Source organism: Acuticoccus sp. I52.16.1 (genome assembly GCF_022865125.1).
Classification (GTDB): Bacteria; Pseudomonadota; Alphaproteobacteria; order Rhizobiales; family Amorphaceae; genus Acuticoccus.
The window spans coordinates 1,822,008-1,937,350 of record NZ_CP094828.1 but is presented as its reverse complement, the minus strand read 5'-3'; the positions used below and the strand labels follow the sequence as shown (position 1 = coordinate 1,937,350).

Here is a 115,343-nt window from a genome sequence, read left to right as displayed (position 1 = left end):
CCGGGGGTGGAGCACAGCAGGAAGCGCGCATCGGCGAGCAGCGCGCGGGCGTAGAGGTCGAAGTCCTCGCCCAGCCGCATCGCCTCGTTGTAGCGGATGGCGTGGCGGTCCAGGAAGGCGCGGCGCATGAGGGGATGGATGAAGCCCATCTCCCGCCGCCGCGCCCCCGGCGTGCCGACGTTGCCGCGCGCGAAGGTCGCTAGGTCGAGCACGGTGGTGGCGGTGCGCTGCGGCCAGGCGGCGTACTGCGTGGCGGCCTCGTCCGCGCCGCGGGTGCTGGTGACGAACACCATGTTGTCGGCGATCAGGTCCCAGTGCGGGATGGCGAGCAGGCGGCGGAAGCGCCCGGCGAGGAGGCGATCGTCCGAATCGAGAATGGCGACGATCGGCGCGGTGGAACGCTCCAGCGCGACGTTGCGCGCCCGCGACGGGCCGCCGTTGGCGGCGAGGCGGTGGACGGCGAGGCGGCCGGTGCCGTCGTCCGCATCACGGGCGGCGCCGGGGGTGTCGTCGCGCGAGGCATCGTCGACGACGACGACCTCGGCGACCTCCGGCTCGGCCAGCGCGGAGGCGACGGCGGCGCCGATGGTGCCCGCCGCGTTGTAGGCCGGGATGATCACGGCCACGCCCTCGCGCGTCGTCGATCCGGGCCGGGACTCGTCTGCCACAGCGCCTCCTGCTTGCCCTGGTCGGGGGCCAGAGTGGGGTTGATGCTCGCCCCATTGGCTCCGGCGGAGGCCCTGTTCTCAATAACATATGATGGAGACGCTCGAGGGGATCGGCCGTAGCGCTGGGACGAACCGAACGAGGACACCTGCCTTGCGCATAGGCTATTTTGTTCACGATCTCGGGGATGCGGCCGTCGCTCGCCGCGTGACCATGCTGCAGCGGGGCGGTGCCGAGGTGGCCCTCGCCGGCTTCCACCGCACGGCGACCCCGCCGGCCGACGTCGCCGGCGTCGCCCCGATCCCCCTCGGCCACACCGCCGACGGCAAGCTCGCCGCACGGGCGATGAGCGTCGTCGGGCGCCGGATGTCGGCCGCGCGGATCGCCGCGCGCCTCGGCCCCGTCGATGCGCTGATGGCCCGCAACCTGGAGCAACTCGCCGTCGCCGCGGCGGTGCGCCGCCACCTCGGCCGGGTGCCGCTGACCTACGAGCTACTCGACATCCACCGCCTGCTGCTGGGGCGCAAGGGCGAGTTGCTGCGGCGCGTCGAGGGGGCGCTGGGCGCCGGGGCATCGCAGCTCCTCGTCAGTTCGCCGGACTTCGTCGCGGCCTACGTGGACCCGTTGTCGCGGCTCGACCTGCCGGTGGCGCTGGTGGAGAACAAGCTGCTCGACCCTCCCGCCGCGACGCCGCCGCGCACGGACGGGCCGCCCTGGCGCGTCGGCCTCTTCGGCGCGCTACGCGACCGGCGCTCGGTGGAGGTCCTCGGCGCCGCCGCCGCCGCGTTGGACGGTGCGCTGGACGTCGTGATCCGGGGCAGGCCGTCGCCGGCGATCTTCGCCGACCTCGACGCCACGGTGGCGCCGATGCCGCATGTGGCGTTCGCCGGCCCCTACCGGCCGGACGGGCTCGCCGCGCTCTACGGCGGCGTCCACTTCATCTGGTGCATCGACTATTACGAGGCCGGCGCCAACTCCGAGTGGCTCCTGCCCAATCGGCTGTACGAGGGCGGCGCCCACGGCGCGGTGCCGATCGCCCGCGCCGGCACGGCCACGGCGGCGCGGCTCGCCGACCTTGGCATCGGCCATGTCCTGGACGGCGACCCGCAGCGGGCACTCGCTGCGTTCGTCGCCGCGATGACCCCGGAGCGCTACGCCGCGATGGCCGCCGCGGTGGCGCGGGTCGACCGGACGGCCTTCGTCAGCGATGCGGCCGAGTGCCGCCGGCTCGTCGGCCTCGTGGCGGGCGCCACCATCCCCACAACCCACGCGGAGGCGGCATGACCGGCGCGCTCATCGTCATCCCCTGCCTCGACGAGGCGGAACACCTCCCCGGCCTTCTCGATCTCGTCGCGGCCGACGTCGGCCCGGATGAACTGATCGTCGTCGCCGACGGGGGCAGCCGCGACCGCTCGCGCGCCATCGTCATGGAGCGCGCTGCGAGCGATCCGCGCATCCGGCTGATGAAGAATCCGGAGCGCATCCAGAGCGCCGGCGTCAACGCCGCGGTGCGGCAGTTCGGCGAGGGGCGCGAGGTGTTCGTCCGGATCGATGCGCACTGCCTCTACCCGCCGACCTATTGTTCGCAGCTTCTCGCCGAGATGGCGCGGGTGGGGTCGGACTCGGTGGTCGTCGCGATGCGCACCGAGGGGGTCGCCTGCATGCAGCGCGCGGTGGCGGCGGCGCAGAACTCGCGCCTCGGCTCCGGCAACTCGGCCCACCGCGTGGGCGCCGAGCCGGGTCATGTCGACCATGGCCACCACGCGGCGATGCGTATCGACAGCTTCCTGGCGCTCGGCGGATATGACGAGACCTTCTCCCACAACGAGGACGCCGAGTTCGACTATCGCCTGACCCATGCGGGCGGGCGGATCTGGCTGGCGGGGGTGGAGCCGCCCGTCTACCTGCCGCGCAAGACGCTGGGCCGGCTCTTCAAGCAGTATCTCAGCTACGGGCGGGGCCGCGCCTCCACCGTACGCAAGCACGACATGCGGTTGAAGCTGCGCCAGGTGGCGTCGATCCTCGTCGCACCTTCCGCCGCCGGGCTTCTCGTCGCACCGCTCATCGCGCCGTTTTCCCTGCTCCTGGCGGGACTTGCCGCCGTTCCGGGGCTCCTGTGGACCGCGGCCGCCCTCGGCGGTGGCACCGTGCTTGCAGTTCAGCGGCGGGACACTTGTGTTTTGTGCGCGGGGCTCGCCGCCATGACGATGCACCTCTCCTGGTCGCTGGGCTTCATCGCCCGTTTCGCGACCGCACCGGCGCCGGTCGGTCGGCTGCGCTGGCAGGAGCCGGCCGAGCTCGACACCGCGGTCGACATCTGCGTCTGCACCTTCCGCCGCAGCTCCATCGCCGACACGCTGCGCTCGCTGGCCGCGTTGCGCCTCCCGCACGGCATGACGGTGCGCGTCATCGTCGCCGACAACGACGAGACCGACGCCGCCCGGCAGAGCATCATTGGCCTTGGCGACGAGTTCGGGCTAAACACCCTCTACGTGCACGCCCCAGCCCGAAACATATCGACCGCGCGCAACGCCGCGCTGGACGCCGCCGACGCCCCTTGGATCGCCATCCTCGACGACGACGAGGTGGCGAGTCCGCAGTGGCTGATCTCGCTCCTCGACGTGCAGCGCACCACGCGCGCCGACGTGGTGCTGGGACCGGCCATCGCCCGCTACGCGCCGGACGTGCCGCGCTGGATCCGTGACGGGGACTTCCACTCCGCGCACCCGGTCGTGGCCGGCGGCGCGATCCGGACGGGGTACACCTCCAACGTGCTCTTCGCGCGCACGGCGCCGTCGCTCGACGGGCGGCGGTTCGACGTGGCGCTCGGCCGCTCGGGCGGGGAGGATACCGCCTTCTTCCACGACGCGTTCAACGCCGGGGCGCGGATCGCCTCAGCACCCGCCGCCGCCGTCTTCGAGGACGTGACCGGGCCGCGGGCGACGATCCGCTGGCTCCTGCGTCGCCGGTTCCGCGCCGGGCAGAGCCACGGCCTGCTCCTGGAGACGCGGGGCCTCAGCCGGGCGGGGCGGGCCAAGCAAATTCTGATCGCCGCCGGCAAGGCGGGGATCTGTGTGGGCGGGGCGCTCGCCTCGTTCTGGTCGGCGCAGCGCGTCGCGTTCTGGAGCCTGCGCGCCGCGATGCATGCGGGCGTGGTCTCGCGTCTGTTCGGAATGCGCAAGCTCGCGATCTATGGGGGAGACGAAGCCGTTGCCTGATGTCTCGATAATCATTGCCGCCTACTGCGCCGAGGGTTCGATCGCCACCTCGATCGCCAGCGCGCTGGCGCAGGACGTCGACCTGGAGGTCATCGTCGTCGACGATGCCTCGCCGGACGGGACCGCCGACGCCGCCCGCGCCGTCGACGATCCGCGCGTGCGTGTGCTGCAACTTCCCGACAATGGCGGCCCCGGCGTCGCCCGCAATTCCGGCTTCGCCGCCGCCACCGGCACGTTCATCGCCGTATTGGACGCCGACGATGCCTTCCGCCCCGGCCGCCTCGCCGCCTGCCTGAAGCATGGCGCGGACGCCGACATCATCGTCGACTCGATCACCATCGAGGAGACGGGACACCCGCCTCGCACGCTCGACGTCGCCGAGGCGGCCGGCGGGCCGACGCTGGACCTGTGCGACTACGTGCGTCTCAACAGCCCGATGGCCCAGAAGGACACCCTCGGCTACACCAAGCCCCTCTTCCGCCGCACCTTCCTCGACACCAACGGCCTGCACTACGACCCGATGCTGCGCATCGGCGAGGACTACCTCCTGATGGCCGAGGCGCTGGCCTGCGGCGCGCGGTGCGCGGTGGTCGACAATACCGGCTACGTCTACCGCCGCCGCGCGGGGTCGATCTCGGCGCGGCTCGGGGTCCGGCACATCGAGGCGATGCTCGCCGCCGATGCCGGGTTCGAGGCGCACCACGACCTTCCCGGCGACGTGCAGGAGGCGATGGCGGCGCGGCGCTCGGCGCTGACCGACGCGCTCGCCTTCGCCGTCGCCGTCGAGCAGCTCAAGGCGCGCCGGTTGATGGCGGCGACCGCCGCGGTGCTGCGCCGGCCGCGCGCGGCGATCCACTTCCGCTACCCGATCGGCGCCCGCCTCAACCGCCTCCTCCGCGGCAACGCCGAACCCGCGCCGACCGCCTGAACGGCCGGCCGTTTCCGTCGCCGGTCAGGCGATGACGATATCGGTGTCGGCATTGAAGAGGTCGGAGACGCCCACCACGCGGATGGTGTGCTCGTCCGCCCCGTCGATCGTCACCGTGATGACGACGTCGTCACCGTCGGTCTCGGTGTCCACGGTGTCGAGCGCCTCGTCGATGACGAGTTGGATCCCGTCGAAGCCGATCTCGAAGTCGTAGATGGTGTCGTTGCCGAACGGGCCTTCGAAGATGAACGAGTCGATGTCGAAGTCACCGGCGCCCTCGGCGCCGTTGCCCCAGAGCTGATCGTCGCCGAGGCCACCGACGATGAAGTCCGCGCCGGTGCCGGAGCGAACCTCGTCGTTGCCGCGGTTGCCGAACACCTGGTCCGTGTCGGCGTCGCCCAGCACGGTGTCGTTGCCGTCGTCGCCGAAGACGAAGTCGATGCCGTCGTCGCCGCGCACCAGATCGTCGCCGTCGCCGCCGCGGATGGTGTCGTCGTCGGCATTGCCGCGGATGGTGTCGTCGCCGGCGTTGCCGCGCATGGCGTCGCCTTCGCGGCCACCGTACATCGTGTCGTTACCGGCGCCGCCGACGACGGTGTCGCCGTCGTTGTCGCCGCTCAGCGAATCGTCGCCGTTGCCGCCCAGGATGGTGTCCGAGCCGTTGCCGCCGAGGACGCGGTCGAAGCCGCTCTTGCCCTCCATGAAGTCGTCGCCGTCGTCGCCGAACATGGTGTCGTCGCCGGAGCCGCCGTCGAGGATGTCGGTCTCGGTGCCGCCGTTGACGCGGTCGTCGCCGTGCCCGGCATAGACGGTGTCCTTGCCCTGGCCGCCGCGGATGGCGTCGTCGTCGTTGCCGCCGTAGAAGAGGTCGTCGCCCGGTCCGCCGACCAGCGTGTCGTCGCCGGAATGGCCGTACAGCGTATCCTCGCCGTCGAGGGTCTTGAACTCGTCGTTGCCCTCGAACCCGCGGCCGAGATCGTCGAACGAGCCGAAGATGTAGAAGTCGTCGTATTGCGCGCCGACAAAGTTGTAGACCAACGGGATGACGAGGAGATTCTGGAACGTAACATTGGGGTTGGACGCCAGCTCGTTCTCACGGTCCAGCGAAGAATGGAGCGGGCTGAAGGACCAGCCGTTCTCCGGATTGCCTTCCTCGTAGGCCTCCCAATGCGTCACCGTGCCGGTATAACGGCCGTTGTCGTCGAATCCGAAGCCGTACCCGTGGACTTCCTGAATAATCGTGATGTCGGGATCGTACGCCGCCGTGAACGAAAGCGTCGCCAACTTGTCGTTGACGACCGTGTAGGAGTCCGATTGCAGTGCCAGTCCGGCCACAAAGTTCGGGCCAAAGAAATCATTGCTGATTCGAACGTTAACAGTTGTGAGATTTAGACCTGTCGACACCGGAGCGCTCCTGAATTTGTTGTGGCCCACTGCACGCGGGGCATCGGATTCGCCGCCATTTTGAACAAAAACGTTCCGCAAACGCCATACATCGCATCAAAAACCGCACAAAATTAATCAGATGGAAAGGTAAGCATTTCGGAAATTGCCCCCGAACACGGCATGATGCCAGCGATTTCGGGCCCGGAAGTCGCCGAATTCGGCCGAGCCGTCCTCGGCGCGGAAATCATCGTGCCGCGTAATATTGTTATATCAAAAGCCGGTGATAATGATCCGACACGTGATCGGCGGCCCGGGGGAATTCGAAATGCTATCCAAGTTGAGGCAGGCGGCCGTGTTGGTCGCGGTGGTCGTGTCGGCGCTGATCGCCGGCGCCGCCGGCGCGCAGGAGGCGGCCCTTCTTGCCGAGGCCGAGGCGACCGCCCCCGCGCCGGCCGCCACCGACTCCCCCACGCTGGAACAGCTGGTGAAGGCGGCGCGCGAGGCCGGCGCGACGATCCTGATCGACGGCCAGAGCATCCCCGCCGCCGGCACCACCGCCACCGCACATCCCGCCGCGGCGCTGGAAGGGGCGGTCGCCGTGCGCCTCGCCGTCGCGGAGACGCTGGCGCGAATCCCCTCGATCCCCGGCGCGATGGCCGAGGCCGCACGCAAAGCCCACCACTCGGATTCGGCGAGCTGGCTGTGGTGGTCGCTGGGCCTCACCGCGATCGCACTCGTCGTCGGGCTGGCCGCGTGGTGGTTCGTCTGGCGGTGGGCCAAGCGCGTGCTCGCCCGCATGGAGGCGCGGCAGGACACGATGCCCGCCCCACGCACGACGCACGCCCTCTCGCGCACCGGCTTCGCGATTTTGGCCGATCTGGCGCTCCTCTTCGCAGGTGTGGCCGTGGTGGTCCTGCTGGTGCCGACGGCGGGGCCCGTTCGCGCCAGCGCCATCGTCGTGCTGCTCGCCGTCTCCGCCTATCGCCTCGTCGTCGACATGCTGACGGCCTTCTTCATGCCCGACCGGGACAGCGTGCGCCTGCTGCGGCTCGACGCTGCGACGGCACGGCGGATGCTGCGCCAGCTCAAGGTGATCACCGCCTGCGCCTACGTCATTCTCGGCCTGATGCTGTGGTCGACGATCGTCGGCGTGGACCCGCGCACGGTGGATGCGCTGCAGATCCTCTCCGCCGCCGTGACGGTGGTGCTGCTGATCGTCTTCCTGATGGTGCATCGCAAGACGATCACCGCGCTGGTGCGCGGCACGTCGCAGCGCCCCAACACCTTCCGCAAGTTCATCGGCACGGTGTGGCCCGCGATCGCGGTCGCCTACCTGGTGCTGGGCGCGGCGGTCCACGTGACCGAGGTGGTCTCGGGCGCGGCGCCGCAGGTCGGCCCGATCCTGGCGCCGATCCTCGCGACGATCGCCGGCCTGGCGGTCTACGGCGTGTGCGTCATCATCCTCGCCCGCCGCTTCAACGCGACCGAGGCGACGCTGAAGGCCGCGATGCAGCCCGCGCCGCCGTCCGCCCCCGCGCAGCCACCCGCATCGCCCGCCGAGGAGGCGACGGCCGAGGTCGCCCCGGTCGAGCCCGACACCGAGCCGCTGCTGGTCTGGCAGGCGCGGTGGCACGCCCTGTTCCGGCGGCTGGCGGGGTTGGCCGCGGTGGTCATCGGCTGCGGCATCGTGGTCGTATCGCTGGGCATCCTGGACTTCGGCACCGCCGTCTCGGAATCGCTCGGCCTCGTGGTGGTGCTCTTCGCCACCTGGGGCCTCTACGATGCGATGCGCACCTGGATCGACGGCCGGATCGAGGATGAAGCGCCCGGCCACGGCCATGGCGAAAGCGAGGACGGCATGGGCCCCGGCGCCTCGCGCCTCGCCACCTTGCTGCCGCTGCTGCGCAACCTGTTGATCGTGACCATGTTCACCTTCATGGCCGCGGTCGGCCTCGCGGCGCTGGGGGTCAACGTGGCGCCGCTCTTCGCGGGTGCCGGCGTCGTCGGCCTCGCGGTCGGCTTCGGGGCGCAGACGCTCATCCGCGACATCTTCTCCGGCGCCTTCTTCCTGGCGGACGACGCCTTCCGCAAAGGCGAATATATCGACGTCGGCGGCATCATGGGCGCGGTGGAGAAGATCTCCGTGCGCTCGTTCCAGCTCCGCCACCACAACGGGCCGCTGCACACGATCCCGTTCGGCGAGATCAAGCAGCTGACGAACTTCTCGCGCGACTGGGTGGTGATGAAGCTTCCGCTGCGGATCGCCTACGGGACCAACGTCGAGCGGGTGCGCAAGCTGATCAAGAAGCTCGGCCAGGAGATGCTGGAGGATCCGGAGATCGGGCCGCTGTTCATGGATCCGCTGAAGTCGCAAGGCGTCATCGAGATGGAAGACTCGGCGATGATCCTGCGGGTGAAGTTCATGACCAAGCCGGGCGACCAGTTCGTCGTGCGGCGGCACGTCTACACCCGGATCGGCGAGCTGTTCGAGCGCGAAGGCATCCAGTTCGCCCACCGCTACGTGACGGTGCGGATCGACCCGCGCGACCGCGAGGACCTGACGCCGGAGGAGGAGCAGCAGGCCGCCGCAGCCGCCGCGGGGCAGGTCCTCAATCAGGACAAGTCCAAGAAGTAGGCCGGGTGCGCGGCTCCGGCGACGCGGGGCCGCGCTACCCGTCCGCGTCCCAGCGGGCGCGGATGCGGCGCATGATGGCGTAGACCCCGAGCGCCACGAACGGCGCCAGGACCCCCAGCGCCACGTATTCCGACACCGGCAGCACATGCACCGCCTTGAGCGCGCGGACCGGGTAGGCGAGCAGGCCGAGCAGGTAGTAGCTGATCGCGATGACGGAGAGGCCCTCCACCGCCTCGGACAGCACGAGCTGGCGGTGCTGCCGCTCGTTCATGGTGCGCATGATCTCCTGGTTGGCCTTGTCCATCGACACGTCGACCCGCGTGCGCAGCACGTCGAGCGCGCGGCCGATGGCCTGGCTCAGCTCGTCCTGCCGCCGCTCCGTGGAGGTGATCGTGCGAACCGCGGGGGCGAGGCTGGCGGTGATGAAGCCGGACAGGGTCGCCCGCTCGTCGAGCTTGGCCTCCAGCAGCGTTTCCAACCGCTCCTCCACCAGCTTGGCGTAGGCGCGGCTGGCGGCGAACCGGTAGCTGGTGGCCGAGCGCATCGCCTCGGTGCGGGCCGACAGATGCTGCAGCTTGGTCAGGATCGCCTCGTCGCTCTGCGCGCCCTTGGTCAGCGCCTCGGTGACGTCGGCGAGGTCGCCCTCCAGCTCGTTCAGCACCGGGGCGAAGCGGCGCGCCTCGGGGATCCCGATGAGCGAGACGGTGCGGTAGGTCTCCGCCTCGAGGAGGCGCTGGATGCGTCGGCCGAGCTGCGACGGTCCCATCTCCGGCGCCGCGACCTCGAAGTCGATGAAACCGTCGGGGCCGGGCCGGCACGTCGTCGCCAGCACGAGGTCGCCGCGCAGGATGCCGCCGATGGTCGCGTCCGAGGCCGGGCCGGGCCGGTCCACCAGCCGCAGCCGCAGCGCCACCAGGAGCTCCGCGCTGGCCGGCGTGCGGGCCGCGATGGCGGTGAGGCGCGCCGCGCCCTCCGCCGGTCCCGCACGGCCGATGAGGCTCAGCGTCATGAACTCGGTGTGCGGCTCGAGGCGGACGATGAGGTCGCCGTCCTCGCGGATCGTGTGCGGCGCTTCGCCGGCCGTCTCCAGCCCGAACACCGCCGCGTAGAGGCCGAGGCGCGTCTCGTCGTCGGCGGTGAGGAAGGCGAGGTGGTGGATCGTCGCCGGCGGCCGCAGCGGCAGGTAGGGCCGGTCGTGCGCCTCCTGGATGGCCGTCTGGCGATCGGGATGGTTGCGAAAAGGCAGCGGCGCCGCCCCCGTGATGTGCTCGTTCACCCGGTCCTCCCCGCGTGGCTGGGCGGCAGGGTGGGCGCCGCAACTCGAGATCGCAACCGGGCCATGGGTCTTAGACTCGGGGGGGGCGCAGGCCGGACGGGATGGGCGAGGTGACGCACGGCGATGATTGAAATCGCTCATAAAGGGTTGCTCATGTGAGCGAATGCGCTAATCTCGTGCGCAAGTCGTAACAAAACGGCGGCTGGGGATGAGCGACCTTGAGCGGCAACAGTCGATCGTCGAGCTGTTGTCATCACAGACTTTCGTGTCGGTGCGCGACTTGCAGCAGACGCTCGGCGTCTCCGCGGCCACCGTCCGGCGCGATATCGACAAGCTGAACGAGGCCGGTGTCGCGCGCAAAGTCTATGGCGGTGTCGCCGCGCTGGAGGACAACCTGTGGCGCCGCCCGCCCTCGGCGCTGCCCTTCGTCGAAAATCGCGACCTCGCCGTCGAGCAGAAGCGTGCCATCGCCGCGGCTGCCGAGGGGCTGGTGCGCGACGGCTCGTCGGTCATCGTCCACGCCGGGTCGACCTGCTTCACCTTCGGCTGCCGGCTGGCGCTGCGCAACGTGCGCGTCTTCACCAACTCGATGCCGCTGGCGGCCTATCTCGCCGAGCACGGCACCTGTCATCTCACCGTCGGCGGCGGCGACATCCATCGCGAGCCGGGCATCCTGTTCGATCCCGTCCCCGGACCGACGCACTATGCGGCGCAGTTCTACGTCGGCGCGCTCGGCGTCTCGGGTGAGGGAATCCTCGAGCAGCACCCGCTGCTGGTGCGGTTCGTGAAGGAGATGAGCGAGCGGGCGAACGAGATCATCGTCCTCGTCGACTCGTCGAAATTCGCCCTGCGTCCGCCCGTCGTGGCCCTGCCGATGTCGCGCATCACCACGCTCGTCACCGACGACGGCATCACCCCCGCGCACGAGCGGATGGTGCGTGAAGAGGGCGTCAACCTGATCGTCGCCGAAACCAGCGCGAGGCCCCAATGACGCTTCTGGACATGCGTTCGATCTCCAAGACCTTCGGCCCGGTGAAGGCGCTCTCGAACGTCTCGCTTCAGGTCGCGGCCGGCGAGGTCCACGCGCTGATGGGCGAAAACGGCGCCGGCAAGTCGACCTTGATGAAGATCCTTTCCGGGGCCTACGTGGCCGACCGCGGCGGCGAAGTGCTGATCGGCGGCAAGAAGGTCGAGACCGGGGATCCGAAGGTCGCGAAGGCCAACGGCATCGCCGTCATCTACCAGGAGCTGGCGCTGTCGCCCAACCTCACGGTGGCGGAAAACATCTTCCTCGGCGCGGAGCCGCACCGCGGGCCCTTCATCGACCGGCGCGAGATGAACCGCCGCTCGCGCCAGATCCTGACCGAGCGTCTCGGCCTGGACTTCCATCCCGCGATCACGCTCGGGCGCCTGTCGCTCGGCGAGCGGCAGATGGTGGAGATCGCCCGCGCCCTTTCGACCAACGCCCGCCTCATCGTCATGGACGAGCCGACGACGGCGCTCACAACGCGCGAGACCGAGAAGCTGTTCGACGTCATCGCCCAGCTGAAGGCCGACGGGATCGCCATCATCTACATCTCCCACCGCATGGAGGAGGTGTACACGCTGGCCGACCGTTGCACCGTGCTGCGCGACGGCGAGCTGGTCGGAACGCTGGAAAAGCGTGAGATCACCGCCGAGCGGGTCGTTTCGATGATGGTCGGGCGCGACATCTCCACCTTCTACAAGAAGGACCACGCCACGGCGGTCGAGCCGGGCGCGGTGGTCCTGAAGGTCGAGGGACTGGGCGACGGGCACTTCGTCCACGACTGCTCGTTCGAGGTGCGGCATGGCGAGGTGATCGGCATCGCCGGCCTCGTCGGCTCGGGGCGCACCGAGCTGGCGCGGCTCATCTACGGTGCCGAGAAGCCGGCGGCCGGCCGCGTCGTCCTGGACGGCGCGACGTTGACCATCGCTTCGCCGCGTCACGCGCTGGCGCACGGCATCGCCTATCTCACCGAGGACCGCAAAGGCCTCGGCCTCTTCCTCGACATGTCGATCTCCGAGAACGTCAACATCGGCGTGTTGCAGCGGGACGCCGGCACCGGCGGGCTCCTGGACTCCGGCGCCGCCGGCCGGCGCGCGAGCAAGGCCATGAAGTCCCTCGCGATCCGTGCCCCCAGCGCCAAGCTGAACACCAACGCCCTGTCGGGCGGCAACCAGCAGAAGGTGCTGCTGGCGCGCCTCCTGGAGCTGGGACCCCGCGTCGTCATCCTCGACGAGCCGACCCGCGGCGTCGACGTCGGCGCCAAGTCCGAGATCTACCGCCTGATCGACAGTCTGGCGCGCGACGGGATCGCCGTCATCGTCATCTCGTCGGAGCTGCCGGAGATCATCGGCGTGTCGGACCGCGTGCTCGTGATGCGCGAGGGGACGATCGCCGGCGAGGTGGCCCCGCCACGCGGCGAGCCGATCCTGCAGGAGGAGATCATGGCCTATTCGACGGGCGCCCTCGGCGCCGAGCGCCGCACCCAAGGAGCGACAGCGTGACCGCAGCGACGAAGGACGACACCAAGAGCGGCCTCGACCGGAAGCACCAGCTGCGCGTGATCTTCACCGCGCTCGGCATGCTGCCGGTGCTGATCCTGCTCGGCATCGGCTTCGAGCTGCTGTCGGGCAAGTTCCTGACGGTCAACAACCTGTCGATCGTCATGCAGCAGGCGTCGATCAACATCGTGCTGGCCGCGGGCATGACCTTCGTCATCCTCACCGGCGGCATCGACCTCTCGGTCGGCTCGGTGCTTGCGGCGTCGGCGATGGTGGCGGTGATCGCCTCGCTGTGGCCCGACATCGGCATGATCGGCATCCCGCTGGCGCTCGGGATGGGCCTCGCCTGCGGCCTCGCCAACGGCGCGCTGATCGCCTACCTCAACCTGCCACCGTTCATCGTCACCTTAGGCACACTCACCGCCGTCCGCGGCCTCGCGCGGCTCCTGGGTGGCGACACCACCGTCTTCAACTCCGACCTTCCGTTCGAGGCGATCGGCAACGGCTCGCTGTTCGGCGTCCCGTGGCTCGCCATCATCGCGGTCGGGGTCATCCTGTTGTCGTGGGTGATCCTGCGCCGAACGGTGCTCGGCATGTGGATCTACTCCATCGGCGGCAACCAGGAGGCGGCCCGGCTGACGGGCATCAAGGTCTCCCTGGTGCTGCTGTTCGTCTACGCCATGTCCGGGCTCATGGCGGGCCTCGGCGGCGTGATGTCCGCCGCGCGTCTCTACGCGGCGAACGGCCTGCAACTCGGCCAGGCCTACGAGCTCGACGCCATCGCCGCCGTCATCCTGGGCGGCACGTCCTTCGTCGGCGGCGTCGGGTCCATCTGGGGCACGCTGATCGGCGCGCTCATCATCGCCGTCCTGTCCAACGGTCTCATCCTGACCGGCGTGTCGGACATCTGGCAGTTCATCATCAAGGGCCTCGTCATCATCGTCGCCGTCGCCCTCGATCGCTACCGCCTCAAGGGCACGAGAGCCTGAGGCCAACCACAGGGAGGAACGTTTCATGGGTAAGTTCACCAAGCTGCTCGCCGGCACGGCGCTCGCCGCCATGGTCGCCACCGGCGCCAGCGCGCAGGACAAGAAGCTGGAGTCGATCGGCATCTCCGTCGGCCTCCTCGGCAACCCGTTCTTCGTCGCCACGATCAAGGGCATCGAGGACCGCGCCAAGGAGATCAACCCGGATGTGCAGGTGACCTCGGTCTCGGCCGATTACGACCTCAACAAGCAGGTCAGCCAGATCGACAACTTCATCGCCGCCGGTGTCGACATCATCATGCTGAACGCGGTCGACGCGAAGGCGATCGCCCCGGCGGTGAAGCGCGCGCAGAACGCCGGCATCACCGTCGCCGCGTTCGACGTGTCGGCGCCCGGCGCGGACGTGACCGTGATGACCGACAACGTCGCCGCCGGCCGCAAGGCGTGCCAGTACATCATCGACCAGATCGGCGAAGAGGGGAACGTGATCATCATCAACGGCCCCGCGTCGTCGTCGATCCTCGACCGCGTCGAGGGCTGCAAGGAGGTGTTCTCCGCGCATTCGGGCATCAACGTCCTGTCCGACGACCAGAACGGTCAGGGCTCGCGCGAGGGTGGCCTCGCCGTCATGCAAGGCCTCCTGACGCGCTATGACGACATCGACGCGGTGTTCGCCATCAACGACCCGACCGCGATCGGCGCCCAGCTCGCCGCCAAGCAGCTCAACCGGGACGGCTTCATCATCACCGCGGTGGACGGCGCGCCGGACATCGAGGAGGAGTTGGAGGACGAGAGCGCCCTCATCAAGGCGTCCGCCTCGCAGGACCCGTACGTGATGGCGGGCGAGGCGTTGAAGATGGGCTACGACGCCTTCCAGGGGAACACCCCGGAGGAGGACACCGTGCTCCTCGATCCCGAGCTGATCACGGCGGAGAACCTCGAGTCCTACAAGGGCTGGACGGACCCGCGCTGAGGCGCGCCCGGCGGCCCTTCGACACGCAGCGGCCCGCGCCCCGAGCGCGGGCCGCCCCCAACTCCATCGGACGGACCATGACCCTTGATGCGCTGAAAGAGCGGGTGCGCGCGGCCAACGTCGAGACGGTCGCCCGCGGGCTCGTCATCTCCACCTTCGGCAACGCCAGCGGGATCGACCGCGCGGCGGGGCGCATCGCCATCAAGCCGAGCGGCGTACCCTACGATGCGCTGACGGCCGACTCCATCGTCGTCACCACGCTCGACGGAGTGGCGCAGGACAACCGCTTCAAGCCCTCGTCCGACCTTGCCACCCACGTCGTCCTCTACCGCGCGTTCGAGGGGATCGGCGGCGTGGTGCACACCCATTCGACCTACGCCACCATCTTCGCGCAGGCGGGCCGGCCGATCCCCTGCCTCGGCACCACCCACGCGGACTATTTCCGCGGCCCCGTCCCGGTGACGCGCGCGCTGACGCCGGAGGAGACCGGCAGCCGCTACGTCGAGGCGACGGGCGAGGTGATCGTCGAGACCTTCGCGGGGCGCGACCCGGCCGAGGTGCCGGCAGCGCTCGTCCAGGGCCACGGGCCGTTCGTGTGGGGCGCGACGCCCGAGGCGGCGGTGGAGAACGCCTTCCTCCTCGAGGAGATCGCCCGGATGGCCTACCTGACCTTGACGCTCGCGCCCGGCACCGGCGCCATCACCGACCACCTGCGCGACCGGCACTACCTGCGCAAGCACGGCGCCGCCGCCACCTACGGACAATAGCGATGGCGATCGTCGCGGGCGTCGACTTCGGCACCTTGAGCGTGCGTGTCACCTTGATGGAGACGTCCGGCACGCACCTCGGCACCGCGGTCGCGAGCTATCCCCTCCACACCGACCCGGCCGACCCCTACCGCGCCACCCAGTCCCACGCCGACCATATGGCCGCGCTCGCCGAGGCGACCCGCGCCGCGGTCGCCGACGCGGGGATCGACGGGCGGGACGTCGCCGCCATCGCCTGCGACACGACGGGGTCCAGCGTGATCCCGGTCGACGCGGCGATGCAGCCGGTGGGCGAATACTACCTGTGGTGCGATCACCGCGCCCACCGCGAGGCGGCGGAGATCACGGCGACCTTCCGCGGCGCCGGCCACGAGGCGATCGACTGGTGCGGCGGCGTCTACTCCCACGAGTGGGGCTACGCCAAGCTCCTGCACTTCCTGCGCCACGACCCCGAGGCGGGCCGCATGGCCTCCGCGTTCGAGCATTGCGACATGGTGGCGGCGACGCTGGCGGGGGTGACGCGGCCGGAAGCCGCCAAGCGCTCGGTCTGCGCGATGGGCCACAAGTGGATGTGGAACCCGAGGTGGGGCGGCCTGCCGCCGGCGTCGCTGCTGGCCGAGGTCGATCCGCTGCTCGCCGGCATCAACGACCGTCTGGTCGGCGAGGTCGCGACGTCCGACCGGATCGCCGGCCACCTCTGCCCCGAATGGGCCGAGCGGCTGGGCCTCGCCGCCGGGATCCCGATCCCCGTCGGCGCGTTCGATGCGCACTGGGACGCGATCGGCGCCGGCTGCCGCATGGGCGATATCGTCAACGTCGTCGGCACCTCGACCTGCATCATCGCCGAGGGGCCGGCCGAGATCGGCACGATCCCCGGTCTGTGCGGCCTGGTGCCGGGCAGCGTCCATCCGGCCTACATGGGTGTCGAGGCCGGGCAGTCGGCGACCGGCGACGTGTTCGACGCCATCGCCCGCCGCGCCGGCCGACCCCTGTCCGACCTCGCCGCCGAACTGATCGACTATCGCGCCGGGCAGACCGGGCTGATGCGCATTCCATGGGACAACGGCGACAGGACCGTGCTGGTGCGGCCCGACCTCGGCGGCGTCACGCTGGGGTGGAGCCTCGCGTCGACGGCGGCTGACGAGCTGTTCGCGGCGATCGAGGGAATGGCGCTGCACGTGGGCGTGATCCTCGACCGGATGGGCGAGGGCGGTGTGCCGGCCGATCGCATCATCAACGCCGGTGGCGTGCCGCAACGCGGCGATGTGCTGAACCAGGTCTACGCCGACGCGCTGGGGCGGGAGATCCTGGTGCCGGCCGCCTCGCCGGTCGGCGTCGGCTCGTGCGTCTTCGCCGGACTGGCCGCGGGGGCGTTCGCCACCGTGGAGGAGGGGCAGGCCGCACTCTGCCCGCCGATGCGGACCTATGCGCCCGATCCGGCCGCGCGCGCCGTGTACGACGCGTTGTTCGCCCTCTTCCGCGACGTCTATTTCGCGCTCGGGGAGGGGCGGGCGGTCGACCTCGGCCGCGTCCTGCCCGAGCTGCACCGCCTGCGCGGCTGAGGCCGGGCGCGTCCGCCCGCGACGCGGCCCGGCGGGGGGAGCGGCTTCTCCGCCTCCCGCCGCGTCAGTTGTTGATCTGCGTCCCCGTGACCAGTTCGAAGTTCACCAGCCCGCGCGATGAGACCGACGGCACCGGGTTCTCCGTCGCCGCGATCATCGCCTGCAACACGTCGAAACTCTCGGTCTCGGACACGTCGAACGTGACGACCTGGTGCCGGAAGGTGATCGGCGTGTCCGAGGCGGGACCGTAGAAGACCTGCTCGGCGGTGGTGTCGACCATGCGCACCGGCGCCGGAAACACCGTGACGATCGCGTTGAGGGGCTGCGCCGGCAGGGCGACGTCAGGCATCGACAGCGTCCACGTCCCATTTTCGGCGACCAGCGTCGTCGCCGTGCCGACCGGCGCGCCGTGCTCGCCGATCAGCGTGACGACGATGCTCGCCCCCGCCGGTCCGCGGCCGGAGAAGATCGGCGCCACGGTCAGCATCTCCTCCTCGTCCTCCTCGACCGGCTCTTCGGGATCGTAGAGCAAGCGGCGGATCTCCAGCAGGTCGATCGGGTCAGGGAAGGCGCTGGCGGTGTTGGTGAAGCCGGTGTCGTCCGGATCGAACGTCATGACGACGAAGCTGTTGGCGATCGCGTCGCTGGGCGGCGCGGGCAGCTCCGGCAGCGACACGGTGAGGACGTTGGTGGCCGCGTCGTAGGCGACCGATGTCGGCGTGATCGCCACCGGCGCGCCGCCGACGCGGGCCTGGATCGCCACCGTGCCGTCGATGAAGGTCATGCCATCCGGCAGCGCGTCCTCGATCACGAGGGTCGGCGGCTGGTTCCCCGTCACCTCGACGAGGACGCGGAAGGTGGCGGTCTCGCCCACCGCGAGCGTATCGCCGGTGGTCTCGTCCACGGTGCTGTCGACGAGCGATTTGCCGACGGCGAAGAGCCGCTGGCGCGGCTCGGTGACGACGGCGGCGCTGTCGGAGGCGGCGTAGTTGTCGAGGGTTGTGGCGTCGGGGCCTTCGCCGTCGGCGCCGGTGTGCTCGTCGGGGTTGGCGCCGGGCGTGGAGGTGTAGGTGACGGTGGCGGCGAGACGACCGTCCATAGGTTTATCTCAGAATTGGTATATCACGGCGCTGATTTCTTATTTGAATGGTATAGCGCAAGGGCGCAGGGTTTGCGCGTCCCGTTGCGATCCGAACGCCGGGAAAATGAAAAGAACGCCGGGCGCACATCGCGAATGCGGGGCGCCAGCCGGCATGGGGAGGACCATCGATGCATCTGACCAGACGCGGTCTGGGCGCGACAGCGCTCGCCGTCATTCTCGCCTCGGCCGCTTTCGCCCCCGCCGCGATGGCCGACGACAAGGGCTATGTGGGTATCGCCATGCCCACCAAGTCGTCCGCCCGCTGGATCGACGACGGCAACAACATGGTGAAGCAGTTCGAGGAGGCCGGCTACACCACCGACCTGCAGTACGCCGAAGACGACATCCCCAACCAGCTCGCCCAGATCGAGAACATGATCACCAAGGGCGTCAACGTCCTGGTGATCGCCGCCATCGACGGCACGACGCTGACGAGCGCGCTCGCCAACGCCGCCGCGGCGGACATCGCGGTCGTCGCCTACGACCGGCTGATCCGCGATTCGGAGGACGTCGACTACTACGCCACGTTCGACAACTTCAAGGTCGGCGTGCAGCAGGCCAACACGCTGGTCGACGGGCTGAAAGAGCGCTTCCCCGACGAGGACGTCTGGAACGTCGAGCTGTTCGGCGGCTCGCCGGACGACAACAACGCCTACTTCTTCTACAACGGCGCCATGAGCGTGCTCCAGCCGCTGATCGACGAGGGCAAGATCGCGATCCCCTCCGGCCAGATGGGCATGGACACCGTCGGCACCCTGCGGTGGGACGGCTCGGTGGCGCAGGCGCGCATGGATAACCTCCTCTCGGCCAACTATACCGACAAGAAGGTCCACGGCGTGCTGTCGCCCTACGACGGCCTGTCGATCGGCATCATCTCCTCGCTGACGGGCATCGGCTACGGTTCGGGCGACTACAAGATGCCCATCGTCTCCGGCCAGGACGCCGAGGTGCCGTCCGTCAAGGCGATCCTGCGCGGCGACCAGTATTCGACGATCTTCAAGGACACCCGCGAGCTGGCCCGCGTGACCGTCGGCATGGTGGACGCCCTGCTCGCCGGCTCCGAGCCCGAGATCAACGACACCGAGACCTACGACAACGGCATGAAGGTGGTGCCGTCCTACCTCCTGGAGCCGGTGCCGGTCACCGCCGACAACTGGGAGAAGGTGCTCGTCGACAGCGGCTACTACGAGAAGAGCCAGATCGAATAGGCGAACCTCCCGCGGCCGGCTCGCTCGAGGCCGGTCCACTTCGCCCGCCGGCCACACAGCCCGGCGGGCGTCTTTGGCAAAGGCGAGGATCATGTCCGTCATTCTCGAAATGCGCGGGATCACCAAGGAATTCCCTGGTGTGAAGGCGCTGGACGACGTCTCCCTGTCGGTGGAGGAGGGCGAGATCCACGCCCTCGTCGGCGAGAACGGGGCCGGCAAGTCCACCCTGATGAAGGTGCTCTCCGGCGTCTATCCGCACGGCAGCTACACCGGCGACATCGTCTTCGACGGCAAGGTCCGCGCCTTCCGCCGGATCCGCGACTCGGAAGACCTCGGCATCATCATCATCCACCAGGAGCTGGCTTTGATCCCGCTCCTCTCGGTGGCGGAGAACATCTTCCTCGGCAACGAGCGGGCGCGGCGCGGGATCATCGACTGGCGCGCCACGCACGACCGCGCGGCCGAGCTTCTAAAGCGCCTCGGCCTCCACGAGAACCCCGAGGTGCTGGTCGACGATCTCGGCCTCGGCAAGCAGCAGCTCGTCGAGATCGCCAAGGCGCTGTCGAAGAACGTGCGGCTCCTCATCCTCGACGAGCCGACCTCGTCGCTGAACGAGACGGACAGCGCCAAGCTCCTGGACCTGCTCGTCGATTTCCGCGACCGCGGCATCACGTCGATCCTCATTTCGCACAAGCTGAACGAAGTCTCGAAGGTCGCCGATACGATCACCGTCCTGCGCGACGGCGCGGCGGTGGCGCGGATGGACTGCCGCCCCGCCGGCATCGCCGGCACCGGGAACGGTGTCGACGAGGACGACATCATCCGCAACATGGTCGGCCGCTCGCTGGAGGACCGCTATCCGCCGCGCGGCACCCACACGGTGGGCGACACGGTGCTGGAGGTGAAGAACTGGACCGTCCATCACCCGCTGCACGCCGAGCGGCGCGTGGTCGACGACGTGTCCTTCCACGTTCGGCGGGGCGAGGTCGTCGGCATCGCCGGGCTGATGGGCGCGGGCCGCACGGAGCTCGCGATGAGCCTCTTCGGCCACTCCTACGGGCGCGACATCTCCGGCACGGTCGCGATCAACGGCAAGCCGGAGGACGTCTCGACCGTGCGCCGGGCGATCGCCGCCGGGCTCGCCTACGCCACCGAGGACCGCAAGACCTACGGCCTGGTGCTCGACGCCACGATCCGCCGCAACGTGCCGCTCGCCCGGCTCGACGCCATCGCCCACAACGGCGTCGTCGACCGGCATCGCGAGGCGGACGTCGCTGAGGAGTACCGCGGCCGCCTCGCCATCAAGTCGAGCTCGATCGAGCAGGCGACGGTGAACCTCTCGGGCGGCAATCAGCAGAAGGTGGTCCTCTCGAAGTGGCTCTTCGCCGACCCCGACATCCTCATCCTCGACGAGCCGACCCGCGGCATCGACGTCGGCGCCAAGTTCGAGATCTACACCGTGATCCGTGAGCTGGCGCGGGAGGGGAAGGCGATCGTCGTCATCTCCTCCGAGCTTCCCGAGCTGCTGGGCGTCACCGACCGGCTCTACGTCATGAACGAGGGGCGCTTCGTGGGCGAGATGGCGACCGCCGAGGCCAGCCAGGAGAAGATCATGGCCACCATCATCAGGTCGGGAGAGGCCGCATGACCGAGACCACCGCCGGCGCGAGCCCGGCCGAGCGCGCGCCCCGCAAGTCCGGCTGGCAGTTCCTCAAGGGGCACCTGCGCGAATACGGCATCCTCATCGCGCTCGTCGTCATCATGGCCTTCTTCCAGGTGGCGACCGGCGGCATCCTCCTGAAGCCGGTCAACGTCACCAACCTGATCCTGCAGAACTCCTACATCGTCATCATGGCGGTGGGGATGCTGCTCGTCATCGTCTGCGGCCACATCGACCTGTCGGTCGGCTCGGTGCTGGGCTTCATCGGCGCGCTGGCGGCGGTGATGATCGTGAACTGGGAGGTGCCGTGGCTGCTGGCGGCGATCCTGTGCCTGGGGGCGGGCGCGCTCATCGGCATGGCGCAGGGCTTCTGGGTCGCCTACTTCAAGATCCCCTCGTTCATCGTCACTCTGGCGGGCATGCTCGTCTTCAAAGGGCTGACGTTGTGGCTGCTGGCGGGCCAGTCGGTCGGGCCGTTCCCGCCGCAATTCCGCCTCATCGCGTCGGGCTTCGTGCCGGACATCTTCGGCGGGGCGGACCTCAACCTCTTCTCCCTCGTCGTCGGCACGGCGGTGGCGACGCTGCTGGTGTGGCTGTCGATCCGCGGCCGGCAGCGCCAGATGAAGGCCGGCGCGGAGAGCGAGCCGCTGCCCTTCTTCGTGGTGCGCAACGCGCTCATCTTCTTCGCGCTCGTCTACATGTCGTGGCTGCTGGCGGACTTCCGCGGCCTGCCGAACGTGTTCATCGTGATGGCGCTTCTCATCGCGATCTACTCCTTCGTCACCTCGCGCACGACGTTCGGGCGGCGCATCTACGCCATCGGCGGCAACGAGAAGGCGGCCGAGCTGTCGGGCATCAACTCCAAGCGGCTGACCTTCCTGACGTTCGCCAACATGGGGATGCTGGCGGCGCTCGCCGGCCTCGTCTTCGCCGCGCGGCTCAATACGGCGACCCCCAAGGCCGGCGTCGCGTTCGAGCTGGACGTGATCGCGGCGGTGTTCATCGGCGGGGCGTCGATGTCGGGCGGGGTGGGGACCGTCGTCGGTGCGGTGGTCGGCGCCTTCATCATGGGCGTCATGAACAACGGCATGTCGATCCTCGGCATCGGCATCGACTGGCAGCAGGTGATCAAGGGTCTGGTGCTGCTGGCCGCGGTGATCTTCGACGTCCTCAACAAGCGCAAGGGGTAGGCCGGTGCTCCTCTCCCAGTTCCTGCGTGAGGATGGGGGTGTGCAGATCGTCGCGCGCGACGGGCCGGAGGCCTACCGCGTGCGCACCACGGCGACGCTCTACGAGGTGGCGCAGGCCTGCATCGCCGAGGTGGTGCCGATCCGCGAATACATCGCCTGGCTGGGGCTCGGCACCGCGGTGGACCTCGAGGCGATCTATGCCGCGGGGCGGATGCTGCCGCCCGTCGCGCATCCGGATCCGGCGCACCTCCACCTCACCGGCACCGGGATGACGCACCTCGGCTCGGCGACGCTGCGCGCGGCGATGCACGGCCGCGAGGGCGCCTGCGAGACCGACTCGATGCGCATGTTCCAGCTCGGCCTCGCCGGCGGCAAGCCGACCAACGCCGCGGCCGGGGTGCAGCCGGAGTGGTTCTACAAGGGCAACGGCACATGGCTGGTGGCGCCCGGTGCCCGCCTCGCCGCACCCGACTTCGCCGAGGCGTGCGGCGAGGAGCCGGAAATCGCTGGGGTCTATCTCATCGCGCCGGACGGGATGCCGGTGCGCCTCGGCTTCGCGCTCGCCAACGAGCTGTGCGACCACGCGATGGAGCGGCGCAACTACCTCTACCTCGCGCACTCCAAGCTGCGCCCGGCGGCGATCGGCCCGGAGCTCCTGGTGGGCGACCTGCCGCCGCACATCGAGGGCACCTCGCGCATCCTGCGCGGCGAGCGGGTGGTGTTCGAGGCGCCGTTCCTGTCGGGCGAGGCCAACATGAGCCACAGTCTCGCCAACCTCGAGCACCATCACTTCAAGTACGCGCCGTTTCGCCAGCCGGGCGATCTGCATGTCCATATGTTCGGCAGCGCCGCCCACTCGGTCGCGGACGGGATCGCCGCGCAGGACGGCGACATCTTCGAGATCGCGGCGGCCCCGTTCGGGCTGCCGCTGCGCAACCGCCTCACCTTCACCCCCCGCCGCGCGGCCGAGCCGCGCACCGCGATCAGGATACTCTAGGCTCCCATGACGTTTACCAAAGCCCCCTGGCCCCGCCGACTGAGATCGCAGGAGTGGTATGGCGGCACCACGCGCGACAACATCTACCACCGCGGCTGGCTGAAGAATCAGGGCTACCCGCACGACCTGTTCGACGGGCGACCGGTCATCGGCATCCTCAACACCTGGTCCGAGCTGACCCCCTGCAACGGCCACCTGCGCGAGCTGGCGCAGAAGGTGAAGGCGGGCGTGTGGGAGGCGGGCGGCTTCCCGCTCGAGGTGCCGGTCTTCTCGGCGTCCGAGAACACCTACCGGCCGACGGCGATGATGTACCGCAACCTCGCCGCCATGGCGGTCGAGGAGACGATGCGTGCCCAGCCGATCGACGGTGCGGTGCTCCTGGTAGGCTGCGACAAGACCACCCCCTCGCTGATGATGGGCGCCGCCTCGACCGACATTCCGTCCATCGTCGTCACCGGCGGGCCGATGCTGAACGGCTGGTTCCGGAACGAGCGTGTCGGCTCCGGCACCGCGCTGTGGCAGATGAGCGAGGACATCAAGGCCGGGAAAATGACCCAGGCCGACTTCCTCGAGGCCGAGCAGGCGATGAGCCGCTCGTCGGGCACCTGCAACACGATGGGCACCGCCTCGACCATGGCCTCGATGGCCGAGGCGCTGGGCATGGCGCTCTCCGGCAACGCCGCGATCCCCGGCGTCGACGCGCGGCGGCGGGTGATCGCGCAACTCTCCGGCCGGCGCATCGTCGAGATGGTGAAGGACGACCTGAAGCCGTCCGACATCCTCACCCGCGAGGCGTTCGAGAACGCGATCCGGGTCAACGGCGCCATCGGCGGGTCGACCAACGCGGTGGTGCACCTCCTGGCGCTGGCGGGCCGCACCGCGGTCGACCTGACGCTCGACGATTGGGACCGCCTGGGCCGTGACGTGCCGACGATCGTCAACCTGATGCCGTCGGGCAAGTACCTGATGGAGGAGTTCTTTTATGCCGGCGGGCTGCCGGTGGTGCTGAAGCGGCTCGGCGAGGCGGGGATGCTGCACCGGGACGCGCTCACCGTCTCCGGCGGGCCGGTCTGGGATGAGGTGAAGGACGCCGTGAACTGGAACGAGGACGTCATCCGCCCGGCCGACAAGGCGTTGACGGCGTCGGGCGGCATCGCCGTGCTGCGCGGCAACCTGGCGCCCGGCGGGGCGGTGTTGAAGCCCTCCGCGGCGAGCCCGGAGCTGATGCGCCACCGCGGCCGCGCCGTCGTCTTCGAGGATATCGACGACTACAAGGCGAAGATCGACGACGACGCGCTCGACATCGACGAGACGTCGATCATGGTGCTGAAGAACTGCGGGCCGAAGGGCTACCCCGGCATGTCCGAGGTCGGCAACATGGGCCTGCCGCCCAAGGTCCTGAAGAAGGGCATTACCGACATGGTGCGCATCTCCGACGCGCGCATGTCCGGCACCGCCTACGGCACGGTGGTGCTGCACACCTCGCCCGAGGCGGCGGCCGGCGGTCCGCTGGCGGTGGTCGAAACCGGCGACATGATCGAGCTCGACGTGCCGGGCCGCCGCCTCCACCTCGACGTGCCGGACGAGGAGATCGCCCGCCGGCTCGCCGCGTGGACGGCCCCGGTCGCGCCCGGCACCGAGGGCGGCGGCTACAGCCGGCTCTACGTGGACCACGTCGAGGGGGCGGACACCGGCGCCGACTTCGACTTCCTGAAGGGCTGCCGCGGCCGGGAGGTGCCTCGTGACAGTCATTGACGTCGCCATCGTCGGCGTCGGCAAGATCGCGCGCGACCAGCACATTCCCGCGATCGCCGGCTCCGGCGCCTTCCGCCTCGCCGCCACGGTGAGCCGCACCGGCGTCGCCGGCACGCCGAATTTCGACACCGTCGAGGCGCTGCTGGCGGCGCGGCCGGACATCCCGGCGATCAGCTTCTGCACCCCGCCGCAGGTGCGCTACAGGGGCGCCCGCGCGGCGCTGGAGGCCGGCCGGCACGTCATGCTGGAGAAGCCGCCCGGCGCGAGCCTCTCGGAGGTCCACGCGCTGGAGGCGCTGGCGGCCACGAAGGGCGTCGCCTTGCAGGCGACCTGGCACTCGCGCCACGCCGCATCCGTCGCCGCCGCCAAGGCGTGGCTGGCGGGGCGCGAGGTCCGCGCGGTGCGGATCGACTGGAAGGAGGACGTGCGCGTCTGGCATCCGGGGCAGCGGTGGATCTGGGAGGCGGGCGGCCTCGGCGTCTTCGACCCGGCGATCAACGCCTTCTCGATCCTGACCGAGATCCTTCCGGTCCCCGTCCACGTCACCGCCGCCGAGCTGCACTTTCCGGAGAACTGCGACACGCCGATCGCCGGCGAGGTCCGCATGGCCGGTCCCGCGGGCGAGCGCGTCGTCGCCGACCTCGACTTCCTCTACGAGGGCGACCCGCTGTGGCGCCAGGTGATCGAGACCGACGCCGGCACGCTGACGCTCGACCAGGGCGGCGCGATCATGACCGTGGGCGGGACGCAGCAGGGGGAGGCGTGGCACACGCCCGGCATCACGGGCGAATACCCCGCCCTCTACGCCCGCTTCGCCGAGCTGATCGCGGCCGGCGCGCGCGACGTCGACCTTCGTCCGATGGTCCTCGTCGCCGACGCGTTCACCCTCGGCCGCCGGCTCTCGGCGCCCGCCTTCGTCGACCCGGCGTCGGCGAGGTGAATTTCCGCGCCGCCCGAGGCGGCGCCGTCGACACGGATTCCGGCGCCGTTTCGGGCGGCGCCGGCCGGCAGGACCCCGCACCAACGCGGGGCCCGCCACCCTTTGGGAGGGAACATGATGAAACGACTTTTGACCACGACCGCCGCCGTTCTGGCGCTCACCGCGGGGGCCGCCTCGGCGCAGACCATCGGCTTCTCGCAGATCGGCTCGGAGTCGGGCTGGCGTGCGGCCGAGACGACGCTCACCAAGAGCCAGGCCGAAGAGCGCGGCATCGACCTCAAGTTCTCCGACGCGCAGCAGAAGCAGGAGAACCAGATCGCCGCCATCCGCTCCTTCATCGCCCAGGGCGTCGACGCGATCCTGCTCGCGCCGGTCGTCGCCACCGGCTGGGACAGCGTGCTGGAAGAGGCCAAGGACGCCGACATCCCGGTGGTCCTGCTCGACCGCCAGGTGGACTCGTCCGACGACCTCTATTTGACCGCGGTCGGCTCCGACCTCGTCCACGAGGGGCAAGTGGCCGGTGAATGGCTGGTCGAGACCGTCGCCGGCGAGGACTGCCGCGTCGTCGAACTGCAGGGCACCACCGGGTCCTCGCCCGCCATCGACCGCAAGACCGGCTTCGAGAACGCCATCGAGGGTCACGACAACATCGAGATCGTGCGCAGCCAGACGGGCGACTTCACCCGCGCTCAGGGCAAGGAGGTGATGGAGAGCTTCCTCCAGGCCGAGAACGGCGGCAAGGACATCTGCGCCCTCTACGCCCACAACGACGACATGGCCGTCGGCGCGATCCAGGCGATCAAGGAAGCCGGGCTGAAGCCGGGCGAGGACATCCTCGTCGTCTCGATCGACGCCGTGCCGGACATCTTCGCCGCGATGGCCGCAGGCGAGGCCAACGCCACCGTGGAGCTGACGCCGAACATGGCCGGCCCCGCCTTCGACGCGCTCTCCAAGTTCTGGGACTCGGGCGACGCGCCGGGCAAGTTCATCCAGACCGATTCGAAGCTCTACACGCAGGCGGACGACCCGCAGGGCGAGTACGAGAAGCGCAAGGGCCTCGGCTACTGAGGCGCGCGGGCCGGCGCGGGGATCCACCCGCGCCGGCCCGGCTGGAGGAGGGCCACCATGCTCCTGACCCTGCGTTCGCTGACCAAGACCTTCCCCGGCACCGTCGCGCTGGACGCGGTCGACTTCGACCTCGCGGCCGGCGAGATCCACGCGCTGCTGGGAGAGAACGGGGCCGGCAAGTCGACCCTCATCAAGTGCCTGACCGGCGCGTATCGGCGCGACGACGGCACCATCACGCTGGACGGCGAGGCGATCTCGCCGCGCTCGACCTCCGAGGCGCAGGACCTCGGCATCGGCACCGTCTACCAGGAGGTGAACCTCCTGCCCAATCTGACCGTGGCGCAGAACCTCACCTTCGGGCGCGAGCCGCTGCGGTTCGGCATGGTGAACGGCCGCGCCCAGCGCCGCCTCGCCGAGGCGATGCTGGACGGCTACGGCCTCGACATCGACGTGACACGCGACCTCGCGGCCTACTCGGTGGCGATCCGGCAGATCGTCGCCATCGCCCGCGCGGTGGCGCTGTCGGGCAAGGTGCTGATCCTCGACGAGCCGACCGCCAGCCTGGACGCGCGCGAGGTGGAGATGCTGTTCGCCGTGGTGCGCCGGCTGCGCGACCGCGGGCTCGGCATCATCTTCGTCTCCCACTTCCTCGACCAGGTGTTCGCGCTGACCGACCGCGTCACCGTCCTGCGCAACGGCCGCAAGGTGACGACCGAGGCGACCGCAGACCTCGACCGCGTGCGCCTCATCGAGCACATGCTCGGCCGCGCCCTCGAGGAAGAGCTGACCGACCACGCCAAGGCACACGACGGCACCGCGACACGCCCCGAGCTGTTGCGGTTCGAGAACTACGGCCGGCGCGGGCATATCGAGCCGTTCGACCTCACGGTGGGCCGTGGCGAGGTGCTGGGCCTCGCAGGCCTTCTCGGCTCGGGCCGGACCGAGAGCGCGGAGCTGATGTTCGGCGTCGCGCATGCGCAGTCCGGCACGGCGCGGGACACCGCGGGGCCGCTCGACCTCTCCTCGCCGCGCGCCGCGATCGCCGCCGGGTTCGGCTTCGCGCCGGAGGAGCGCAAGGCCGACGGCATCGTCGCCGATCTTTCGGTGCGCGAGAATATCGCCTTGGCGCTCCAGGCCCGGCGCGGCTGGGCCCGTCCGATCCCGCGCGCGGAGCAGCTGAAGCTCGCGCAGGACTACATCCGCCGGCTCGATATCCGCACTTCCGGCCCGGAGCAGCCGATCGGCGACCTCTCGGGCGGCAATCAGCAGAAGGTGGTGCTCGCCCGCTGGCTCGCCATGAACCCGCGCTTCCTCATCCTCGACGAGCCGACCCGCGGCATCGACGTCGGCGCCCACGCCGAGATCGTCCGCCTGATCGGCGAGGTGACGGCGTCGGGCATGTCGATCCTCGTCATCTCCTCCGAGCTGGACGAGCTGATCGCCGTGTCGGATCGGATCATTGTCGTGCGTGATCGCCGGCACGTCGCCGAGCTGACGGGCGCCGAGATCGCTTCCGACGCCATCGTGCGCGCCATCGCGGCTCCGGACGCCGCCCCTGACGCTACCGAGGACGCCGCATGACGACCTTTCGCCGCGTCCTGCCGCAGCTTCTCACGCTCGCCGTGCTGATGGGGCTGGTGACGCTCGTCTTCCCGGATTTCCTGCGCGTGACGATGTCCGACGGGCGCTTCGTCGGCCCGATCATCGACATCCTGAAGCGCGGCGCCCCCGTGGCGCTCCTGGCGATCGGCATGACGCTGGTCATCGCGACGCGCGGGATCGACCTCTCGGTCGGCACCGTCATGGCCATCACCGGGGCGGTGGCGGCATGGGCGATCACCTCCGGCCTCGGTCTCGCCGGTGCGTTGGGGCTGGCGCTGCTGGCGGGTGCCGCGGCGGGGCTGTGGAACGGTTGCCTCGTCGCCGTCTTCGGTATCCAGCCGATCGTCGCGACGCTGATCCTGATGACCTCCGGCCGCGGCATCGCCCAACTCATCACCGAGGGGCGCATCCTCACCTTCTCGCACGACGGTCTGGCCTTCCTCGGCTCCGGCGCCGTCCTCGGGTTGCCGGTGCCGACATGGCTGTGGCTCGCGACCGGCGTCGGCGTCGCGCTCCTCATGCGCTGCACCGCGCTCGGCCTGCTGATCGAGGCGACCGGGGTGAACCGGGCCGCCAGCAGCCTCGCCGGGGTGAACGCCACCGTGCTGCTGATCGCGGTCTACGTCGCCTCGGGGTTGTGCGCGGCGCTCGCCGGCATCGTCGCCACGGCCGACATCCGCGGCGCGGACGCCAACAACGCCGGCCTCTGGCTGGAGCTGGACGCGATCCTCGCGGTGGTGGTGGGCGGGAACTCGCTGCTGGGCGGGCGCTTCTCCGTCGCCGCCGCGCTCATCGGCGCGCTGATCATCCAGACGGTGGACACCGGGATCCTGCTGGCCGGCTTCCCCTCCGAATACAACCTCGTGATCAAGGCGGGGCTCGTGCTCGCGATCCTCGTGTTGCAGAGCCCCAATCTGGTGCATCACTGGCACTTCATGCGCGGCGCCGCGCGTCGCCGCCGCGAGGCACCGCCCGCCCCGGCCGAGGAGCCGCTGCGATGAACCCGCGTCTCTATCCGCTGGCCGCCACCGTCGCGATCTTCCTCGCCGCGTGGGTGGTCTGCACGATGCAGTTCCCGTTCATGCTGTCGACCCGCGTCGTGGGCAACCTTCTGACGGACAACGCCTATCTCGGCATCGTCGCGGTGGGGATGACCATCGTCATCCTGTCGGGCGGGATCGACCTGTCGGTCGGCTCGGTGATCGCCTTCTCGGGCGTCTTCATCGCCGTGGTCCTGCGGGACACGGGCGCCCATCCGCTGATGGTGTTCGCCATGCTGCTGGTGCTCACCACCGCGTTCGGCGCCTTCATGGGGTGGCTGATCCATGCGTTGGCGATGCCGCCCTTCATCGTCACCTTGGCGGGGATGTTCCTCGCTCGCGGTGCGGCCTACATGCTGACGATCGACTCGGTCCCCATCGAGCACGCCTTCTACGACTGGCTGGACGACGTCTACTGGCTGATGCCCGGCAAGGGGCGGCTGCGCCTCATCGGCGTCGTCATGCTGGTCGTGGTGGCCGTCGGCATGGTGATCGCGCACCGCACGCGCTTCGGCGCCGGCGTCTTCGCGCTCGGCGGCGGCGAGGCGACGGCGCGGCTGATGGGCGTGAAGGTGGGACCGACGACGGTGGGCATCTACGCCTTCTCCGGCTTCATGGCCGGCCTGTCGGGCATCGTCTTCTCGATCTACACCGGCTCGGGCTATCCGCTCGCCACCGTCGGCACGGAGCTGACCGCCATCGCCGCCGTCGTCATCGGCGGTACGCTGCTGACGGGCGGGGCGGGCTTCGTCTTCGGCACGTTGATCGGCGTTCTGACGATGGGCACGATCCAGACCTACATCGTCTTCGACGGCACGCTGTCGAGCTGGTGGACGAAGATCGTCATCGGTCTCCTGCTGCTGGGGTTCATCCTCCTGCAGAAGCTCCTCTTGCGGCTGTCGTCGACCGGGCTGGCGCTGCGGGCGTGAGGTCCGGCGCGGCTTGACCGGGCGGGCGCCGTCCGTATCCTCCCGGGCGGAGCGGCGGCGCGCATCCCCGGCGCCGCGCCCGTCTTCCGCCTGTGGGACGGACCCTGACCTCTTCTCCCTTCCTCCTCCCCGCGCTAGTCGGGCTCGCGGCGCTGGTGCTGGCGGCAGTGCTGCTGGGCCGGCGGCCGCGCTATGTCCGGCGGGCCCTGCTCAGCCCGGCCGAGAAGCGCTTCTACCGGGCGCTGCTGGAGGCTGCGGGACCGCGCGGCGTCGTCGTCACCAAGGTGCGGATCGCCGATCTCTTGGCGGTGCGGGCGCGCAAGCGGGTATATTGGAAGGCGTTTCACAAGATTGCGCAGAAGCACGTGGATTTCGTCGTCCTCGACCCGCAGTCGCTGGAGCCGGTCTGCGCCATCGAGCTGGACGATTCCAGCCACGAGCGGCGCGATCGAAAGGCGCGCGACCGGTTCGTCGACGGTGCGCTCGCGGGGGCGGGTCTGCCGCTCTACCGCTTCCCCGTGCGCCGGCAGTACGACCGGGCCGAGATCGCCCGCGTGATCGGCTCGCGGACGGCGCGGGCGCCGAAGGTCAGCTCTGAAGGTAGCGGATGACCGGCAGCAGCAGCCGGTGCGGGCCGTGCTTGGTGACCACGCTCGACATGCGGTTCTGCCAGCCGGGGATCACCACGCGGCGACCGGCCTTGAAGCCGGCCCAGCCGATGTCGGCCACCTGCGGCGAGGACATGCGCTTCACGCCCTTGAAGAGGCGCGAGTGCTCCATACCCGAGACCGCGCCGAACTCCGACGTCGTCGGCCCCGGACAGAGGGCGGTCACGGTGACGCCGGTGCCCCGGACCTCTTCCGACAACCCCTCCGACAGCGACAGCACGAACGCCTTGCTGGCGTAGTAGACCGAGACGAACGGCCCCGGCACGAACGCGGCCGTGGAAGCGACGTTAAGGATGCCGCCGTGGCCGCGTTCGATCAGCAGCGGCAGCACGCGGTGCGTCAGCTCGACGAGGGCGCGGATGTTGAGGTCGACCATGCCGAGCTCGGGCTCCAGCGGCTGCTTGGCGAAGGCGCCGGCGTGCCCGAAACCGGCGTTGTTGACGAGGATGTCGATGGGGCGGCCGTAGCGCGCGACTTCGGCCATCAACGCCTCGGGCGCACCGCGCTCGGTGAGGTCGAGCGGGACGACGTGCGCCTCGACGGGCAGATCGGCGGCGAGTGCGCGCAGCCGGTCTTCACGCCGCGCGACGAGGATCAGATCGACCCCATCGGCGGCGATGCGTTGCGCGAGGGCTTCTCCGATGCCGGATGATGCGCCGGTCACAAGTGCGAGCTGGGCCATATTCCGACTAACTTGCGCTCGCCGCGCCGCGCGACAAGGGCCACGGCTATTCTATACTGGGAATTGTAATGTTTCAGTAAGGTGCACAAAAATATCGAATTCGGTTCATCTTTGAGCGTTTGGTATCCAGGATCTTTCGTATCGCGCGCGATCGGCGGGTTGGGCGGCCGGGCGGCGCATCATCGGGTCGTGGCGCGGCCACCGGCTCAGGCGGGCGGGTCCTCGCCGGGTGCGACACTTGGCGTGGCGCTGCCGCCGGGGCGCGGGATCGCGGGCAAGGCGAGCCGGTCGCGCAGGGAGAACCACGTCATGGCCAGCACGGCGAGGGGGCCGAGGAAGCGCGTCCCGCCGGGGTAGGGCGGCACCGGCAGGTGGGCGAAGACGTCGAGCCGGCCGGTATCGCCGGCGATCGCCTCGGCGATGACCTTGCCGGCGAAGGTGGCGAGGCCGACGCCCTGGCCCGAATAGCCGACCGCCGCGTAGATGCCGGGCTCCAGCCGCCGGATGAACGGGCAGCGTGTGCGGGTAATGCCGAGCGTGCCGGACCAGGCCGCGGCGATCGGCACGTCTTTCAGCTGCGGGTACACCTCGGCGAGGTAGGGGCGGACGATGGCGGCGACGTCGGCCGCGACCGGGCCGTAGCTCTCACCGCCTCCGAAGATCATGCGGTTTTCGGCATCGACGCGGAAGTAGCGGATCACGGCGCGCGTGTCGGACACTGCCTCGCCGCCGGGGATGGGCGAGACGTCGAGCGGCTCGGTCGCGGCGATGTGGTTCACCAGCGGCAGGACCCGCGTCTCGATCCGCGGCTCCAGGCCGGAGAGGTAGCCGTTGCCGGCGAGGACCACCGCGTCGGCCCGGATGGCCTGGGCGCGGGCGCCGCGGCGCCGCACCGTGACCTCGACGCCGCCGCTCCGGGTCTCGAAGCCTTCGGCGGTGGTCTGTTGGAAGAGGTGGGCGCCGGCCTTCTCGGCCGCCTCGGCCAGCGCGGTGACCAGCGCCAGCGGGTTGAGGTGGCCGCCGGTGGAATCATGCACCCCGCCGACATAGCGGCGCGAGCCGATGGCGGCGGCCAGCTGGTCGCGGTCCATGAACTCCGGGGTGACGCCGTAGCGCTCGAACAGATGGTCGGCGTAGGCGCGGCTGTCGTCGAACGCGGCCTGGGTGTGGGCGGCGTCGATTAGGCCGGGGCGGAAGTCGCAGTCGGCGCCGAGTTCCGCCCGCAGGCTGTGCACCAGCGCGACGGCCTCCTCGCCCAGCTCCCACAACTCGTCCGCGATGCCCTCGCCGAGGCGTTTGGTGAGCCAGACCTGATCGCGCCGCTGGCCCGGATGCAGCTGGCCGCCGTTGCGGCCCGACGCGCCGTCGCCGATCGCGCCCGCCTCCACCAGCGCGACGAAGCGGCCGGCGCGGGCGAGGTGGAGCGCGGTCGACAGCCCGGTGAGGCCGCCGCCGATGACGACGACGTCGGCCCGCTCGGGCAGAGCCTCGGGTGCGGTCTGGGGTGCGGGGACGCTGGCGTCCTCGGCGTAGACGGTGTCGGACATGGCCGCCGCCTCAGACGTTGAGGAGCAGGTACTCGCGCTCCCAAGGACTGATGACGCGCATGTACGTCTCGTACTCGGCCTGTTTGATGGCGCGGAAGGTCGACACGAAGCTCTTGCCGAAGATGTCGCTCAGCGGCTCGCACTCCTCGAACAGGGTGACGGCGTTGAGGAGATCGCGCGGCAGGCCGAAGGGGAGGGAGGAGGCCGACCCGTCGATCGGGTCGTCCGGGTGCTGGCCCTCCTCCAGGCCCAGGAGGCCGCAGGCGAGCGAGGCGGCGACGGCGAGGTAGGGGTTGGCGTCCGACGAGGGGATGCGGTTCTCGAGCCGGCGCGCCGCGGGCGGGCCGTGCGGGACGCGCAGCCCGACGGTGCGGTTGTCGTAGCCCCAGGAGACGTTGGTGGGGCTGGCCGAAAAGCGCTCCAGCCGGCGGTAGGAGTTCACGTAGGGCGCCAGGATGCACATCACCGCCGGCAGGTACTTCTGGTGCCCGGCGATGAAGTAGAAGAACTCCTTCGTCGGGTTGCCCTCGTCGTCGGAGAAGATCGTCTTGCCGCTCTCGTGATCGACGAGCGAGGCATGGATGTGCATCGCCGAGCCGGGCTCGCCGGACATCGGCTTGGCCATGAACGTGGCGTACATCTTGTGGCGCAAGGCCGCCTCGCGCAGCGTGCGCTTGAACAGGAAGACCTGGTCGGCGAGGTCCACCGCGTCGCCGTGGAGGAGGTTGATCTCCATCTGCGCGGCGCCCTCTTCGTGGATGAGGGTGTCGATCTCGAGGCCCTGCGCCTCGGCGTAGTCGTAGATATCGTCGAACAGATCGTCGAATTCGTTGACGGCGGCGATCGAGAAGGACTGTCGGCCGATCTCGGGCCGGCCCGAGCGCCCGATCGGCGGCTCCAGCGGGTAGTCCGGGTCGGTGTTCGGCTTGACGAGGTAGAACTCGATCTCGGGTGCGACGACCGGGCGCAGGCCCTTGCGCTCATAGAGCTCGACCACGCGCTTCAGCACGTTCCGCGGCGCATGGTCGACCGGGCGGCCGTCCTTGTGGCGCGCGTCGTGGATCAGCTGGGCCGCGGGGTCCGAGGCCCACGGGACGATCGCCAACGTGGAATAATCCGGGTCGAAGATGAGATCGCCGTCGGTCGGATCATAGACGAACTCGCCGTCCTCGGGCGGATAGTCGCCCGCGATGGTCTGCGCGAAGATCGACGTCGGCATCGTGATCGACGGGGAGCGGGCGAATTTCTCCGTCGGCATCAGCTTGCCGCGGGCGACGCCGGCCTGGTCGGGAACGATGCACTCCACGTCCTGGATACCGCGGGCCTTCAGCCATTCCACCGCGGCCTTGTGGTCCGCGACGCCGCGGGCGCGGGTTTCGGAGGGTTCGAGGCCGGAGACGGAGGGTGGGGACTTCTGATCCACGATTTGCCACTTGGAGTTTCGCCCCTCGACCGGGGCATCCTCCCCATCAGACCTCCCTGACCGCCCATGTCAACGGGGGCGCGCCGGCGGACGCCAGCCACGGGGGGCCGTGGGGTGCGACCGCCTGGCGCAACAAAAACCAAAAAATCGTCTTGCGTGAATCGGAACGAAGTTGCGGCCCAGCTATTTACTCACCGCGATGCAGCTGACCGTGCCGCTCATGTCAAAGCGAAGCGGATGCGGCCAGTGGGCATAGATGCGGAGAGTATAATCGCTCCGCTATTACTGGACAGACCACGAAGGGCATAGTCATGTCTTCTAAGAAGAACCTTTGGCTCGCGACCGCGTCTGCACTGGTGCTGTTCTCGGCAGCCCCGGTCATGGCGCAGACCAATGATGCGAACGTGACCGTCGTCAAGAGCGACGGCCCGGCCGAGCAGGCTGGTGAGGCCGTGGACAACGCTGCGTCGGCGACCGCCGAGGCTGCCGGCAACGCCGCCGAGAAGACCGCCGAGGCCGCGGACAACGCCGCCGACGCGACCGCCCAGGCCGCGGACAACGCCACCGATGCGACCGCCGAGGCCGCTGACGATGCTGCCGATGCGGCCACTGCCGCGGCGAGCGAGGCTGCCGACGAGGCCGAGCAGGCCGCTGACGCCGCCGACGACGCCATGGACGAGGCGACCGAAACCGAGACCGCAGAGGTCGAGGAGGGGACACCCGTCGAAGGCCAGATCTTCGAACAGTCCGCGGACACCTACCTCGCCTCGACGCTGCTCGATGCGACCGTCTACAACGCGGCTGACGAAGAAGTCGGCGACGTGAACGACATGATCATCACGTCCGACGGCAAGATCGAGGGCGTCGTGATCGGCGTCGGTGGGTTCCTCGGCGTCGGCGAGAAGAACGTCGCCATCGAGCTCTCCCGTCTGGAGATGACCCAGGACGAGGACCGCGACACCTACTTCATGGCCGATCTGACGGCCGAGGAGCTGGAAGCCGCGCCCGAGTTCATGACTGCCGAGGATGTGCAGATGCAGGCCGAGTCCGCTGCGGCGGGTGCCGGCACCGCCACCGGCACCGGGATGGGCACCGCCCCGACCAACTAATCGGTCGACGCGGTACCAATGGGGGAAGGGGTCGCCATCCGGCGGCCCCTTTTCTCGTGGGCGCATCGCGTCCGTGCGGTGACGACGACGCGCCGTGGCGGTCAAGCCGCCGGACGCGCCGCCTTCTGCGACACGATCTGTCGGTGCGGATAGGGGATCGACAGGCCCGACTCCTCGATCAGCTCCTTAGCGCGCTTGGTCAACTCGCGCTTCAGCGGCCAGTAGTCGTCCGCCGCCACCCACACGCGCAGGGTGAGGTCGACCGAGGATTCGCCCATCGCGTCGACGAATGCGGCGGGTGCCGGCTCGGCCATCACCTCGGGGTGCGTTGCGGCCAGCGTCTTCAGCGTCGCCAGCGCGGTGTCGATGGAATCGTCGTAGTCGATCGAGGCGGCGATATCGAGCATGCGCGTCGCATAGACGGAATAGTTGGTCACCGTCGCGCCCCAGACTTCGGAGTTGGGCATCAGTTTCTGGATGTTGTCGTAGGTGGCAAGCTCGGTCAGGAACAACGAGATCGACTTCACCGTCCCCGCCTGGCCGGACACCTCGATGTAGTCGCCGATCTTGAACGGCCGCATGACGATGATCATCACCCCGGCGGCCAGCGACGTGAGCGAGCCTTGCAGCGCCAGCCCCACCGCCAGCGACGCCGCGCCCAGCACAGCGACGAGGCTCGCCGTCTGCACCCCCGCGAGGTTCAGCGCCACGATCAGGAGCACCGCCAGCAGGCCATAGTAGACCAGCGAGGCGAGGAAGCTCTCGACGATCGGGTCGAGATGGTCGGAGCGCTCCATGTAGTGCTCGGCCCAGGCCTTGACGCGCCCGGCCAGCCACCAGCCGACCACGAGGACGACCAGCGCCGTCAGCAAGTTGACGCCTTGGACGGCGAGCCATGTGAGGATGGGGTCGAGGAAGCGTTCGGTCTGGTCCATGCGGGTGCCCTCCGTTGTGCGCCTCCCGCATTAGAGGACGGATGCGCCCGGTTTTTCAAAGCCCGCCGGCCCGTTCGTCGCGCGGTCGCTCCCGGCGGCACACATCTTCGTGCATCGATGTGTAGCGGCGGCGTCCCTCGAGCGGCACTGGCGAGGCGCGCCGCGCCGCCCGCCGGGGGCACGCGGCGGGCCGGGCTCAGCTCTCGTCGTCGCGCGCAGGCGGGGGAATTTTCCCAGTGTTCGCCGGTGTTTCGGGCGTCGCCGGAGCGTCGTCCCGGCGGGTTTTCGCCTGCGATTTCCGGCGTTTCAGGTTGGACCGCAAGGCGGCGGCGAGGCGGGCGTCGCGGTCATTGGAGTCATTCACGATTTCAATGCCTTGGTTCGTCTGCCTTTGTTTCGTCGCGTCGGCGACCTTATCTCTCATGGCGCGACAGCGCACCCCGATAAGAAAGGGACCCAAGGATGAAGAGACTGCTTGCCCTCGCCGCCGTGCTCGCGATGACGACGGCCGCCGCGGCGCAGACGACCGAGATAGTCATCTACACCGGAGGCGCGCCGACGGGCGAAGGCTCCACCTACCACAACGGGATGGGCCAGGCGGTCGAGGAGCAGCTCAAGGAGCTCGCGCGCCCGTTCGGCTACGAGGTCCGCCGCGTGCCGTCCGGCGGCGCGGTCGCCAACGCCAACGCCTGCGCCGCGGAAACGCAAAACATCTGCTTCGGCATCGGCCAGGGCGGGCTCACCTACGACGCGGTCTCCGGCGGCGACACGCAGATCGTCCGCAGCGACCTCCCCGGCGAGTGCGCGATGGCCTTCACCAAGGAGGGGCGCCTGCCGAACTGGAAGTCGGTCATGACGAACGCGCAGCGCGTCACCTTCGTCGTGCCCGAGGGGTCGGGCTCCGAGGCGTTCATCCGCAGGCTCTTCGAGACGGAGCCGTCGCTGGAGGGGGTGACGCCGAACTTCGAATATGCCTCGGGTCAGGAGGCGATCTTCAAGGCGGTGCAGTCCAAGCGCGGCGCGGTCGGCGTCTTCTACGCCTATCCGAACCCGACGGACGGCATGGTCAACGCGGCCTACGACGCGGGCATGAGCGTGATGGGCATCCTGTCCCCGGCGGTCGCCAAGGGGTCGTCGGACTATTACCTCAACCGCAAGGCACCTTACGACCTCTCCTGGTTCGGCCTCGGCGAGACCAAGACCGTCCCGGCGATGTGCTCCAAGGCACTCCTCTTCGCCGGCAATCCGGACAAGCTGGAAGACACCTGGGCGCAGGGCGACTATCGGGAGTTCATCCAGAAGCTGAAGGACATGCCCGCCGAGGCGTTCATCCCGCAAGGCGGCCCGCTCGCCAAGCTGATGCTCGAGGTGGAGCAGCTCTCCGAGGAATACGGGGTCAACGAGATGGTCACGGACCTCGACAAGCAGGTCTCCGAGCGCTTCTGAGCGAGCGATCGGCCGCGTGACGACGAAATCGGGCCGGGGCGCATGTCGCCCCGGCCTTTTTCATGCCGGGTCGGGTTCGAGGCGAGCGGCGCGCGCCGCCGCCTGAGCGCCGGTCAGCGTGTTGCGGGTAAAGGCGCCGAGACGTCCGAGCTGCGCGCGCGCCTCGTCCGAGGCGTCGGGCCACAGGGCCGCCATGTGGAAGAGGCCGGGCGTCAGTTGCAGGGCGACGCGCGCGCCGTCGATCGCCGCTTTCTGGGCGAAGGCGAGGCTGTCGCCCAGCAGGATCTCCGCCCCGCCGACCTCCACGTGCGTGGGCGGCAGCGCGCCAAGATCGGCAAAGACCGGCGACACGTCCGGGTCGTGCCGGTCCTCGGGGCCGAGCGCGATGTCGGCCAGGGCACGGTCCACCGCGTCGTCGCACATCGCGTCGCCGGCGATGGCGGTGCGGGTGGGGCCGGCGCCGGTGCGGTCGGTGTTGGGCGAGAGCAGCGCCAGGCCCTCGGCCAGCCCCGGCTGCCGCCGTGCGAGCGTGATGGCGAGATGACCGCCGGCGCTGACCCCGCCGAGCACGATCGGTCCGCACGCGCGGCGCGCCGCCACGGCGGCCTCGGCCGCATCGTCCAGCATCGCCGGCCAGCGCGCTTCGGGCGCAAGGCGGTAGCGCGGCATGACTACGCGAATGCCGGTCGCGGCGAGCGCCACGGCCATCATCGCATGGGTCTCGGGCGAGCCGAAGACGAGGCCGCCGCCGTGGAACCAGACGAGCGTCGGCCCGTCGCCGACCGCGAGCGCCTCGATCCCTCCGAGGCGAATGGACTCCGGGCGCGGCTGCGGCCCGGCGAGCCGCGCGAACGCCGCGCGTCGCTCCTCCGGCGTGCCGGTGACGGGAATGGCGCCGATCCTGGCGCGCACCGCATCGAGGGTGCTGGGCCGTTCCTGCATGATGTTCCCCTTTTCGCAAGGGCCAACGAGCGGGGTCTCGCCGGTGTTCCGTTCGCCGCATCGGGCGGGGCGATGCCGGGCCCCGGAAATGTCAGACGATTTCGATCAAATTGTGCGTCCGGCGCCGGCGGGTGCTCTTGCAAATCGCCGCGGCGGGGACGAAGAAGACGCATGACCGTTCGTGCGACCACGACCTCCAATCCCGCCATCGGAGTGACGTGGAAAGTCCTCTCCGTCGTGATTTTCTCGGTCATGCTGACCATGGTCAAGCTGGTGGGCGAGCGTGTACCCGTCGGCCAGATGCTGTTCGCGCGCAACTTCTTCGGCCTCATCCCGGTGCTCATCGTCATCGTCTGGACCGGCCATCTGCACGATGCGTTGGAGACAAAGTCGGTCGTCGGCCACGTCAAGCGCGCGGCCGCGGGAATGTTCGCGATGGGGCTGTGGTTCGCCGCGCTGGAGCACCTGTCGCTGCCGGAGGCGACCGCGATCGTCTACGTCGCGCCGCTGATGATGGTGATGCTCGCCGCCTTCCTGCTGGGCGAGACGGTGCGCATCTACCGCTGGTCCGCCGTCGGCATCGGCTTCCTGGGCGTGGTCGTCATCCTCGTCCCGCAGATCCGCGCCGGGTTCGACATCGCCAACGACACGGCGGCCCTGGGCGCGGCGCTGGCGCTGGCCGCGGCGGTCTTCATGGCGCTCGCCTCGGTCTTCGTGCGTCAGCTCGCCCGCACGGAGGCGACGAGCACGATCGTCCTCTATTTCCTCCTCGCCGGCACGGTGATGACGCTCCTGACCATGCCGACCTGGATCATGCCGACCTGGTACGACCTCCTCGGCCTCGTCGTCATCGGCGTGTCGGGCGGGGTGGGGCAGCTGCTGCTCACCCAGGCCTACCAGCACGCCGAGGCGTCGCTGATCGCCCCGTTCGAGTATACGTCGATGATCTGGGTGGTGCTGTTCGGCTACTTCATCTTCGACGAGGTGCCGAGCGTCTACGTGCTCATCGGCGGGACGATCGTCGTGGCCTCGGGCATTTTCGTCATCCTGCGCGAGCGGCGGCTCGGCCTGCAACGCGACGAGCGCAAAGTCGGCGCGCCCCTGCGGCCATGACGGGGGTGGGCGACACCGCGGCCGAGGTCAAGGCGCGCCTGCGCACCGAGGCGATGCGGCGGCGGCGCGAGGCGGCCCGCACGGTCGCCGGGTCGGCCGCGGCCATCGCGGCCCGCGCGGCCGAGTTGCCGGCCGGCCCCGTCGTCTCCGGCTATCTGCCGATCCGCGACGAGATCGATCCGCGGCCTCTGATGGAGGCGTTGGCGCCGCGCGCGCGGATCGCGCTGCCCAAGGTGCGCGCGGACCGTATGTGGTTCCTCGTGATGGGTGCGGGCGACAGCCTGGAGCGCGGCGGCTTCGGCCTCACCGAGCCCAGCGGCGGCGAGGAGGTGGTGCCGGACGTCCTGCTGGTGCCGCTGCTGGCTTTCACGCGGGCGGGCGGGCGGCTCGGCTACGGCAAGGGCCACTACGACCGCTATCTCGCGGCGCATCCCGGCCGGCGCACCGTCGGCATCGCGTTTGCTGCGCAGGAGATGCCCGAGCTGCCGCTTGAGGCGCACGACGCGCGGCTCGACGCCATCCTCACCGAGCGGGAGTTCATCCGGATCGCCTGAGGTGCACCGAATTTGGAGTTGACCTTGCCGGGACCGCGCCGCAGGACGCCTGACATGACACACATCTGCGATTATCCGACGCGGCGAGGCCTTCGATGAGGATCGTCGTGCTGGGGGACGTCGTCGGCCGGGCCGGCCGGCAGGCGGTGACGACCCATCTGCCGCGCCTGGTGGAGCGCTGGTCGCTCGACTTCGTAGTGGTGAACGGCGAGAATGCCGCAGGCGGCTTCGGCATCTCCGAGGAGATCGCCCAGGACCTCTTGGACGCGGGCGCCGACGCGATCACCACCGGCAATCACGTGTGGGACCAGCGCGAGGCGCTGGTCTTCATCGAGCGGCAGCCGCGCATGCTGCGGCCGATCAACTTTCCCCCCGGAACGCCCGGCCACGGCGCGGCGATGTTCACCGCCCGCAACGGCGCGCGCGTCCTCGTCGCCAACGTCATGGGCCGCATCTTCATGGATCCGCTCGACGACCCGATCCGTCCGCTGGAGGCCGCGCTCGAGGTGCATGCGCTGGGCTCGGAGGTGGACGCCGCGATCGTCGACGTGCACGCCGAGGCGACGAGCGAGAAGCAGGTGTTCGGCCACATGCTGGACGGGCGCGTGTCGCTGGTGGTCGGCACCCACACCCACTGCCCGACGGCCGATCACCGCGTCTTGCCCGGCGGCACCGCCTTCATCACCGACCTTGGCATGTGCGGTGCTTATGACGGCGTCATCGGCATGGACAAGGAGGAGCCCGTCCGGCGCATGATCGAGCGGGTGCCGGGCCAGCGCATCACTCCGGCGACCGGCCCCGCGACGATCTGCGGCGTCGCGGTGGAAACCGACGACAAGACGGGCCTGGCCCGCTGGATCGTTCCGATCCGCATCGGCGGCGAGCTAGACGAGGCCGGCCCCACCGCGTGGGGCTGAGACTGCCACAAAACGACTAAGATTTTGCGCAATAGTGCGGCAACGACGCGCGCATAAAGTGGCATTCCACTCGCAGGGGTCGGTCGGGCCGCCATCTATACGTGTGCTTGCATATATTAATTAGCGTTTACCTAAACCGACCCAATCAATAAGCATTTTATCTATCGGCAATACCGCTGATGGAGAATGCTATGTACTTCGCTATCGAGTCGCGTCAATTCGCAGAGTTCGGTCATCTTCTGGATCAAATGTTCAATCTTCGGCATCGTGTGTTCTGCGAGCAGCTGAAGTGGGTGGAAGCAGAGGGGGGGCTCGAGCGGGATCAGTATGACGATCTTAACCCTATTTATCTGTTTCATACCGACCCGGATGCGCAATATGTCTACGCAGCCGCACGATTGATGCCCACATCCGGCCCCACGTTGCTCACAGACGTGTTCTCGGCCACCGTTCCCGATGCGGTTGCATTTCAATCGCCCTTCGTGTGGGAAATCACGCGGCTGTGCGTCGATGACGAGTTGATGAAGAAGCACTATCCCAACCGCCGCGTGCTGGAGGTGCTGCGGATGATGCTGCTCGCCGGCATGGAGTTCGGCGCGCGCAACGGTGTCGAGACCTTCCTCTCCAACTTCGACGACGTTCGCCTGCGGATCTGGCGGCGCGCCGGCGCACGGATCGACATCGTGGGTCGCACCGAAGCCTTCAGCACACCGGTGATGCTCGGGTTGACCGAGTCCGGCCGCGATGCGCTGCAGGCGGTGCGCGACCAGCTCGGCCACCACGAGCGCGTGCTGCAGCGGGCCCCCAAGCTCGCCGCCCGCACGATGCGGGAGGCGGCGTGACGCGAGCCGGCCGCGCGCTGACGTGAAGCGGCCGCGGCGGCGCGGCGGACGGCGCGCGGCGGTCCGGGGTCGGCCACGGCCGGCCCACCCGCGGTCGGCGCCGCCGGCCGCACGCGAGCAGGGGCGGGACGGGGACGGGCGCCGGAGCGGCGCCCCCGAGTCCGTCCCCCCGAGCTCGTCCCTCTCGAGCTCGTCCGTCTCGAGCCCGTCCGCCCCGGAGCTGGTCGGGGCGGGGGCGGTCAGGGGTTTTCGTTGAGGAGGCCCATCCGCTCGGCCTTGACGACCGCCTGGGCCATGGTCGACGCGTCGAGCTTCAGTCGCGCCGACTTCAGGTAGGTGCGCACCGTGTGCTCGGAGAGGCCGGTGATCAGCGCGATGTCGGGCACTTCCTTGCCCAGGCTGATCCAGTGCAGCATCTCCTTCTCGCGCGGGCTGAGCCGCGTCGGCGCCGCCTCGCCGAAGATCTCCCGCGTCGCGCGCACGTGGAGGACGTGGCCCACCTCGAGCAGCGCCGGCAGCTCCTCGTCGGTGAAGTCCTCCCACTCGTCGTCGTCCTCGTCGGTGTTGAGCGAGAGGATGCCGCGCTGGTTGCTCTTGTTGGTGAGCGGGATCAACAGGCCGGTGCGGCCCAGCCCGTGCTTGCGCGCGTCGGCGAAGAAGGCCTGCACCTCGGGGGTGCCGTCATCGAGGTCGTGCCAGTTGAACGGGATGGAGCGGTGGAAGCCCTCGCGCCCGACCGGATCGATCCGCCAATATTGCTTGAAGAGGTAGCGCACCAGCCAGCTTGGCGGATAGGTCGTGCGCACGTAGGGGTCGCGATGCGGCTCGGTGCCGTAGCGCGCGGCGACGTAGGTCACGTGGCGCACGAGCGGGTAGAAGTCCCGGATCGCCCGGACAGCGCGGTTCATGCTTCGTGCAGCGGTGACGACGTCCACGATGCTTCCCTGGGATGAGGGCGGCGACAGGTCGGCGCGGCCGGACGCGGTCCCGTGATCGTTCATCTGATGGCCTCGGCGACCCATGGATCGGCCCCCACCGCTCGCTTCAGCGGTTGTTCATCTCAAACATCGGCTGTGCTGCGCAAGTGGCCAATCGACCTCCGGCGCCGCACCGCCCCCCTCCCCAATTTGGGGATATACCCAATGTTCGCCACAAAATTTAGAAAACTGATAGGTGAAACGACGTCCCAAAGGTGGGCTCCATGCCTTCAGCGTTGCTCGACGACAAGTGCCTCGCGATGGCACGCAATTTTTTCAGTAGCAATCGTGGCTGTGACGATGTGGCCATTTCCGATGCGCGGTACATGATGGAGGCGATCCATGGTGTCAGCGCCGGAATGGTCGCGGTTGCCATAGCATGCGACCGACTGCTCGACGACCGCCTCGACGAGACGCGGTTCTGGATGCGTGTCTATCGCTCCATCGTCGGCGCCGAAATCGCCGACACCGAGTCCATCGCGGTTCATTGACGTTTGGCCCGGCCTTACGTTCGGTCCGCAATGCGGCTAAATACCCCCGTGAGTTGAGGGGACGACGATGGCCGGCCATTCCAAGTTCAAGAACATCATGCATCGCAAGGGCGCGCAGGACGCCAAGCGGTCGAAACTGTTTTCCAAGCTCTCGCGCGAGATCACGGTCGCGGCGAAGATGGGCACGCCGGATCCGGAGATGAATCCGCGTCTGCGCCTCGCGGTCCAGGCCGCGAAGGCGCAGTCCGTGCCGAAGGACGTCATCGAGCGCGCGATCAAGAAGGCCGCCGGCGACGAGGACGCCAACTACGACGAGGTCCGATACGAGGGCTACGGCCCCGGCGGCGTCGCCGTCCTCGTCGAGGCGCTGACCGACAATCGCAACCGCACCGCGGGGGTGATCCGTTCGGCCTTCTCCAAGCACGGCGGGGCGCTGGGCGAGACCGGCTCGGTCGCGTTCATGTTCGACCGCGTGGGCGAGATCGTCTACGGCCCCGAGGCCGGCGACGCCGACGCCATGATGGAGGCCGCCATCGAGGCCGGCGCCGAGGACGTGGTGTCCGACGAGGAGGGCCACGTCGTCACCTGCGCGTTCGAGGATCTGGCCGAGGTCTCCGGCGCGCTGACCGAGCGGCTGGGCGACCCGCAGTCGGTGTCGATCATCTGGCGCCCGCAGAACACCACCCCGGTCGACGAAGACAAGGGTGCGACCCTGATGAAGCTGATCGACGTCCTGGAGGACGACGACGACGTGCAGAAGGTGTTCGCCAACTACGAGATGTCCGACGAGGTGATGGAGAAGCTGGCCGCGGCCTGAGGCGGCCCGGGAGCGGGCGGCCGTGCGCGGCGGACGCGCGATCGAGCGGCTCTTCGCCATGGACGATGCCGCCTGGGCCCGCCACGCCAGTCCCTGGAGCGTATGGACCCGCGTCCCGATCCTCCCGGCGATGGCCCTGGCGGTCTACAGCCGCGTGTGGATCGGCGCCTGGGCGCTGCTGCCGGTCGGCCTGCTGGTCGTGTGGACCTTCCTCAACCCGCGCGCTTTTCCGCCGCCGGCGAGGCTGGACTCCTGGGCCTCGCGCGGCGTGATGGGCGAGCGGGTCTGGCTGGCGCGGGCCGCCGTGCCGATCCCGCCGCACCACCGCCGCGTGCCGCTGCTTCTCTCGGCCGGATCGCTGCTGGGGGTGGCGATCCTCGCCTACGGCCTCGTCGTGCTCGACGTCTGGGCGGCGCTCGCCGGCACGATCCTCGCCGCCGGCGCCAAGCTGTGGTTCGTCGACCGCATGGCCTGGCTCTACGACGAGACCCGCGCGACGCCCCCGACGAACGGATCAGCGGGGGACCGATCGGGCGGATGCGGCCGGGATGGGTGACGGACGGTTCACTTTGAGCTGATATCGTTCCCGCTCCGACGAGCGGCGCGCCGATCTGCGCCCCGCCGGCACGGCGCGCGCCGCGGGCGCTGCCGCTCACGGGCACGCGAGGGGACGGCATGATCACCATTCTCGGCATCGATCCGGGCTTGCAGGCGACCGGGTGGGGCGCCATCCGAGTGAAGGGCTCGCAGCTGATGTTCGTCGCCTCCGGCACCATCACCTCCGACCCCAAGGCCGCATTGTGCGACCGCCTGGCGACGCTCTATGCCGGCCTGCAAACGGTGGTGGCCGAGATCGGCCCCGAAGAGGCCGCGGTGGAATCCACCTTCGTCTCGCGCGATGGAGCGGCGACGCTGAAGCTCGGCCAGGCGCGCGGCATTGCGCTGCTGGCGCCGGCGGTGCGGGGCATCTCGGTGGCCGAATATGCCCCCAATCTCGTCAAGAAGACCGTCGTCGGCGCCGGCCACGCGGACAAGCGGCAGATCCGGCACATGATCGGCATCCTTCTCCCCAAGGCGACCCCGCGCACCGAGCACGCCGCCGATGCCCTCGCCGTCGCCATCTGCCACGCCAGCCATCGCTCGGCACGGACGCGGGTCGCCGCATGATCGGCCGGCTCGTCGGCACCGTCGCCGAGATCGATCGCGACGCGCTGATCGTCGACGTTCACGGCGTCGGCTACGAGGTGTTCGTGCCCGCGCGCGACCTCGCCGCGGTGACACCCGGCACCGCGGTCACGCTGGTCGTCGAAACGGTGGTGCGTGAGGATCTCATCCGCCTCTACGGCTTTCGCGACCATGCCTCGCGTGATTGGTTCCGCCTGTTGCAGAGCGTGCAGGGCGTGGGGGCGAAGGTGGCGTTGGCGGTTCTCTCGGTCCTGCCGGCCGAGCAGCTGGCGGTGGCGATCGCCACCAACGACCGCACCGCGATCGCGCGGGCGCCGGGCGTCGGCAAGCGCGTGGCCGAGCGGATCGCGACCGAGCTGAAAGCCAAGGCCCCGGCACCGGCCTTCACCGTCGGCGGTGTCTCCGGCATGGCCGACGCCGCGCCTGCCGAGGACGACGCCATCGCCGACGCCGTCTCGGCCCTCACCAACCTCGGCTACGACGCGATGTCCGCGCGCGGGGCGGTGCTGACCGCCCGCAAGGCGCGGCCCGAGGCGGGTGCGGCCGAGCTGATCCGCGCCGGGTTGAAGGCGCTGTCCGCATGAGGGCGGCGTCATGAGCGAGAGCCCGCTCTCCCCCGAAGCGCAGGACGGCGACCACGACCGCGCGCTGCGGCCCCAGCGGCTCGGCGATTTCGTCGGCCAGCCGGCGGCACGCGCCAACCTCGAGGTGTTCGTCAAGGCCGCCGCCTCGCGCGCGGAGGCGCTGGACCACGTGCTGCTGGTGGGCCCGCCCGGCCTCGGCAAGACGACGCTGGCGCAGATCGTCGCCAAGGAGCTGGGCGTCGGCTTCCGCTCCACCTCCGGGCCGGTGATCGCCAAGGCGGGCGACCTCGCGGCGCTGCTGACCAACCTCGAAGAGCGGGACGTCCTCTTCATCGACGAGATCCACCGGCTGTCGCCCCATGTCGAGGAGATCCTCTATCCGGCGATGGAGGACTTTCAACTCGACCTCATCATCGGCGAGGGGCCCGCGGCACGCTCGGTCAAGATCGACCTCGCCAAGTTCACGCTGGTCGGCGCCACGACGCGGCTCGGCCTGCTGACGACGCCGCTGCGCGACCGCTTCGGCATCCCGCTGCGGCTGGAATTCTATTCGGTGGAGGATCTGACCACGATCATCCGCCGCGGCGCGCACCTCATGGGCATCGCCACCACCGACGCCGGCGCGACCGAGATCGCCCGCCGTTCGCGCGGGACGCCGCGGATCGCCGGGCGGCTGCTGCGCCGGGTGCGCGACTTCGCGATCGTCGGCGGGGCGGAGGCGATCGACCGGGACATCGCCGACTCGGCCCTCCTGCGGCTCGACGTCGACGCGGCCGGCCTCGATGCGCTGGACCGGCGCTACCTCATGCTGATGGCGCAGAACTACAACGGCGGACCGGTGGGGATCGAGACGATGGCGGCCGCGCTCTCCGAGCCGCGAGACGCGATCGAGGACATCGTCGAGCCCTACCTCCTGCAACAGGGCTACCTGCAGCGCACGCCGCGCGGCCGGCTGCTGACGGCGAAGGCCTTCGCCCACCTCGGCATGGAGCCGCCGCGCGGGCCGGATCAGGGAGGCCTCTTCGGCTGAGCCGTCTTATTCGACGATGACGATGGCGAGCCCGTCGTGGGTGGCGATCGGCGCGTGGGTGATCCCGTCCGAGACGAAGAGCGCGCGCACGGTGCCGGCGATCAGGCGCCGCCCCGGACCGAAGCGGAAGCCGCGGCCGACCATCGTCACCGCGCGACCATCGGGCGTGCTGAAGATGAAGGTGGTGTCGGTCCCAAGGGTGATCTCGGCGGTCTGGAAGGCGCGGATGTCGATCGCGGGAGGCGGGGCGACTTGGGGAAGTGCTGCGGTGGCAGTCATCGGACCAGACCCAGGGAAAAGGTCCCGGCACGAAGGCCGGGATCAGTGTCGAGGAGATCGCACCGGCTCGCAAGCGCCTCGCCGGCCTCCTTCAGATGGTCCCGCGCGGCCGCGTCCGATTTGACGTGCATCACACTTTCGGCGGTGGCCGGTGCGGCAGGATGCGTCCGGTGCGCGGTGCAGCGGCCGGCGGCGCGCGGCCCAAAAAAAGGCCCCCGACGCGAGGTCGGGGGCCAGTTGCGAGGAGGATCGCACCGAACGAACGGGAGCTGCCCGCCCGGTGACCTGAAGATGGGTCATCTTGCGGCATGCCCATTTGATGAACATCACACTTCGATCGTCTGACGCTTCAGGAACTAATATTCTACAATAAGGTAGTTGTTGCTGGGGCGACGCGGGTCGGCTAAAGTTTCTCAAGGCGCCCACGGTGCCCACGAATAACGACGCACAAGCGCGAATTTGTTTTTGGGGGGAATGATGATCCGCACGTTGCTCGCTGGCGCCGCGCTGGCGACCATCTCCGTGGCCGGCGTTTCTGCGCAGGAGGTCACGCTTCGTATACAGACGCATCTGTCGCCGGAGTCCGTTTCCGGCCAGCAGGCCGCGTCGTTCTTCGACGACATCCAGGTGATGTCGGGCGGCCGCATCGCGGTCGAGCCGTTCTTCTCGTCGGCGGTGGTGAAGTCGGTCGAGACGTTCGACGCCGCGGTCAACGGCATCCTCGACGGTGACATGACCGGCGGCGCCTACCAGACCGGCAAGGACGCCGCGTTCCAGTTCGTCGGCGACCCGATGGGCGGCTACGACACGCCCTGGCAGATGTACGCCTTCCTCTATGAAGGCGGCGGCCTGGAGGCGGCCCAGAAGCTCTACAACGAGTTCGGCATGGAGCTGATCGGCTGGTGGATCCCCGGCCAGGAGGCGCTGGCCTCGTCCGAGCCGCTGGACGGACCCGAGGCGCTGAAGGACTGGAAGTTCCGCTCGCCGCCGGGGATGGAGACGAAGATCTTCGCCAATCTCGGCTCTTCACCCATCGTGATGGACTTCACCGAAGTCTTCACCGCGCTGGAATCGGGCATCATCGAGGGGGCGGACGCGTCCAACCTCTCCACCAACCAGTCGCTCGGCCTCTACGATATCGCCAGCCACGCGACCTATCCCGGCTTCCACTCGATGCCGGCCGACCACCTCGCCATCAACAAGAGCGTGTGGGACGCGATGCCGGAGGATCTGCAGCGCATCATCCAGGTGGCGATGCAGAAGCTCGCCTTCCGCACCACGCTCGCCTACGCGGTCGACATCCAGCGCGCCGCCAACGAGTTGTCGGCCAACGGCATCACCCTGCACGACTGGTCGCCCGAGGATCGCCGCATCTTCCGCGAGGCGGCGGTCTCGGCCTGGGACGACTTCGCGACGACCGAGAACGCCAAGGCTCTCGTCGCCCAGCACAAGCAGTTCCTGAACACGATCGGGCTGCTGGGGAACTGACCGGCGCCTCGTCGCGGGACGGCGGGAGAGTGAGCGGGCGGGTCGCGGTGCGGCCCGTCGCACCATCGCCGCCTCGTCGACGCATCGTGCGGTTCCGTGCGCCGTCGCCGCATCGTGCGGCTCGATACCAATTCGCCGCGCGGCTCGCGCGGCGCTGCCGCCTCTGGTGACGCGAAGATCGCCGAGGCTTTGACCCCGAGGGAGGAAGAATGAAGAACGCCATTGCCATCGGCGCCTTGTCGGCGTGCCTGGCGCTGCCGGTCAGCGCGAGCGCTCAGGAATATACCCTGCGCATTCAGAGCCTGTTCGCCGAGGCCTCGCTGCCCGGCCAGAATCTTCTGCAATTCTATAACGACATCGAGACGATGTCGGGTGGGCGCATCAAGGTCGAGCCGTTCTTCTCCTCGGCGGTCGTGAAGTCGCCGGAGACGTTCGACGCGGTCGTCAACGGCATCCTCGACGGCGACACCACGCAGCCCTCCTACCAGGTGGGCAAGGACACCGCCTTCCAGTTCGTCGGCGACCCGATGGGCGGCTACGACACGCCCTGGGAAATGTACGCCTGGCTCTACGAGGCCGGCGGCCTGGAGATGGCCCGCGAGCTCTACGCCCAGTACGACATGTTCCTCGTCGGCTGGTGGGTCCACGGCCCCGAGTCGCTCTCCTCCTCCAAGCCCATCGCCTCGGTCGACGACCTGAAGGGCTGGAAGTTCCGCTCGCCGCCGGGCATGGAGACCGACATCTTCGCCAATCTCGGCGCTTCGCCGGTGGTGATGGACTTCACCGAAATCTTCACCGCGATGGAATCGGGCGTGATCGACGGGGCGGACGCCTCGAACCTCTCGGTCAACAAGTCGCTCGGCATCTACGACGTCGTCGACCATGCGACCTATCCCGGCTTCCACTCGATGCCGGCGGACCACTTCGCGATGCGCCTGGAGCAGTGGGAGTCCTTCCCCGACGACATCAAGCGCATCATCGAGGTGGCGTGGGAGAAGACCGCGTTCCGCGACTCGCTGTCGGGCATGGTCGCGATCGCCGAGACGGCCAATGAGCTGGAGGCCGCCGGCGAGACGCTGCACGAGTGGACGGTCGCCGACCGCAAGGCCTTCCGCGAAGGCGCGGTCAAGGCCTGGGACGCCTATGCCGACTCCGAGCGTGCCAAGGCGATCGTCGCCTCGCAGAAAGAGTTCATGACCAAGATCGGTCTGATCGGCGACGGCAACTGATCGGCGACGGCGGGCCGCTGCGCCCGCCGTCATCGGTCCATCGTGGCGGGCGCCCGCGCCCGCCACCCAGTGTCCGCGAAGGCGAGGCTCGGAGCGCCATGTACGAAGTCAAACCCAAAAGCCCGATCGACTATATCAGCCTGGCGATCTCGCGCGTCGGCTTGGCGCTGGTCGCGGTGATCGTCGCGATCATGTTCTACGAAGTGGTGATGCGCTACTTCTTCGAGCGGCCGACGCTGTGGGTGAACGAGATGAGCCTGTGGATCGGCGGGTTCATCTACCTGCTGTCCGGCCTCTACGTGCTGCAGCAGCGCGGCCACATCCGCATTACGCTGCTGTACGACAGCGTGCCGCGCAACGTGCAGCGCCTGTTCGATGTGATCTCCACCATCTGCATCGTCATCTTCGGCGCCATGGTGATCCACGGCGGCATGAACGAGGCGGTCCAGAAGTACGGCCGCTGGGAGACCTTCGGTACCGCCTGGGATCCGCCCATCCCGGCGACCATGAAGCCGGCGATCATCATCGTCGCCGCGCTCATCATGTGCCAGGCCGTGGCCAACCTGATCGCCGACTGGAACGAGACCCCGGTGCCCGAGGGGGTCGTCGAGGACGACGTGATCCAGGAACTGCGCGGCTCGTACACCGAGACCGTCGCCGACCGGCACGACTGAGCCGCCGCCCCGACCGACGCTGACGCGCCTCGCGCCAACAAACGCAAGACCCAATGCCATTCATTCCCTGGATCATCGCCCTCCTCGTCGCCGTCGCCGCCTTCTTCCTCCTCGCGGCGCGGGGGCGGGACCGTCTGGCGGCGGTGGTCTTCACCGCGGCCGTCGTGCTCCTCGTCTTCGTCCTGCCGCTCGACTTCGAGACCGCGCCCTCCACGCAGGGGCTGCGCGACGCGATCTGGGCCGCCTACGCCACGCTGCCGAAGATCTCCGGCATGCACATCGCGACGATCTCGATCATCCTGCTGATCGGCATGGTCCTGCTCTTGGCGATCGGCATGCCGCTGGGCTTCGCGTCCGGCTTCCTGGGCGTCGTCGTCCTCTATTTGCGCTTCGGTCCGGACGTGCTCTTCCGCCAGTTCGGGACGGGGCCGTTCTCGGTCTTCTCGCAGCGCATCTACGGGCTGATGACCGATTACGTCATCATCTCGGTGCCGCTCTTCATCTTCATGGCCTCGCTGCTGGAGCGCTCGGGGCTGGCGCGCGACATGTACGCCTCGCTGAACGTGTGGCTGTCGCGCACGCGCGGCGGCATCGCGCTGGTGACGGCGATCATGGCGATCATCATGGCCGCGATGTCGGGCATCATCGGCGGCGAGGTGGTGCTGCTGGGGCTGATCGCGCTGCCGCAGATGCTGCGTCTGGGCTACAACCAGAACCTCGCCATCGGCACCATCTGCGCCTCCGGGTCGCTGGGGACGATGATCCCGCCGTCGATCGTGCTGATCATCTACGGCCTGGTGACCGAGACCTCGATTCAGAAGCTCTTCACCGCGGCGTTCATCCCCGGCTTCATCCTCGCCTCGTTCTACCTGATCTACATCGTCATCCGCACGCAGCTGAACCCGTCGCTGGCGCCGCTGCCCGAGCCGAGCGACGACGACCTCGTCGGCTGGCAGAAGCCGGTCCGCTTCCTCGCGTTCATGATGGCGCTGTTCGCCGGCATCGCCGTCGCGGCGGGTCTGCTGCTCGTGGCGCAGGGCACGGTGGGCGGTCGCACCAGCGGCTTCTTCACGGACGATCCGGTGCTCGACGGGGTCGGCCTGTTCGTCGCCGCGGCGCTGATGGTCGCCGTGTGCTTCGTGGTGTTCGGCCGCGCCGTCGTCTCCGAGGGGTGGGCGATGGGCAAGGGCCTCGTCGCGCCGATGGTCGTGGTGTTCGTGGTGCTGGGCTCGATCTACGGCGGCGTCACCGGGATCACCGAGGCGGCCGGCATGGGCGTCGTCGCGGTGATCCTCTTCATCATGCTGCGCGGCGAGTTGACGTGGGAGCTGTTCTACCAGTCGCTCCAGCGCACGTTCAAATCCACCGGCACCATCTTGATGGTGACGTTCGGCGCGACGGTGCTGGCCGGCTCCTACTCGATCGCCGGCGGCCCGGCCTACGTCGCCAACCTCATCACCGGGGCGGATCTGGCGCCGATGGCGGTGATCGGCATCATGATGCTGATCTTCCTCTTCCTGGGCGCGCTGATGGACTGGGTCGGCATTGTGCTGCTGGTGATGCCGGTCTTCCTGCCGATCATCCTCAAGCTCGACCTCGGCATGTCGGCGGCGGACGTCCGGATCTGGTTCGGCATCCTGTTCTGCGTGAACATGCAGGTCTCCTTCCTGTCGCCGCCGTTCGGCCCGGCGGCCTTCTACCTCAAGTCCGTGGCGCCGCCGCACATCTCCCTGCCGGACATCTTCAAGGGGTTCCTGCCGTTCATCGGCCTCCAGCTCCTGGTGTTGCTGCTGATCCTGTTCGTGCCGCAGATCACGCTGCTGCTGGTCTGAGCCACCGCCGAACCGCCGAACCGCCGAATTCCCGAGACCCGACACGCCCCGTTTGCCCCGTAAACGGGGCGTGTCGCCGATGCGGCACGGCATAGAGCGCAGCTTATCGATGGGACGGGAATCGCAGAGACCCGTTATCGCCGCCGCCACATGAGAGCGGCCATCACGACATCGTTCCCTTAAAAGGAGCGATATGTGAAGGCATTGGCGCGGCTTCGCCCGTGTTTGGAGGTTGCGATTCTACGCCGCCAACTTTATAGACATTGACCATAATTAGCGCATGTCGACGGTACCTGTCGCAGGTTCGGCGGAAGATGGCAGTGTCTGCGTGATGGTGGGTGCGTTTTGATGAATTTGGGCAATTCCGTGGCCGCTGAAATCTTGTCGTGTGGCAGCCCATCGCAAATGAGGTCTTGTTATGACCGATGCGAGGCCCTGGCCCTTTGCTTTAACCGGGCTGTATATTTTCATATTGGCGCATAGCCTTGTTCTCCCGGCGGAATCGGGGGCGCCTTTTGATCTGTCCGCGCGCTGAGTTTCCATTGACGAGTGCGACGAGACCGGCGTCCGGGTGTGTGGCGAAGACTGGGTCGACCATCGGCGCAAGTGTGCCCTTATCGACGACGTTCGATGCGGGGCCGCGTGTCCGCGCGGGTGGCTTTGAGGGGCACAGGCGATGAAAGAGAACATAGACCCGCGAACCAAGCTGCTGATCCGGCGGGACGTTCAGCAGGCGATGGAGTTCCTCAAGAAGGGTGACCTCGAGAGCGCCCGCGCGACGTTCGTCGCGATGGTCGAGGGGCACCCGGAGGTCACCCTCGGCTACATCGGCCTCGGCCAGGTGCACATGCAGGAGGGCGACCCCGAGACCGCGCTGAAGTATTTCCAGGACGCGCTGGAGATCGACCCGCACTCGGCCATGGCGCTGACGATGAGCGCCCGCGCCCGGGAGCGAATGGGCGACATCGACGGGGCGCTGGAGGACTACGAGGAGTCCGGCCAGGCCGACCCCTCGCGCGGCACCTCGCAGGTGCGCATGAGCCAGATCTTCGCACGGGAGGGGGACTACGAAGAGGCCTCCAACCGCCTGCGCGAGGCCTTGAAGCGCAATCCGCAGCAGGTCGCGGTACGGTTCATGCTGGCGAGCAACCTGGAGAAGGCCGGCGACACCGACGCCGCCAAGGCCGAGCTGCAGCGGATCCTGGAGTCGCATCCGGAATTCGGCGCCGCCGCCTTCGCGCTGGCCCGGCTCTATGTGCGCGACGAGGACTACGCGGCCGCCGAGCCGCTGCTGATGGACGCGGTCGAGCAGAATCCGACGAAGCCGGCGCCCTATGCCGCGCTCGGCGCGATGCTGCGCGCGATGGGCGAGCACGAGGATGCGCTGGAAGCCTACGAGGCCGCGCTAGAGCTGAAGCCCAACTTCCAGCCCTTCGCGCTCGGTGCGGCGGACTGCCATATCGACCTCGGGCAGCACCAGGAGGCGATCCGAGTGCTGCGCGGCGCACTGCGCGCCAGCCGCCAGCCCGCGCTCATCCACAAGAAATTGGGCGACGCCTACCTGGCGATGGGCCAGGCCGTGCAGGCGCTCGACGAGTTCCGCGCCGCGGTGCTCGGCGTGCCGGAATTTGCCCAGAAGCACCCCGATCTGACGGCGATGCTCGACGAGGCGGGGCGCGAGGACGAGACCGCGCACAAGGTTCAGGCCTACCTGGGCGACCTCATCGAGGCGCAACGGGAGGCGCCGGCGGAGCGCCGCTTCGGCGACGTCCTGCGCAACAGACAAACCAGACCGATCCAGCCGACGGGTGCCTAAGACACATGCCGCGTAATCTTGTTTTCATGGTCCTCGACAGCTGCCGATACGACAGCTTCGTCCGCGCGAAGACCCCGAATTTCGACCGCCTCGGGCAGGCGGAAAAGCGCTTTTCTTACGCCTCTTGGACGGCGCCCTCGCACTACACCTTCACGATGGGTCTCGTGCCGCATCGGAGCCCGCAGGGCGTCTATGCGTCGGAGGTCTACAAAGAAGACTTCGGTGCTTGGGTCGAGCGGTTGGATATTCCCGACCTCGGCTTCAAGAATTTCATTCCCGAGCTGTCGCTGCCGAAGCTGTTGAAGGACCATGGCTATCGCACCGTCGGGCGCGTCTCCATGCCGGTGCTGAACGGGTTCACGCTCATCAACAAGTTCTTCGATGACTACAAGTTGATGTCGAACCACAATGATTTTGCCGGAATGGTGAAGGAAATTGAGTTCTCGTCCGAGGCGCCGACCTACTATTTCCTGAACCTGGGCGAGACGCATTATCCGTACATGCTGTCGGGTGAGAACCTGCCGCACATCTCGGGCGTGCACGGCGCCGTGAAATCGCTCGCCAAAGGGGGCGACGGTGGCGGAAAGGTGGAGGACGAATTCTTCGACGACGCGATGATGAAGTCGCTCCATGACCAGCAGGTTCGCTGTGTGGAATACGTCGACAATCTGTTTGGTCAGCTTTTGGACAAGGCGCCGGAGGACACGTTCTTCGTGGTCGTCGGCGACCACGGCGAAGCCTTCGGCGAGGACGGTTACTTCGGACACGGACCTGTAATGCATGAGATTGCCTTCACAGTGCCATTTCTCGAAGGCAAAAGGCCCTGACGGCAGCGTTGGTGGCACGGGACGCAACGGACGGACAGGGCTGAGGGCCAGACATGAGTGACACGGACGCCGAAAAACGCCGCGAGCGACTTCGCAATCTGAAGGCCAAGCGCGCCGAGGCCGGCGGTGGCGCCGAGGCCGGTTCCGCAGGGGCGAAACCCGGCGCCGGTCAGGGCGGCGCGGCGGGCAATCTGCTCGACATGATGCAGCGCCGGCGTTCGGCCGGCGGCGGCGGCAGTGCGGCCGGCGGCGGCTTCGGCGGGGCCGGCGGTGCCTTCGGCAACGGCGAGCTGCTGCGCCGCATGATGGCGGAAGGCGGCGGCCAGGGCGGGGCCGGCGGCGCCGGGGGCCAGCGCGGCGAGCTGCTGCGCCGGCTCGTGGAGGCGCGGCAACAGAACCAGGGCGGCGGCGATGCCGCGGCCCCCGCCGGGGACGGTCCGCTCGCCGCCCGGGCGCGAGAATTCACCGCCCGCGAAGCCGCGCTGGAAGAGCGTGTGCGACGCCTCGAACTGGAGGTGGAGCGCCTCGGCGCCCTCCTCGGCGGCACGCCGACGCCGCAGATCGCCGCCCCCACGGGCGGGAGCGATCCGACGAACAACGACACATAACGAGCCAGCAGGTAGGCCGGGTGACACGCGAACCTTCACGCCACTTCGGGAGCGCAGATATGACCGCCGGTGAGTTTCGGATCATTGCGCTGACGCCGGCCGGTCTGCCCGATGCCAGGCTGGTGTTCGCCGCCGACCGCGCCGGCCACCTCGGCATCCTCAACGCCGAGACGGGCCCGTTCCCGCACGCGGCGATCGCGGCGCTCGCCGGTCGCACCCGCGCCCCGTTCGGCGTGAAGCTCGGCCCGGTCGACGCGGCCGCACTGGCGGACGTCGCCGCGCACGTCGCCGATGGCCTCGGCTGGCTGGTGCTGGACGCGCCCGCCGTGTTGGCCGACCCGGCGCTGATCGCCACCGCGCGCGACATCGGCGTCGCGGTGATCGTCGAGGCGAACGCGTGGGACGACCGGCTGGCGGATCTCGCCGGCCACGCCGCGCTGATGGTGAAGGGTCACGAGGCCGGCGGCGCCGTCGGCGAGGAGACCGCCTATATCCTGCTGCAGAAGGCGCTGCGGCGGCAATCCGCGCCGGTGCTGGTGCGCGGCGGCATCGGCATGCACTCCGCCGCGGCCGTGCGTGCCGCGGGCGCCGCTGGCGTGGTGCTGGACGACCAGCTCCTGCTGCTGGCCGAGTCGCCGCTGAGCGACAAGGCGCGCGCCGCCCTCAAGGACCTCACGGGGCTGGAGACCGGCCGCGTCGTCATCGGCGCCAAGACGTGGCGTGTCTTCGAGAAGCCGTCCTTCCGGCACCTGCGCACCTTCCGTGAGACCGCCCGCACGCTGGACGACGCCGCCGCCGAGGCGCAGCTCGCCGCGCGGATGGGCTGGGCCGACCCGGCGACGGACATCGTCCCGCTCGGCCAGGCCGTCGCCTTCGCGGCGCCGTTCGCGGAGCGCTACGCCACGTTCGGCCGGCTCGCCGCCGCGATGCTCGCCGAGACGCAGACGCGCCTCGACCTCGCGATCGAGACCGACCCGCTCGGCAAGGGGAAGGGCGTCGCCGCCACGCACGGCACCCCGTACCCCATCGTGCAGGGCCCGATGACCCGCGTCAGCGACGATGCCGCCTTCGCCCAGGCCGTCGGCGAGGGCGGGGGACTGCCGATGCTGGCGCTGGCGCTGATGCGTCCGGCCGCCGTCGAAACGCTCTTGAAGGAGTCCGCCGAGCGGCTCGCCGGCAAGCCCTGGGGCCTCGGCCTGCTGGGCTTCGCGCCGGCCGAGCTGGTCTCGGCGCAGGTCGAGGTCGCGCGGCGCTACAACCCGAAGTTCGCCCTCATCGCCGGCGGCCGGCCCGACCAGGCCAAGGCGTTCGAGGACGACGGGATCGCCACCTACCTGCACGTCCCCTCGCCGCGCCTGCTGACGATGTTCATCGAGCAGGGCGCCAAGAAGTTCGTGCTGGAAGGGCGCGAGTGCGGCGGCCATGTCGGCCCGCTGTCGTCCTTCGTGCTGTGGGATTCGATGGTGACGACGCTGCTGGCCAATGCCGGCACGCCGGCGCAGAACGCCGAGATCCACGTCCTCTTCGCGGGCGGCATCCACGACGCCTACTCCGCCGCGGTGGTGTCGGCGATGACGGCGCCGCTGGCCGAGGCGGGCTTCAAGGTCGGTGTCCTCGTCGGCACCGCCTACCTCTTCACCAAGGAGATCGTCGACGCCGGCGCCATCGTGCCGGAGTTCCAGAAAACGGCGCTCTCCTGCACCGTGACGCACACGCTGGAGACCGGCCCCGGCCACGCCTCGCGCGCCGCCGAATCCCCCTTCACCGACGAGTTCGAGCGGCGCCGGCGGGAGTTGCAGTCCGGCACCGTCTCCGCCGACGACGCGCGCGAGGAGCTGGAGGCGCTGTCCCTCGGCCGCCTGCGTCTCGCCTCCAAGGGCACCGAGCGCGGCGGGCCGAACGGCGACATCCAGCCCGTCCCGCTGGAGCGCCAGCAGAACGAAGGCATGTACATGATCGGCCAGGTCGCGACGATCCGCGACGCCGTGACGACGGTGGCCGAACTGCACGACGAGATTTCCGCCGGCAGCCACGCCCTGCTGCAGGAGGCGAAGGCCCGCCAGGCCGAGACCGCGCTGGAAGCGGCCCGCGTGTCCCGCCGCGGTGAGCCGACGGAGATCGCTATCGTCGGCATGTCCGCCACGCTGCCGGGTGCGGAGACCGTGCAGGCCTATTGGGAAAACATCGTCGACAAGGTCAACGCCATCTCCGAGGTGCCGTCGACCCGGTGGGACTGGCGCATCTACTTCGACGAGGATCGCAACGCACCGGACAAGATCTACTCGCGCTGGGGCGGGTTCTCCAACGACCTCCTGTTCGATCCGCTGCAGTTCGGCATGCCGCCGAAGGCGATCAAGGCCGTCGACCCGCTACAGCTGATGACGCTGGAGCTGGTGCGCCGCTGCCTCGCCGACGCCGGGATCGAGAAGGCGCCCGACAGCCGCGAGAAGATGTCGATCATCCTGGGGGCCTCGGGCGGGGCGGGCGACGTCGGCGCGCAGTACGCCGTGCGTTCGGAGATGCCGCGCTTCCTGGGCGAGCTGGAGCCCTCCGCGGCCGAGCGCCTGCCGACCTGGACCGAGGATTCCTTCGCCGGCATCCTGCTCAACGTGGCCGCCGGCCGCTCGGCCAACCGGCTCGATTTCGGCGGCGTCAACTACACCGTCGACGCCGCCTGCGCGTCCTCGCTGACGGCCGTCTACCAGGGCGTGCTGGAGCTGGAGACCGGCCGGTCCGACTGCGTGATCGCCGGCGGCGTGGACACCGTGCAGGGGCCGTTCGGTTACCTTTGCTTCTCCAAGACGCAGGCGCTGTCGCCCCGCGGCCGCTGCCGCACGTTCGACAGTGAGGCCGACGGCATCGCCATCTCCGAGGGCATCGCCGTCGTCGCCATGAAGCGGCTCGCCGATGCCGAGCGCGACGGCGACCGCATCTACGGCGTCATCAAGGGCGTCGCCGGTTCTTCGGATGGGCGCGCCAAGTCGATGACCGCACCGCATCCGGACGGGCAGATCCGCGCCCTGCGCCGCGCCTACGAGATGGCCGGCTACTCGCCCTCCACCGTGGGCCTGTTCGAGGCGCACGGCACCGGCACCGTCGCCGGCGATACCGCCGAGCTGGAAACCGTCTCCCGTGCGCTCGACGAGGTGGGCGGCACCGAGGTGGCGAACCACGCCATCGGCTCGGTCAAGACCCTCATCGGCCACACCAAGGCCGCGGCCGGCATCTCCGGCCTGATGAAGGCGACGCTCGCCTGCTACCACAAGACGTTGCCGCCGCACGGCTACATCGACAAGCCGAACCCGACGCTGACGGCCGAGGACGCGCCGCTCTACATCGTCGACGAGGCGCTCCCCTGGCTGGTGCGCGATGGCGAAACGCGCCGCGCCGGCATCTCCGCCTTCGGCTTCGGCGGCACCAACTTCCACGTCACCGTCGAGGAATACGACAGCCTCGCCCCGGCCCCCGCACCGCGCGAGACGTGGTCCCACGAACTGCTCGCCTGGCGCGCGCCCGACCGAGCCGCGCTCGCCGCCACCGTGCGGCAGACCGCCGACCGGCTGGCCGGCAAATCGCCGGCCGTGCGAGACCTCGCCGTCACGCTCGCCCGCAAGCTCCCCGCCAAGGGCGTCACCGCGACGCTGGTGGTGGACGGGCGCGCCGACCCGCACGGCGCCGTGGCCAAGCTGGCGGCCGCGCTCGCCGACCCGGCGGCGGCCATGCCGGCGGGCGCCGCCTTCAGTGCCGCCCCTCTGGCGGCGGAGGGCAAGACGGCGTTCGTCTTCCCCGGCCAGGGCTCGCAATATGTCGGCATGTTCCGCGAGCTGGCGCTCCTTTTCGAGGAAGCACGCGAGGGGCTGCAAGCGGCCGACTCCGTTCTCGAAGCCGCCATGGCCGGCAAGGGTCTGGCGGGGGGCCGCCTGTCGCGCGCGATCTTCGCCCGCGCCCTCTACGACGATGCCGCGCGCGCCGCGGCGCAGGACCGGCTCACCCGGACTGACATCGCCCAGCCCGCACTCGGCGCGGTGGAGACCGGTATCCTGGCGCTCCTGCGCGCGATGGGGGTCTCGGCCGACATGGCCGCCGGTCACAGCTACGGCGAGTTCGTCGCTCTCTACGCGGCGGGCGTCCTCACGTTGCCGCAACTCCTCGAGATCTCCGAGGTGCGGGGCCGGCTGATGATCGAGGCGGCCGGCGAGGGCGACCTCGGCACCATGGCCGCCGTGCGTGCCGATCGCCCGCCTGTCGAGGCGGCGTTGAAGGGCATCGAGGGGGTGTGGGTCGCCAACCACAACGCGCCCGACCAGACGGTTCTGTCCGGCACCAAGGCGGGCATCGACGTCGCGCTGCAGGCGATGGCCAAGGCCGGCCTGCAAGCGCAGAAGATCACCGTCGGGGCCGCCTTCCACTCGCCGATCATCGCCGAGGCGGGGGCTCGCCTGGCCGAGCATATCGGCACGATGGACCTCAGCGTGCCGGCCTTCCCGGTCTATTCCAACCAGACCGGCGCGCCGCACGCCGCGACCGGGATCGCCGCCGCGATGGGCGCGCACTTGGCGAGCGCGGTCGAGTTCGTCGCCGAGATCGAGGCGATGTATGCCGCCGGCGCGCGGGTCTTCCTGTCGGTCGGGCCGAAGTCGGCCCACGCCAACATGGTGAAGAAGGTGTTGGGCGACCGCCCGCACCGCGCGGTGACGATGGACGACGGGGCAGGGGGCCTGGAAGGCTTCCTGCGGGCGATCGGCGGGCTGCTCGCCGAAGGCGCGCGCGTCGACCTGGAGCGTCTGTGGCAGGGCCGCGATTGCCGGCCGCTGGCCAACGACCTGACGGCCCATGCCCGGCAGACGGTCCCGGCCAAGCACATGTGGTGGCTGAACGGGAGCGGGGCCCGCCCCGTCGGCGCGCCGCCGCTGCCGGTGCTGACGCTGGAACAGGCGGAGGTGGAACGGGCCGCGCGGGCTCGCCCCGTGGCCGCCGCCGAGCCGGCCCCCGCGGCCGGAACGACGAACGACGGGGCGATGGCCCCCACCAACGGGGCGCAGACCCCGGAGACGACCGGGCCGCACGGCCTGGCGAACGATAGGGACGTGGCGCGGTCGGCATTCGGCCAATCCCAGGAGACTCGCACCGATGTGACCGCCAAGGCGGCCATGCGCGAAGGCCGCAGAGGCACATTTAACAAGGAGAGAGTTCGAATGGTCGATTCGACGCGAACGAATGCGCACGACGCATCGGTCGCCGAGTTCCAGGCGACGATGCAGCGCTTCCTCGATGTTCAGGAAGGCGTGATGCTCGCATATCTCGGCGGGGGCGAGATGCCCGCCGGTGTGAGCCAGCAGGCCGCGCTCCCCGCGCGTCCGCAGCGTGCTCCGATGCGCCTTCCGGCGCGCGGTGATCAGAACGGCGCCCGCCCGGCCGGCGGCCCCGGCCGCCTCGCGGCGCCGGCGCCCGTCGCGACCGCCCCGGCCCCGGCCTATGGAGCGAACGGATCGAACGGGGCCTACACCAACGGCCACGCCCTCAACGGCGGCGCTCACCACGCCAACGGCGCCGTGGCCGAAGCGCCCGCGGCCCTCGCCGCGGCCCCCGCCCCCGTCGCGGCCCCGGCTCCGGCTGCCGCCCCTGCCCCGGCGGCGGCCGCCGCGCCGGCCAGCACCGAGCTGGGCCGCGCGCAGATCTCCGACATCCTCCTCGAGGTCGTCGAAGAGCGCACCGGCTACCCGCGCGACATGCTCGACATGGACCAGAACCTCGAAGCCGACCTCGGGATCGACTCCATCAAGCGGGTCGAGATCGTGGGCGCGCTCCTCAAGGGCCTGCCGTCCGCCGTCCAGCCCAACGTCGCCGACCTCGGCGAGCAGTTGAACGCGCAGAAGTCGCTCAACGGCATCCTCGACACGCTCGCCGAACGGATCGGCTCGGGCGTCCAGGGGGCCACAGCCCCTTTTGATTTGACCGAGGCGGACAACGCTCCCCGGAAGGCGGCCACCACCGCCCGTCCGTCTCGGTATGTCATCCGGGAGCAGGCCCAACCCTCAGGCGCTTCGGCGGCCTACGCGCTGCCGAAGGGCACCTATCTCGTCAGCGAGGATACCGGCGGCGTCGCTCGCACGCTCGCCGGCCTCATCGAAAAAGCGGGCGGCACGCCCAAGCTGATCCAGGCCGACGTGAAGGCCCTCGAAGGCCTCGCCATCGACCCGGACGAGCCGGTCGTCGGCTTCATCCACGCCGCGCCGCTGTCGGCCGCCCGCCTCTCCGAGTCGAGCGACCCGTCGCAGTGGCGCAACGAGCTGCTGCGCAACGAGCTGTTCCCGCATCAGGCCTTGCGCGCGTTCGGGACCTCCCTCGCCGAGGGCGGGCGCATCGTTCTCGTCTCCGGCCTCGGCGGCCGCTTCGGGCGTGACGGCAACGCGCCGACCCTGCGCCTCGAAGGCGGCGGGCCGGGCCTTGCCAAGAGCGTCAAGGAGGAGTGGCCGAACGCCGTCGCCAAGGCGATCGACCTCGACGCGAAGTCGCCCAAGTCGGTCAGCGCCGGGCAGATCTTCGACGAGCTGCGCCTGCCCGGTGGGCGCATCGAGGTCGGCTATCCGAAGGGCGTGCGCACCATCTTCCGTTCCGTGGCGGAGGAGATCGAGGGCCCGGCGCGCGATGCGCTGCCGCAAGGCGCGGTCGTGCTGGCGACCGGCGGCGCGCGCGGCATCACCGCCGAGGCGCTGCATGCGCTGGCGGCGCCCGGCGTCACCTTCGTCATCGTCGGGCGCACCCCGCTGCCGACCGCCGATGCCGACCATTTCCCCCACGCCGTCACCCTCGGCGACCTGCGTGCGGCGATCATCGCCGACGCCCGGGCGCGCAAGGAGCCGGTGAAGCCCGCGCAGGTGGAGCGGATCGTCCGCGGCACGCTGCGCGACCGCGAGATCCTCGCCAATCTCGCCGAGTTCGCGGCGGCCGGCGCCAAGGTCGAGTACCGCATCGCCGACGCGCAGGATCCCAAGGAGATGAGCCGCCTGGTGCGCACCCTGTACGATCAGCTCGGCCGCCTCGACGGAGTGATCCACGGCGCCGGCGTCATCGAGGACCGCCTCCTGGTGGACAAGGACGCCGAGAGCTGGCTGCGCGTGGTCGAGACCAAGATCCTCGGCGCGCTCGCCATCGCCCGCGCGCTGAAGCCGGAGAAGCTGAGCTTCTTCGTCATGTTCGGCTCGGTCGCCGGGCGCTACGGCAACGCCGGCCAGTCCGACTATTCCGCCGCCAACGAGCTTCTCAACCGCATCGCCCTGCAAATGCGCGCCAGGTGGCCGCAGAGCGCCAAGGTCGCCGTCCTCAACTGGGGTCCGTGGGCCGGCACGCGGCACGGCCCCGGCATGGTGTCGGACGAGACGCGCCGCAAGTTCGAGGGCAAGGGCGTCATCCTGGTCGAGCCCGTCGGCGGTGCCGAGGCGTGCCGCGACGAGATCCTGCGCGGCCCTATCGCCGATGTCGAGATCGTGCTGGGCGAGGGCCCCTGGGAGAAGCACGAGACCGACCAGAGCGCGCTCATGGCCATCGCGCCGGCACCGGTGGAGGACGTGACGTCGCCGCTCGCCCTGCTGCCGGGCGCGAGCGACACCGAGGGCGCCCGCGGCGGCCGCATCGTCGCTCACACGCTGAACGTCGGCCGGGACCTCTACCTCGATCAGCACCGCATCGACGGGGTGCCGGTGCTTCCCGTCGCCTGCGCGCTGGAGCTGTCGGCCCAGGCGGCGCAGATGGTGTGGCCCGGCTGGGCGATCACCGAGGTGTCGGACGTGCGCCTCCTGAAGGGCCTGCGGCTGGAAGGCGACGCGCCGGCGCCGATCGAGCTGGTGGTGCAGGGCAGCGAGCACGGCGACGCGGCCGGCTTCTCGGCCTCCGTGCGCATCAAGTCCGCCGGCGAGAAGGGCGCGCCGCACTACAGCGCCGCCCTCCAGCTCGCCGACCGGCTGCCCGAGGCCGAGGTCGCGGCGGACCTCATCGACCCGCGCCCCTCGTCCGTGACCGCCCGCGAGGCGTACCGCGAGATGCTGTTCCACGGCCCCGCCTTCCAGGCGGTCACCGAGCTCGTCGGCATGGACGAGACGGGCATCGTCGCGAACGTCGCCGGGATCGCCCCGCAGGCGGGGTTCGTCGCCGGCGCGGCGGCGGATGCGGCATGGCTCTTCGACCCGTCGCTGATCGACGCCGCGGCGCAACTCGCCTGGGTGTGGTCGATCGTCCACCGCGGCGCGCCGGCGTTGCCCAACCGCATCGGCCCCGTCCGCCGCTTCGCCGGCGCCGGCGCCGCGGCACGAATGGTGCTTCAGGTGCGGCAGGATACGCCCGCCCCGGCGCTCTCCTCGGAGATCCTGGTGCTCGACGCGGCGGGCCGTACGGTGATGGTGATCGACGAGCTGGAGAGCACGTCGAGCGAGGCGCTCAACCGCTTCCGCGGCTGGGCCGGCGAGGTGCGGGTCTGACCCCGCACCCTGCCATTTTGACGGATAGCGGAGAGTTTGATGGCCGACGCGGGCCAGGTTGATCGTTCAAGAGATATTGCCGTCATCGGGATCGGGTGCGTCTTTCCGGGCGCCGACGGTCCCGCCCAGTTCTGGCAGAACATCTGCGCCAAGTCCGTCCAGATCCGCCAGCCGGTGCCGGAGTGGGAGGCGGACCGCTACCTGACGTCCGACAGCACCACCCACATCACCACCGCCGCCGGCGGCTTCCTCGGCGACCTCTGCCGCGTCAACCCGGCCGCGCTCGGCGTGGTGCCGAACTCGGTCGACGGATCGGAGCCGGACCAGTTCCTGGCGCTGAAGGTGGCGCGCGACGCGCTCGCCGACGCCGGCTACCTCACCGGCTACGACCATGAGACGACCGGCATCATCCTCGGCCACTCGACCTACCTGCACCGCGGCAACGCCAACGTGGTGCAGCATGGCGTCGTCCTCGACCAGACGGTGACGCTGCTGCGCGACCTCCTGCCGGACGTGCCCGACGCGGCGCTCGCCAAGATGCGCGAGGTGCTGCTGGAGCACCTGCCGCCGTTCAACGCCGACACCGCGCCCGGCCTCGTCCCCAACGTGATGACCGGCCGCATCGCCAACCGGCTCGACCTCAGAGGCCCCAACTACATCCTCGACGCGGCGTGCTCGTCCTCGCTGCTGGCGGTGCTCTCCGCCGTCGAGGAGCTGCGCGCGGGCCGCAGCGACCTGATGATCGCCGGTGGGGCCAACGGCGCGATCCCGGCCGAGGTGAACATGGTGTTCACCCAGCTCGACGCGCTGTCGAAGACCTCCACCGTGATGCCGTTCTCCGAAGAGGCGGATGGCACGCTCTTGTCGGAAGGCGTCGGCGCGGTGGTGCTGAAGCGCTACGACGACGCGGTGCGCGACGGGGATACGATCTACTCGGTGGTCAAGGGTCTCGGCCAGTCGTCGGACGGCAAGGGCTCCGGGCTCCTGGCGCCGCGGCTGGAGGGTGAGATCGCCGCCATCCGCCGCGCGTACAAGGATGCCGGCGTGTCGCCGGAGACGATCGGTCTGATCGAGGCGCACGGCACCGGCATTCCGCTCGGCGACCAGACCGAAGTGTCGGCGCTGCGCGAGGTGTTCGGCGCGCGGCGCAAAGAGGTCCCGGAGATCGCGCTGGGGGCACTCAAGTCGCTGATCGGCCACTGCATCCCGGCCGCCGGCATCGCCGCGCTGATCAAGACGACGCTGGCGCTGCATCATCGCACCCTGCCGCCGACGGTGTGCAACGAGGTCAACGGCTCCATCGGCCTCGACCAGAGCCGGCTCTACATCAACACCGAGACGCGGCCGTGGATCCACCCGCGCGGCACGCCGCGGCGCGCCGGCGTCAACGCATTCGGCTTCGGCGGTATCAACTCGCACGCGGTGCTGGAAGAGGCGCCGGAAACCGCCACGGCACGCCCCGCCTTCTGGCCTGTGGAGCTGATGGTGCTGGCGGGCGAGACGCGGGACGCGCTGGTCGCCGCAATCGAAGAGCTGGAGACGGCGGTCTCCGGGCCGCTGGCGGACGAGCCGCTCGGCGGCATCGCCAAGGGCCTGGCCGAGCGCTACGGCCACGTCGGCCCGATGCGGGTCGGCATCGTCGCCACCAACATGGCCGAGCTGGCCGACCGCCTCGCCAAGGCGCGGGAGCGGCTGCGGGACGGGCGCACCCGCTTCCAGGTGCGCTCCGGCATCTATGCCGGCGACGGCCAGAGCGCCGGCAAGATCGCCTTCGTCTTCCCCGGCGAAGGCGCGCAATACCAATCGATGCTCGCCGACCTCCTCGGCCCCTTCCCCGAGGCACGCCGCTGGTTCGACTTCTGGGACGGCCTCTACGGCGACGCGCGCGGGTTCCGCCCCTCGGAGTCCGTCTTCCCGCCGCCGACGTTGCTGGGGCAGGACGCCAAGGACGAGCTGGATCGCGCCCTCTTCGGCCTCGAAATGGGCTCCGAGTCGGCCTTCATCGCCAGCCGCGCGCTTTCCGCCGTGGCGGCGACTCTCGGCCTGAAGGCGGACTGCGTCGTCGGCCATTCCTCCGGTGAGCATGCCGCGCTCTACGAGGCGAAGGTGCTCGGCGCCTCCGGCTGGGACGAGCTGGAGACCCGCATCCGCGAGCTGAACACGCTCTACAAGGCGATCGAGCAGTCGACGTCGATCGCCGGTGGCGCGCTCCTCACGATCGGCGGCCTGGCGCGCGAGAAGGTGCACGCGCTGGCCGGCGAGGCGCAGGACGTCCACATCGCGCTCGACAACTGCCCGCAGCAGACGGTGCTCTACGGTCAGCGCGCCGAACTGGACAAGATCGTCGCCGAAGCGGGCAAGGATTCCGCACTCTGCGCCTTCCTGCCGTTCGACCGGCCGTACCACACCTCGCTCTTCGCCCCGGTCGCGGAGATGGTCGAGGGCATCTACCAAAAGCTCGACTTCGCGTCGCCGACGATGCCGATCTACTCGTGCGCCAGCGCCGAGCCGATGCCCAACGTGCCGCAGGAGATCCGTTCCCTCGCCGCGCTGCAATGGCAGTCGAAGGTCCGCTTCACCGAGACGGTGGAGCAGATGTACGAGGACGGTGTGCGCACCTTCGTGGAGCTCGGCCCCTCGGCCAACCTCACCGGATTCATCGAGAACACGCTGTCGGGCAAGGACGTGCTCGCCGTGGCGTTCGGCTCGCGCCGGCGCTCCAGCCTGGTGCAGCTCATGCACAGCCTGGCGCGGCTGTGGGTCAGCGGCGTCCCTGTCGACGTCGCGCAGCTCTTCGCCGGGCGCCGCTTCGGCCAGTCGGACGTCGTCAGCGATCGCGGCAAGCGCCGGCCCGAGAAGGTCATCGCCAACACGCTGCCCATCGTGCGCTTGCCGCAGGACAAGATCGCCGAATTGCGCGCGGCGATGTTCCCCGCCGGCGCGCCCGCGGTCGCCGAGGCACCGCCGCTCGCCCCGGCCGAGCCGGAGGACGCGCCCGTCGCCGACGCGGACACCGTCTCTCTCGCCGGCACCTATCCCTTCCTCCAGCGTGTGGCCGTGAACGACGGGGCGCGTCTCGTCGCCGAGTGCGACCTCGCGCTCGACCGGGACGCCTTCCTGCGCCACCATGTGCTCTACGCGATGGACGTCTCGGACATCGATCGCGACCTGTGTGCGCTGCCGGTGGTGCCGCTCGCCGTCACCATGGAGATGCTGGCCGAGGCGGGCGCCGCGCTCACCGGCGGCCTCGTCCCGGTGCGGCTGGAAAAGGTGCGCGCCTGGAACTGGGTCTCGCTGGACGACGGCGCCCGCTCGCTCGGCATCGAGGCGACCCGTCTGGCCGATCGCGACGGGCGAGCGGTGGTCGCCGTGCGCGTCAACGACATCGCCGGCGCCCCGCTGGTGGAGGGCTCCGTCGTGCTGGATGCCGCGCCCGCAATCCCCCAGGACGTCGCGCTGACGCCGCTGGTCGAGCCGCAGTGGCCGATGTGGGCGGACGAGGACCTCTACCAGACCGGTATGTTCCACGGCCCGCTCTTCCAGGGCATCGCCAGCCTGCACTCGTGGGACGACACGGGGCTCGACGCGATCCTCGCCGACACGCCGCTCACCGGCTTCTTCCGCGAGGGCGAGCGTCCGCCGCTGGTGCTGAACCCGGCACTGCTCGACCAGGTGGGCCATGTCACCGCCTTCTGGATCGCGCAGGGGATGGGGACCGATTTCTCGTCCTTCCCCTCCCGGATCGACACGATCGAGCTGTTCGACGCTGCGCGCGAGGACACCGCCGGGGCGATCATGTCCGGCCGCCTGGGGTTCGAGACGGGCGAGGGCGGCACCAACTACCTGCGCGGCGACTTCGTGTGCCTCGGCGCGGACGGCGCTCCGATCCTGCGCGTCACCGGTTGGCACGACCGCTTCTTCGACGTGCCGCACGCCTTCTACGCAGCCCGCTGGCAGCCGCGCGACGAGTTCTACGGATTCGAGGCGTCCAGCGTCTTCGCCGATCTCCCGGAGCGAACGCTGGTGTGGCAGGTGCCGGCCTTCCCGGCCGGTTTCCTCGACGATGCCGGCGGCATCTGGCGCCGGGTGCTGGCCCACACGGTGCTCTCGGTCGACGAGCGCGAGGAGTGGAAGGCCTATGCCGGCAAGCCGCGCCGGGCGGACGAATGGCTGCTCGGCCGCGTCGCCATGAAGGAGGCCGCGCGCGGCTGGTACATGCGCCACCTCGAGACGGCGGTGCTGCCGGCCGACATCATCATCCGCGCCGACGCCGAGGGGAAGCCGTTCATCGACGCCGACGCGCTTGCGATCCTGGGTGCGGTGCCGGAGGTTTCGGTCGCGCATGTGGACGGAGAGACCGTCGCGGTGGCGGCGCCGCCGGGCATGCCGGTCGGCATCGACCTGGAGCGCGTCGGCCGCGTGCAGACGGGCGACGTGGTCGCGGCCGGCTTCTCCGACTCCGAACGGACCTACATGCGCGAGATCGGCGCGGCGAGCGAACTCGACGTGCTGTTCGCCTGGTGCGCCAAGGAGGCGACGGCGAAATGCCTCGGGACCGGGCTCAACGGCAACCCGGCGGCCTTCGCGCTGCGGATGCTCGACCCCGAATACGGCGCCGCGGCCATCACCGCGCCGGACGGCTCCGAAGTCGGCGTATGCCTGGGGCTCGACGAGCATCTGGTGCTGGCGGTGGCCTACCTCTGAGGCCACCGGACGCGGTGCGGAGAAAAGAATCTCCCGCCTTGGGAACCATGCCTGTGAGTCGTGCATTGGCATGACTGTGGTTCTCGGTCGTCCCCCGTCCGAGCACGACATCCACCTTCGACAGACTGGCCGCCGCATGGCGGCCATTTTTTTGGGGCGGCCCGCGTCAGATCCGCGAGGCGACGACGCCCAGCGCGATGCAACTCGCCGCGATCCATCGCGTGCCGCCGACCGGCTCGCGCATGACGAGTGCGGCGATGGCGATGGCGAACAGGATGCTCGTCTCGCGCAAGGAGGCCACCAGCGCGATCGGCGCCTGCGTGAACGCCCACACCGCGATCCAGTACGACCCCAGCGACATCGCCCCCGCCGCGACACCCGCCGCCCCCGCCGCCGGTAGCCGCCGGAACGCGTCGCGCCCGCGCATCGCCCCGGCGATGACCGCCATCAGCAACGCGTCGAGGACCATCATCCACATGATATAGCCCGTCGCCGTGCCGGCGACGCGGGCGCCGATGCCGTCGACCAAGGTGTAGCTCGCGGTGAAGCAGGCCGTGCCGAGGGCGTAGCAGAGGCCCTTGCGCTCCATGCGCTTGCCGCCCGACCGCTCGAACGAGAGGATCAGCACGCCGCCGGAGATCGCCAGGATGGCGGCCAGCTCGCGCAGGCTCGGCACCGCGCCCAACCACGCCGCGGAGACGATCGTGACGATCAGCGGCGCGGTGCCGCGGGCCATGGGGTAGGCTTGGCTGAGGTCGGCGTGGGTGTAGGCTTGCACGAGGAAGAGCTGGTAGCCGCAGTGCAGCACCGCCGCGACCAGGATCCACGGCACGGCGTCCGGCGCGGGCAGCGTGACGAACGGCAGGAAGGGCAGCGCGATCAACCCCTGCGCCAGCGCCAGCAGCAGCACCGACGAGGCGCGGTCGAGCCCGACCTTGACGACCGAGTTCCAACCCGCGTGCAGCAGCGCGGCGGCGAGGACGGCGATGAAGACGTCGGCGTCCATCAGGCGGTTGCGGGTGCGAGCGGCGGGGCGGGGGCGCGCAGGACCGCGACGGCCGCGCGGGGGCCGTTTGCCCGGACGCCGGGCCATGTGATTTCATGTAGCATGTGAACCTATATGAGCCGCTGATCGACTGCGGGAAAACGATATCTTCTCGCAGCAAATGTGAGTTTTACGAACATGAAGCGCGGTGCACTCCCGCTGACCGCCCTGCGCGCCTTCGAATCCACAGCGCGCCTCGGGCAGATGACGCTGGCGGCCGAGGAGCTGGGCGTCACCCACGGCGCCGTGAGCCGGCAGGTCCGCGCGCTGGAGGCGGTGCTCGGCGTCGCCCTCTTCGAGGGGCCGCGCAACCACCTGAGCCTGACCGGCGCGGGGGCGGCGCTGCGGCCCGACCTCACCCGCGCGTTCGATCTCATCGACGCGGCGGTCTCGCGCGTCACCGCGCCGGAGCGGCAGGCGCTCGACGTGTCGTGCCTCGGCACCTTCTCGATGCGCTGGCTGATCCCGCGTCTGTTCGACTTCCACGACCTGCACCCCGGCATCGAGGTGCGTCTCATCACCGACGACATGCCGGTCGACTTCCGGCGCCAGCGCCTCGACGCGGCGATCCGGGTCGGCCCCGGTCCGTGGCCCGGCGCACTGGTGACGCCGCTCATCGCCGAGCGCGTCGGCCCGGTCGTGAGCCCCAAGATCGCGCCGCCGGGCGCGACGTTCGAGGCACTGCGGACGTTGACGCGCCTGCACACCCGCACCCGGCTCACCGCCTGGCCGGACTGGTGTGCCGCCGTCGGCGCTCCGCCCGACCCCAGCGAGGGGCGCACGTTCGAGCATTTCTACTTCATGCTGGAGGCGGCCACCGCGGGACTGGGCGTCGCCATCGCGCCCGAGGTGCTGGTGGCGGACGACCTCGCCGCCGGCCGCCTCGTGGCGCCGTTCGGCTTCGTCTCCAGCGGCTGGACCTACGTGGCGCTGAGCCCGGAGGTGTCGGACGGCCGCGAGCGGACCTTCCTCGCCTGGCTCGCCGAGGCGGCGCGGGCGTGAGGCTCTAGCTGCGCACGAAGTGGTAGGGCGTGACCGAGCGGCGCGTCACGTCGACCACCAGGCGGCCCGTCAGCGGCGGGAAGGCGCGCCAGTTGCACGTCTCGCGCGGGCAGAGCCGGCAGTTGACGCCGATCGGCGTCGCGACGTTCGCCCGCCCCTTGGCCGAGAGGTCGAGCCCGTCGGCATAGACCAGGCGGCCGGCGTGCGTCACCTCCGCGCCGAGGCCGACGACCAGCTCCTGGCCGGGGTTGTGGGCGCCGGCGCCGGCCCGCTCGGTGGTGCGGGCGATGGTGAGGAAGGCCTGCCCCTCCGGCAGCGCGGCGAGGTCGACCACCGTGCGGCCCGGCGTGCGGAACGCCTCGTAGAGCCGCCAGCGCGGGCAGGTGCCGCCCGAGCGCGCGAACGGGAAGACCCCGCCGCCGAAGCGCTTGGAGATGTTGCCCGCCCGGTCGACGCGGATCATGAAGAACGGCACCCCCTTGGCGCCCGGCCGGCGCAGCGTGGTCAGCCGGTGGGCGACCTGCTCGAACGAGGCGGCGAAGCGGGAGGCCAGCACCTCGACGTCGTAGCGCAGCCGCTCGGCGGCCTCGAGGAAGCGGTCGTAGGGGAACATGATCGCGGCGGCGAGGTAGTTGCCGAGCGTCAGCCGCAGGATGCCGCGCGAGGAGTCGGAGGTGCAGCGCGGGTCGTTCGCCATCGCCCGCACCAGCTCGCCGGCTTCCAGCTGCCCCACCAGATGCGCCACCTGGAAGGTGCGGCTGGACGGGGTCAGCAGCTCGGACAGCATCAGGCGGTTGCGGTGGCGGTCGAACCGGCGCAGCAGGCCGTGCATGACGTCGTAGGGCATGATCACGGTGTCGACGTTGTGCGCGTCCTTCAGGTGGTTGACGAGGCTCGTCGTCAGCGCCTGCGGCAGGTCGAGGCGCACCTTGTTGCGGGTCGCGAAGTCGGCCGCCACCTGCTCCAGCTCGGGGAAGTAGTTGTCGCGCGCCTGGAGCGCCTCGCGGGTCTCCTCCACCGGGCTGGTGCCGAGCCCCGGCAGCGCGCCTTCGGCTGCGGTCTCCGCCAGGGCCTCGGCGTCCTCGCGGGCGGCGCGCAGGCCCTCGTGCAGGCGCACCAGCGCGTCGGCGGCGCGGGGGAACATCTCCGCCATCTCCTGCAGCTCGTGGTGCGAGAGGTCGGCACCGGCGAGCTGCGGATCGGCCGCCACCTCCTGCAGGGCCAGCAACGTGGAGCTGTCGGTCGAGGGGGCGAGGGTGCGCACGTCGATGTCGTAGGCGTCGGCGAGGCGCAGGATGAGCTGTGCGGTGAGCGGGCGCTGGTTGCGCTCGATCAGGGTGAGGTAGCTGGCGGAGATCTCCAGCCCCTCGGCCATCTGCGCCTGAGTGAGCTTCAGCGAGCGGCGCAGCTTGCGGATCTGCGGGCCGAGGAAGAGCTTCCGCCGCGCGTCGATATCCGACATGACAAACCTTACAACATGACAGCTTGTATCAATCGTAACTCATACAACGCAACTCGACCAGAGCCGGAGCGATCTGGACCCGAGTGACAATTCGCGGTTTCTACAATGACACATCGCGCCGAGCGTAGAACCCACTTCGAGTCCAGGAAGACCGCCATGACGACTTTTGCCGATCTCGTCCCCTCCGCCGCCGAAGGCCGTTTCGACGGGATCACCCGCGCCTACTCGCCCGAGGAGGTCCTGCGCCTGCGTGGCTCGGTCCACATCCGGCACACCCTCGCCGAGCGGGGCGCCGACCGCCTCTGGCGCGATCTCCACGAGCTGGACTACGTCAACTCGCTGGGCGCGGTGACCGGCAACCAGGCCGTGCAGCAGGTCCGCGCCGGACTGAAGGCGATCTACCTCTCCGGCTGGCAGGTCGCCGCCGACGGCAACACCGCCGCGCAGACCTACCCGGACCAGTCGCTCTACCCGGCCAACGCGGGCCCGGAACTCGCCAAGCGCATCAACCGCGCGCTGACCCGCGCCGACCAGATCGAGCACGCCGAGGGCGGCGCCCAGATCGACTGGTTCGCCCCCATCGTCGCCGACGCGGAGGCCGGCTTCGGCGGCCCGCTCAACTGCTACGAGATCATGAAGGCCTACATCGAGGCGGGCGTCGCGGGCGTCCACTTCGAGGACCAACTCGCCAGCGAGAAGAAGTGCGGCCACCTCGGCGGCAAGGTGCTGATCCCGACCAAGGCGCACGAGCGCAACCTGATGGCCGCGCGCCTCGCCGCCGACGTCGCGGGCGTGCCGACCTTCATCATGGCGCGCACCGACGCCGAATCGGCCCGCCTCATCACGTCCGACATCGACGAGCGCGACCACGAGTTCATCGACTTCGACGCCGGGCGCACCGCCGAAGGCTTCTACCGCCTGAAGCCCGGAATGGGCCTCGCCCACTGCATCAAGCGCGGTCTGGCGTTCGCCGACAAGTCCGACCTCATCTGGTGGGAGACCTCCAAGCCCGACCTCGACGGTGCGCGAAAGTTCGCCGAGGCCGTGCACAAGGAGCACCCCGGCAAGATGCTGGCCTACAACTGCTCGCCCTCGTTCAACTGGCTCGCCAACATCGACCGGGACACGATCGAGACCTTCCAGCGCGAGATCGCGGCGATGGGCTACAAGTTCCAGTTCGTCACGCTCGCCGGCTTCCACGCCATCAACTACTCGATGTTCGAGTTGGCGCGCGGCTACGCGGCGCGCGGCATGGGCGCCTATTCCGAGCTGCAACAGGCCGAGTTCGCGGCCGAGGCGAACGGCTACACCGCGACGCGCCACCAGCGTGAGGCCGGCACCGGCTACTTCGACCTCGTGTCGATGACGCTGTCGGGCGGGCAGTCGTCGACCACCGCGATGGGCGAGTCGACCGAGACCGACCAGTTCAAATCCACCGAGGGCGCGGCCCTCCGGACCGCCGCCGAATAGGCCGCGCGGGGGAGCGCCACCTCCCCCACAACCCTCAGGAAAGGACGAACGCCATGAACATGATCACCAAGTCGCTCGCCGCCGGCACCCCGGTCGACGCCGTCCGCGCCCTGCCGCGCTCGGTCACCGGCTTCCACGTCGTCATCGAGACGGACATGGAGCTCGAGGACATGCGCGCCTCGCTGGAGGGGCTCGCCGAGCGCTCCGCCTTCGACCTCGCCGCGCTCGACGAATGCGCGCGGGGCACCGCCGAAGAGGGCCGCGAGCTGTGCGCCGAGTTCACCCTCGCCGCCACCAACGGCACCGTCGGCGATCCGCAGATCTTCGCGCTGCTGCGCGACATCGCCGGCCGTCACCGCTGGAACGCGATGCAGAAGCGCCTCACCCACGCGCCGCGCGGCACGCGGATCTGAGACCACGCACAGCACCGACCGACTGGCCGCCGACCGTCATCGGCGGCCCTTTTTTCGTCAGTCCAGCCGGTAGCGTGCCAGGACGTCCGGATCGGGCACCACGCCGTGGCCCGGCCGGTCGGGGATGGCGACGCGGCCCGTTTTCGCCACGCTCTGCAGGACGCCGAGGCCCTCCTGCGGCAGGTCGCTCATGAAGGCATTGTCGGTGGTGTCGTACTCGAGCATCGGCTCGTCGGGGTGGAGGCCGCCGGGGAGCGGCGGCTGCGCGGCGAGGAGCTGGAGGTTGGTGGCGACCGACACCGCCGATCCCCACACGTGGTTGACCACCGGGATCATGTGCGTCTGACACAGCGTCAGCACCTTCATGAACTCGGAGATCCCGCCGAGGCCGCACACCTCCGGCTGCGCGATGGAGACGCAGCGCTTCTCGAGGAGGGCGCGCCAGCCCCAGCGGGTGAACTCCGCCTCGCCGCCGGCGATGTTGACCGCGAGGCCGCGCCGCAGCTCGGCGTAGCCGTCGAGATCCTCCGGCGCGACCGGCTCCTCGAACCAGTAGACGCCGAGGCCTTCCATCGCGCGGCCGACCGCGAAGGCCTGCGTGACGTGGTAGGCGTGGTTGGCGTCCACCATCAGCCGCGTCTCGTCCTTCAGCGCGCCACGCACCGCCTCGATCAGGCGGATGTCCTCGGCGACGCCGCGGCCGATCTTCATCTTCGTGGCGCGGAAGCCCTTCGCCTCGATCGCGGCGGCCTCCTCAGCGAAGCGGGCGGCGAGGTCGGTCGCGTCCGGCCGCAGCATCATGCCGTAGCCGTAGACGGGGACGTCCTCGCGGAAGCGGCCGCCGAGCATCTGCGCGATGGACTGGCCGGTCGCCTTGCCGGCGAGGTCCCACAGCGCGATGTCGACTCCCGACAGCGCCTGCAACGGCATCCCCTTCTGCCCATGGTCGCGCAGGCGGTTGTAGATCTCGTGCCACAGCACCTCGCGGGCCATCGGGTCGCGGCCGACGATCAGCGGGGCGATCACCTTCTCGACGATCGTCTGATTGGCGACGGCGACCGGGCCGGGGCCGAAGCACTCGCCCCAACCGGTGATACCGGCGTCGGTCGTCACCTCGACCAGATGCGCCGTGCGACGGTCGTACATCTGCTGCGAGTAGCCGAGCGTTTCGGGGAGGGTGTAGCCGAGCCGGTGGCTGCGGACGGCGGTGATCTTCATGGCGTCTCCTCGCGGCCCGTTCTGTCGCGGGCCATGAGGGACGGGGGTAGCGGGTGGCCGCCGGCTGTCAAGCGCCGGGCGGCCGCGCGGTCAGACCGGCCGCTCCATCATCCGCACGGTCTTGCCGGCCTCCTCGTTGAAGCGGTCGAGGAGGACGTTGAAGCCGGTCGCGGCGTGGAAGGCCATGGAGCCGGGGTTCGGCGGCTCGACGTTCACCTCGGCGCAGACGCGCGGGCGGCCGAGCGACCTGGCGCGGGCGAAGGTGTCCTCGTAGAGGGCGCGGCCGACGCCGAGCCCCCGCGCCTCGGGCGCGACGACGATGCGGTCGACGTAGAGGAAAGCGTCGAACTCGCCGCTGAACCAGCGGTAGTTCAGGCTGGCGTAGGGCTGCCCCTCGGGGATCGTCAGGACCAGCCCGCCGACCGCGCCCCCCGTGCGCACGATGCGCAGCGCGCCGAGCGCGGCGACGGCGCCCATCTCCTCGGCCGTCAGTGCGTTGACGGCGGGGACCGCGGCGTTGTTGACCGCCGCGATCGCCGCGAGGTCCTCCGGCCGCGCGTCCTCGACCGACAGGGCCATCGTCGTCACAGCGCGGTCTGCGCCTTCTCGGCGGCGATCATGCCCAGGAAGCGGTCGAACAGGTTGTAGCTGTCGTGCGGGCCGGGGGACGCCTCGGGGTGGTACTGCACCGAGAACACCGGCCGGTCGGTCATCGCCAGACCGCAGTTGGACCCGTCGAACAGCGAGCGATGCGTCTCGCGCGCGTTGGACGGCAGCGTCGCGGCGTCGACGGTGAAGCCGTGGTTCATCGACACGATGGAGACCGCGCCGCTGTCGAGGTCGAGCACCGGGTGATTGGCACCGTGGTGGCCCTGGCGCATCTTCTTGGTCTTCGCCCCGATGGCATGGCCGAGGAGCTGATGGCCGAGGCAGATGCCGAAGGTCGGCAGACGCCGGTCGACGAGCGTCTTCAGCGTGTCGCCGATGATCCTGCCCGTCGCGCCCGGATCGCCGGGGCCGTTGGAGAGAAAGAGCCCGTCCGGGTTCAGCGCCAGGATCTCCTCGGCGCTGGCGCTCGCCGGCACCACGGTGACGTTGGCGCCGCGCTCGGCGAGAAGGCGCAGGATGTTGCCCTTGATGCCGTAATCGAGGGCGACGATCCGCGGCCCGCCGCGCTCGCCCTCGATCTCGGCGTAGAAGCCGGGCCAGGTCCAGGCGCCGCCCAGCCACGGGGCCGCTTCGCCGGTGGAGACGGTGGTGGCGAGTTCCGCGCCGTCCATGTCGGGGGCGTTGCGCGCAGCCTCCAGGAGGGCCGCTTCGTCGAACACGCCGTCCGGATTGTGGGCGATCGCGGCGTTGACCATGCCGCCCTCGCGGATGTGGGCGGTCAGCGCGCGAGTGTCGACGCCGGTGATGGCGACGATGCCGCGGGCCTCGAGCCAGGTGTCAAAGCCTTCGCGCGCCCGCCAGCTCTGCGGCCGCGAGATCGGCGCACGCAGGATGCAACCCTGGGCGGCATTACGTGCCTGGGCGGCGACGGTCTCGATATCGTCCTCGTTCGCTCCCACATTACCGACATGGGGAAACGTGAACGTGACGATCTGACCGGCGTAGGACGGATCGGTCAGGATCTCCTGATAACCCGTCATCGCCGTATTGAAGCACACTTCGCCGACCGCCGTGCCAACAGCGCCCGCGCCCATCCCGCGCAGGACAAGCCCGTCAGCCAGCGCGAGGCAGGCCGTGGGCTTCGGCTCGACCCAACCGTCCATCCACAATTTCCCTGTTATCGTTCCACAGGATGTAAACGCGCCGCGTTCGGTTGAACACCCCGTCATCCCAAGCGTTGACCGGATCGCAGGGTGCGGAGCATGAACACCTTGTTAGGTAGGGTTGGCAAATTGGGAAAATTCGCCATTTTAGTCAGCCGCACGACAGGAACACATGGCAGCGATGCACAACCGTCGCAATCCTCGGCGGCGGTGCTAAGCGTAAAGTAAGGAACCGGTTGCGTGCTTGGCGCTGATGTTCAAGGGTGTTAAGCGCCATCGAACGGACAGCGTCTGTGTCAGCAGGGTGTGGTCATGAACGTACGAGAGCAACTGCAAGCCGCCGTAAAGAACGCCGCGCATGATGATGATCGGCGCCGAATGTGTACCCTGCGCCTCATGCAGACGGCCATTCGCGACCGCGATCAGGCGCACTGCGTGGGCAACGGCGAGAAGATCACGCAGGCCGAGATCGCCGCGCTGCTCGCCAAGATGATCAAGCAGCGCGAGGAACAGATCGCCTCCGACCGCAAGGCCGGCGACCTGGAGACGGTGCGCCAGACCAAGGCCGAGATCGAGACCATCCGCGAGTTTATGCCCCCGCTGATGGACGAACCGACCCTGCGGACCGCCTGTGCGCAGGTGGTGAACGACATCGGCGCCGCCGGCCTTCGCGACGTGGGCCGCACGATTACCGCGCTCAAGAAACGCTATCCGGACCAGCTCGACATCGGCCGGGCGAGCAATCTCGTGAAGGGAATGCTGCGCTAGAGCGCTGTTCTACCGGGTCACGCCGCCCGACGTCCGACGACGCGACAGGCTTGATCGGCTACGACCGCGCCCCTCCGGCGACCCTCTTCAGAGGCCGCTGCCGGGACCGACCTCCCCACCTTCGACGGGAACGCCAGCCTCGGTCCAGCCACCGCTCGGTCCGCGACGGGGGCGGTGGGTCTTCGCACATCATCTCGATCGACGGATCGCGGGGCGCGACGCCGGAAGGCGCCGCGCCTTCGCGCATCAGGCCTTGGCGGCGGCGGCGATCATGTCCCGCTTGGCGTCGATCGACGCGCCGAGCGTGTCGACGATCTGGTCGACGTCGTCGCGCGTGATCATCAGCGGCGGCGACATGGCGAGCGAGTCGTTCATCATCGGCCGCACGATGAGCCCGCGCTCCATCGCCTCGGCGGCGACCGCCTTGCCGACGCCGGCCGCGGGGTCGAACGTCTTGCGCGTCGCCGGATCGGCGGAGAGCTCCACCGCGGCGATCATGCCGTCGCCGCGGATCTCGCCGACATGCGGGTCGCTCCCGAAGCGTTTGCGCAGCGCGGCCTGCAGGTAGGCGCCGGTCTCCGCCGCGTTGGCGAACAGCGCCTCACGCTCCATGATGTCGAGGTTGGCGTTGGCGGCGGCGCAGGCGATCGGGTGCGCGGTGTAGGTGTAGCCGTGGCCGAAGAGGTTGAGGTTGAGCGGATCCTCCAGCAGCGTCTGCCACACCTCTTCGCCCACCAGCACCGCCGACAGCGGCTGGTAGCCGGAGGTGATGCCCTTGGCGACGGAGATCATGTCCGGCTCGAACCCGAAATACTGGGCGCCGAACGGCGTGCCGAGGCGGCCGAACCCGCAGATCACCTCGTCGGCGATGAAGAGAATGTCGTTCTCTTTCAGCACCTTCGAGATTTTCTCGAAATAGCCCTTCGGCGGGAAGACGACGCCGCCCGCGCCCATCACCGGCTCGGCGATGAAGGCGGCGATGGTGTCGGCGCCCTCGCGCTCGATGGTCGCCTTCAGCTCGTCGACGAGGCGGTCGCAGAAGGCTTCTTCGGTCTCGCCGGGGTGCTGCTCGTGGTAGTAGTGCGGGCAGGTCAGGCGCACCACTTGCGGCAGCGGCAGGTCGAACGCGGTGTGGACGTAGGCGAGGCCCGTCAGCGACCCGGCGGCGACCGTGACACCGTGGTAGGCGCGGTTGCGGGCGAGGATCTTCTTCTTCTGCGGCCGGCCCTTCAGGTTATTGTAATACCACGCGATCTTGACCTGCGTGTCGTTGGCGTCGGACCCCGAGCAGCCGAACAGCACGCGCGCCATGTTGCCGGGCGCGAGGCGCTTGACCTTGTCGGCGGTGTGGATGCCGGGCTCGGTGCCCATGGCCGAGAACTGGTGGTAGTAGGGCAGCTTCTTGGCCTGCTCGTAGATCGCCTCGGCGATCTCCTGGCGCCCGTAGCCGACGTTGACGCACCACAGGCCGGCCAGACCGTCGAGGTAGACCTTGCCGGTGTGGTCCGTCAGCCGCGCGCCCTTACCCTCCATCATCACCGTCGGGCCGTGCTCCATCAGAGCCGCGGGCGAGGTGAACGGGTGGAGGACGTTCTCGCGGTCGAGGTCCTCCAGCGACTGGTTGTGCGCGGGACTGAGGTCCATTCGTGGTGCTCCCGGGTGGCGCGTCGTGCGACGGGCGATCCGCGGCGAGGCCGGCGGCCGGGCGGGCGCGGCGTTCCTCGGCGCGGAGTGAGTGACATCGACCGCGCCGGACAGGGCGCGATCGGCGCGAATGCTAGCACATCGCGAACGGGCCAGCGATGGTCAGAACGCGTCCCCGCCATTCGCAATTGCGCGGCGCAGCGCCACCGCCGCGCTGATCAGGGCGAGGTGCGAGAGGGCCTGCGGCGTGTTGCCGAGGTGCCGGCCCATGCCGTCCACCTCCTCGGCGAAGAGGCCGGTGGGGGAGGCCATCGCCAGCATCGCCTCGAACAGCCGCTCGGCCTCGTCGACGCGCCCGGAACGGGCGAGCACCTCGATGTACCAGAACGAGCAGGCGACGAACGAGCCCTCGGCCGGCCCGTCGACCCCCTCCTGCGCCTCGCCGACCGGCTCGTAGCGCCGCACCCGCGGCCCGTGGACCAGGCGACGCTCGATGACCGCGAGGGTCGAGCGGAAACGCTCGGACGTCGTCGACGTGTATTTCATCAGCGGCATCAGCAGAGCGGTCGCGTCGACCTTGTCGCCCCCGTAGGTCTGCGTGTAGGCGCCGATCTCGCCGTTCCAGAAGTGCGTCTCGATCGTGTCGACGATCAGCGCGCGGTTCTCCCGCCAGCGCGGATTCTGCGGCATGCCGGTGCGGTCGGCGAGGCGGATCGCCCGGTCGAGCGCCACCCAGGACATGAGGTGCGCGTCGAGAAAGCGGGTGGGCTCGCCGCGCATCTCCCAGAAGCCGGAGCCGGGGTCGTCCCACGTCTCGCATGCCGCCTCGACGAGGCGGCTGACGTCGCGCCACAGCCGCTCGTCCATCGGGGCGATGAACTTCTGCGCGATGTAGAGGGTGTCGATCACCTCTCCGAAGATGTCGAGCTGGGTCTGGGTGTAGGCCGCGTTGCCGATGCGCACGGGCTGCGAGCCACGGTAGCCGGAAAGGTGCGGCAGGAGCGTTTCGTCGAGGTCGGTCGACCCGTCGACGCGGTACATCAGCGCGATCGTTTCGACCTCGCGCTCCTCGATCCGGTCGCGGATCCAGGCGCGATACTTGTCGGCCTCCGCATAGAAGCCGAGGCGCAGCATGGCGTAGATCGTGAATGCCGAATCGCGCACCCAGCAGTAGCGGTAGTCCCAATTGCGCTCGCCCCCGATCGCCTCGGGAAGGCCGAAGGTCGGGGCGGCGACGATGGCCCCGTGCGCGTCCGAAAACATGAGCTTCAGGGCCAGGGCGGAGCGCATCACCATGTCGCGCCAGGGCCCGTCATAGTCGCTCTGCGCGGTCCAGTCCCGCCAGGTGGCGATGGTGTCCGCGAGGGCGAGGTCGACGCCGTCCTCCTTCAGGAGGTGCTGCTCGGCGTCGTCCATCACGAGCACCAGCACCATCCGCTCCCCGGCCGCAAGCTCGGCGGTGGCGCTCGCCTCCAGCCCGTCGAGGTGGAGCGGGTGGGTGGCGGCGAGGCGCATCGGCAGGGTGACGCCGCCGTCCTCGTAAACGACGTGCGCGTCGGCGAGGCGGGCTTTGGTCGGGCCGCGGCCATAGTCGAACGCCGGCGTGCAGCGCGCCTCGATCGTGGCGGTGCCGGCGACCACGGCGGCGATGCGTACCAGTTGGTTGGTGTGCTCCGGCTCGCCGATCGGCATGAAGTCAGTCACTTCGACGATGTTGGGGCCGTCCTCGTAGCGGGTGACGAGGACGTTGGTGTCGCCGACGTAGCGCTGCGTGCCGGTGCGGGCGAAGGTGGGACGAACGCGGAAGCTGCCGGCGGCCCGGTCCAGCGCGGCGGAGAAGATCGCCGGCGAATCGAACGCGGGGTAGCAGAAGAGCTCTACGGCTCCGTTGCTAGCGATCAGCGCCACCGTCTCGAGGTTGCCGACGGCGGCGTAATCCTCGATCGCGGGGAAGGCCTGCGTGTCCGGCGGGGCCGGGCGTGCGTCCATGGTGTGGGTCCTGGCGTCTCGGGGGCGCGCGCGTGCGGCTGGGAGGCACACGCGCCGTGTCCGGCGGGGCGGCCGGTCAGCCGTTGTCGCGGAACTCGGGGTAGAGTTCCATGCCGCCGTCGACCACCATCGTGTGACCGACCATGTAGTCGGCCATGTCGGACGCCATCCAGGCGGCCGCTTCGCCGATGTCCTCCGGCTGGCCGATGCGGCCGTAGGGCATCAGCTTCTTCAGCGCCTCCATCTGCGCCGGATCGGACCAGACGGATTTGTTGATCGCGGTGGCGATGGCACCGGGGGCGATGGCGTTGACGCGGATCTTCTCCTCCGCCAGCTCCTGCGCGGCGCTCTTGACCAGCAGCGAGAGGCCCCCCTTGGAGGCGGCATAGTTCACGTGGCCGGCCCACGGGATGACGTCGTGGACAGAGCTCATGGCGATGATCTTGCCGAGAGCGCGCGAGTGGCGCATCCCCTGACGGCGAAACTGGCGCACCGCCTCCTGCATGCACAGGAACGCGCCGGTGAGGTTCACGCCGATGACCGTGTTCCAGTCCTTCAGCGTCAGGTCGGTGAACCTGGCGTCCTTCTGCAATCCCGCGTTGGCGACCAGGATGTCGACCGTCGCGTAGGTGTCGACCGTCTCGGCGAAGAGCGCCTTTACGCCGTCCTCGTCCGACACGTCGGCCTGGAAGGCGAAGGCGCGGGCGCCGGCCTCCTCGCAGCGCCGCACGGTCTGCGCCGCGCCGTCGGCGTCGTGGTGGTAGTTGACGGCGACGCTGGCGCCGCGCCGGGCGAGCGCGACGGCGCAGGCCTGGCCCAGGCCCGAGCTGGCACCGGTGACGACGGCAACCTGGTCCGCGAGGTAGCGTTCGGATGCCTCGGTCATGGCGCGATCCTTTCCATTGGGGCTCGATCTTGGTGCAACATGGGGCTGGCCCCAGGCGATGCCACCGGCGGCGCACACGCAATCGTGCGTCGCCGGCGCAAAGATTTTTTGATGAACGTCCTCAACGACATCCTAGCTACTGCGCGGTGCAGTGGTTGTGCCAACACACAAACGAAGGTGCATGCGATGTCGACCGTCCGACCACCGGCCGCGTCCGCGGTCTCCCCTTACGATCTCGTCGTGCTGCTGCTCGCCGGGGCACTGGCGACGGCCGCGTTCGACGTGTTCGGCCAATGGCTGACGCCGACGCTGGGATTTTCCCGCCTCGCCCCGGAGCCGCTCGCGGCGCAGACGCTGCAGACCCTGTTCGGTCCGTTCGAAGGGGCCACGACCGGCGGCGCGATCGTCCACTGGGCGACGGGGATCGTGTTCTATCCCGTCGGCTACGTCTTCGTCGCACGGCCCATCGCGCGGGCGGTGATGCCGGGGTTGCCGTGGCTCGTCGTCGCGGTGGCCTACGGTGTCGTGCTGTGGGTGTTCGCGCTCTACGTGATGGCCCATCTCGTCAACGGCAATCCGCCCTTCCTGGCCTGGACCGGAATCACCTGGGTGGCGCTGATCGGCCACGTCGTCTGGGCGGTGGTGTTCGCGGCGGCGTGGCGCATGGCGCGTCGCTGAGGCGACGGGAACGGGGGTGGAGGGTTGCCGCCGCTCGACACTGGCCCATACCTTATGGGGCGCGCAGGGCCGCGCAGCCCCTCGGTGGCGAAGGGCGACGCCGGTCTCGTGAGACGACGCGCGATCATTGGAGCGAGGCTGCCGGCTCGACCTCGACGTGTAGGCCGGCCGCCCGACATCGAGAGCGACATGACCGACACCAGCGTTGCAACCAAGGCCCCCTCGGCTGCACCTCATCTGGCGAGTGATGCCGACCCCGTCCGCCCGGACGACGGCATCGCCGCGATCGCCGTCGACCGCGTCGCGATCGAGGGGGTCGACCCGGAGATCGACGGCGGGCGCTTCCCGGCCAAGACGGTGGCCGGCCAGCCCTTCGTGATCGCGGCCGACGTCTTCGGCGACGGGCACGACAAGGTCGCCTGCGCCGTCCTCTGGCGGCGCCGCGGCGTCGACAATTGGGAGGAGGAGCCGCTGCGCTACGTGGTCAACGACCGCTGGCAGGGCCACTTCACCCCGACCGACAACGCCCCGCACGAGTACACCATCATCGCCTGGCGCGACGAGTGGGCGACCTGGCGCTCCGACACCGCCAAGAAGCACAATGCCGGCGTGCCGATCACGCTGGAGTTGCAGGAGGGGGCGGAACTGATCGCGAGGTCCGTCGGCTGCGGGCGCGGGACGTCGGGCGAGCAGGCCGAGCTGCGCCGCCTCGCCGCCGACATGCGCGACGCGCCCGACTCGGAGCGCTTCGCCACGCTGATGACGGACGACACCGCCGGTCTGATGCAGCGTGCCGGCCACCGGGCGAACTTGTCGCACTACAAGGTCCTGCCGCTGACGGTGGACCGCAAGGCGGCCGCCTTCGCCGCCTGGTACGAGGTGATGCCGCGCTCGATGTCGGGTGACGTGAACCGTCACGGCACGTTCGACGACGTGATCGCCCGGCTTCCCTACGTCCAGGGCCTCGGGTTCGACGTGCTCTATTTCACGCCGATCCACCCCATCGGCGAGACCAACCGCAAGGGCCGCAACAACTCGCTCAAGGCCGAGCCGGGGGATCCCGGATCGCCGTACGCGATCGGCTCGGAGGAGGGCGGGCACGACGCGCTGCACCCCGAGCTCGGCACTTTCGCGGACTTCAAGCGCCTGGTGGACGCGGCCGCCGCGCACGGTCTCGAGATCGCGCTCGACTATGCGGTCCAGTGCTCGCCCGATCACCCCTGGATCAAGACCCACCCGGACTGGTTCGACTGGCGGCCGGACGGGTCGATCAAGTTCGCCGAGAACCCGCCGAAGAAGTACGAGGACATCGTCAACGTCCGCTTCTACGACGGGGACGCGCCGATCCCGGCGCTGTGGCATGCGCAGAAGGACATCTTCCTCTTCTGGATCGGCCACGGGGTGAAGATCTTCCGGGTCGACAACCCGCACACCAAGGCCTTCACCTTCTGGGAATGGCTGATCGCCGAGGTGCAGAAGGACCACCCGGACGTGATCTTCCTCGCCGAGGCGTTCACGCGGCCGAAGGTGATGCACCGCCTCGCCAAGATCGGCTTCACGCAGTCCTACTCCTATTTCACCTGGCGCAATACGAAGGCCGAACTGACGGAGTACATGACGGAGCTGACCACCACAGTGAAGAAAGACACCATGCGGGTGAATTTCTTCGTCAACACGCCCGACATCAACCCCGTCTACCTCCAGACGTCCGGCCGGCCGGGCTACCAGGTGCGGCTGGTGCTGGCGGCCTCGCTCGCCGGCAACTACGGCGTCTACAACGGGTTCGAGCTGTGCGAGGGGACGCCGGTCCCGGGCAAGGAGGAGTACCTCAACTCCGAGAAATACGAGCTGAGGGCCTGGGATTGGGACCGCCCCGGCCACATCCGTCACGACATCTGGCTGATGAACCATCTGCGCAAGACCCAGCCGGCGCTCCAGGAATTCACGAACCTGACGTTCTACAACATGTGGAACGACAACATCCTCTACTACGGCAAGCGCACCAAGGACCGGTCGTCGTTCCTTCTGTTCGCCGTGAACCTGGACCCGCATGCCGGGCACGGCGCCGACTTCGAGGTGCCGCTGTGGGAGTTCGGCCTGCCGGACCACGCGTCGATCCAGGTGACGGATCTCGTGGCGGAATACGACTTCACCTGGACCGGCAAGATCCAGCATGTGTTCATCGATCCGACCCAGCGTCCGTACTTCGTCTGGCGCCTGCACGACCCCGAGAAGGGGCTCTAGCAGCAGGGCTGCCGCGTAAAAACCGCTCTCGACGCGACCAGCGGTTGCGATAGCATCGCCGTGTCGCCGACCGAACCAGCGCGAGCCGCGCCGCGTTGGTGAAGACGACAGAACAATAACTGGAGCATTATTCTCCTATGGACGCCGTCGCCCCCGTTACCGAGTCCGAAACCCCCGAAGACGGCACGCTCAAGGACGGCCTGATCGATCGTTCCATTACCGACTGGTACAAGGACGCGATCATCTATCAGCTGCACATCAAGGCCTTCTACGACGCCGACAACAACGGCTATGGCGACTTTCGCGGCCTGATGGAGAAGCTGGATTACGTCCAGGCGCTGGGCGTCACGGCCATCTGGCTCCTGCCCTTCTACCCCTCGCCGCTGCGCGACGACGGGTACGATATCGCCGACTACGAGACCGTGAACCCGCAGTACGGCGACGTCGAGGCGTTCCAGATCTTCGTGCGCGAGGCGCACGCGCGCGGGTTGCGGGTGATCACCGAGCTGGTCATCAACCACACCAGCGATCAGCACCCGTGGTTCCAGGCGGCGCGCAAGAAGGACGCGACGCCCGAGGAGCGGGACATGTACGTGTGGTCGCACGACGACGACAAGTACAACCTCACCCGCATCATCTTCCTCGACACCGAGAAGTCCAACTGGACGTGGGATCCGGATGCCGAGATGTACTTCTGGCACCGGTTCTACAGCCACCAGCCGGACCTCAACTTCGACAATCCGAAGGTTCTCGACGAGGTTCTGAAGGTGATGAACCAGTGGCTCGACATGGGCGTCGACGGGCTGCGGCTCGACGCGATCCCCTATCTGGTCGAGCGCGAGGGGACCAACAACGAGAATCTGCCCGAGACGCACGACGTCCTGAAGAAGATCCGCGCCGCGCTCGACACCCGCTACACCGACCGTATGCTGCTGGCCGAGGCCAACCAGTGGCCGGAGGACACGCGCCCCTACTTCGGCGAGGGCGACGAGTGCCACATGGGATTCCACTTCCCGCTGATGCCGCGCATGTACATGGCGCTGGCGCAGGAAGACCGGCATCCGATCACCGACATCATCCGCCAGACGCCCGAGATCCCGGACGAGTGCCAGTGGGCGATCTTCCTGCGCAACCACGACGAGCTGACGCTCGAAATGGTCACCGCCGAGGAGCGCGACTACCTGTGGCGCACCTACGCCGCCGACGCGCGCGCCCGCATCAACCTCGGTATTCGCCGCCGGCTGGCCCCGCTCTTGCAGAATGATCGACGCAAGATCGAGCTGATGAATGCCTTTCTTCTGTCGATGCCGGGGACGCCGGTGCTGTACTACGGCGACGAAATCGGGATGGGGGACAACTATTATCTCGGCGACCGCGACGGTGTGCGCACGCCGATGCAGTGGTCGGCCGACCGCAACGGCGGCTTCTCCCGCGCCAATCCGCAGCAGCTCTACCTGCCGCCGATCATGGACCCGGTCTACGGCTACCAGGCGATCAACGTCGAGGCGCAGGAGCACGACCCGTCCTCGCTGCTCAACTGGATGCGCCGCATCATCATGGTGCGCAAGCAGCATCCGGCGTTCGGGCGCGGGACGATCTCCTTCATCTACCCGCGCAACCGCAAGGTCATCGCCTACGTGCGCGAGTACGAGGGCGAGGTGATCCTGGTGGTCGCCAACCTCTCGCGCACCGCCCAGGCCGTGGAGCTAGACCTCTCGGCGCACCGCACGAAAGTGCCCATCGAGCTGACGGGGCGCACCGCGTTCCCGCCCGTCGGCGACCTTCCCTACATGCTGACGCTGCCGGCCTACGGGTTCTTCTGGTTCGCGCTCGCGGGCGCCGAGGAGGCCCCCACCTGGCACGACCCGCTGCCCGAGACGCTGCCGGACTTCATCACCCTGACGACCCGCTCGGGCCGCATCGGCGACGCCATCGAGGGGCGCGAGCGCTCGCAGCTCGAGCGCGAGACGCTGCCCGCCTTCCTGCCGCTGCAACGCTGGTTCGCGGCGAAGGACGAGCGCATCCGCTCCGTCGCGCTGGAGCCGCTGGCGGTGCTGGGCGACACCTTCGCGCTGACCGTGATGGCGGTGGATCTGCCGTCGGGCCCGCAGCGCTACCTGGCGCCGCTGTCGATCCGGTGGGGCGAGGACAACCTGCGCGCCGGCGCGCCGAAGCTCTCTTATACGCTCGCCAAGGTCCGCTCCGGGCCGAAGCTCGGCGCCCTGGTGGACGGCACGCAGGACGAGGCGCTGGCGGCGGAGCTGATCGCCAAACTGCAAGCCCGCGCCATCCTTTCCTACGGCGCTCGCACGGTGACCTTCCGCAGCTCCGACGCGCTGGCCGCGATCGAGGAGGTGGGCGCGCCACGGCCGATCGGGGTCGAGCAGTCGAACGTGTCGATCATCTTCGGCGACCAGCTGATCCTGAAGATCTACCGCCGCCTGCGCGAGGGTGAGCAGCCCGACGTCGAGATCGCCCGCCACCTGACGGACGTCGCGCGCTATCCCAACACCCCCGCGCTCCTGGGCACCATCACGCTGGAGGCGGAGGGCGAGGAGCCGGCGATGCTGGCGGCCGCGTTCGACTTCGTCCCCAACCAGGGCGACGCCTGGACCGCGGTGCTCGACGCGCTGGAGCGCTACCTCGAAGGCGCCGACCTCATCGAGCAGGAGACCTCCGCGGAGACGCAGGAGCCGGTGCTGACCTTCCCGCTCAACATCGGCGATCTCGCCGGCCGCCGTACCGCCGAGCTGCACCTCGCCCTGATGCGCGATGCGTCGAGCCCGGCGTTCCGTCCCGAGCCGATCACCCCGGACGACCTGTCCGCCTGGGCGGACGCGGCGACGCGCGAGGCGGACGAGCTGTTCGCCAGGCTCGCCTCCCACAAGGGAGCGCTGTCGGAGGACGTCGCGGCGGATGCGGACGCGCTGCTGGCCAAGCGTGACGCGATCGCCGCCCGCTTCGCCGCGGTCCGCCAGGCCGCCGCGTCCGGCACCAAGACGCGCATCCACGGCGACTACCACCTCGGTCAGGTGCTGGTCAGCCAGGGCGACCTCACCATCATCGACTTCGAGGGCGAGCCGTCGCGCTCGCTGGAGGAGCGGCGGCAGAAGTCCTCGCCGTTGCGTGACGCGGCCGGGATGCTGCGCTCGTTCGACTATGCGGCCGCGATGGCGTTGCAGCGCTGGCGCGACACGCACGAGGTCAATGCCGCCGAGGCGCAGGTGAAAGCCCAGGCCTGGCGCGACATCACCCGGCGCTACTTCATCGCCGCCTACCTCGAGACCCTGGGCGACAAGGCGCCTGACGGCCCGCTGACCGCCGGCCTCCTCGACCTCTTCACCCTGCAGAAGGCGATTTACGAGGTCGGCTATGAATTGGCGAACCGACCGGCATGGGTCCGCATTCCCCTTAACGGGGTGCTGGACGTCCTCGCCGATGAGCGCGGGGTGACGGCGTGGGCCGATGCCTCGCCCGCCATCCCCGCCGTCGGGATCAACCAAGGGGAGATAGAGAATGAGTGAGACCCGTACGCGTGACGACCTCATGCCCGCGGCAGCGGAGGCGATCGTCACCGGGCGGCACTCCGATCCGTTCTCGATCCTGGGCATGCACCCGTCCGAGGACGGCAGCCGCCTTTATATCCGCACCTTTGCCCCGCAGGCCGAGGAAGTCCGCCTCACCGACGCCAAGGGCAAGGCCGTCGCCACCATGGAGAGGACCCACCCGGACGGGCTCTTCGCGGTGGTGCTGGAGAAGACCGAGCCGTTCGACTACCGCCTCAAGCTGAAGAGCGGCGGGCATGAATGGACGACGGACGATCCCTACCGCTTCGGCACCGTCCTGGGTGAACTCGACGTCTACCTCATGGCCGAGGGGCGGCACCGCAAGCTCTACGAGCGGCTCGGCTCGCACCCGGCGACGGTGGGCGGCGTCGACGGCGTCTACTTCGGCGTCTGGGCGCCGAACGCCAAGCGCGTCTCCGTCGTGGGCGACTTCAACGGCTGGGACGGGCGACGCCACGTCATGCGCCTGCGCGCCGAGGTCGGCGTGTGGGAGATCTTCATTCCCGGCATCTCGCGCGGGCTCTACTACAAATACGAAATCATCGGCGCGCACGGCAACGTGCTGCCACTCAAGATGGATCCGCTCGCCTTCGCGACGGAGGTTCCGCCCGACACATCCTCCGTGGTGCACGGCCTCATCGACCATGACTGGAGCGACGGGGCGTGGATCTCCAGCCGCTCCGGCGTCAACGACCGGTCGGCGCCGATCTCGATCTACGAGGTGCACCTCGGCTCCTGGCGGCGGGGCGACGGCAATACCTATCTCGGCTACGACCAGCTCGCCGACGAGCTGATCCCCTACGTCAAGTCGCTCGGTTTCACACATGTCGAGCTGTTGCCGATCTCGGAGCATCCGTTCTCCGGCTCGTGGGGCTACCAGCCGATCGGCCTTTATGCGCCGACCTCGCGGTTCGGCACGCCGGAGGGCTTCGCGCGCTTCGTCGACCGGGCGCACGCCGAGGGCATCGGCGTCATCATCGACTGGGTGCCGGCCCACTTCCCGACCGACCAGCACGGCCTCGGCCAGTTCGACGGCACCGCGCTCTACGAGCACGCCGACCCGCGCGAAGGCTTCCACAAGGACTGGAACACGCTGATCTACAACCTCGGCCGCAACGAGGTGGCGAACTTCCTGGAGGCGAACGGCCTCTTCTGGATCGACCGCTACCACGTCGACGGGCTGCGGGTGGATGCCGTCGCCTCGATGCTCTACCGCGACTATTCGCGCGGCGAGGACTGGGTGCCGAACAAGTACGGCGGGCGCGAGAACCTCGAATCCATCTCCTTCCTCCAATCGCTCAACGAGCGGGTGCTCGAAACCGGCGAGGGGGCGATGGTGGCGGCCGAGGAGTCGACCGCGTTTCCGCAGGTCTCGCGACCGGTGAAAGACGGCGGACTGGGATTTAATTTCAAGTGGAATATGGGGTGGATGCACGACACCTTGCATTACATCCAGGAGGAGCCGGTCCACCGCCGCTGGCACCACGACAGCATCACGTTCGGTCTGCATTACGCTTTCTCGGAGGACTTTATCCTGCCGCTGAGCCACGACGAGGTCGTGCACGGCAAGGGCTCGATGCTGGGCAAGATGCCGGGCGACCGGTGGCAGAAGTTCGCCAACCTGCGGGCCTACTACGCCTTCATGTGGGCCCATCCGGGCAAGAAGCTCCTCTTCATGGGCGGTGAGTTCGCGCAGGAAAAAGAGTGGAACCACGACCAGTCGCTCGACTGGCACCTCCTGGTGGACCCGATGCACCGCGGCATCCAGGACCTGATCCGCGATCTCAACACCCTCTACAAGACGACGAGCGCGCTGCACGAGAAGGACTGCGACCCGGACGGGTTCGAGTGGATCGACGCGTCCGACAGCCAGTCCTCGGTTTTCGCCTTCGTGCGCTACGCCGCCGATCGTTCCCCGGTGGTGGTGGTGCTGAACTTTACGCCGATCGTGCGTTACAACTATCGTGTCGGCTTCCCGCACGGGGGGCAGTGGCGCGAGGCGATGAACACCGATTCGTCGGTCTACGGCGGGTCCAACGTCGGCAATGCCGGGGCGATCGACGTGCAGGACAAGCCGTTCCACGGCCGGGAGCATTCGGCAGAGTTGACGCTGCCGCCGCTCGGCGCTCTGATTTTCGTTCCTCATTAGGTCGGGCATGAATGCGCATTGAACCAGGGTCCCCCGGGCCGCTCGGGGCGACGTGGGATGGGTCGGGCACCAACTTCGCCCTCTTCTCCGCCAACGCGACCAACGTCGAGTTGTGCCTCTTCGAACGCACCGGACGGCGCGAGACGAACCGTATTCCCGTCCCGGAACACACCCACGACATCTGGCACTGCTACTTGCCCGATGTGCGGCCGGGTCAGCTCTACGGGTACCGCGTACACGGTCCCTACGAGCCCTCGGCCGGCCATCGCTTCAACCCCAACAAGCTGCTGATCGACCCGTACGCCCGTGCCCTCAAGGGGGACCTCAGGTGGCAGGACTCGATGTTCGGCTACCGCGTCGGCTCCACGCGCGAGGACCTCTCCTTCGATCGGCGCGACTCGGGGCCGGCGATGCCCAAGTCCATCGTCGTCGACGAGGCCTTCACCTGGGGCAACCACGTCCCCCCGCAGGTGCCGTGGACCGACACGATCGTCTACGAGGCGCACGTCAAGGGCATGACCGCGATGCATCCGGACGTGCCGGACCACATGCGCGGCACCTTCGCCGGCCTCGCCGACCCGCAGGTGATCGACTATCTCGTCAAGCTCGGCGTGACGACGATCGAGCTGATGCCGATCCACTACTTCCCAGACGACCGGCATTTGCTGGAGAAGGGGCTGCACAACTACTGGGGCTACAACACGCTGAACTTCTTCGCCCCCGCGGCGCGCTACATCTCGCGCGGGTCGGGGCACCACGAGTTCAAGCACATGGTGCGGCGCCTGCACGAGGCCGGCATCGAGGTGATCCTCGACGTCGTCTACAACCACACCGCCGAGGGCAACCAGCTCGGCCCGACGCTGTCGTTCAAGGGGATCGACAACGCGAGCTACTACGTGCTCGCCGAAGACAAGCGCTATTATTCCGACACCACCGGCACCGGCAACACCGTCAACGTCGCCCATCCGCGGGTGATGCAGATGGTGATGGATTCGCTGCGCTACTGGGTCGAGGTGTGCAAGGTCGACGGGTTCCGGTTCGACCTCGCCCCGTCGATGTCGCGGGAGGGGGCGGGGTTCGACAAGTCGTCCGCATGGCTCGACGCGGTGATGCAGGACCCGACCCTGCAAGGCGTGAAGATGATCGCCGAGCCGTGGGACCTCGGCATGGACGGCTACCAGGTGGGCAACTTTCCGCCCGGCTGGGCCGAGTGGAACGGGCGCTACCGCGACGATATCCGCTCCTACTGGCGCGGTGAATCCGGCTACCTGCCGCCGCTGGCCTCCAACGTCCTCGGCTCGGCCGACATCTTCGACCATGCCGGGCGCAAGCCGTGGGCCTCGGTCAACTTCGTCACCGCGCACGACGGCTTCACGCTGGTCGATCTCGTCACCTACAACGAGAAGCACAACGAGGGGAATGGCGAGGACAATCGCGACGGTCACGGCGACAACCGCTCCTTCAACTGGGGCGTGGAGGGCCCGACCGACGACGAGGCGATCAACACCGTGCGCACGCAGATGCGGCGCAACCTCATCGCCACGCTGCTGGTCAGCCAGGGGACGCCGATGATGCTGATGGGCGACGAGATCGGCCGCAGCCAGTTCGGCAACAACAACGGCTACTGCCAGGACACCGAATTCTCGTGGCTGAACTGGGGTGAGGACAGCGAGCAGGAGGTCGGCTTCCGCAAGTTCGTCGCCGACCTCATCCGCGTGCGCCAGGAACTGGGCATCTTCCACCAGGCCAGGTTCCTGCACGGCGACGAGCAGTCCGGCCAGGACGGCGCCAAGGACATCTGCTGGCTGCGCCCCGACGGCGAGGAGATGAACCAGGACGACTGGCACGCCGTCGACCCCAAGGTGCTGGGGATGGTCCTCGCGCAAGGCGACGCGCGCGCCGTGGTCTTCTTCAACTCGCTCGAGGACGAGATGACCTTCAACCTGTGCGAGCCGCTCGCCTCCGTCGAATGGTCGGTGCTGTTCGAGACGGTCGACGGGACGGTCCACAGGCCCGGTCGCGGTCCGGCGGCGGGGGCGCCCTTTACGGTGCCCGGCCGGTCGATGCTCGCAGTCATCGGCAATCGCTCGCACTGACGGCGCCTCGGTGCCGTCTCATCCCGTTTAGACGCTTCGGGGAGGCTCTGTGACGAACGCATGTCCCACCACCTGGGGGGCGACGGTCCTCCGCGACGGTCGCGCCCGCTTCCGCCTCTGGGCGCCCGACGAGCAGACCCTCAAGCTGCGCACCGACGCCGGCGATCTCGCCATGGAGCGCCAGGCGGACGGTTGGTTCGAGATCGTCACCGACGCCGTCCCCGTCGGCGGCGGCTACGCCTTCGTGCTGGATGACGGCTTCGTCGTGCCGGACCCCGCCGCGCGGGCGCAGATGGGCGACGTCCACGGGCCGTCCAAACTGGTCGACCCCGACGCCTACGAGTGGAAGACCGAGTGGGCCGGCCGGCCCTGGCGCGAGTGCGTCATCTACGAGATGCACGTCGGCACCTTCACGCCCGAGGGCACCTTCCGCGCCGCGATCGAGAAGCTGCCGCACCTCGCCGCCATCGGCATCACAGCGGTGGAGGTGCTGCCGCTCGCCCAGTTCGGCGGGCGCCGCGGGTGGGGCTACGACGGCGTGCTGCTCTACGCGCCGCACGAGTGCTACGGTTCGCCCGACGACGTGCGCGCCTTCGTCGACGCGGCCCACGCGCACGGGCTGATGGTGTTCCTCGACGTGGTCTACAACCACTTCGGGCCGGACGGGAACTACCTCGGCAAGTACGCCGGCGCCTTCTTCCACCCGGAGCGGCACACGCCGTGGGGCGCGGCGATCGCGTTCGACAATCCGGCGGTGCGGTCCTACTTCGTCGAGAATCCGCTCTACTGGCTGACGGAGTACCGCTTCGACGGGCTGCGGTTCGACGCCATCGACCACATCAAGGACCCGTCGGCGGAACACATCCTCGAAGCCATGGCGCGGCGGATCCGCGCCACGCTCGACCGCCCGGTGCACCTCCACACCGAGGACGAGCGCAACGTCGTCTTCCTGCACCCCTACGAAGACGGCGAGCCGACCCTCTTCACCGCCGAGTGGAACGACGACTACCACAACGTCATCCATCCGATCGCCACCGGCGACACCGAAGGCTACTACATCGACTTCACCGAGCATCGCTGGGAGAAGCTGGCGCGGGCGTTGACGGAGGGGTTCGTCTTCCAGGGCGAGCCCTCCAAGGGCCACGCCAACGAGCCGCGCGGGGAGGACTCCAAGGGCCAGCCGCTGATCGCGTGCGTGGCGTTCAACCAGAACCACGATCAGGTCGGCAACCGGGCGTTCGGCGAGCGGCTGATCGACCTCTCCGACCGCGAGACGACGGTGCTCTTCACCGCCGTTCTGCTGCTCTCGCCGCAGATCCCGCTCCTGTGGATGGGCGAGGAGTGGGGCGAGACCAACCCGTTCTGCTTCTTCTGCGACTTCGACGGCGAGCTGGCGGCGGCCGTGCGCAAGGGAAGGCGCAACGAGTTCTCCAAGTTCGACGCCTTCATCGACCCCGACGCCCGCGAGGACATCCCCGACCCCAACGCCCTCTCCACCTTCGAGGCGAGCCAGGTCGACTGGTCCAAGCCGGAGACCGAGGCCGGCCGCGCCTGGCTCACCCTCTACACCACGCTGCTCGGCGTGCGGGCGCGCGAGGTCGTCCCGCGCCTCACCGGCGAGGAGCCCAAGACCGGCACCGTGCTGGCCGCCGCCGACGGGGTGGTCGACGTCGCCTGGACGCTCGCCGACGGCGCGGTGATGACGATGCTGATCAACATGACGACCGAGGACGCCGGCCCCATGCCGGCCGCGGAGGTGATCGCCGCCGTGGTGTCGGGCGAGCTGGTGGCGCTGCCCGAGTCGCGCGGGCCGCACTCGGTGATCGTCACGCTGGAGCGCGCATGACCAAGGCGCTCGACGCGGCGGCCGACGCGGTCGGCGTCGTCCTGGAGCGCCCGGGCGAGAACGCCCCGCCGGTCTCCGACGCGACCAAGCGCGCGTTCGTGGACCTGCTCGGCGCACCGCCGCCGCTGCCGCAGCCGGCCTCCACCGCCGCCTATGTCCCGCCGTGGCTGGACGATGCGCGGGCCTTCGGCGTCGCCTTGCAGCTCTACCAGCTCCGCTCGGACCGCAACCTCGGCATCGGCGATCTGGGCGACCTCAAGGCGCTGGTGCCGATGCTGGCGGACGCCGGGGCGGACTTCGTCGGCCTCAACCCGCTGCACGCGCTGTTCACCGCCGAGCCGGAGCGCGCCTCGCCCTTCTCGCCGTCCGACCGGCGGCGCCTCAACCCGTTCATCATCGCGGTGGACGAGGTGCCCGGCTTTCACCCGCACATGGCCGAAATGGTGCCGGTGCCGAGTTCGCGCGATCAGGTGGACTATACCGCCGCCGCGCAGGCGAAGCTGACGGTGCTGGCCAAGATCCATCAGTCCTGGCGCTCCGGCGATCCGTCCGTGCCCGCCGAGGCACGCCACGCGGCCGCCCGCCATGCCTCGCAGGCGGGTGCCGCGATGGCCGACTTCGCCCTCTTCGAGGCGCTGTCGCACCACATGGTCGCGAGCGGCAAGGGTGCCGGCTGGGGCTCCTGGCCGGCCCAGTATGCCGACCGGGCGAGCCCGGAGGTGCGCGCTTTCGCCGAAGCGCACCGGGACGACGTCGCATTCCACGTCTGGCTGCAACATATCGCCGAGACGCAGCTCGGCGCGGCCCACGCGGCGTGCCGCGCGGCGGGCATGCGCATCGGCCTCTACCTCGACCTCGCGGTGGGGGAGGCGCCGGACGGGGCCTCCACCTGGGCCGACCCGTCGCTGGCGCTGCGCGGTCTTCGGATCGGCGCGCCGCCCGACCTCTTCTCGCTCGACGGGCAGGACTGGGGCCTCGCGCCGCTGTCGCCGACGGCGCTGGTGGAGCGCGACTTCGCCCCCTACCGCGCGGTGATGGACGCCGTGATGGCCGACGCCGGGGCGATGCGGATCGACCACGCGATGGGCCTCGAACGGCTGTGGCTGATCCCCGACGGCATGACCTCCGCCGAAGGGGCCTACGTGCGCCAGCCCAACCTCACCGACCAGGTTGTCGCCGCCACCGTCCAGCACAGCGCGATGGCGATCGGCGAGGACCTCGGCGTGGTACCGCCCGGCTTTCGCGAGCGGATGGCGGCGCGGCGGCTCTTCTCGATGCGCATCCTCGCCTTCGAGCACGGGCCGGGCGGCATGACCCCGCCGGCGCAGTACCCGCGCGACGCGCTCGCCTGCCTCTCGACCCATGACATCGCGCCGCTGGAGGCCTGGTGGCAGGGCGACGAGATCGACCTGCGGTTGGCCCTGGGGCGCATCGATCGGCGCGTCGCCGAGGTCGAGCATGCAGCCCGCCTCGCCGACAAGCGGGCGATGCTGGCGATGGCGGGCCTGCCGCCGACTCGCGCCACCGGGCCGCTCGACGACGCGGTCTGCGTCGCGTTTCACCGGCTCGGCGCACGCACCGCCTCGCGGCTCTTCGCGGTGCGGCTGGAGGATGTCGTCGGCGGGCGGCGGCTCGTCAATCTGCCGGGAACGGACCGTGAGCATCCGAATTGGCGTAGGACACTCCCGGTGACGGTCGCCGAGATCGGCCGTTCGGCACGTCTCGCGGCCACCCTGGCCGCCGTGCGCGGGGTGCGAAGAGGGTCTGGATGATCGTCGCCACCTATCGGCTCCAATTCCGCAACGGCTTCACCTTCGAGGACGCGGCCTCGATCCTGCCGCACCTGGCGCAGGCGGGCATCACCCACCTCTATGCCTCGCCGATCTTCGCCGCGACGGCCGGCTCCACCCACGGTTATGACGTCACCGACCACAACGTGCTCGACCCCGCGCTCGGCGGCGAGGCGGGCTTCGCGGTGCTCGCCGAGGCGCTCGAGGCGGCCGGCCTCGGCCTCATCGTCGACATCGTGCCCAACCACATGGCCGCCTCGATGGAGAACCCGTGGTGGCGCGACGTCGCCATGCACGGCGAGGCGTCGGACTATGCCCGCCACTTCGACATCGACTGGAACGCCGGCAAGCTGATCCTGCCGATCCTCGGCAAGCCCTACGGCGAGGCGATCGTGGAGGGCGACATCACCCGCCGCGAGACGCCGGACGGCCCCGTCCTCGCCGTCTATGACAATATCCTGCCGCTGGCGCCCGGCACCGAGCACATCGAGAACCTGCACGACCTGCACGAGGCACAGAACTACCGCCTCACCTACTGGCGCTTCGGGCGCGACGGGTTGACCTACCGCCGCTTCTTCGAGGTGACGGGCCTCGTGGGCGTGCGGGTGGAGGACCCGCTCGTCTTCGAGCATGTCCACCGCACCATCCTGCGCCTCGTCGCCGAGGGGACGGTCACGGGCCTGCGGGTCGATCACGTCGATGGGCTGTCCGACCCGGCGGGATACCTCGCGACGCTCGCCGAGCGGGCCGCGGTGCCGATCTGGGTCGAGAAGATCCTGGAGGCCGACGAGGGGCTGCGGGACTGGCCGGTCGAGGGGACCACCGGCTACGAGTTCATCGCCGCGATGGCCGCCCTGTTCACCGACGGTGACGGGCTCCAGGCCCTGAGCGAGGCCTATGGCGAGATCGCCCAGAACGACCTGCCGGCGATGATGGACGAGGCCAAGACGGTCATCCTGACACGCAATCTGGCGGGTGAGCTGGAGCGGTTGACGGAGCTCGCGCTGACGTTGTTCAGGTCTGACCTATCGGCCCGCGACCACGGCCGCGCCACCGTGCGCGAGGGGCTGGTGGCGCTGATGAAGGGCCTGTCGGTCTACCGCACCTATCTGCCGAGCGACGACGCCGAGGACCGCGCCGTGCTGGCCGCCGCGCGCGACGCCGCCACCGCGGAAAAGCTGGAGGACGAGCGCGTCCTCGACGACCTGATCGAACTGCTCACCGCCGATCCGGCCGCGGCGAACGACCCGGACGTGGCGATCGAGTTCGTCGCACGGTTGCAGCAGACGTCCGGCCCGCTGATGGCCAAGGCGCTGGAGGACACGCTCTTCTATCGCCACCACCGGTTGCTGGCGCTGAACGAAGTCGGCGGCGCGCTCGACCCCGCGCTCGGGGCGGGGCGCTTTCTCGGCGTGGCGGCCGCGGGCGGACTGGCCGCGACGCAGACGCACGACACCAAGCGCGGCGAGGATTCGCGCGCGCGGCTCTACGCGCTGTCGGCCCCGGACGCCGCGGCCCGGTTCGTCGCGCTGTGGCCGACGCTGCCGGGCGACCTTCCGGACAAGCTGAAGTGGGCGCTGGCGCAGATGCTGTTCGCCGCCGACCCGCTCGGCGACGATGCCGACTTCGCCGATCGCTTCCGCGAGGCGGCGCTGAAGTCCGTGCGCGAGGCGATGGAAGATACGAGCTGGACGCGCCGCGACGCGGATTTCGAGCGGCAGGTGGCGGAGGCGGCCGTGGCGATGGCCGGCGCGCGCGAGCGCCTCGCCCCGCTGGCCGACGTCGAGCGGGCAGGCGCCGTCATCGGCCTCGGTCAGGCGCTGCTGAAGACGCTCGGCCGCCCGGTTCCGGACATCTACCAAGGCTGCTTCGACTGGGATTTCGCCATGGTCGATCCCGACAATCGCCGCCCGGTCGACTTCGAGGCGGAAGCGGCGCTGTGCGCGGCGGCGCGAGTTGCCGACCCCGCCTTCCTCGCCCGCGACTGGACCAGCGGCGCGGTCAAGGCGCGCGTTCTGCTGGAAGGGCTGGCCTTGCGGCGCGAACGGGCGGCCCTCTTCGCCCGCTCGTCGTTGACCGCGCTGGCGTTGCAGGGCGGCGCCGCCGGGGACTTCGCCGCCTTCGAGCGCCGTTCCGGCGACGAGCGCCTCGTCGCGCTGATCCCGATTCGCCCGCTGCCCTACCTGGGTGAGGCGGGGCTCGGATTGTCCCGCGGCAGCCTCGCCGACCTCACCGTCGCCGACGCCGCCGGCCTGGTGGATCGACTGACCGGCCGCGCGCTGGGCGAAAAAGGGGCGATCGAAGCGGCGCTCCGGAATTTCCCCATCCTTATTGCGACGAACCGGTAGCCCGGGCGGCGGCCGGGCGGTCGCCGCTGGTGTTGCATTTCGGCCATGCGGGTCACACCCGCAGTCAGGCCCGGTGGACAGGGGCGGCGCGAATCAGCCTCGGCCCAGGCGGTGCGGTAATCTCTTGCGTTGTCGAGGGGAGGGGGGCGTCCCCGGCGCACGGGTCGGTCCAGCAAGCGGGTACCGTGGCCGATCGGGGGTCTTATCCACAGTGTGCGGGGCTTCGGGGCCCAGAAATCCTAATGGATCCTTGCCGTTTGGGGCGAATTTGCCGGGGTTGGGGGCGAAAACGTGTTGTCCGTGCAACATCGCAGATTGAGTGCGGGGTTCAGCGAGTTTCACCCGCACGCTTTCCGTTGCCGTGAGTGGGGCACCTGAGCAATGTGGCTTTGCGACGGGGCGGAAACGACCTCGTCGCGGTTTGGGCGGGCCGCAGCGGCTTGATCAAATCAGTTGGAAGTCCGGCGACTTTCGGCCCTCGGGTCACCGCCGGAACGAAAGTCAAAGGGCCTCTACAAGTGAACATCTTTGGAGATCGAGACATGAACATTAAGCGTCTTGTCCTCGGCACGGCTGCGGGTGCTCTCGCGGTGACCGGGGCGCAGGCGGCGGACCTCCCCGTCGTTGTCGAGCCTGTCGAGTACGTTCGCATCTGCGACGCATACGGCACGGGCTTTTATTACATCCCCGGCACCGAGACCTGCCTGCGCGTCGCTGGCCGTATCCGTGCCGACTACCAGGCTTTCGGTGACCTCGACACCGACAACTTCGAAGTCACCAGCCGTGGTTACGACCGCGATGTGGAGCAGGGCTACCGCTTCCGCGCTCGTGCCTACATCTACATGGACTCCCGCACGGCGACCGAGTACGGCCTGCTCCGTACCTTCACCGAGCTGCAGTTCACGAACGACAACGGTGGCCTCGGCGTCAACCTCGAGAACGCCTTCATCCAGTTCGGTGGTCTGACCTTCGGTCGTACCCGTTCCTTCTGGGACTACACCGACGCGATGGGCGGCTCGCAGTTCTTCTTCGAAGCTCCGACCTCGGACACGAAGATCAACGTCGCCGCGTACACCGCCACCTTCGGCAACGGCTTCTCGGCTTCGCTCTCGATCGAAGATTACGGCGGAGATCGTCAGGCCGGCGTCGAGAACGCCTACCAGCGCTTCGAGTGGGTTCCGGATCTGGTCGCGAACATCCGCGTCGATCAGGGCTGGGGTTCGGCTCAGCTGATGGGCTTCCTCGGCTACCGTGAGGCTGGTCTGCTCGGCAGCGGTGGCTGGTACACCGACTCCGACTCCGACGTCGCCTTCGGTGTTGGCGGTGGTGTGTCCGTGAACGTTCCGTTCGGTACCGGCACGAGCATCGGCATCCAGGCCGCCTACGCTCACGGTGGTCCGGACTACGTCGCGGCTGACGTCTCCAACGGCTTCACCCCGGCGTTCGACGGCTACTACAACCCGGTCACCAACGACCTCGACCTGACCGACGCCTTCTCGATCGCTGGCGCTCTGTCGACGAGCTTCACCCCGGCGATTGCCTACACGCTGGCCGGTGGTTATGCCTTCTTCGACCAGAACGACAACAGCACGTTCGGCGACGTTCAGACCATCACGGTTGACGGCTACCTGACCTACGAGATCGTCCAAAACTTCGTCCTGGGTGCCGGTCTCCAGTACAAGTACGTCGACACCGACAACGCGGGTGAGGGTTCGGCTCTCGCGGGCTTCCTCCGCGCGCAGCGCACCTTCTAATTCCATCCTTTCCCCCGGATGGGAGGGCCCGGCGGCAACGCCGGGCCCTTTTTTTGTGTCAAACGCCCGGACCATACGAAAAAAGGCCCGGCAGCCGAAGCCGCCGAACCTCCTGAGCGCATCTACCCAATGCCATCCATTCCCCCGGATGGTGCGGCTCCGATACCGAGCCGCGGGTCATTCCATATCACAACCGTGCACCGAAGGCGAAGTTCCATTGCGTGTTGCATTTGCGTCACGCTTAACGGAAGGCGAACTCGAAGCGCCATGATTGCCGGCAACACGCCGGCTTCGGGCGACAGCGGCCCCGGCCATAGGTTCGCGCCGCTGGTGCCCGGCCCGGCCCCGCGCTACACCTCTCGGCACCACAAATCGCCGGGACCCGTCATGCTCGCACGCCTCTTCCTCACCCTCGCGCTGACCGTCCTGCCGCTGGCAGCCACGGCCCAGGTCGATCGGCCGCTCGTCGTCGGCATGGCACTGGAGCCGCCGCATCTCGACCCCACCGCCGGCGCGGCCGCCGCGATCGACGAGGTGCTCTACGCCAACGTCTTCGAGGGGTTGACCCGAATCGCGGAAGACGGCCGGGTCCGCCCGCAGCTGTCCACCCGCTGGTCGGTCAGCGGCGACGGTCTCGCCTGGACCTTCACCCTGCGCCAGGACGTCACCTTCCACGACGGCGCCGCGTTCGACGCCTCGGTCGCCAAGTTCGCGCTCGACCGCTTCCGCGCCGAGGGGGCCGAGAACGCGCAGCCCCAGCTCTTCGCCGCGATCGAATCGGTCGAGGCGACGGACGCCGAGACGCTGACGATCAACCTCTCGCGCCCCGATGCCGACCTTCCCTATTCGCTCGCCTGGGGCGACGCGGTGATGGTCCATCCCGACAGCGCCGACGGCAACAAGCAGACGCCGATCGGCACCGGCCCCTTCGAGTTCGACACCTGGCGCCGCGGCGACCGCGTGATCCTGACCCGCTATGCGGACTATTGGGGCGAGCCGGCGGGAGTCGAGCGTGTCGAATTCGCCTTCATCTCCGACCCCGGCACGGCGCTCGCGTCGCTCCTGGCGGGGGACGTCAATGCCTTCCCCAACTTCCCGGCTCCCGAGCAGATCCCGGTGCTGGAGGCCAATCCCGACTTCCACCTCGAGATCGGCACCACGGAAGGCGAGGTGATCCTGGCGATCAACGCGTCCCGTCCGCCGTTCGACCAACTGGCGGTGCGCCAGGCGATCTCCGCCGCGATCGACCGGGACGTGCTGATCGCCGGCGCGATGTACGGCGCCGGCATGGCCATCGGCTCGCACATGCCGCCGCACGACCCGGCCTATGTCGACCTGACGAGCGTCAACGCCTACGACCCGAAGCGGGCCAAGGCGCTGCTGGCCGAGGCCGGACAAGAGAACCTCTCGGTCACGCTGACGCTGCCGCCGCCGGCTTACGCCCGCCGCTCGGGCGAGCTGATCGCCGCGCAGCTCCGGCAGGTGGGCATCGACGCGACGCTGAAGCCGGTGGAGTGGGCCGAGTGGCTGTCCTCCGCCTTCAAGGGCAAGGACTACGACCTCACCATCGTCGCCCACACCGAGCCGAACGACATCGGCATCTACGCCCGCGACGACTACTACTTCCACGTCGACAACCCGCGCCTCGACGAGGTCGTCGCCGAGCTGGAGACGCAGGCCGACCCGGACGCCCGCAAGGGCCTCCTGGAGGAGGCGCAGCGGCTGATCGCGGACGATGCGGTGAACGCCTTCCTCTTCGTGCTGCCGAAGGTGGGGGTGTGGGACGCGCGCCTGACCGGCTTCTGGCCCAACTCGCCGATTCAGGCGAACGACGTCACCGCCGTCCGCTGGGAGAGCTGACGGCGCACCGTGAGGGCCATCGTCCGCCTCGTCCAGCTCGTCGCCACGCTGCTCGTCGCCAGCGCGATCGTCTTCGCGGCGATGAGCGTGTTGCCCGGTGACGCGGCGCTGCTGCGGCTCGGCATGAACGCCGAACCCGAGGCCGTGGCGGCGCTGCGTGCCGAGATGGGCCTCGACCGACCGTTACCCGCGCGCTTCGCCGCATGGCTCGGCGGGGTGGTGTCGGGCGATCTGGGCACCTCGGGCACCTACGACGTGCCGGTGACGGCCCTCATCGCCGAGCGAGCGGCGGTTTCGGCCCCGCTCGCGGCGCTGGCGCTGCTTTTGTCGGTGATGCTGGCACTGCCTGCGGGGCTCCTCGCTGCCATCCGCCGGGACCGGATCAGCGACCGGCTGGTCCAGGCCGCGGCGCAGGTCGGACTCTCGGTGCCGGCGATCTGGCTGGGGCTACTCTTTATATATGTCTTCGCGGCGCACCTGCGCTGGACGGCGTCCGGCGGTTTCCCCGGCTGGGGCGCAGGGTTCGGCGCGGGGCTTGCCGCCCTGGTGCTGCCGACCCTGGCGCTCGGCATCCCGCAGGCGGCGATCCTCACCCGCATCGTGCGCACCGCCGTCACCGAGGCGATGGACGAGGATTATGTCGCCCTCGCCAGGGCCAAGGGGCGGCGCCTCGCCGGAGCGGTGATCGTCCACGCGCTGCCCAATGCCTGGGCGCCGATCATCACCATCATCGGCATGCAGTTCGGCTTCCTGGTCGCGGGGGCGATCGTGGTGGAGACGGTGTTCAACCTTCCCGGCCTGGGGCGGCTGCTCTTCCAGGCGGTGGCGCAGCGCGACGTGGTGCTGGTGCAGGGCGTCACCCTCGTCGTCGTGGCGACGGTCGTCGTCGTCAACGCGCTGTGCGACGTCCTGGCGACGTGGACCAACCCGCGCCAGCGGGCCGCGCCGTGAGGGTCGTCGCCGGGACGATCGTCGCCGTCATCGTCGTCGCCGCGCTCCTCGCCGCGGTGTGGACGCCCTATCCGGTCGACGGGTTCGACATGGCCGACCGGTTCGCCCTGCCGTCGCTCGCCCACCCCCTCGGCACCGACCAATACGGGCGCGACGTCGTCTCCATGCTGATGGCGGGGGCCAGCACCTCGCTCGGCGTCGCGGCGGGGGCGATACTGATCGGCGTGGGGCTCGGCGGTCCGCTGGGGCTCGCGGCGGCGTCGTCCGGCCGCGTCGGCCGTGCGGTGCTGATGCTCGGCGGGGACATCGTCTTCGCCTTTCCGGCGCTGATCGTCGCGGCGATGCTGACGACCTTCCGCGGACCGGGCGCCGTCAACGCCATGGTCGCCATCGGCATCTTCTATATCCCAGTCTTCATGCGCCTCGTCGCGGCCTCCGCCCGCCGCATCCTCTCGCTCGATTTCGTCGACGCGGCGCGGCTCAGCGGCAAGGGGCGCTCCCGCATCGCGTTCGAGCATGTCGCCCCGCTGGTCGCGCCGATCGTCCTGACCCAGGCCGCCACGCAGTTCGCCGTCGCCATCCTGATCGAGGCGGGACTGAGCTACGTGGGTCTCGGCGCGCAGCCGCCGGCGGTTTCCTGGGGCCGCATGCTGGCCGAGGCGCAGACGCTGATCGCCCTGGCGCCGCAGCTGGCGCTGTGGCCCGGCCTCGCCATCGCCGTGACGGTGTTGGCGATCACCACGCTGGGCGAAGCGCTGAACCGCCGGCTCGACCCGCGCTTCGTGCGGCCCGCCTGATGCTGCAACTCGAGCGCCTTTCCGCCACCGCCGGCGGCACGCCCCTCGTCCACGACGTGACGCTGCGCATCCGCCCCGGCGAGCGGGCGGCGATCGTCGGCGCGTCGGGGTCGGGCAAGTCGCTGACCGCGCGGGCGATGCTGGGCTTGCCGCCGGCGGGCGTCACCTTCGGCGGGTCGGTCCGGATCGACGGCGACGAGCTGCTGGGCATGCCGGACCGGGCTCTGGCGCGGCTGCGCGGCCCGGTCATCTCGATGGTGTTCCAGGAGCCGGCGACCGCGCTCAACCCGGTCAAGCGCATCGGCGCGCAGATCGACGAGATCATTCGCCTCCATTCCGACAGTTCCGCCGCCGAGCGCGCCCGCACCGTGATGGGTCTCTTGGACAAGACCGGCCTCACCGATGCCGGCGTCGGCCCGGAACGCTATCCGCATCAGCTCTCCGGCGGGCAGCGCCAGCGCGTCGCCATCGCCATCGCCGTCGCGCTCTCGCCGCGCCTCGTGGTGGCGGACGAGCCGACCAGCGCGCTCGACGCCGTCACCGCGCAGCGCGTGCTCGATCTCCTGGAGGCGCTGACGGCCGAGCGCGGCACCGCCCTCGTCCTCATCACGCACGATCTCGCGGTGGCGCGGCGGGCCGAGCGCATCGTCGTCATGGCGGACGGCACGATCGCCGAGACCGGGACCGAGGTGCTGGCCCGGCCGCAGAGCGACGCCGGCCGCGCCCTCGCCGGCTCACGCCACGTCACGCTGCCGCCGCGGACGATGACGACCCCGCGTGCCCCGGTGCTCGAGGTCGCCGACGTCCGCGTGCGCCGCGGCGGGCGGGAGGTCGTGCGCGGGGCGGGGTTTCAGGTGGCGCCGGGGGAGCGGGTGGCGCTGGTCGGCGGGTCCGGAAGCGGCAAGACGACGCTGGTGCGCGCCGTCCTCGGCCTCCTGCCGATGGAGGGGCGCATCACGCTCAGTGGCACGCCCGTTCCCGCCGGCTCGCCGGTGCTGCGGCGCGACGCGCAGATGGTGTTCCAGGACCCCGCGACCAGCTTCAATCCGCGTCACGCGGTGCTGCGTGTCGTGACCGAGCCGCTCTTCCGCGCCGGCCTCTCGCGGGCGGAGCGGCGAGAGCGGGCGGTCGCGGCGCTAGCGCGCGTCGGCCTCGGCACGGAGGTGCTGGCGCGCAAGCCGCATGCCTTCTCCGGCGGGCAACGCCAGCGCATCGCCATCGCCCGCGCTCTCGTCGCCCGGCCCAAGGTGGTGCTGGCGGACGAGCCGGTGTCTGCGCTCGACGCGGCGCTGCGCGGGCAGATCATCTCCCTGTTCGACCGCCTCTCGCGCGAGGATGGGCTCGGCCTCGTCTTCATCGCGCACGACCTGGCGTTGGTGCGCACCCTGGCGGACCGGATCCTGGTGATGGACGACGGCGCGGTGGTGGAATCCGGAACGCCGGACGATATCTTCGGCCGGCCGCGGCACCCGGCGACGAAAGCCCTGGTGGAGGAGGCCGGCGATGGACCATGAACCCGAGCGGATCGCGCTCGTGGAGGCCTATCGCGCGCTGCTGGCGGAAGGGCTGATCGTCGGCAGTGCCGGCAACGTCTCGCTGCGGATCGCCAGCGGCCTGCTGATCACCCCCAGCGCGGTGCCCGCCGCGCGGATGGGCCCGCAGGACATCGCCACGGTCCCGTTCGATGGGGCGGCGGACGGCAAACCCTCGTCCGAGTGGCGTTTCCACCGCGATCTTCTCGTCGCGCGGCCGGACCTCACGGCCGTCGTCCATACCCACTCGCCCAACGCCACCGCGATCGCCATGCTGCGCCGGCCGATCCCCGCGGCGCACTACATGGTGGCGATCGCCGGCGGCAAGGAGATCCCGCTGGCGCCGTACGCGACGTTCGGCACGGCCGAGCTGTCGGCGGCGATCTGCGCCACGATGGCCCGGCTCGACGCCTGCCTGCTCGCCAACCACGGTGTCGTGGCGGCGGGCGCAACGTTGGCGAAGGCGATGGATCTGGCGCGGGAGGTGGAGCTGCTGGCCAAGGTCTACCGCATGGCGCTCGCCGCCGGCGAGCCGGTGGTGCTGCCGGACGACGAGATGGACCGTGTGCTGGAGCAGTTCCGCGGCTACGGCCGCTGAACCGCCCGCTGCACCGCGATGGCGCCGTTCAGCGCCCGCCGCTGACGTCGAGGTTGCCGCCCATCACGTACGAGGCGGAGTCCGACAACAGGTAGAGGATCGCCGCGGCGACCTCTTCGGCCGCGCCCACGCGCTGCGCCGGGATCACCTTCACGGCACGTCCGGCACGCTCCGGATCGCCGGCCGAGGCGTGGATCTCGGTGTCGATCATGCCCGGCGATACGGCGTTGACGCGGATCCCCTCGGCGGCAACCTCGCGCGCGAGGCCGACGGTCAGCGAGTCCATCGCCCCCTTGCTGGCGGCATACCACACGAAGTCGTTGCCGCTGCCGAGCCGCGCCGCCACCGACGACAGGATGACGATGCTGCCGCCCTTGCCGCCGTGCCTGGTCGACATGCGCTTCACCGCCGCCTGCAGGGTCAGCATCGCGCCGGTGACGTTGAGATCGACCACCTGGCGCAGCATCGCCGGGTCCGCATCGTCGAGCCGGCCGACCCTGCCGGTCATCCCGGCATTGCACACGAAGTGCGTCAGCCGGCCGAAGCGGGCGTCGATCTTCTCGAAGAGGGCGGTGATGTCGGCATCCTTGGAGACATCGGCCTGGAAGGCCTCGGCGTCGACGCCCATCTGGCGCACCTCGGCGACGAGCGCTTCGGCGGCGGCGGCGTCGCGCACGTAGTTGACGGCGATGTCGTAGCCGGCGGCGGCGGCCATGCGGCAGGTCGCGGCGCCGATGCCGCGGCTGCCCCCGGTGACGAGTAGAACGGGTCGGTCAGCCATGGTCTCGCTCCTGTCGGTCGGTCCGTGCACGTTCGGCGGCACGGTGCTTCGGCGCAGCATAGAGTTGCCGGCGCCCTTAACCAATCACTTAGGCGCTGATTTGCGCCCTCACCGCACGCGGATCGGCACCGAGAAGGAGAGCGAGCCTTCGCCGACGTCGGCCGGGAAGTTGGGGAACTCGTTGTAGGCGGCGGCGAGCACCGCCTGGTCGAGCGCCGGGTTGCCGGAGGGTTGGCTCAATTCCGCGTTCAGCACCCGCCCGTCGCGCGAGATGGTGACCGTGACGACCGCCGTCCCCGCACCGACCTGTCCGAGCTGGGCGGCGGTGAAGAATGCCCGCCCGACGATCGCCCGGACCGCGCGCGCGTAGGAGGCCTGGGCGCCTTCGCTCTCGTTGGCCGCGGCGGCCGCCTGCTGCGGCGCGCGGGGCGCTGCGGTCGCCTTGGGCGTCGCCGCGGCGCGTCGGTCCGGCGGGGCGGGGTTGGCCGGCGGTACCGGCACGCGCTCCAGCGCGGCGGCGTCGGCGGCGGAAAAGGTCGGCGCGCGCTCACCCGCGGCGGGGCGGTCGAGCGGGAAGGGGTAGAAGGCGTCGGCCGGGCGCTCGGTCGGGCCGCCCGTCGACGCGGTGCCGGCGACCGCCTCGGGGTCGGCCTCGCGCTCCTCCTGGCTGGCGACGTCGGGAAGCGCGGCGGCGAGGTCGCTGTTGGCGCCACTGACCACCTCGAACGCAGACGAGATATCCGGCAGCGCCAGGGAGGGCTGGGCCGGGGCAGGGGTGCCGGGCGTCTCGGTCGGGCTGCCGCCGGGGTCGGTGCCCTCGGGGCCTGCGGGCGCGGCGGCGTCCGCTGCCGGGGCATCGTCGACGCGGCTCGGCGTGGCGGCCGCCTCGGCGGCGTTGGGCGGCTCGGCCGGCGCTTCGTCCGGCGTGTCGCTGGGCGTGTCGGTCGGTTCGGCGGGGGCGGGGGCTTCGTCCCGGTCGACCGAAGCGGGGTTCGATTCGGTGCCGTCCAGCAGCGAATCGAACACCGCGTCGCGGTCCGGTACGTCGAACTCCTCCGGCGCGGGCGGTGCGTCCTGCTGCTCCGCCTCGAGAGGCGGTGCCGGGGCGGGCTGCTGGTTGGGCAGCGGCGTTCCCGTGGCAGGGTCGCCCTCCTGCGGGTCGGGTGCCTGCGGCGCCTCGCTCTCGGGTGCGCCGTCCTCGCCGGCGGGTTCGGGCTCTGACCGGGTCGCGCCCAGCAGCGCCTCCGCGCTCTGCTGCGAGACGACGATGGGCATGCGCTGCGGCTGCGGTGTCTCGACCGGCTCGGTCTCCTCCTTCAAATCCACCAGGACGGCGAGGTGGACGAGGACCGCGACCAGCAGCGCCGCCCCCCAAGCCAGCCCCGACCGCATCCGGCGCGAGGGACCCGGGCGCAGGCCGCCGGCATCGAGGATCGACAGGGAGGGCGCGCGGCGGCTGCGGTTCATGGGCGCGGACGGTGGGTCCGGTGGCGCGCGGCGGTGGCGGCGGCCGGGCGGGGCGCGGGCAGCGGCGCGCCGGAGAAGACCCCGCTGAGGAGGTTCTCGAGCGCGACCTCTTCGTTGGCGATGCGCGCCTCGAACCAGGCCGTCAGCACCGATGCCGGCATCGCCACGGCGAGGCCCACCGCCGTCGTCAAGAGCGCCACCCAGATGCCGCCGGCGAGGACCGACGGGTCGACCGCCGCGCCGCTGCCCTCAAGCGCGCGGAACGCCTCGATCATGCCCAGCACGGTGCCGAACAGGCCGAGCAGCGGGGCAATCTGGGCGATCACGTCGAGCAGGCCGATGCCGCGCCGCAACCGGTGGAGCTGCAACAACGCGACCTTCTCGGCCGCGTCGCGCGCAGCGCACGGGGTCATCGCACCGGCCGCCTCGATGGCGTAGCCGACGACGATGGCGCTCACCGGCCCGGCCGCGGTGCGCCGGCGCGCGGCACGAAGGTCGCCGGCATGATAGAGCCGCACCGCCTCCCGTGCATGCCGGTGCCGGCCGACGCCCGCCAGCAGGAAGCCGGCCAGCTTGCCCACCGCGATCGTCAGCACCACCACCGACAGCGCCAGCAGGAGCAGGACGACCGGCCCACCCAGCTCCAGGAGGCCGGCGACCGAGTTGAACTCCACCGCGGACAAAGTGTCCGTTATCCGCTCCATGGCCTCCCCAGATCAGCCTCCCGCGGGCGGGACCGCCAACGATGCACGGGGCCTGTGCCGCCCCGCCGCTGGACCCATATGTCACATCGGTGTGAAGTTCGCATTCGATGACGTGCGGCGATGCGTGCAGATGTCACGGGCGGGTCGGCGTCGCTGTAGCGTACGGTTCTGGGCGAAGCGAGGGGCGACCATGCCTGTGAGCGCCAACGACAACGGGGCGCCGGACATCGGCGAGGCCGAGATCGTTCGGTTTCTGGCCAGCCCCGCCGCGCACGCCGGCGCGACGCCGCAGCACGTCGAGACGCATCTGTCGCACCTCTTCCTGGCCGGCGCGCGAGTGCTGAAGCTGAAGAAGCGGGTCGACTGGTCCGTGGTCGACTATTCCACGCTGGAGAAGCGCGAGGGGTTCTGCCGCAAGGAGGTCGAGGTCAATCGCCGGTTCGCCCCGGACCTCTACCGCGGCGTCGTACCGGTGACGCGCACCGCGGGCGGGCTCGCCGTCGGTGGTGCGGGCGCGGTGGTCGAGTGGCTGGTCGACATGCGGCGCTTCGCGGCGGACGAGCAGCTCGACGTGATGGCCGACCACGGCGCGTTGACGCCTGCCGTCGTCGACGCCACGGCCGACGCGGTCGCCGCGCTGCACCGCGCCGCGCCGGTCGTGTGGCAGCCCGGCGCCGATCCGGTCGCCGCACGCACGGCCCAGCTCGAGCGGGACGTCGCCAAGGGCCTGCGCGCGTCGCAGGCCGCCGGGGCGGCGAGCGGCGCGGCCGGGTCCGCGGCGCTGGACGACGTGGCGGCCTGGGCGCGTGCGGCGGAGGCGGCACTCGCCGCGTGCCGCCCCCTCCTCGACCGGCGGGCCCGGCACGGCTTCGTGCGGCGCTGCCACGGCGACCTCCACCTCTCCAACCTCTGCCTCTGGCAGGGCCGGCCGACGGCGTTCGACGCGATCGAGTTCTCCGAGGAGATCGCCCGGATCGACGTGCTGTACGACATGGCCTTCGTGCTGGTCGACCTCGACGCGCGGGGCCTCGCGGACCACTCCTGGCGCTTCCTGTCGCGCTACATGGAGGCGACGCGGGACTATTCGGGGCTGGCGCTGCTGCCGCTCTTCCTGTCGCAGCGGGCGATGGTGCGGGCGCTGACACGGCTGGCCAAAGGACGCGACGCGGCGGCGATGGCCGCGCTCGCCCGCCGCTACCTGGAGGCTCGCCCGGCGCCACGGGTGATCGCGGTCGGCGGTCTGTCGGGGACGGGCAAGTCCACGGTCGCCCGGGCGCTGTCGCCGGGGGCGGCGGCCGTGGTGATCCGGTCCGACTCGGTACGCAAGCGCCTCGCCGGCGTCGCCCCCGAGGTGCCGCTGGGGCGCGAGGCCTATACCGCCACGGCGAACGCGGCCGTCTACCGCCGCATGGCGCTCGACGCGGGTCGCGCGCTGCGGGCCGGGGCCCCGGTCATCCTCGACGCCACCTTCGCCGATCCGGCGATGCGCGCCCGGGCGGCCGCAGTCGCCGCCGCGGCCGGCGTGCCCTTCACCGGGCTGTGGTTGACCGCACCGGCCGATGTCCTGCGGGCGCGGATCGCCGCCCGCGTGGGCGATGCGTCCGACGCCGACGCCGCGGTGCTGGAAGCCCAGCTCGCCCACCCCCTCGGCGCCGTCGACTGGGTCGAGGTCGACGCCGCCGGCGCGCCGGAGACCGTCGCCGCGACTGCCGCTGCGGTGCTGCACGGACGCCCTGCCGATGGCCGGTGAGCGTGTTGACGGGTATCAATGCGGCGGTGTCGCGGGCCGTCTAGGGCTCGGCGCCGAACGGATCGAACCGCCGGCGCGTGCCGGGCCGGCCGCGCCGACGGACCCGTATGATCGGGGCGTTCCACGGGGTTCGCGTCCCGTCGCAAGGAGCTGACGATGACCGTACGCAATCTCGAGTTCTTGCTGGAGCCGCGCAGCGTGGCGTTGGTCGGCGCCAGCAACCGGCGGGGGTCGCTGGGCGGGGTCGTCCTGCGCCGCCTCGCCGGGGCGGGATTCCGCGGCACGATCGGCCTCGTCAACCCGAAGTACAAGGCCATCGGCGACCAGCCCTGCTACCCGAGCGTCGCCGAACTGCCGTTCGCGCCGGACCTCGGCGTCGTCGTCGCGCCGGCGGCGGCGGTGCCGGACGTCGTCCGCCAACTCGGCGAGGCCGGGGCGCGGGCCGCGGTCGTCATCACCGCCGGCGTCACCGGCGACCTGCGCCAGCGGATGCTGGACGCTGCCAAGCCCTTCACGCTGCGCATCCTCGGCCCCAACTGCGTCGGCCTGCAGGTGCCGCACATGGGGCTCGACGCATCCTTCGCCCACCTCACCGCCGGCCGCGGGCAGATCGCGCTGCTGTCGCAGTCCGGTGCCATCATCACCGCGATGCTCGACTGGGCGGAAGCGCGCGGCGTCGGCTTCTCGACCGTGGCGTCGCTGGGCGACATGGCCGACATCGACACCGGCGACATGCTGGACCAGCTCGCCGGCGACCGGCAGACGCGCGCGATCCTGATGTACCTCGAAGGCGTCACCAACGCGAAGAAGTTCATGTCGGCCGCCCGCTCGGCGGCCCGCGCCAAGCCGGTGATCGTCATCAAGGCGGGGCGCTCGGAATCGGCGTCGAAGGCGGCGGCGTCGCACACCGGGGCGCTGGCGGGGAGCGACGACGTCTACGAGGCGGCGTTCGCGCGCGCCGGCGTCCTCAGGGTCGACGATTTGCAGGAGCTGTTCGACGCCGCCGAGGCGCTCGCCCGGCACCGCCCGCTGAAGGGCGACCGGCTGGCGATCGTCACCAACGGCGGCGGCGCGGGCGTATTGGCGGTGGATGCGCTGGCGGGCACCGCCGGACGCATGGCGGATCTCTCGGCCGAGACGATGGCACGCCTCGACCAGGCGCTGCCGGCCACCTGGTCGCGCGGCAACCCGGTCGACATCATCGGCGACGCCGGCCCCGAGCGATGGGAGGCCGCGATGGAGGCGGTGCTCGCCGAACCGGAGGCCGATGCGGTCCTCGTGCTCAACTGCCCGACGGGGCTCGCCTCGTCGTCGGAGGCGGCGGAGGCCGTCGTCGAGACGATCGGCCGGGCCAACCCCAGGGGCAAGCCGGTGCTGGCCACCTGGCTGGGCGGCGCCTCGGCGGCCGCCGCGTCGCAGGTCCTGGAGCGGGCGGGCGTCGCCACCCACGCGACGCCGCGCCAGGCCATCGACGCGTTCGACACCCTGGTGCGGCACCGCAAGTCGCAGATCCAGCTCATGCGTACGCCCGCCAGCCTGCCGCCCGGCCCCGAGCCGGACCGCGAGCTGGCGCGCTTCACGATCGAGGGGGCGATCGCCGAAGGGCGCGAGATCCTCTCCGAGGTCGAGGCGAAGACGGTGCTGGCGGCCTACGGGGTCCCCACCAACGACACCCGCATCGCCCGCACGCCGGACGAGGCGGCGCAGATCGCCGAGCAGTTCGCCGACCATCCGCTGCTGGCCATCAAGATCCTGTCCCGCGACATCACCCACAAGTCCGACGTCGGCGGAGTGCAGCTCAACCTCGCCGGTGCCGACGCGGTGCGCGTGGCGGCCGAGGCGATGCTGGAGCGCGTGCGCCAGCGCCGGCCGGACGCGCACATCGACGGCGTCGTGGTCCAGCCGATGATCAAGAAGCCGCATGCGCACGAGCTGCTGCTGGGCATCTCCGACGACGCCACCTTCGGCCCGGTGATGCTGTTCGGCGCCGGCGGCACGGCGGTCGAGGTGGTCAAGGACAAGGCGCTCGCCCTACCGCCGCTCGACCTATTGCTGGCCGAGGACATGATCGACCGTACCCGCATCGGCAAGCTCCTCAAGGGCTACCGCGACAAGGCGCCGGCCGACCGGACCGCCATCGCGCTGGCACTCGTCCACCTGTCGCAGCTCGTCGCCGACATGCCGCAGATCCGCGAGCTGGACATCAACCCGCTCCTCGCCGACGAGCAGGGCGTGGTCGCGGTGGATGCGCGGATCCGCGTCGCGCCGGCTGCGGCGGTGGCGCCGGGCGGCAATCCGCGCCTCGCGATCCGCCCCTATCCCTCGGCCTGGGACAAGCCGGAGGCGACGCCCTACGGCGACGTGCAGATCCGCCCGATCCGCCCGGAGGACGAAGCGCTCTACCCCGACTTCCTCGCCAAGGTCTCCAAGGAGGATATCCGCCGCCGCTTCTTCCGTCTCTTCTCGCAGCTCTCGCACGAGGAGATCGCGCGGCTGACGCAGATCGACTATGCCCGCGCCATGGCCTTCCTCGCCCTCGACACCGACGGCACGATGCTCGGCGTCTCGCGTTTCGCGGCCGACGCGGACTACCGCACCGCCGAGTTCGCCGTCCTCGTGCGCAGCGATCTGAAGGGGCAGGGCATCGGCCGTGCGTTGATGGTGCGGCTGATCGAGTACGCCGCCTACGAGGGGATCGAGGACATGTACGGCGACGTCCTCGCCTCCAACCGGTCGATGCTCGACTTCGTACGCGAGCTGGGCTTCGTCGACACGGCCGACCCGGAGGACATGACCGTGCGCCGCGCCCGGCTGAAGCCGCTGAAGTGGGCCGCCGCGCAGACGCCTAGATGAGGCCGGCGAGCCCGCGCGCGCCCGCCGCCAGCGCCATGACGCCGAGCACGCCGATGGCGAGTTTGCGGTAGCCGGTCTCGCTGGTGCGGGCGAAGAGGCGTGTGCCCAGGGCGGTTCCCAGGAGGAATACCGGGAAGGCGATCAGGCTGGCGCCGGCGATGGCGAAGTCCACCTCGCCGTTGACCGCGAGCAGCGGCACCGCGATCAGCGAGGTGACGAAGAAGAACACCATCAGCGATGCGCGGGTCACGTGGGCCGGCCTGT

Annotated in this window: 86 protein-coding genes (2 of these 86 cut by a window edge); 62 read left to right on the top strand and 24 right to left on the bottom strand. The window is 69.8% G+C overall.

Annotation, left to right across the window (positions count from 1 at the left end):
• On the bottom strand, positions 1–668 hold the 5' portion of the coding sequence (locus MRB58_RS08645; protein WP_244781312.1) for a glycosyltransferase family 2 protein. It extends 412 nt beyond the left edge of the window; only the first 668 of its 1,080 coding nucleotides appear in the window; it begins with the start codon at positions 666–668; the stop codon falls past the left edge of the window.
• A gap of 205 nt (positions 669–873) precedes the next feature.
• On the opposite strand from MRB58_RS08645, the gene MRB58_RS08640 reads away from it, so the two are divergent.
• Genes MRB58_RS08640 through MRB58_RS08625 form a run of 3 tightly spaced genes read left to right on the top strand, consistent with a single transcriptional unit; the run spans position 874 to position 4,812 of the window.
• Positions 874–1,950, top strand: coding sequence for a glycosyl transferase family 1 (locus tag MRB58_RS08640; protein WP_244781311.1), 1,077 nt, complete (start codon positions 874–876; stop codon positions 1,948–1,950).
• Positions 1,947–3,884, top strand: coding sequence for a glycosyltransferase (locus MRB58_RS24925; protein WP_371747251.1), 1,938 nt, complete (start codon positions 1,947–1,949; stop codon positions 3,882–3,884). Before MRB58_RS08640 ends, MRB58_RS24925 begins: the two co-directional genes overlap by 4 nt.
• Positions 3,877–4,812 carry a glycosyltransferase family 2 protein gene (locus tag MRB58_RS08625; RefSeq protein ID WP_244781310.1) on the top strand — a complete coding sequence of 312 codons (936 nt, stop codon included), beginning with the start codon at positions 3,877–3,879 and terminating at the stop codon, positions 4,810–4,812. The genes MRB58_RS24925 and MRB58_RS08625 overlap by 8 nt, the downstream gene beginning before the upstream one ends.
• Positions 4,813–4,836: 24 nt before the next feature.
• Here the strand turns inward: MRB58_RS08625 and MRB58_RS08620 are convergent, their stop codons facing one another.
• Positions 4,837–6,147: a calcium-binding protein gene (locus MRB58_RS08620; RefSeq protein ID WP_244781309.1), complete on the bottom strand. Its 1,311-nt coding sequence runs from the start codon at positions 6,145–6,147 to the stop codon at positions 4,837–4,839.
• A 403-nt stretch (positions 6,148–6,550) separates the two neighbouring features.
• Here MRB58_RS08620 and MRB58_RS08615 point away from each other — a divergent pair, with 403 nt between their 5' ends.
• A complete protein-coding gene (locus MRB58_RS08615) occupies positions 6,551–8,833 on the top strand; it encodes a mechanosensitive ion channel family protein (protein WP_244781308.1) in 2,283 nt (760 codons plus the stop codon).
• A gap of 34 nt (positions 8,834–8,867) precedes the next feature.
• On the opposite strand, the gene MRB58_RS08610 is transcribed toward MRB58_RS08615, so the two are convergent.
• Entirely contained in the window at positions 8,868–10,109 is a 1,242-nt protein-coding gene (locus tag MRB58_RS08610; RefSeq protein ID WP_244781307.1) for a DUF3422 domain-containing protein, read from the bottom strand.
• A 208-nt stretch (positions 10,110–10,317) separates the two neighbouring features.
• Here MRB58_RS08610 and MRB58_RS08605 point away from each other — a divergent pair, with 208 nt between their 5' ends.
• The 6 genes from MRB58_RS08605 to MRB58_RS08580 all read left to right on the top strand — a co-directional run bounded on the left by MRB58_RS08605 (position 10,318) and on the right by MRB58_RS08580 (position 16,923).
• Positions 10,318–11,100, top strand: coding sequence for a DeoR/GlpR family DNA-binding transcription regulator (locus tag MRB58_RS08605; RefSeq protein WP_244781306.1), 783 nt, complete (start codon positions 10,318–10,320; stop codon positions 11,098–11,100).
• The gene (locus MRB58_RS08600) at positions 11,097–12,638 is read left to right on the top strand and encodes a sugar ABC transporter ATP-binding protein (protein WP_244781305.1); all 1,542 of its coding nucleotides are present in this window, start codon (positions 11,097–11,099) and stop codon (positions 12,636–12,638) included. Before MRB58_RS08605 ends, MRB58_RS08600 begins: the two co-directional genes overlap by 4 nt.
• Positions 12,635–13,624 carry a ribose ABC transporter permease gene (locus tag MRB58_RS08595; protein ID WP_371747250.1) on the top strand — a complete coding sequence of 330 codons (990 nt, stop codon included), beginning with the start codon at positions 12,635–12,637 and terminating at the stop codon, positions 13,622–13,624. Before MRB58_RS08600 ends, MRB58_RS08595 begins: the two co-directional genes overlap by 4 nt.
• Positions 13,625–13,649: 25 nt before the next feature.
• Complete coding sequence (locus MRB58_RS08590; RefSeq protein ID WP_244781304.1) at positions 13,650–14,594, top strand: ABC transporter substrate-binding protein; 945 nt, start codon at positions 13,650–13,652, stop codon at positions 14,592–14,594.
• A 77-nt stretch (positions 14,595–14,671) separates the two neighbouring features.
• Positions 14,672–15,361, top strand: a complete 690-nt coding sequence (araD, locus tag MRB58_RS08585) for an L-ribulose-5-phosphate 4-epimerase AraD (RefSeq protein WP_244781303.1) — start codon at positions 14,672–14,674, stop codon at positions 15,359–15,361.
• 2 nt (positions 15,362–15,363) lie between these two features.
• The gene (locus tag MRB58_RS08580) at positions 15,364–16,923 is read left to right on the top strand and encodes a ribulokinase (protein ID WP_244781302.1); all 1,560 of its coding nucleotides are present in this window, start codon (positions 15,364–15,366) and stop codon (positions 16,921–16,923) included.
• Between the two features lie 64 nt (positions 16,924–16,987).
• Here MRB58_RS08580 and MRB58_RS08575 read toward each other — a convergent pair whose 3' ends face one another.
• The gene (locus MRB58_RS08575) at positions 16,988–18,022 is read right to left on the bottom strand and encodes a hypothetical protein (protein ID WP_244781301.1); all 1,035 of its coding nucleotides are present in this window, start codon (positions 18,020–18,022) and stop codon (positions 16,988–16,990) included.
• 170 nt (positions 18,023–18,192) lie between these two features.
• Between MRB58_RS08575 and chvE the strand changes: the two genes are divergently transcribed.
• The 11 genes from chvE (at position 18,193) to MRB58_RS08520 (ending at position 31,064) form a co-directional block, all read left to right on the top strand.
• Positions 18,193–19,272 carry a multiple monosaccharide ABC transporter substrate-binding protein gene (gene chvE, locus MRB58_RS08570; RefSeq protein ID WP_244781300.1) on the top strand — a complete coding sequence of 360 codons (1,080 nt, stop codon included), beginning with the start codon at positions 18,193–18,195 and terminating at the stop codon, positions 19,270–19,272.
• A gap of 88 nt (positions 19,273–19,360) precedes the next feature.
• Positions 19,361–20,920 carry a multiple monosaccharide ABC transporter ATP-binding protein gene (gene mmsA / locus MRB58_RS08565; RefSeq protein ID WP_244781933.1) on the top strand — a complete coding sequence of 520 codons (1,560 nt, stop codon included), beginning with the start codon at positions 19,361–19,363 and terminating at the stop codon, positions 20,918–20,920.
• On the top strand, positions 20,917–22,122 hold the full coding sequence (mmsB, locus tag MRB58_RS08560) for a multiple monosaccharide ABC transporter permease (RefSeq protein ID WP_244781299.1): 1,206 nt from the start codon (positions 20,917–20,919) through the stop codon (positions 22,120–22,122). The genes mmsA and mmsB overlap by 4 nt, the downstream gene beginning before the upstream one ends.
• Before the next feature lie 4 nt (positions 22,123–22,126).
• The gene (gene araD1 / locus MRB58_RS08555; protein WP_244781298.1) at positions 22,127–23,119 is read left to right on the top strand and encodes an AraD1 family protein; all 993 of its coding nucleotides are present in this window, start codon (positions 22,127–22,129) and stop codon (positions 23,117–23,119) included.
• 6 nt (positions 23,120–23,125) lie between these two features.
• A complete protein-coding gene (gene araD / locus MRB58_RS08550; protein WP_244781297.1) occupies positions 23,126–24,874 on the top strand; it encodes an L-arabinonate dehydratase in 1,749 nt (582 codons plus the stop codon).
• The gene (locus MRB58_RS08545; protein ID WP_244781296.1) at positions 24,861–25,814 is read left to right on the top strand and encodes a Gfo/Idh/MocA family protein; all 954 of its coding nucleotides are present in this window, start codon (positions 24,861–24,863) and stop codon (positions 25,812–25,814) included. The genes araD (MRB58_RS08550) and MRB58_RS08545 overlap by 14 nt, the downstream gene beginning before the upstream one ends.
• Before the next feature lie 114 nt (positions 25,815–25,928).
• The gene (gene ytfQ / locus MRB58_RS08540) at positions 25,929–26,882 is read left to right on the top strand and encodes a galactofuranose ABC transporter, galactofuranose-binding protein YtfQ (protein ID WP_244781295.1); all 954 of its coding nucleotides are present in this window, start codon (positions 25,929–25,931) and stop codon (positions 26,880–26,882) included.
• 57 nt (positions 26,883–26,939) lie between these two features.
• On the top strand, positions 26,940–28,463 hold the full coding sequence (locus MRB58_RS08535) for a sugar ABC transporter ATP-binding protein (RefSeq protein WP_244781294.1): 1,524 nt from the start codon (positions 26,940–26,942) through the stop codon (positions 28,461–28,463).
• Positions 28,460–29,485: an ABC transporter permease gene (locus MRB58_RS08530; protein WP_244781293.1), complete on the top strand. Its 1,026-nt coding sequence runs from the start codon at positions 28,460–28,462 to the stop codon at positions 29,483–29,485. Before MRB58_RS08535 ends, MRB58_RS08530 begins: the two co-directional genes overlap by 4 nt.
• Positions 29,482–30,453 carry a galactofuranose ABC transporter, permease protein YjfF gene (gene yjfF, locus MRB58_RS08525; RefSeq protein ID WP_244781292.1) on the top strand — a complete coding sequence of 324 codons (972 nt, stop codon included), beginning with the start codon at positions 29,482–29,484 and terminating at the stop codon, positions 30,451–30,453. Before MRB58_RS08530 ends, yjfF begins: the two co-directional genes overlap by 4 nt.
• Positions 30,454–30,545: 92 nt before the next feature.
• Entirely contained in the window at positions 30,546–31,064 is a 519-nt protein-coding gene (locus MRB58_RS08520) for a DUF2726 domain-containing protein (RefSeq protein WP_244781291.1), read from the top strand.
• On the opposite strand, the gene MRB58_RS08515 is transcribed toward MRB58_RS08520, so the two are convergent.
• The 3 genes from MRB58_RS08515 to MRB58_RS08505 all read right to left on the bottom strand — a co-directional run bounded on the left by MRB58_RS08515 (position 31,042) and on the right by MRB58_RS08505 (position 34,773).
• Entirely contained in the window at positions 31,042–31,803 is a 762-nt protein-coding gene (locus MRB58_RS08515; protein WP_244781290.1) for an SDR family oxidoreductase, read from the bottom strand. The genes MRB58_RS08520 and MRB58_RS08515 overlap by 23 nt on opposite strands.
• A 206-nt stretch (positions 31,804–32,009) precedes the next feature.
• Complete coding sequence (locus MRB58_RS08510; protein WP_244781289.1) at positions 32,010–33,350, bottom strand: FAD-binding oxidoreductase; 1,341 nt, start codon at positions 33,348–33,350, stop codon at positions 32,010–32,012.
• A 10-nt stretch (positions 33,351–33,360) separates the two neighbouring features.
• A complete protein-coding gene (locus MRB58_RS08505) occupies positions 33,361–34,773 on the bottom strand; it encodes a glutamine synthetase family protein (RefSeq protein WP_244781288.1) in 1,413 nt (470 codons plus the stop codon).
• A 311-nt stretch (positions 34,774–35,084) separates the two neighbouring features.
• On the opposite strand from MRB58_RS08505, the gene MRB58_RS08500 reads away from it, so the two are divergent.
• Positions 35,085–35,882: a PRC-barrel domain-containing protein gene (locus MRB58_RS08500; protein WP_244781287.1), complete on the top strand. Its 798-nt coding sequence runs from the start codon at positions 35,085–35,087 to the stop codon at positions 35,880–35,882.
• Between the two features lie 101 nt (positions 35,883–35,983).
• Here the strand turns inward: MRB58_RS08500 and MRB58_RS08495 are convergent, their stop codons facing one another.
• Together MRB58_RS08495 and MRB58_RS08490 are read right to left on the bottom strand one after the other, a co-directional pair.
• On the bottom strand, positions 35,984–36,817 hold the full coding sequence (locus MRB58_RS08495; protein WP_244781286.1) for a mechanosensitive ion channel family protein: 834 nt from the start codon (positions 36,815–36,817) through the stop codon (positions 35,984–35,986).
• Positions 36,818–37,013: 196 nt separating this feature from the next.
• Positions 37,014–37,241 (bottom strand): hypothetical protein, encoded by a 228-nt coding sequence (locus tag MRB58_RS08490; protein ID WP_244781285.1) that lies wholly within the window; start codon positions 37,239–37,241, stop codon positions 37,014–37,016.
• A 38-nt stretch (positions 37,242–37,279) separates the two neighbouring features.
• On the opposite strand from MRB58_RS08490, the gene MRB58_RS08485 reads away from it, so the two are divergent.
• Positions 37,280–38,263, top strand: coding sequence for a hypothetical protein (locus MRB58_RS08485; RefSeq protein WP_244781284.1), 984 nt, complete (start codon positions 37,280–37,282; stop codon positions 38,261–38,263).
• A 60-nt stretch (positions 38,264–38,323) separates the two neighbouring features.
• Here MRB58_RS08485 and MRB58_RS08480 read toward each other — a convergent pair whose 3' ends face one another.
• A complete protein-coding gene (locus MRB58_RS08480) occupies positions 38,324–39,205 on the bottom strand; it encodes an alpha/beta hydrolase fold domain-containing protein (protein WP_244781283.1) in 882 nt (293 codons plus the stop codon).
• A 171-nt stretch (positions 39,206–39,376) separates the two neighbouring features.
• Here MRB58_RS08480 and MRB58_RS08475 point away from each other — a divergent pair, with 171 nt between their 5' ends.
• From MRB58_RS08475 to MRB58_RS08460, 4 genes are all read left to right on the top strand, one after another.
• Positions 39,377–40,318, top strand: coding sequence for a DMT family transporter (locus tag MRB58_RS08475; RefSeq protein WP_244781282.1), 942 nt, complete (start codon positions 39,377–39,379; stop codon positions 40,316–40,318).
• Entirely contained in the window at positions 40,315–40,872 is a 558-nt protein-coding gene (locus MRB58_RS08470) for a 5-formyltetrahydrofolate cyclo-ligase (RefSeq protein WP_244781281.1), read from the top strand. The genes MRB58_RS08475 and MRB58_RS08470 overlap by 4 nt, the downstream gene beginning before the upstream one ends.
• 95 nt (positions 40,873–40,967) lie before the next feature.
• Complete coding sequence (locus MRB58_RS08465; RefSeq protein WP_244781280.1) at positions 40,968–41,789, top strand: TIGR00282 family metallophosphoesterase; 822 nt, start codon at positions 40,968–40,970, stop codon at positions 41,787–41,789.
• Positions 41,790–41,980: 191 nt separating this feature from the next.
• Positions 41,981–42,631 carry an acyl-homoserine-lactone synthase gene (locus MRB58_RS08460; RefSeq protein ID WP_244781279.1) on the top strand — a complete coding sequence of 217 codons (651 nt, stop codon included), beginning with the start codon at positions 41,981–41,983 and terminating at the stop codon, positions 42,629–42,631.
• 239 nt (positions 42,632–42,870) lie between these two features.
• Here MRB58_RS08460 and MRB58_RS08455 read toward each other — a convergent pair whose 3' ends face one another.
• Complete coding sequence (locus MRB58_RS08455) at positions 42,871–43,632, bottom strand: LuxR family transcriptional regulator (RefSeq protein ID WP_244781278.1); 762 nt, start codon at positions 43,630–43,632, stop codon at positions 42,871–42,873.
• A 200-nt stretch (positions 43,633–43,832) separates the two neighbouring features.
• Between MRB58_RS08455 and MRB58_RS08450 the strand changes: the two genes are divergently transcribed.
• The 6 genes from MRB58_RS08450 (at position 43,833) to ruvB (ending at position 47,715) form a co-directional block, all read left to right on the top strand.
• Complete coding sequence (locus MRB58_RS08450; RefSeq protein ID WP_244781277.1) at positions 43,833–44,099, top strand: hypothetical protein; 267 nt, start codon at positions 43,833–43,835, stop codon at positions 44,097–44,099.
• 67 nt (positions 44,100–44,166) lie between these two features.
• Positions 44,167–44,916 carry a YebC/PmpR family DNA-binding transcriptional regulator gene (locus MRB58_RS08445; RefSeq protein ID WP_244781276.1) on the top strand — a complete coding sequence of 250 codons (750 nt, stop codon included), beginning with the start codon at positions 44,167–44,169 and terminating at the stop codon, positions 44,914–44,916.
• Positions 44,917–44,938: 22 nt separating this feature from the next.
• Positions 44,939–45,472 carry a DUF6653 family protein gene (locus tag MRB58_RS08440; RefSeq protein WP_244781275.1) on the top strand — a complete coding sequence of 178 codons (534 nt, stop codon included), beginning with the start codon at positions 44,939–44,941 and terminating at the stop codon, positions 45,470–45,472.
• A gap of 119 nt (positions 45,473–45,591) precedes the next feature.
• The gene (gene ruvC / locus MRB58_RS08435; protein ID WP_244781274.1) at positions 45,592–46,083 is read left to right on the top strand and encodes a crossover junction endodeoxyribonuclease RuvC; all 492 of its coding nucleotides are present in this window, start codon (positions 45,592–45,594) and stop codon (positions 46,081–46,083) included.
• Positions 46,080–46,685 (top strand): Holliday junction branch migration protein RuvA, encoded by a 606-nt coding sequence (gene ruvA / locus MRB58_RS08430; protein ID WP_244781273.1) that lies wholly within the window; start codon positions 46,080–46,082, stop codon positions 46,683–46,685. The genes ruvC and ruvA overlap by 4 nt, the downstream gene beginning before the upstream one ends.
• Positions 46,686–46,695: 10 nt before the next feature.
• On the top strand, positions 46,696–47,715 hold the full coding sequence (gene ruvB, locus MRB58_RS08425; protein ID WP_244781272.1) for a Holliday junction branch migration DNA helicase RuvB: 1,020 nt from the start codon (positions 46,696–46,698) through the stop codon (positions 47,713–47,715).
• Positions 47,716–47,721: 6 nt separating this feature from the next.
• Here the strand turns inward: ruvB and MRB58_RS08420 are convergent, their stop codons facing one another.
• Positions 47,722–47,994, bottom strand: coding sequence for a hypothetical protein (locus MRB58_RS08420; RefSeq protein WP_244781271.1), 273 nt, complete (start codon positions 47,992–47,994; stop codon positions 47,722–47,724).
• 477 nt (positions 47,995–48,471) lie between these two features.
• Between MRB58_RS08420 and MRB58_RS08415 the strand changes: the two genes are divergently transcribed.
• From MRB58_RS08415 to MRB58_RS08375, 9 genes are all read left to right on the top strand, one after another.
• The gene (locus MRB58_RS08415) at positions 48,472–49,482 is read left to right on the top strand and encodes a TRAP transporter substrate-binding protein (RefSeq protein WP_244781270.1); all 1,011 of its coding nucleotides are present in this window, start codon (positions 48,472–48,474) and stop codon (positions 49,480–49,482) included.
• 209 nt (positions 49,483–49,691) lie between these two features.
• The gene (locus MRB58_RS08410) at positions 49,692–50,711 is read left to right on the top strand and encodes a TRAP transporter substrate-binding protein (RefSeq protein ID WP_244781269.1); all 1,020 of its coding nucleotides are present in this window, start codon (positions 49,692–49,694) and stop codon (positions 50,709–50,711) included.
• A gap of 98 nt (positions 50,712–50,809) precedes the next feature.
• Positions 50,810–51,385: a TRAP transporter small permease subunit gene (locus MRB58_RS08405; protein WP_244781268.1), complete on the top strand. Its 576-nt coding sequence runs from the start codon at positions 50,810–50,812 to the stop codon at positions 51,383–51,385.
• Positions 51,386–51,438: 53 nt separating this feature from the next.
• Positions 51,439–53,217: a TRAP transporter large permease subunit gene (locus MRB58_RS08400; RefSeq protein ID WP_244781267.1), complete on the top strand. Its 1,779-nt coding sequence runs from the start codon at positions 51,439–51,441 to the stop codon at positions 53,215–53,217.
• Between the two features lie 676 nt (positions 53,218–53,893).
• Entirely contained in the window at positions 53,894–55,033 is a 1,140-nt protein-coding gene (locus tag MRB58_RS08395; RefSeq protein ID WP_244781266.1) for a tetratricopeptide repeat protein, read from the top strand.
• A 5-nt stretch (positions 55,034–55,038) separates the two neighbouring features.
• Positions 55,039–55,860, top strand: a complete 822-nt coding sequence (locus tag MRB58_RS08390; RefSeq protein ID WP_371747249.1) for a sulfatase-like hydrolase/transferase — start codon at positions 55,039–55,041, stop codon at positions 55,858–55,860.
• A 53-nt stretch (positions 55,861–55,913) separates the two neighbouring features.
• The gene (locus MRB58_RS08385; protein WP_244782092.1) at positions 55,914–56,468 is read left to right on the top strand and encodes a hypothetical protein; all 555 of its coding nucleotides are present in this window, start codon (positions 55,914–55,916) and stop codon (positions 56,466–56,468) included.
• A 59-nt stretch (positions 56,469–56,527) separates the two neighbouring features.
• A complete protein-coding gene (locus tag MRB58_RS08380; RefSeq protein ID WP_244781264.1) occupies positions 56,528–64,942 on the top strand; it encodes a type I polyketide synthase in 8,415 nt (2,804 codons plus the stop codon).
• A 39-nt stretch (positions 64,943–64,981) separates the two neighbouring features.
• Positions 64,982–69,646, top strand: a complete 4,665-nt coding sequence (locus tag MRB58_RS08375) for a type I polyketide synthase (RefSeq protein ID WP_244781263.1) — start codon at positions 64,982–64,984, stop codon at positions 69,644–69,646.
• Positions 69,647–69,812: 166 nt separating this feature from the next.
• Here the strand turns inward: MRB58_RS08375 and MRB58_RS08370 are convergent, their stop codons facing one another.
• The gene (locus MRB58_RS08370; protein ID WP_244781262.1) at positions 69,813–70,652 is read right to left on the bottom strand and encodes an EamA family transporter; all 840 of its coding nucleotides are present in this window, start codon (positions 70,650–70,652) and stop codon (positions 69,813–69,815) included.
• 177 nt (positions 70,653–70,829) lie between these two features.
• Between MRB58_RS08370 and MRB58_RS08365 the strand changes: the two genes are divergently transcribed.
• Entirely contained in the window at positions 70,830–71,693 is an 864-nt protein-coding gene (locus MRB58_RS08365) for a LysR substrate-binding domain-containing protein (protein ID WP_244781261.1), read from the top strand.
• Positions 71,694–71,697: 4 nt separating this feature from the next.
• Here MRB58_RS08365 and MRB58_RS08360 read toward each other — a convergent pair whose 3' ends face one another.
• Entirely contained in the window at positions 71,698–73,155 is a 1,458-nt protein-coding gene (locus MRB58_RS08360; protein ID WP_244781260.1) for an XRE family transcriptional regulator, read from the bottom strand.
• A gap of 156 nt (positions 73,156–73,311) precedes the next feature.
• Here MRB58_RS08360 and aceA point away from each other — a divergent pair, with 156 nt between their 5' ends.
• Together aceA and MRB58_RS08350 are read left to right on the top strand one after the other, a co-directional pair.
• On the top strand, positions 73,312–74,625 hold the full coding sequence (gene aceA, locus MRB58_RS08355; RefSeq protein WP_244781259.1) for an isocitrate lyase: 1,314 nt from the start codon (positions 73,312–73,314) through the stop codon (positions 74,623–74,625).
• Positions 74,626–74,678: 53 nt separating this feature from the next.
• Positions 74,679–75,038, top strand: coding sequence for a hypothetical protein (locus tag MRB58_RS08350; RefSeq protein ID WP_244781258.1), 360 nt, complete (start codon positions 74,679–74,681; stop codon positions 75,036–75,038).
• A gap of 57 nt (positions 75,039–75,095) precedes the next feature.
• Here MRB58_RS08350 and MRB58_RS08345 read toward each other — a convergent pair whose 3' ends face one another.
• The 3 genes from MRB58_RS08345 to carA all read right to left on the bottom strand — a co-directional run bounded on the left by MRB58_RS08345 (position 75,096) and on the right by carA (position 78,028).
• Positions 75,096–76,256, bottom strand: coding sequence for a mandelate racemase/muconate lactonizing enzyme family protein (locus MRB58_RS08345; protein WP_244781257.1), 1,161 nt, complete (start codon positions 76,254–76,256; stop codon positions 75,096–75,098).
• 90 nt (positions 76,257–76,346) lie between these two features.
• A complete protein-coding gene (locus MRB58_RS08340) occupies positions 76,347–76,835 on the bottom strand; it encodes a GNAT family N-acetyltransferase (RefSeq protein WP_244781932.1) in 489 nt (162 codons plus the stop codon).
• Positions 76,836–76,840: 5 nt separating this feature from the next.
• On the bottom strand, positions 76,841–78,028 hold the full coding sequence (carA, locus tag MRB58_RS08335) for a glutamine-hydrolyzing carbamoyl-phosphate synthase small subunit (RefSeq protein ID WP_244781256.1): 1,188 nt from the start codon (positions 78,026–78,028) through the stop codon (positions 76,841–76,843).
• 312 nt (positions 78,029–78,340) lie between these two features.
• On the opposite strand from carA, the gene MRB58_RS08330 reads away from it, so the two are divergent.
• Positions 78,341–78,796, top strand: a complete 456-nt coding sequence (locus MRB58_RS08330; RefSeq protein ID WP_256461732.1) for a GatB/YqeY domain-containing protein — start codon at positions 78,341–78,343, stop codon at positions 78,794–78,796.
• A gap of 246 nt (positions 78,797–79,042) precedes the next feature.
• Here the strand turns inward: MRB58_RS08330 and MRB58_RS08325 are convergent, their stop codons facing one another.
• The 3 genes from MRB58_RS08325 to MRB58_RS08315 all read right to left on the bottom strand — a co-directional run bounded on the left by MRB58_RS08325 (position 79,043) and on the right by MRB58_RS08315 (position 83,315).
• Positions 79,043–80,440, bottom strand: coding sequence for an aminotransferase (locus tag MRB58_RS08325; protein WP_244781254.1), 1,398 nt, complete (start codon positions 80,438–80,440; stop codon positions 79,043–79,045).
• A 162-nt stretch (positions 80,441–80,602) separates the two neighbouring features.
• Entirely contained in the window at positions 80,603–82,429 is a 1,827-nt protein-coding gene (locus tag MRB58_RS08320) for a glycoside hydrolase family 15 protein (RefSeq protein WP_244781253.1), read from the bottom strand.
• 76 nt (positions 82,430–82,505) lie between these two features.
• On the bottom strand, positions 82,506–83,315 hold the full coding sequence (locus MRB58_RS08315; protein ID WP_244781252.1) for a glucose 1-dehydrogenase: 810 nt from the start codon (positions 83,313–83,315) through the stop codon (positions 82,506–82,508).
• A gap of 186 nt (positions 83,316–83,501) precedes the next feature.
• Here MRB58_RS08315 and MRB58_RS08310 point away from each other — a divergent pair, with 186 nt between their 5' ends.
• From MRB58_RS08310 to MRB58_RS08245, 14 genes are all read left to right on the top strand, one after another.
• The gene (locus tag MRB58_RS08310; RefSeq protein ID WP_244781251.1) at positions 83,502–83,993 is read left to right on the top strand and encodes a hypothetical protein; all 492 of its coding nucleotides are present in this window, start codon (positions 83,502–83,504) and stop codon (positions 83,991–83,993) included.
• Positions 83,994–84,182: 189 nt separating this feature from the next.
• The gene (locus MRB58_RS08305) at positions 84,183–86,237 is read left to right on the top strand and encodes an alpha-1,4-glucan--maltose-1-phosphate maltosyltransferase (protein WP_244781250.1); all 2,055 of its coding nucleotides are present in this window, start codon (positions 84,183–84,185) and stop codon (positions 86,235–86,237) included.
• A 200-nt stretch (positions 86,238–86,437) separates the two neighbouring features.
• Complete coding sequence (gene treS / locus MRB58_RS08300) at positions 86,438–89,761, top strand: maltose alpha-D-glucosyltransferase (protein ID WP_244781931.1); 3,324 nt, start codon at positions 86,438–86,440, stop codon at positions 89,759–89,761.
• Entirely contained in the window at positions 89,754–91,952 is a 2,199-nt protein-coding gene (glgB, locus tag MRB58_RS08295) for a 1,4-alpha-glucan branching protein GlgB (protein ID WP_244781249.1), read from the top strand. Before treS ends, glgB begins: the two co-directional genes overlap by 8 nt.
• 11 nt (positions 91,953–91,963) lie before the next feature.
• Positions 91,964–94,048, top strand: a complete 2,085-nt coding sequence (gene glgX, locus MRB58_RS08290; protein WP_244781248.1) for a glycogen debranching protein GlgX — start codon at positions 91,964–91,966, stop codon at positions 94,046–94,048.
• A gap of 49 nt (positions 94,049–94,097) precedes the next feature.
• On the top strand, positions 94,098–95,894 hold the full coding sequence (gene treZ / locus MRB58_RS08285; RefSeq protein ID WP_244781247.1) for a malto-oligosyltrehalose trehalohydrolase: 1,797 nt from the start codon (positions 94,098–94,100) through the stop codon (positions 95,892–95,894).
• Positions 95,891–97,666, top strand: a complete 1,776-nt coding sequence (gene malQ, locus MRB58_RS08280) for a 4-alpha-glucanotransferase (protein ID WP_244781246.1) — start codon at positions 95,891–95,893, stop codon at positions 97,664–97,666. Before treZ ends, malQ begins: the two co-directional genes overlap by 4 nt.
• Complete coding sequence (treY, locus tag MRB58_RS08275) at positions 97,663–100,032, top strand: malto-oligosyltrehalose synthase (protein WP_244781245.1); 2,370 nt, start codon at positions 97,663–97,665, stop codon at positions 100,030–100,032. Before malQ ends, treY begins: the two co-directional genes overlap by 4 nt.
• A 542-nt stretch (positions 100,033–100,574) precedes the next feature.
• Positions 100,575–101,786: a porin gene (locus tag MRB58_RS08270; RefSeq protein ID WP_244781244.1), complete on the top strand. Its 1,212-nt coding sequence runs from the start codon at positions 100,575–100,577 to the stop codon at positions 101,784–101,786.
• Positions 101,787–102,173: 387 nt separating this feature from the next.
• On the top strand, positions 102,174–103,646 hold the full coding sequence (locus tag MRB58_RS08265; RefSeq protein ID WP_244781243.1) for an ABC transporter substrate-binding protein: 1,473 nt from the start codon (positions 102,174–102,176) through the stop codon (positions 103,644–103,646).
• Between the two features lie 9 nt (positions 103,647–103,655).
• Positions 103,656–104,597: an ABC transporter permease gene (locus tag MRB58_RS08260; protein ID WP_244781242.1), complete on the top strand. Its 942-nt coding sequence runs from the start codon at positions 103,656–103,658 to the stop codon at positions 104,595–104,597.
• Positions 104,594–105,394 (top strand): ABC transporter permease, encoded by an 801-nt coding sequence (locus MRB58_RS08255; RefSeq protein WP_244781241.1) that lies wholly within the window; start codon positions 104,594–104,596, stop codon positions 105,392–105,394. Before MRB58_RS08260 ends, MRB58_RS08255 begins: the two co-directional genes overlap by 4 nt.
• On the top strand, positions 105,394–106,908 hold the full coding sequence (locus MRB58_RS08250; RefSeq protein WP_244781240.1) for an ABC transporter ATP-binding protein: 1,515 nt from the start codon (positions 105,394–105,396) through the stop codon (positions 106,906–106,908). The genes MRB58_RS08255 and MRB58_RS08250 overlap by 1 nt, the downstream gene beginning before the upstream one ends.
• Complete coding sequence (locus tag MRB58_RS08245) at positions 106,898–107,524, top strand: class II aldolase/adducin family protein (RefSeq protein ID WP_244781239.1); 627 nt, start codon at positions 106,898–106,900, stop codon at positions 107,522–107,524. Before MRB58_RS08250 ends, MRB58_RS08245 begins: the two co-directional genes overlap by 11 nt.
• A 28-nt stretch (positions 107,525–107,552) precedes the next feature.
• On the opposite strand, the gene MRB58_RS08240 is transcribed toward MRB58_RS08245, so the two are convergent.
• The 3 genes from MRB58_RS08240 to MRB58_RS08230 form a co-directional block, all read right to left on the bottom strand.
• Positions 107,553–108,305, bottom strand: coding sequence for an SDR family oxidoreductase (locus MRB58_RS08240; protein ID WP_244781238.1), 753 nt, complete (start codon positions 108,303–108,305; stop codon positions 107,553–107,555).
• A 108-nt stretch (positions 108,306–108,413) separates the two neighbouring features.
• A complete protein-coding gene (locus tag MRB58_RS08235) occupies positions 108,414–109,772 on the bottom strand; it encodes a TonB family protein (protein WP_244781237.1) in 1,359 nt (452 codons plus the stop codon).
• Positions 109,769–110,476, bottom strand: coding sequence for a MotA/TolQ/ExbB proton channel family protein (locus MRB58_RS08230; RefSeq protein WP_244781236.1), 708 nt, complete (start codon positions 110,474–110,476; stop codon positions 109,769–109,771). Before MRB58_RS08230 ends, MRB58_RS08235 begins: the two co-directional genes overlap by 4 nt.
• Positions 110,477–110,666: 190 nt before the next feature.
• Between MRB58_RS08230 and MRB58_RS08225 the strand changes: the two genes are divergently transcribed.
• Both MRB58_RS08225 and MRB58_RS08220 read left to right on the top strand, forming a co-directional pair.
• Positions 110,667–112,226 (top strand): bifunctional aminoglycoside phosphotransferase/ATP-binding protein, encoded by a 1,560-nt coding sequence (locus tag MRB58_RS08225; RefSeq protein ID WP_244781235.1) that lies wholly within the window; start codon positions 110,667–110,669, stop codon positions 112,224–112,226.
• Between the two features lie 156 nt (positions 112,227–112,382).
• On the top strand, positions 112,383–115,079 hold the full coding sequence (locus MRB58_RS08220; protein ID WP_244781234.1) for a bifunctional acetate--CoA ligase family protein/GNAT family N-acetyltransferase: 2,697 nt from the start codon (positions 112,383–112,385) through the stop codon (positions 115,077–115,079).
• On the opposite strand, the gene MRB58_RS08215 is transcribed toward MRB58_RS08220, so the two are convergent.
• On the bottom strand, positions 115,072–115,343 hold the 3' end of the coding sequence (locus tag MRB58_RS08215; protein ID WP_244781233.1) for a sulfite exporter TauE/SafE family protein. Its footprint extends 493 nt past the window's final position; only the last 272 of its 765 coding nucleotides appear in the window; the start codon falls outside the window, past its right edge; it ends in the stop codon at positions 115,072–115,074. The two genes, MRB58_RS08220 and MRB58_RS08215, sit on opposite strands and share 8 nt — an antisense overlap.

Bases quoted from the DNA above. Each gene is read 5' to 3' on its own strand.
- MRB58_RS08575 (WP_244781301.1), bottom strand. From the start codon at position 18,022: ATGGACGGTCGTCTCGCCGCCACCGTCACCTACACCTCCACGCCCGGC.
- ruvB (WP_244781272.1), top strand. From the start codon at position 46,696: ATGAGCGAGAGCCCGCTCTCCCCCGAAGCGCAGGACGGCGACCACGAC.
- MRB58_RS08265 (WP_244781243.1), top strand. From the start codon at position 102,174: ATGCTCGCACGCCTCTTCCTCACCCTCGCGCTGACCGTCCTGCCGCTG.
- MRB58_RS08235 (WP_244781237.1), bottom strand. From the start codon at position 109,772: ATGAACCGCAGCCGCCGCGCGCCCTCCCTGTCGATCCTCGATGCCGGC.
- MRB58_RS08240 (WP_244781238.1), bottom strand. From the start codon at position 108,305: ATGGCTGACCGACCCGTTCTACTCGTCACCGGGGGCAGCCGCGGCATC.
- MRB58_RS08385 (WP_244782092.1), top strand. From the start codon at position 55,914: ATGAGTGACACGGACGCCGAAAAACGCCGCGAGCGACTTCGCAATCTG.
- MRB58_RS08405 (WP_244781268.1), top strand. From the start codon at position 50,810: ATGTACGAAGTCAAACCCAAAAGCCCGATCGACTATATCAGCCTGGCG.
- MRB58_RS08450 (WP_244781277.1), top strand. From the start codon at position 43,833: ATGCCTTCAGCGTTGCTCGACGACAAGTGCCTCGCGATGGCACGCAAT.
- MRB58_RS08390 (WP_371747249.1), top strand. From the start codon at position 55,039: ATGCCGCGTAATCTTGTTTTCATGGTCCTCGACAGCTGCCGATACGAC.
- MRB58_RS08305 (WP_244781250.1), top strand. From the start codon at position 84,183: ATGACCGACACCAGCGTTGCAACCAAGGCCCCCTCGGCTGCACCTCAT.
- MRB58_RS08580 (WP_244781302.1), top strand. From the start codon at position 15,364: ATGGCGATCGTCGCGGGCGTCGACTTCGGCACCTTGAGCGTGCGTGTC.
- araD (WP_244781303.1), top strand. From the start codon at position 14,672: ATGACCCTTGATGCGCTGAAAGAGCGGGTGCGCGCGGCCAACGTCGAG.
- MRB58_RS08395 (WP_244781266.1), top strand. From the start codon at position 53,894: ATGAAAGAGAACATAGACCCGCGAACCAAGCTGCTGATCCGGCGGGAC.
- MRB58_RS08270 (WP_244781244.1), top strand. From the start codon at position 100,575: ATGAACATTAAGCGTCTTGTCCTCGGCACGGCTGCGGGTGCTCTCGCG.
- MRB58_RS08375 (WP_244781263.1), top strand. From the start codon at position 64,982: ATGGCCGACGCGGGCCAGGTTGATCGTTCAAGAGATATTGCCGTCATC.
- MRB58_RS08250 (WP_244781240.1), top strand. From the start codon at position 105,394: ATGCTGCAACTCGAGCGCCTTTCCGCCACCGCCGGCGGCACGCCCCTC.
- MRB58_RS08600 (WP_244781305.1), top strand. From the start codon at position 11,097: ATGACGCTTCTGGACATGCGTTCGATCTCCAAGACCTTCGGCCCGGTG.
- MRB58_RS24925 (WP_371747251.1), top strand. From the start codon at position 1,947: ATGACCGGCGCGCTCATCGTCATCCCCTGCCTCGACGAGGCGGAACAC.
- malQ (WP_244781246.1), top strand. From the start codon at position 95,891: ATGACCAAGGCGCTCGACGCGGCGGCCGACGCGGTCGGCGTCGTCCTG.
- ytfQ (WP_244781295.1), top strand. From the start codon at position 25,929: ATGATGAAACGACTTTTGACCACGACCGCCGCCGTTCTGGCGCTCACC.
- MRB58_RS08455 (WP_244781278.1), bottom strand. From the start codon at position 43,632: ATGAACGATCACGGGACCGCGTCCGGCCGCGCCGACCTGTCGCCGCCC.
- MRB58_RS08510 (WP_244781289.1), bottom strand. From the start codon at position 33,350: ATGTCCGACACCGTCTACGCCGAGGACGCCAGCGTCCCCGCACCCCAG.
- MRB58_RS08445 (WP_244781276.1), top strand. From the start codon at position 44,167: ATGGCCGGCCATTCCAAGTTCAAGAACATCATGCATCGCAAGGGCGCG.
- aceA (WP_244781259.1), top strand. From the start codon at position 73,312: ATGACGACTTTTGCCGATCTCGTCCCCTCCGCCGCCGAAGGCCGTTTC.
- MRB58_RS08535 (WP_244781294.1), top strand. From the start codon at position 26,940: ATGCTCCTGACCCTGCGTTCGCTGACCAAGACCTTCCCCGGCACCGTC.
- MRB58_RS08245 (WP_244781239.1), top strand. From the start codon at position 106,898: ATGGACCATGAACCCGAGCGGATCGCGCTCGTGGAGGCCTATCGCGCG.
- MRB58_RS08410 (WP_244781269.1), top strand. From the start codon at position 49,692: ATGAAGAACGCCATTGCCATCGGCGCCTTGTCGGCGTGCCTGGCGCTG.
- MRB58_RS08460 (WP_244781279.1), top strand. From the start codon at position 41,981: ATGTACTTCGCTATCGAGTCGCGTCAATTCGCAGAGTTCGGTCATCTT.
- MRB58_RS08325 (WP_244781254.1), bottom strand. From the start codon at position 80,440: ATGGACCTCAGTCCCGCGCACAACCAGTCGCTGGAGGACCTCGACCGC.
- MRB58_RS08345 (WP_244781257.1), bottom strand. From the start codon at position 76,256: ATGAAGATCACCGCCGTCCGCAGCCACCGGCTCGGCTACACCCTCCCC.
- chvE (WP_244781300.1), top strand. From the start codon at position 18,193: ATGCATCTGACCAGACGCGGTCTGGGCGCGACAGCGCTCGCCGTCATT.
- carA (WP_244781256.1), bottom strand. From the start codon at position 78,028: ATGGACGGTTGGGTCGAGCCGAAGCCCACGGCCTGCCTCGCGCTGGCT.
- MRB58_RS08230 (WP_244781236.1), bottom strand. From the start codon at position 110,476: ATGGAGCGGATAACGGACACTTTGTCCGCGGTGGAGTTCAACTCGGTC.
- MRB58_RS08470 (WP_244781281.1), top strand. From the start codon at position 40,315: ATGACGGGGGTGGGCGACACCGCGGCCGAGGTCAAGGCGCGCCTGCGC.
- glgB (WP_244781249.1), top strand. From the start codon at position 89,754: ATGAGTGAGACCCGTACGCGTGACGACCTCATGCCCGCGGCAGCGGAG.
- MRB58_RS08225 (WP_244781235.1), top strand. From the start codon at position 110,667: ATGCCTGTGAGCGCCAACGACAACGGGGCGCCGGACATCGGCGAGGCC.
- mmsB (WP_244781299.1), top strand. From the start codon at position 20,917: ATGACCGAGACCACCGCCGGCGCGAGCCCGGCCGAGCGCGCGCCCCGC.
- MRB58_RS08500 (WP_244781287.1), top strand. From the start codon at position 35,085: ATGTCTTCTAAGAAGAACCTTTGGCTCGCGACCGCGTCTGCACTGGTG.
- MRB58_RS08490 (WP_244781285.1), bottom strand. From the start codon at position 37,241: ATGAGAGATAAGGTCGCCGACGCGACGAAACAAAGGCAGACGAACCAA.
- MRB58_RS08220 (WP_244781234.1), top strand. From the start codon at position 112,383: ATGACCGTACGCAATCTCGAGTTCTTGCTGGAGCCGCGCAGCGTGGCG.
- MRB58_RS08530 (WP_244781293.1), top strand. From the start codon at position 28,460: ATGACGACCTTTCGCCGCGTCCTGCCGCAGCTTCTCACGCTCGCCGTG.
- MRB58_RS08365 (WP_244781261.1), top strand. From the start codon at position 70,830: ATGAAGCGCGGTGCACTCCCGCTGACCGCCCTGCGCGCCTTCGAATCC.
- MRB58_RS08480 (WP_244781283.1), bottom strand. From the start codon at position 39,205: ATGCAGGAACGGCCCAGCACCCTCGATGCGGTGCGCGCCAGGATCGGC.
- MRB58_RS08315 (WP_244781252.1), bottom strand. From the start codon at position 83,315: ATGACCGAGGCATCCGAACGCTACCTCGCGGACCAGGTTGCCGTCGTC.
- MRB58_RS08350 (WP_244781258.1), top strand. From the start codon at position 74,679: ATGAACATGATCACCAAGTCGCTCGCCGCCGGCACCCCGGTCGACGCC.
- araD (WP_244781297.1), top strand. From the start codon at position 23,126: ATGACGTTTACCAAAGCCCCCTGGCCCCGCCGACTGAGATCGCAGGAG.
- MRB58_RS08605 (WP_244781306.1), top strand. From the start codon at position 10,318: ATGAGCGACCTTGAGCGGCAACAGTCGATCGTCGAGCTGTTGTCATCA.
- MRB58_RS08400 (WP_244781267.1), top strand. From the start codon at position 51,439: ATGCCATTCATTCCCTGGATCATCGCCCTCCTCGTCGCCGTCGCCGCC.
- MRB58_RS08590 (WP_244781304.1), top strand. From the start codon at position 13,650: ATGGGTAAGTTCACCAAGCTGCTCGCCGGCACGGCGCTCGCCGCCATG.
- MRB58_RS08415 (WP_244781270.1), top strand. From the start codon at position 48,472: ATGATCCGCACGTTGCTCGCTGGCGCCGCGCTGGCGACCATCTCCGTG.
- ruvA (WP_244781273.1), top strand. From the start codon at position 46,080: ATGATCGGCCGGCTCGTCGGCACCGTCGCCGAGATCGATCGCGACGCG.
- MRB58_RS08330 (WP_256461732.1), top strand. From the start codon at position 78,341: ATGAACGTACGAGAGCAACTGCAAGCCGCCGTAAAGAACGCCGCGCAT.
- yjfF (WP_244781292.1), top strand. From the start codon at position 29,482: ATGAACCCGCGTCTCTATCCGCTGGCCGCCACCGTCGCGATCTTCCTC.
- MRB58_RS08310 (WP_244781251.1), top strand. From the start codon at position 83,502: ATGTCGACCGTCCGACCACCGGCCGCGTCCGCGGTCTCCCCTTACGAT.
- MRB58_RS08370 (WP_244781262.1), bottom strand. From the start codon at position 70,652: ATGGACGCCGACGTCTTCATCGCCGTCCTCGCCGCCGCGCTGCTGCAC.
- MRB58_RS08360 (WP_244781260.1), bottom strand. From the start codon at position 73,155: ATGTCGGATATCGACGCGCGGCGGAAGCTCTTCCTCGGCCCGCAGATC.
- MRB58_RS08320 (WP_244781253.1), bottom strand. From the start codon at position 82,429: ATGGACGCACGCCCGGCCCCGCCGGACACGCAGGCCTTCCCCGCGATC.
- glgX (WP_244781248.1), top strand. From the start codon at position 91,964: ATGCGCATTGAACCAGGGTCCCCCGGGCCGCTCGGGGCGACGTGGGAT.
- MRB58_RS08515 (WP_244781290.1), bottom strand. From the start codon at position 31,803: ATGGCCCAGCTCGCACTTGTGACCGGCGCATCATCCGGCATCGGAGAA.
- MRB58_RS08380 (WP_244781264.1), top strand. From the start codon at position 56,528: ATGACCGCCGGTGAGTTTCGGATCATTGCGCTGACGCCGGCCGGTCTG.
- MRB58_RS08495 (WP_244781286.1), bottom strand. From the start codon at position 36,817: ATGGACCAGACCGAACGCTTCCTCGACCCCATCCTCACATGGCTCGCC.
- MRB58_RS08340 (WP_244781932.1), bottom strand. From the start codon at position 76,835: ATGGCCCTGTCGGTCGAGGACGCGCGGCCGGAGGACCTCGCGGCGATC.
- MRB58_RS08485 (WP_244781284.1), top strand. From the start codon at position 37,280: ATGAAGAGACTGCTTGCCCTCGCCGCCGTGCTCGCGATGACGACGGCC.
- MRB58_RS08475 (WP_244781282.1), top strand. From the start codon at position 39,377: ATGACCGTTCGTGCGACCACGACCTCCAATCCCGCCATCGGAGTGACG.
- MRB58_RS08465 (WP_244781280.1), top strand. From the start codon at position 40,968: ATGAGGATCGTCGTGCTGGGGGACGTCGTCGGCCGGGCCGGCCGGCAG.
- treY (WP_244781245.1), top strand. From the start codon at position 97,663: ATGATCGTCGCCACCTATCGGCTCCAATTCCGCAACGGCTTCACCTTC.
- MRB58_RS08420 (WP_244781271.1), bottom strand. From the start codon at position 47,994: ATGACTGCCACCGCAGCACTTCCCCAAGTCGCCCCGCCTCCCGCGATC.
- ruvC (WP_244781274.1), top strand. From the start codon at position 45,592: ATGATCACCATTCTCGGCATCGATCCGGGCTTGCAGGCGACCGGGTGG.